102 protein-coding genes, 2 rRNA genes and 2 pseudogenes (1 of these 106 cut by a window edge) are annotated in these 111600 nt (G+C 59.8%); 64 read left to right on the plus strand and 42 right to left on the minus strand.

All coding sequences use genetic code 11. The features are described from left to right. From HU730_RS26030 to HU730_RS26065, 8 genes are all read left to right on the plus strand, one after another. Positions 1-556 (plus strand): 23S ribosomal RNA (locus HU730_RS26030); it begins 2336 nt to the left of the window's first position. Between the two features lie 151 nt (positions 557-707). Beyond that, a 5S ribosomal RNA gene (gene rrf / locus HU730_RS26035) occupies positions 708-823 on the plus strand. 160 nt (positions 824-983) lie between these two features. Continuing rightward, positions 984-4436, plus strand: coding sequence for an exodeoxyribonuclease V subunit gamma (gene recC / locus HU730_RS26040; RefSeq protein ID WP_186527638.1), 3453 nt, complete (start codon positions 984-986; stop codon positions 4434-4436). Continuing rightward, on the plus strand, positions 4433-8104 hold the full coding sequence (gene recB / locus HU730_RS26045; RefSeq protein ID WP_186527639.1) for an exodeoxyribonuclease V subunit beta: 3672 nt from the start codon (positions 4433-4435) through the stop codon (positions 8102-8104). Before recC ends, recB begins: the two co-directional genes overlap by 4 nt. Then, positions 8101-10173 carry an exodeoxyribonuclease V subunit alpha gene (gene recD / locus HU730_RS26050; RefSeq protein ID WP_186527640.1) on the plus strand — a complete coding sequence of 691 codons (2073 nt, stop codon included), beginning with the start codon at positions 8101-8103 and terminating at the stop codon, positions 10171-10173. Before recB ends, recD begins: the two co-directional genes overlap by 4 nt. 139 nt (positions 10174-10312) lie before the next feature. After that, entirely contained in the window at positions 10313-10879 is a 567-nt protein-coding gene (locus HU730_RS26055; RefSeq protein ID WP_034128794.1) for a YfiR family protein, read from the plus strand. Then, the gene (locus HU730_RS26060; protein WP_034128793.1) at positions 10876-12138 is read left to right on the plus strand and encodes a diguanylate cyclase; all 1263 of its coding nucleotides are present in this window, start codon (positions 10876-10878) and stop codon (positions 12136-12138) included. Before HU730_RS26055 ends, HU730_RS26060 begins: the two co-directional genes overlap by 4 nt. Positions 12139-12143: 5 nt before the next feature. Continuing rightward, positions 12144-12632, plus strand: coding sequence for an OmpA family protein (locus HU730_RS26065; protein ID WP_034128792.1), 489 nt, complete (start codon positions 12144-12146; stop codon positions 12630-12632). A gap of 95 nt (positions 12633-12727) precedes the next feature. On the opposite strand, the pseudogene HU730_RS26070 reads toward HU730_RS26065, so the two are convergent. Continuing rightward, positions 12728-12823 (minus strand): annotated as a pseudogene (locus HU730_RS26070) (DUF3077 domain-containing protein); the annotation flags it as partial. Positions 12824-12971: 148 nt separating this feature from the next. On the opposite strand from HU730_RS26070, the gene HU730_RS26075 reads away from it, so the two are divergent. The 3 genes from HU730_RS26075 (at position 12972) to HU730_RS26085 (ending at position 15769) form a co-directional block, all read left to right on the plus strand. Further along, positions 12972-13616 (plus strand): TauD/TfdA family dioxygenase, encoded by a 645-nt coding sequence (locus HU730_RS26075; RefSeq protein ID WP_254914214.1) that lies wholly within the window; start codon positions 12972-12974, stop codon positions 13614-13616. Between the two features lie 357 nt (positions 13617-13973). Beyond that, the gene (locus tag HU730_RS26080) at positions 13974-14822 is read left to right on the plus strand and encodes an EamA family transporter (RefSeq protein ID WP_054897000.1); all 849 of its coding nucleotides are present in this window, start codon (positions 13974-13976) and stop codon (positions 14820-14822) included. Beyond that, the gene (locus HU730_RS26085) at positions 14822-15769 is read left to right on the plus strand and encodes a LysR substrate-binding domain-containing protein (protein ID WP_186527641.1); all 948 of its coding nucleotides are present in this window, start codon (positions 14822-14824) and stop codon (positions 15767-15769) included. The genes HU730_RS26080 and HU730_RS26085 overlap by 1 nt, the downstream gene beginning before the upstream one ends. A 33-nt stretch (positions 15770-15802) precedes the next feature. Here HU730_RS26085 and HU730_RS26090 read toward each other — a convergent pair whose 3' ends face one another. After that, a complete protein-coding gene (locus tag HU730_RS26090) occupies positions 15803-16750 on the minus strand; it encodes a LysR family transcriptional regulator (protein WP_186527642.1) in 948 nt (315 codons plus the stop codon). A 133-nt stretch (positions 16751-16883) separates the two neighbouring features. Here HU730_RS26090 and HU730_RS26095 point away from each other — a divergent pair, with 133 nt between their 5' ends. After that, positions 16884-18401, plus strand: a complete 1518-nt coding sequence (locus HU730_RS26095) for a CoA-acylating methylmalonate-semialdehyde dehydrogenase (RefSeq protein WP_186527643.1) — start codon at positions 16884-16886, stop codon at positions 18399-18401. A 15-nt stretch (positions 18402-18416) separates the two neighbouring features. Continuing rightward, a complete protein-coding gene (gene mmsB / locus HU730_RS26100; RefSeq protein ID WP_034128786.1) occupies positions 18417-19301 on the plus strand; it encodes a 3-hydroxyisobutyrate dehydrogenase in 885 nt (294 codons plus the stop codon). 109 nt (positions 19302-19410) lie between these two features. Here the strand turns inward: mmsB and HU730_RS26105 are convergent, their stop codons facing one another. Continuing rightward, entirely contained in the window at positions 19411-19755 is a 345-nt protein-coding gene (locus HU730_RS26105) for a cupin domain-containing protein (RefSeq protein ID WP_122720183.1), read from the minus strand. A gap of 361 nt (positions 19756-20116) precedes the next feature. On the opposite strand from HU730_RS26105, the gene kynB reads away from it, so the two are divergent. Both kynB and kynA read left to right on the plus strand, forming a co-directional pair. Continuing rightward, positions 20117-20767, plus strand: coding sequence for an arylformamidase (gene kynB / locus HU730_RS26110; RefSeq protein WP_034128784.1), 651 nt, complete (start codon positions 20117-20119; stop codon positions 20765-20767). Beyond that, entirely contained in the window at positions 20764-21621 is an 858-nt protein-coding gene (kynA, locus tag HU730_RS26115) for a tryptophan 2,3-dioxygenase (protein WP_186527644.1), read from the plus strand. The genes kynB and kynA overlap by 4 nt, the downstream gene beginning before the upstream one ends. Before the next feature lie 145 nt (positions 21622-21766). Here the strand turns inward: kynA and HU730_RS26120 are convergent, their stop codons facing one another. The 4 genes from HU730_RS26120 to antA form a co-directional block, all read right to left on the minus strand. Further along, positions 21767-23167, minus strand: coding sequence for an amino acid permease (locus tag HU730_RS26120; RefSeq protein ID WP_044274391.1), 1401 nt, complete (start codon positions 23165-23167; stop codon positions 21767-21769). Positions 23168-23238: 71 nt separating this feature from the next. Then, positions 23239-24246: an anthranilate 1,2-dioxygenase electron transfer component AntC gene (antC, locus tag HU730_RS26125; protein ID WP_186527645.1), complete on the minus strand. Its 1008-nt coding sequence runs from the start codon at positions 24244-24246 to the stop codon at positions 23239-23241. Positions 24247-24379: 133 nt separating this feature from the next. Then, on the minus strand, positions 24380-24871 hold the full coding sequence (gene antB, locus HU730_RS26130; RefSeq protein ID WP_186527646.1) for an anthranilate 1,2-dioxygenase small subunit: 492 nt from the start codon (positions 24869-24871) through the stop codon (positions 24380-24382). Beyond that, positions 24871-26262 (minus strand): anthranilate 1,2-dioxygenase large subunit, encoded by a 1392-nt coding sequence (antA, locus tag HU730_RS26135; protein WP_186527647.1) that lies wholly within the window; start codon positions 26260-26262, stop codon positions 24871-24873. The genes antB and antA overlap by 1 nt, the downstream gene beginning before the upstream one ends. A gap of 311 nt (positions 26263-26573) precedes the next feature. Between antA and HU730_RS26140 the strand changes: the two genes are divergently transcribed. Continuing rightward, positions 26574-27566, plus strand: a complete 993-nt coding sequence (locus tag HU730_RS26140) for an AraC family transcriptional regulator (protein ID WP_060764185.1) — start codon at positions 26574-26576, stop codon at positions 27564-27566. A 143-nt stretch (positions 27567-27709) separates the two neighbouring features. On the opposite strand, the gene HU730_RS26145 is transcribed toward HU730_RS26140, so the two are convergent. After that, on the minus strand, positions 27710-28585 hold the full coding sequence (locus HU730_RS26145) for a LysR family transcriptional regulator (protein WP_034128779.1): 876 nt from the start codon (positions 28583-28585) through the stop codon (positions 27710-27712). Between the two features lie 114 nt (positions 28586-28699). On the opposite strand from HU730_RS26145, the gene HU730_RS26150 reads away from it, so the two are divergent. The 3 genes from HU730_RS26150 to catA are packed head-to-tail and all read left to right on the plus strand — an operon-like array spanning position 28700 to position 31099. Beyond that, complete coding sequence (locus tag HU730_RS26150; RefSeq protein ID WP_054921521.1) at positions 28700-29827, plus strand: muconate cycloisomerase family protein; 1128 nt, start codon at positions 28700-28702, stop codon at positions 29825-29827. Positions 29828-29839: 12 nt separating this feature from the next. After that, positions 29840-30130 (plus strand): muconolactone Delta-isomerase, encoded by a 291-nt coding sequence (gene catC, locus HU730_RS26155; protein WP_054921514.1) that lies wholly within the window; start codon positions 29840-29842, stop codon positions 30128-30130. 39 nt (positions 30131-30169) lie between these two features. Next, entirely contained in the window at positions 30170-31099 is a 930-nt protein-coding gene (catA, locus tag HU730_RS26160) for a catechol 1,2-dioxygenase (RefSeq protein ID WP_034128778.1), read from the plus strand. A gap of 72 nt (positions 31100-31171) precedes the next feature. On the opposite strand, the gene HU730_RS26165 is transcribed toward catA, so the two are convergent. Continuing rightward, a complete protein-coding gene (locus tag HU730_RS26165) occupies positions 31172-31645 on the minus strand; it encodes an Lrp/AsnC family transcriptional regulator (RefSeq protein WP_003176072.1) in 474 nt (157 codons plus the stop codon). Between the two features lie 144 nt (positions 31646-31789). On the opposite strand from HU730_RS26165, the gene kynU reads away from it, so the two are divergent. Continuing rightward, positions 31790-33040: a kynureninase gene (gene kynU, locus HU730_RS26170; RefSeq protein WP_034128767.1), complete on the plus strand. Its 1251-nt coding sequence runs from the start codon at positions 31790-31792 to the stop codon at positions 33038-33040. Positions 33041-33201: 161 nt separating this feature from the next. Further along, on the plus strand, positions 33202-34629 hold the full coding sequence (locus HU730_RS26175) for an amino acid permease (RefSeq protein ID WP_186527648.1): 1428 nt from the start codon (positions 33202-33204) through the stop codon (positions 34627-34629). A gap of 49 nt (positions 34630-34678) precedes the next feature. On the opposite strand, the gene HU730_RS26180 is transcribed toward HU730_RS26175, so the two are convergent. After that, positions 34679-35560, minus strand: a complete 882-nt coding sequence (locus tag HU730_RS26180) for a LysR substrate-binding domain-containing protein (protein ID WP_186527649.1) — start codon at positions 35558-35560, stop codon at positions 34679-34681. Positions 35561-35745: 185 nt separating this feature from the next. Between HU730_RS26180 and HU730_RS26185 the strand changes: the two genes are divergently transcribed. From HU730_RS26185 to HU730_RS26200, 4 genes are all read left to right on the plus strand, one after another. Then, complete coding sequence (locus HU730_RS26185; protein ID WP_186527650.1) at positions 35746-36510, plus strand: sulfite exporter TauE/SafE family protein; 765 nt, start codon at positions 35746-35748, stop codon at positions 36508-36510. Positions 36511-36552: 42 nt separating this feature from the next. Beyond that, a complete protein-coding gene (locus HU730_RS26190) occupies positions 36553-37449 on the plus strand; it encodes a LysR family transcriptional regulator (protein ID WP_072447259.1) in 897 nt (298 codons plus the stop codon). 103 nt (positions 37450-37552) lie between these two features. Then, entirely contained in the window at positions 37553-38446 is an 894-nt protein-coding gene (locus HU730_RS26195; protein WP_186527651.1) for an NAD-dependent epimerase/dehydratase family protein, read from the plus strand. A 198-nt stretch (positions 38447-38644) separates the two neighbouring features. Further along, positions 38645-40090: a SulP family inorganic anion transporter gene (locus HU730_RS26200; RefSeq protein WP_089042347.1), complete on the plus strand. Its 1446-nt coding sequence runs from the start codon at positions 38645-38647 to the stop codon at positions 40088-40090. A 121-nt stretch (positions 40091-40211) separates the two neighbouring features. On the opposite strand, the gene HU730_RS26205 is transcribed toward HU730_RS26200, so the two are convergent. Continuing rightward, on the minus strand, positions 40212-40586 hold the full coding sequence (locus HU730_RS26205) for a lysozyme inhibitor LprI family protein (RefSeq protein WP_060765099.1): 375 nt from the start codon (positions 40584-40586) through the stop codon (positions 40212-40214). 243 nt (positions 40587-40829) lie between these two features. Here HU730_RS26205 and HU730_RS26210 point away from each other — a divergent pair, with 243 nt between their 5' ends. The 5 genes from HU730_RS26210 (at position 40830) to HU730_RS26230 (ending at position 47546) form a co-directional block, all read left to right on the plus strand. Beyond that, on the plus strand, positions 40830-42179 hold the full coding sequence (locus HU730_RS26210) for a gluconate:H+ symporter (RefSeq protein WP_232104138.1): 1350 nt from the start codon (positions 40830-40832) through the stop codon (positions 42177-42179). 20 nt (positions 42180-42199) lie between these two features. Next, positions 42200-43060 carry a MurR/RpiR family transcriptional regulator gene (locus HU730_RS26215; RefSeq protein WP_186527653.1) on the plus strand — a complete coding sequence of 287 codons (861 nt, stop codon included), beginning with the start codon at positions 42200-42202 and terminating at the stop codon, positions 43058-43060. 1 nt (position 43061) lies between these two features. Continuing rightward, complete coding sequence (locus tag HU730_RS26220; RefSeq protein ID WP_089042350.1) at positions 43062-44540, plus strand: D-aminoacylase; 1479 nt, start codon at positions 43062-43064, stop codon at positions 44538-44540. A 113-nt stretch (positions 44541-44653) separates the two neighbouring features. Beyond that, positions 44654-47101: a DUF6543 domain-containing protein gene (locus HU730_RS26225; protein WP_186527654.1), complete on the plus strand. Its 2448-nt coding sequence runs from the start codon at positions 44654-44656 to the stop codon at positions 47099-47101. Between the two features lie 76 nt (positions 47102-47177). Further along, complete coding sequence (locus HU730_RS26230) at positions 47178-47546, plus strand: glyoxalase superfamily protein (RefSeq protein ID WP_186527655.1); 369 nt, start codon at positions 47178-47180, stop codon at positions 47544-47546. A 74-nt stretch (positions 47547-47620) separates the two neighbouring features. On the opposite strand, the gene HU730_RS26235 is transcribed toward HU730_RS26230, so the two are convergent. Next, positions 47621-49540 carry a methyl-accepting chemotaxis protein gene (locus HU730_RS26235; protein ID WP_186527656.1) on the minus strand — a complete coding sequence of 640 codons (1920 nt, stop codon included), beginning with the start codon at positions 49538-49540 and terminating at the stop codon, positions 47621-47623. Positions 49541-49795: 255 nt separating this feature from the next. Between HU730_RS26235 and HU730_RS26240 the strand changes: the two genes are divergently transcribed. Further along, positions 49796-50413: an FKBP-type peptidyl-prolyl cis-trans isomerase gene (locus tag HU730_RS26240; protein WP_034128752.1), complete on the plus strand. Its 618-nt coding sequence runs from the start codon at positions 49796-49798 to the stop codon at positions 50411-50413. A gap of 60 nt (positions 50414-50473) precedes the next feature. Here the strand turns inward: HU730_RS26240 and HU730_RS26245 are convergent, their stop codons facing one another. From HU730_RS26245 to HU730_RS26255, 3 genes are all read right to left on the minus strand, one after another. Then, on the minus strand, positions 50474-50731 hold the full coding sequence (locus tag HU730_RS26245; protein ID WP_005791321.1) for a hypothetical protein: 258 nt from the start codon (positions 50729-50731) through the stop codon (positions 50474-50476). A gap of 160 nt (positions 50732-50891) precedes the next feature. Continuing rightward, on the minus strand, positions 50892-51233 hold the full coding sequence (locus tag HU730_RS26250; protein ID WP_034128750.1) for a zinc ribbon domain-containing protein YjdM: 342 nt from the start codon (positions 51231-51233) through the stop codon (positions 50892-50894). 170 nt (positions 51234-51403) lie between these two features. After that, positions 51404-52372, minus strand: a complete 969-nt coding sequence (locus HU730_RS26255) for a polyprenyl synthetase family protein (RefSeq protein ID WP_003194086.1) — start codon at positions 52370-52372, stop codon at positions 51404-51406. A 239-nt stretch (positions 52373-52611) separates the two neighbouring features. Here HU730_RS26255 and rplU point away from each other — a divergent pair, with 239 nt between their 5' ends. From rplU to HU730_RS26290, 7 genes are all read left to right on the plus strand, one after another. Beyond that, the gene (rplU, locus tag HU730_RS26260) at positions 52612-52926 is read left to right on the plus strand and encodes a 50S ribosomal protein L21 (RefSeq protein ID WP_007950961.1); all 315 of its coding nucleotides are present in this window, start codon (positions 52612-52614) and stop codon (positions 52924-52926) included. 34 nt (positions 52927-52960) lie between these two features. Further along, positions 52961-53218: a 50S ribosomal protein L27 gene (rpmA, locus tag HU730_RS26265; protein WP_003176049.1), complete on the plus strand. Its 258-nt coding sequence runs from the start codon at positions 52961-52963 to the stop codon at positions 53216-53218. Positions 53219-53410: 192 nt separating this feature from the next. Further along, positions 53411-54634, plus strand: coding sequence for an Obg family GTPase CgtA (cgtA, locus tag HU730_RS26270; RefSeq protein ID WP_003194084.1), 1224 nt, complete (start codon positions 53411-53413; stop codon positions 54632-54634). Between the two features lie 109 nt (positions 54635-54743). After that, the gene (proB, locus tag HU730_RS26275; protein ID WP_019817476.1) at positions 54744-55862 is read left to right on the plus strand and encodes a glutamate 5-kinase; all 1119 of its coding nucleotides are present in this window, start codon (positions 54744-54746) and stop codon (positions 55860-55862) included. Between the two features lie 16 nt (positions 55863-55878). Next, positions 55879-56343, plus strand: coding sequence for a CreA family protein (locus HU730_RS26280; protein WP_089042353.1), 465 nt, complete (start codon positions 55879-55881; stop codon positions 56341-56343). Positions 56344-56445: 102 nt separating this feature from the next. Continuing rightward, positions 56446-56928 (plus strand): glutathione peroxidase, encoded by a 483-nt coding sequence (locus HU730_RS26285; RefSeq protein WP_054896977.1) that lies wholly within the window; start codon positions 56446-56448, stop codon positions 56926-56928. Between the two features lie 193 nt (positions 56929-57121). Continuing rightward, positions 57122-58225 carry an NADH:flavin oxidoreductase gene (locus HU730_RS26290; RefSeq protein WP_034128747.1) on the plus strand — a complete coding sequence of 368 codons (1104 nt, stop codon included), beginning with the start codon at positions 57122-57124 and terminating at the stop codon, positions 58223-58225. On the opposite strand, the gene HU730_RS26295 is transcribed toward HU730_RS26290, so the two are convergent. Continuing rightward, positions 58194-59396, minus strand: coding sequence for a glycosyltransferase family 1 protein (locus tag HU730_RS26295; protein ID WP_034128746.1), 1203 nt, complete (start codon positions 59394-59396; stop codon positions 58194-58196). The genes HU730_RS26290 and HU730_RS26295 overlap by 32 nt on opposite strands. Positions 59397-59450: 54 nt before the next feature. Then, positions 59451-60215: a sulfate transporter CysZ gene (gene cysZ, locus HU730_RS26300; protein ID WP_054896976.1), complete on the minus strand. Its 765-nt coding sequence runs from the start codon at positions 60213-60215 to the stop codon at positions 59451-59453. Between the two features lie 294 nt (positions 60216-60509). Here cysZ and trxB point away from each other — a divergent pair, with 294 nt between their 5' ends. Continuing rightward, the gene (gene trxB / locus HU730_RS26305) at positions 60510-61472 is read left to right on the plus strand and encodes a thioredoxin-disulfide reductase (protein WP_003194076.1); all 963 of its coding nucleotides are present in this window, start codon (positions 60510-60512) and stop codon (positions 61470-61472) included. Positions 61473-62105: 633 nt separating this feature from the next. On the opposite strand, the gene HU730_RS26310 is transcribed toward trxB, so the two are convergent. From HU730_RS26310 to HU730_RS26350, 9 genes and pseudogenes are all read right to left on the minus strand, one after another. Further along, positions 62106-62444: a HopJ type III effector protein gene (locus tag HU730_RS26310; protein WP_060765092.1), complete on the minus strand. Its 339-nt coding sequence runs from the start codon at positions 62442-62444 to the stop codon at positions 62106-62108. 92 nt (positions 62445-62536) lie between these two features. After that, complete coding sequence (locus HU730_RS26315; protein ID WP_060765093.1) at positions 62537-63313, minus strand: TorF family putative porin; 777 nt, start codon at positions 63311-63313, stop codon at positions 62537-62539. Positions 63314-63418: 105 nt separating this feature from the next. Beyond that, positions 63419-65160 (minus strand): annotated as a pseudogene (locus HU730_RS26320) (amidohydrolase). 179 nt (positions 65161-65339) lie between these two features. Next, a complete protein-coding gene (locus HU730_RS26325) occupies positions 65340-66272 on the minus strand; it encodes a helix-turn-helix domain-containing protein (protein WP_186527657.1) in 933 nt (310 codons plus the stop codon). A 57-nt stretch (positions 66273-66329) separates the two neighbouring features. Next, positions 66330-66626, minus strand: coding sequence for a DUF1244 domain-containing protein (locus HU730_RS26330; RefSeq protein ID WP_060765096.1), 297 nt, complete (start codon positions 66624-66626; stop codon positions 66330-66332). Positions 66627-66691: 65 nt separating this feature from the next. Next, complete coding sequence (gene folX, locus HU730_RS26335) at positions 66692-67096, minus strand: dihydroneopterin triphosphate 2'-epimerase (RefSeq protein ID WP_034128742.1); 405 nt, start codon at positions 67094-67096, stop codon at positions 66692-66694. Positions 67097-67098: 2 nt separating this feature from the next. Continuing rightward, positions 67099-67659: a GTP cyclohydrolase I FolE gene (gene folE / locus HU730_RS26340; RefSeq protein ID WP_003194072.1), complete on the minus strand. Its 561-nt coding sequence runs from the start codon at positions 67657-67659 to the stop codon at positions 67099-67101. A gap of 20 nt (positions 67660-67679) precedes the next feature. Continuing rightward, positions 67680-68390: a dihydromonapterin reductase gene (gene folM / locus HU730_RS26345; RefSeq protein WP_186527658.1), complete on the minus strand. Its 711-nt coding sequence runs from the start codon at positions 68388-68390 to the stop codon at positions 67680-67682. A 57-nt stretch (positions 68391-68447) separates the two neighbouring features. After that, a complete protein-coding gene (locus HU730_RS26350; RefSeq protein WP_034128740.1) occupies positions 68448-69005 on the minus strand; it encodes an antibiotic biosynthesis monooxygenase in 558 nt (185 codons plus the stop codon). A gap of 213 nt (positions 69006-69218) precedes the next feature. Here HU730_RS26350 and HU730_RS26355 point away from each other — a divergent pair, with 213 nt between their 5' ends. Continuing rightward, positions 69219-70181 carry a MerR family transcriptional regulator gene (locus HU730_RS26355; protein WP_186527659.1) on the plus strand — a complete coding sequence of 321 codons (963 nt, stop codon included), beginning with the start codon at positions 69219-69221 and terminating at the stop codon, positions 70179-70181. On the opposite strand, the gene HU730_RS26360 is transcribed toward HU730_RS26355, so the two are convergent. Both HU730_RS26360 and HU730_RS26365 read right to left on the minus strand, forming a co-directional pair. Next, a complete protein-coding gene (locus HU730_RS26360) occupies positions 70172-70777 on the minus strand; it encodes a hypothetical protein (RefSeq protein ID WP_034128738.1) in 606 nt (201 codons plus the stop codon). The genes HU730_RS26355 and HU730_RS26360 overlap by 10 nt on opposite strands. A gap of 58 nt (positions 70778-70835) precedes the next feature. Next, entirely contained in the window at positions 70836-71303 is a 468-nt protein-coding gene (locus tag HU730_RS26365; protein ID WP_034128737.1) for a PAS domain-containing protein, read from the minus strand. A 129-nt stretch (positions 71304-71432) separates the two neighbouring features. Here HU730_RS26365 and HU730_RS26370 point away from each other — a divergent pair, with 129 nt between their 5' ends. The 4 genes from HU730_RS26370 (at position 71433) to HU730_RS26385 (ending at position 74778) form a co-directional block, all read left to right on the plus strand. Continuing rightward, positions 71433-71888 (plus strand): flavodoxin, encoded by a 456-nt coding sequence (locus HU730_RS26370; RefSeq protein ID WP_014719876.1) that lies wholly within the window; start codon positions 71433-71435, stop codon positions 71886-71888. Positions 71889-72063: 175 nt separating this feature from the next. Beyond that, positions 72064-72846: a class II aldolase/adducin family protein gene (locus HU730_RS26375; protein WP_060765090.1), complete on the plus strand. Its 783-nt coding sequence runs from the start codon at positions 72064-72066 to the stop codon at positions 72844-72846. Next, positions 72846-73748 carry an alpha/beta fold hydrolase gene (locus HU730_RS26380; RefSeq protein WP_054921550.1) on the plus strand — a complete coding sequence of 301 codons (903 nt, stop codon included), beginning with the start codon at positions 72846-72848 and terminating at the stop codon, positions 73746-73748. Before HU730_RS26375 ends, HU730_RS26380 begins: the two co-directional genes overlap by 1 nt. Before the next feature lie 118 nt (positions 73749-73866). Beyond that, on the plus strand, positions 73867-74778 hold the full coding sequence (locus HU730_RS26385) for an SDR family oxidoreductase (protein ID WP_034128734.1): 912 nt from the start codon (positions 73867-73869) through the stop codon (positions 74776-74778). A 176-nt stretch (positions 74779-74954) separates the two neighbouring features. Here HU730_RS26385 and HU730_RS26390 read toward each other — a convergent pair whose 3' ends face one another. After that, positions 74955-75179: a hypothetical protein gene (locus HU730_RS26390; protein WP_143129381.1), complete on the minus strand. Its 225-nt coding sequence runs from the start codon at positions 75177-75179 to the stop codon at positions 74955-74957. 79 nt (positions 75180-75258) lie between these two features. On the opposite strand from HU730_RS26390, the gene HU730_RS26395 reads away from it, so the two are divergent. From HU730_RS26395 to HU730_RS26405, 3 genes are all read left to right on the plus strand, one after another. Further along, positions 75259-77049, plus strand: a complete 1791-nt coding sequence (locus HU730_RS26395; protein ID WP_014719872.1) for a DUF1302 domain-containing protein — start codon at positions 75259-75261, stop codon at positions 77047-77049. A 27-nt stretch (positions 77050-77076) separates the two neighbouring features. Next, positions 77077-78435: a DUF1329 domain-containing protein gene (locus tag HU730_RS26400; RefSeq protein ID WP_034128732.1), complete on the plus strand. Its 1359-nt coding sequence runs from the start codon at positions 77077-77079 to the stop codon at positions 78433-78435. A gap of 696 nt (positions 78436-79131) precedes the next feature. Then, a complete protein-coding gene (locus tag HU730_RS26405; protein ID WP_186527660.1) occupies positions 79132-81627 on the plus strand; it encodes a LuxR C-terminal-related transcriptional regulator in 2496 nt (831 codons plus the stop codon). Here HU730_RS26405 and HU730_RS26410 read toward each other — a convergent pair. Continuing rightward, the gene (locus HU730_RS26410) at positions 81624-82499 is read right to left on the minus strand and encodes an AraC family transcriptional regulator (RefSeq protein WP_186527661.1); all 876 of its coding nucleotides are present in this window, start codon (positions 82497-82499) and stop codon (positions 81624-81626) included. The two genes, HU730_RS26405 and HU730_RS26410, sit on opposite strands and share 4 nt — an antisense overlap. A gap of 136 nt (positions 82500-82635) precedes the next feature. Here HU730_RS26410 and HU730_RS26415 point away from each other — a divergent pair, with 136 nt between their 5' ends. Next, a complete protein-coding gene (locus HU730_RS26415; RefSeq protein WP_096143355.1) occupies positions 82636-83574 on the plus strand; it encodes a DMT family transporter in 939 nt (312 codons plus the stop codon). 52 nt (positions 83575-83626) lie between these two features. On the opposite strand, the gene norR is transcribed toward HU730_RS26415, so the two are convergent. After that, a complete protein-coding gene (norR, locus tag HU730_RS26420; protein ID WP_034128728.1) occupies positions 83627-85174 on the minus strand; it encodes a nitric oxide reductase transcriptional regulator NorR in 1548 nt (515 codons plus the stop codon). Between the two features lie 147 nt (positions 85175-85321). On the opposite strand from norR, the gene hmpA reads away from it, so the two are divergent. From hmpA to queC, 8 genes are all read left to right on the plus strand, one after another. Beyond that, positions 85322-86503 carry an NO-inducible flavohemoprotein gene (hmpA, locus tag HU730_RS26425; RefSeq protein WP_096143354.1) on the plus strand — a complete coding sequence of 394 codons (1182 nt, stop codon included), beginning with the start codon at positions 85322-85324 and terminating at the stop codon, positions 86501-86503. A 217-nt stretch (positions 86504-86720) separates the two neighbouring features. After that, on the plus strand, positions 86721-87227 hold the full coding sequence (locus HU730_RS26430) for a disulfide bond formation protein B (RefSeq protein ID WP_034128726.1): 507 nt from the start codon (positions 86721-86723) through the stop codon (positions 87225-87227). Between the two features lie 793 nt (positions 87228-88020). Then, positions 88021-88962 carry a ubiquinol oxidase subunit II gene (gene cyoA / locus HU730_RS26435; protein ID WP_054896962.1) on the plus strand — a complete coding sequence of 314 codons (942 nt, stop codon included), beginning with the start codon at positions 88021-88023 and terminating at the stop codon, positions 88960-88962. 3 nt (positions 88963-88965) lie between these two features. After that, entirely contained in the window at positions 88966-90984 is a 2019-nt protein-coding gene (gene cyoB / locus HU730_RS26440) for a cytochrome o ubiquinol oxidase subunit I (protein WP_003194053.1), read from the plus strand. 3 nt (positions 90985-90987) lie between these two features. Continuing rightward, on the plus strand, positions 90988-91614 hold the full coding sequence (locus HU730_RS26445) for a cytochrome o ubiquinol oxidase subunit III (protein ID WP_003194052.1): 627 nt from the start codon (positions 90988-90990) through the stop codon (positions 91612-91614). Next, positions 91614-91949 (plus strand): cytochrome o ubiquinol oxidase subunit IV, encoded by a 336-nt coding sequence (gene cyoD, locus HU730_RS26450; RefSeq protein WP_003194051.1) that lies wholly within the window; start codon positions 91614-91616, stop codon positions 91947-91949. The genes HU730_RS26445 and cyoD overlap by 1 nt, the downstream gene beginning before the upstream one ends. Positions 91950-91960: 11 nt before the next feature. Then, positions 91961-92848, plus strand: coding sequence for a heme o synthase (gene cyoE, locus HU730_RS26455; protein ID WP_003194050.1), 888 nt, complete (start codon positions 91961-91963; stop codon positions 92846-92848). Between the two features lie 152 nt (positions 92849-93000). After that, positions 93001-93699 (plus strand): 7-cyano-7-deazaguanine synthase QueC, encoded by a 699-nt coding sequence (gene queC / locus HU730_RS26460; protein ID WP_044268318.1) that lies wholly within the window; start codon positions 93001-93003, stop codon positions 93697-93699. A 107-nt stretch (positions 93700-93806) separates the two neighbouring features. Here queC and HU730_RS26465 read toward each other — a convergent pair whose 3' ends face one another. Further along, positions 93807-94670, minus strand: a complete 864-nt coding sequence (locus tag HU730_RS26465) for a queuosine precursor transporter (RefSeq protein ID WP_014719862.1) — start codon at positions 94668-94670, stop codon at positions 93807-93809. Beyond that, entirely contained in the window at positions 94657-95262 is a 606-nt protein-coding gene (locus HU730_RS26470) for a helix-turn-helix transcriptional regulator (RefSeq protein ID WP_080757657.1), read from the minus strand. Before HU730_RS26470 ends, HU730_RS26465 begins: the two co-directional genes overlap by 14 nt. 211 nt (positions 95263-95473) lie before the next feature. Between HU730_RS26470 and HU730_RS26475 the strand changes: the two genes are divergently transcribed. The 3 genes from HU730_RS26475 (at position 95474) to HU730_RS26485 (ending at position 98723) form a co-directional block, all read left to right on the plus strand. After that, positions 95474-96556 carry a pyridoxal phosphate-dependent aminotransferase gene (locus HU730_RS26475; RefSeq protein WP_186527662.1) on the plus strand — a complete coding sequence of 361 codons (1083 nt, stop codon included), beginning with the start codon at positions 95474-95476 and terminating at the stop codon, positions 96554-96556. A 120-nt stretch (positions 96557-96676) separates the two neighbouring features. Beyond that, positions 96677-97348, plus strand: coding sequence for a LuxR C-terminal-related transcriptional regulator (locus HU730_RS26480; RefSeq protein WP_152612701.1), 672 nt, complete (start codon positions 96677-96679; stop codon positions 97346-97348). Positions 97349-97523: 175 nt separating this feature from the next. Further along, positions 97524-98723, plus strand: coding sequence for an MFS transporter (locus HU730_RS26485; protein ID WP_169918863.1), 1200 nt, complete (start codon positions 97524-97526; stop codon positions 98721-98723). A gap of 48 nt (positions 98724-98771) precedes the next feature. Here the strand turns inward: HU730_RS26485 and HU730_RS26490 are convergent, their stop codons facing one another. From HU730_RS26490 to HU730_RS26520, 7 genes are all read right to left on the minus strand, one after another. After that, positions 98772-99488: a hypothetical protein gene (locus HU730_RS26490; protein ID WP_034128720.1), complete on the minus strand. Its 717-nt coding sequence runs from the start codon at positions 99486-99488 to the stop codon at positions 98772-98774. 84 nt (positions 99489-99572) lie between these two features. Continuing rightward, on the minus strand, positions 99573-100826 hold the full coding sequence (locus HU730_RS26495; RefSeq protein ID WP_186527663.1) for an aspartate aminotransferase family protein: 1254 nt from the start codon (positions 100824-100826) through the stop codon (positions 99573-99575). A gap of 109 nt (positions 100827-100935) precedes the next feature. After that, positions 100936-101949 (minus strand): sensor domain-containing diguanylate cyclase, encoded by a 1014-nt coding sequence (locus HU730_RS26500; protein ID WP_034128718.1) that lies wholly within the window; start codon positions 101947-101949, stop codon positions 100936-100938. 137 nt (positions 101950-102086) lie between these two features. Next, positions 102087-103985, minus strand: coding sequence for an alkaline phosphatase D family protein (locus HU730_RS26505; protein ID WP_096143350.1), 1899 nt, complete (start codon positions 103983-103985; stop codon positions 102087-102089). A gap of 646 nt (positions 103986-104631) precedes the next feature. Beyond that, a complete protein-coding gene (locus HU730_RS26510; RefSeq protein WP_057975057.1) occupies positions 104632-106875 on the minus strand; it encodes an ATP-binding protein in 2244 nt (747 codons plus the stop codon). Continuing rightward, positions 106872-107486, minus strand: coding sequence for a biliverdin-producing heme oxygenase (locus HU730_RS26515; RefSeq protein WP_034128043.1), 615 nt, complete (start codon positions 107484-107486; stop codon positions 106872-106874). The genes HU730_RS26510 and HU730_RS26515 overlap by 4 nt, the downstream gene beginning before the upstream one ends. A gap of 212 nt (positions 107487-107698) precedes the next feature. After that, on the minus strand, positions 107699-108061 hold the full coding sequence (locus HU730_RS26520) for a response regulator (RefSeq protein ID WP_003194033.1): 363 nt from the start codon (positions 108059-108061) through the stop codon (positions 107699-107701). 162 nt (positions 108062-108223) lie between these two features. Here HU730_RS26520 and HU730_RS26525 point away from each other — a divergent pair, with 162 nt between their 5' ends. From HU730_RS26525 to HU730_RS26540, 4 genes are all read left to right on the plus strand, one after another. Further along, complete coding sequence (locus tag HU730_RS26525; protein ID WP_072435022.1) at positions 108224-108655, plus strand: VOC family protein; 432 nt, start codon at positions 108224-108226, stop codon at positions 108653-108655. 30 nt (positions 108656-108685) lie between these two features. Then, positions 108686-109060 (plus strand): cytochrome c family protein, encoded by a 375-nt coding sequence (locus HU730_RS26530; RefSeq protein ID WP_034128041.1) that lies wholly within the window; start codon positions 108686-108688, stop codon positions 109058-109060. 201 nt (positions 109061-109261) lie between these two features. Further along, complete coding sequence (locus HU730_RS26535; RefSeq protein ID WP_186527664.1) at positions 109262-109774, plus strand: type VI secretion system amidase effector protein Tae4; 513 nt, start codon at positions 109262-109264, stop codon at positions 109772-109774. After that, positions 109771-109992 (plus strand): hypothetical protein, encoded by a 222-nt coding sequence (locus tag HU730_RS26540; RefSeq protein ID WP_186527665.1) that lies wholly within the window; start codon positions 109771-109773, stop codon positions 109990-109992. The genes HU730_RS26535 and HU730_RS26540 overlap by 4 nt, the downstream gene beginning before the upstream one ends. 165 nt (positions 109993-110157) lie before the next feature. On the opposite strand, the gene HU730_RS26545 is transcribed toward HU730_RS26540, so the two are convergent. Beyond that, positions 110158-110529, minus strand: coding sequence for a PH domain-containing protein (locus tag HU730_RS26545; protein ID WP_014719840.1), 372 nt, complete (start codon positions 110527-110529; stop codon positions 110158-110160). A 156-nt stretch (positions 110530-110685) separates the two neighbouring features. Between HU730_RS26545 and HU730_RS26550 the strand changes: the two genes are divergently transcribed. Next, positions 110686-111321 (plus strand): LysE family translocator, encoded by a 636-nt coding sequence (locus tag HU730_RS26550; RefSeq protein ID WP_186527666.1) that lies wholly within the window; start codon positions 110686-110688, stop codon positions 111319-111321. A gap of 8 nt (positions 111322-111329) precedes the next feature. Here HU730_RS26550 and HU730_RS26555 read toward each other — a convergent pair. Beyond that, the coding region (locus HU730_RS26555; protein WP_254914220.1) for an NBR1-Ig-like domain-containing protein at positions 111330-111600 on the minus strand (271 nt) is incomplete at its 5' end.

Genomic DNA, 111600 nt, shown 5'->3' on the forward strand with positions numbered 1-111600 from the left:
GCGAGACAGACACGTCGAGCAGGTACGAAAGTAGGTCTTAGTGATCCGGTGGTTCTGTATGGAAGGGCCATCGCTCAACGGATAAAAGGTACTCCGGGGATAACAGGCTGATACCGCCCAAGAGTTCATATCGACGGCGGTGTTTGGCACCTCGATGTCGGCTCATCACATCCTGGGGCTGAAGCCGGTCCCAAGGGTATGGCTGTTCGCCATTTAAAGTGGTACGCGAGCTGGGTTTAGAACGTCGTGAGACAGTTCGGTCCCTATCTGCCGTGGACGTTTGAGATTTGAGAGGGGCTGCTCCTAGTACGAGAGGACCGGAGTGGACGAACCTCTGGTGTTCCGGTTGTCACGCCAGTGGCATTGCCGGGTAGCTATGTTCGGAATAGATAACCGCTGAAAGCATCTAAGCGGGAAACTAGCCTCAAGATGAGATCTCACTGGAACCTTGAGTTCCCTGAAGGGCCGTCGAAGACTACGACGTTGATAGGTTGGGTGTGTAAGCGCTGTGAGGCGTTGAGCTAACCAATACTAATTGCCCGTGAGGCTTGACCATATAACACCCAAGCAATTTGAGTCGAAAGGCCAGATTGCGGTGTGTGAAGACGCAATGAACCGAAAGTTCGACGCTCACAAAACACCACGATCTATCACATACCCAATTTGCTGAAGCGAGGCCAGCTGGCCACGACTCAGTACCCGAATTTCTTGACGACCATAGAGCATTGGAACCACCTGATCCCATCCCGAACTCAGCAGTGAAACGATGCATCGCCGATGGTAGTGTGGGGTTTCCCCATGTGAGAGTAGGTCATCGTCAAGATTAAATTCCAAAACCCCAATTGCGAAAGCAGTTGGGGTTTTGTTTTGCGCGCTCGAAAAGTGTCCGCCTTGTCGCCGTACACTTGTTCGCCTTGTGTTCGCCCCGTGCACCACAGTGCTAAAGTCCATCCCTCGATTTTGCTTTTCCCAAGGAAACCGTTATGCCGGACGCGACGTCCCTCAGTCCTGGATTCATGGTGGTTCATGGCAACCGCCTGGACGAGCTGCGAAGCCTGGTGGTCAGTTGGATGCGCCGTTACCCACTGGCGCCTTTGGAAAACGAAATCGCCCTGGTACAAAGCAACGGCATCGCCCAATGGCTCAAGCTGGCCTTGGCCGAAGACCCGCAAGCCGATGATATGGGCGGCTGTGGCATTGCCGCAGCCATCGACGTGCAACTGCCTGGCAGCTTTATGTGGCAGCTTTATCGTATGGTTTTGGGCCGTGACGAAATCCCGCCCAAGTCCCTGCTTGATAAAGCCCCGCTGACCTGGCGCCTCATGCGCCTGTTACCCGAGCTGATCGACCAACCGCACTTCGAGCCGCTGCAACGCTTCCTGACGCAAGACACCGACCTGCGCAAACGCTACCAACTCGCCGAGCGCCTGGCTGACCTCTTCGACCAATACCAGGTCTACCGTGCCGACTGGCTGGAAGATTGGGCCGCAGGCCGGCACCAACTGCGCAATGGTCGAGGCGAGTCCAAACCGCTCAACCCAGCCAACTGCTGGCAAGCCGAGCTGTGGCGCGCGCTCCTGCTGGATGTGGGTGAAGCAGGCATGGCCGAAAGCCGGGCCGGCGTACATCAGCGCTTCATCGAGCGCATCAACAGCCTTGAACAAGCTCCGCCCGGCTTGCCTCCCCGGGTGATCGTCTTCGGCATCTCATCGCTGCCGGCCCAGGCGCTGGAAGCCTTGGCGGGTCTGGCCCGTTTCAGCCAGGTCCTGCTCTGCGTGCATAACCCCTGCCGCCATCATTGGTCGGACATCGTCGCCGACAAGGACTTGCTGCGTAACGAATACAAACGCCAGGCGCGCAAAACGGGCATGCCCGTCACTATCGACCCACAAACTTTGCACCAGCACGCCCATCCGCTGCTCGCTGCCTGGGGCAAGCAGGGCCGTGATTACATCAGTCTGCTGGACAGCTACGATGACCCCAACAGCTACCGCGCCGCATTTCGCGACGGCCGTATTGACTTGTTCAGCGACAGCGAACCCACCACGCTCCTCAACCAACTCCAGGACGATATCCTCGAACTGCGCCCGTTGAATGAAACCCGTGAGCTCTGGCCCGCTGTCGACTTGCAACGCGATACGTCGATCCGTTTCCATATCGCCCACAGCGCCCAACGCGAAGTGGAAATCCTCCACGACCAATTACTTCATCGCTTCAGCGCTGACCCCTCCCTGCGCCCTCGGGACATCATCGTCATGGTCCCCGACGTCGACAGCTATGCACCGCATATTCGCGCGGTCTTCGGCCAGCTCGAACGGCATGACCCACGCTTCATCCCCTTCACCCTTACAGACCAAGGCCAACGTGGTCGCGACCCGCTGTTGATCGCCGTCGAGCACTTGCTCAAACTTCCCGACAGCCGCTTCCCTGTCAGCGAAATCCTCGACCTGCTCGACGTCCCGGCCCTGCGCGAACGCTTCGCCATCAAAGAACGTGATCTGCCCACCTTGCATCGTTGGATCGAAGGCGCCGGCATCCGCTGGGGCTTGAATGCCGAGCAACGCGCCGGTTTGGGCCTGCCCGCGGAACTGGAGCAAAACAGTTGGCGATTCGGCCTGCGCCGTATGCTGCTGGGCTATGCCGTCGGTACCGGCACGGCCTGCGACGGTATTGAACCTTATGACGAAATCGGTGGCCTAGATGCGGCCTTGATCGGCCCACTGGTCGCCTTGCTTGACGCCTTGAACGATGCCCATCAAGCGTTATCGGAACCCGCGTCGCCACAAACCTGGGGCGAGCGTCTACAACGGTTGATGCAGCTGTTTTTCCTGCCCAGCAGCGAGCACGATGACTACCTGCTGGCCCAGCTCGAACAATTAAGAGAAACCTGGCTGGAAACCTGCGAGTCCGTTGGTCTGCAAGACGAGTTACCCCTTACGGTCGTGCGTGAGGCATGGTTGGCCGGATTGGATCAGGGGCGCCTGTCCCAGCGCTTCCTGGCGGGGGCGGTCAATTTCTGTACGCTCATGCCCATGCGTGCGATCCCGTTCAAGTTGGTTTGCCTGCTGGGCATGAACGACGGCGATTACCCGCGGGCCCAGCCACCCCTGGATTTTGACCTGATGGGCAGCGATTACCGCCCCGGCGACCGTTCTCGCCGCGAAGACGACCGCTACTTACTGCTCGAAGCGCTGCTGTCAGCCCGTGACCAGCTGTACATCAGCTGGGTAGGCCGCAGCATCCGTGACAACAGCGATCGCCCGGCCTCGGTGCTGATCGGCCAACTACGCGACCACCTCGCCAGCGGCTGGCAGCACGCCAGCAACGATCTGCCGCTGATCGACGCAATGACCCAGGAGCACCCGCTGCAACCTTTCAGCGCTCGCTATTTCCACGAAGGCGATTCGTTGTTCAGCTATGCGCGCGAATGGCAATTGCTGCATCAGGCACCGGCGGTCATCACCCAAGAGCAAGGCTTGACTCCTCACCAACAGGAAGAACCCCTGAGCCTTGGCCAGTTACAGGACTTCCTGCGCAATCCGGTCAAACACTTCTTCAGCCAGCGCCTGAAAGTATTCTTCGAAGCCGCTGAAGTGCCCCTGGCTGACGAAGAACCCTTCGTGCTGGACGCATTGCAACGCTACAGCTTGAGCGACAGCCTGCTGAACGCGGCACTCACCCAACCCGACCAACTCGATCAGGCGCTCACCGCCCAGGCCCTGCGGCTGCAAGGCAGCGGCCTGCTGCCGATGGTGGGTTTCGGTGAATGCCTGCGTAACGAACTGATCGAGCCGCTGCCGGACCTGGTGCAACGCTATCAACAGCTTCTGGCGTTGTGGCCCACCCCGCATACTGGCGCTGAACCGGTCAGCTTTGCGTACCAAGGCATCCAGCTGGAAGGTTGGATCAGCGGTCTGCACCGACGCAGTGATGGCGGACTTTTAAGCGTCACCACCATCCCCAACAGCATTGGTTCGATCAAGACACGTAAGTGGCACCGCCTCATCCGCCCCTGGGTCAATCACGTGGTGGCCTGCGCCTGTGGCCTGCCCTTGAGCACCGGCCTGGTAGCCAGTGACGACACCTTGTTGTTGGCCCCACTGGACAAGGCCGGCGCCGAGGACATTCTCGGTAACCTGCTGTTGGCCTGGCACACGGGAATGAGCGCGCCGCTTCCGGTCGCAGTGAAAACCGCGTTCGCCTGGCTCGGCCAGGCTGATCCCGCCAAGGCCCAAGCGGCTGCGAGCAAAGCCTATGAAGGCGATGGCATCACCACTGACGGCGAACGCCGCGAAACGCCTGCCCTTACGCGGCAATTTCCCGACTACGCGGCCCTGGTCGCCAGTGAAGAATTCGAAGGCTGGTGCGAAACCCTGTATCGCCCGCTGATCAACGCCCCCTGGCGATCGCTTTCCAGCACGGAGGCTGACGCATGATCGGCAAACCCTTGGCCCTGGCGTTCCCGCTCAAAGGCAGCCAGTTGATTGAAGCCAGTGCTGGCACCGGCAAGACTTTCACCATCTCCGCCCTGTACCTGCGTCTGGTGCTCGGCCACGGCGGTGATGAATCCGGTTTCGGCCGCGAACTGCTGCCACCGCAAATCCTCGTGGTGACGTTCACCGACGCCGCTACCAAGGAACTGCGTGAACGTATCCGCATCCGCCTGGCCGAAGCCGCGCGCTTCTTCCGTGACGAAATCGAACAGCCTGATGCGCTGATTGCCGACCTGCGCGAGCAATATGATCCGCAGCAATGGCCCGCCTGTGCCAATCGCCTGGACATCGCCGCGCAATGGATGGATGAAGCCGCAGTCTCCACGATCCACAGTTGGTGCCAGCGCATGCTGCGCGAACATGCGTTCGACAGCGGCAGCCTGTTCACACAAACCCTGGAAACCGACCATAGCGACCTGCTGGGCGAAGTGCTGCGCGACTACTGGCGCTTGTTCTGCTACCCAATGCACGACGATGCGCTCAACTGGGTGCGCAATAATTGGGGTGGCCCCGCGGCGCTGATGCCACGGGTGCGTGCGTTGTTCGGCAGCGAGCGGCCCACCGACGAAACCCGCGAGCCAGCCGAACTGATCAGCGCCTGCCTGCAAGAACGCCGCGCCGCGCTGGTTGCCCTCAAGGCACCCTGGCAACAATGGGCTGCCGAGCTGCGGGATATCTGCCTGCAAGCCGTCGCTGCCAAAGCGGTCGATGGGCGCAAGATGCAAGCACGTTACTTCGAGCCCTGGTTCGAAAAGATCAGCGCCTGGGCCGCTGACGAAACCCTGGAACAACTGGACATCGGCACCGGCTTCACCCGCCTGACGCCCGACGGAATGGCCGAAGCGTGGAAAGGCGAGCCGCCGCAGCACCCTGGCATCGAGGCTATGGCCAGCCTCAAAGCCAGCCTCGACGCCTTGCCAACGCCCGACGCGGCGGTGCTGCAACACGCTGCCGGCTGGGTCGGCAAACGTTTCGAGGAAGAGAAACGTCGCCGCGCCGAGATGGGGTTTGACGACATGCTGATCCGCCTCAACGCCGCCCTCCAGGCAGACGGTGGCGAGCGCCTGGCCAGTGTGATCCGCGAGCAATTCCCGGTGGCCCTGATCGATGAATTCCAGGACACCGACCCGGTGCAATACAGCATCTTCGACAGCATCTACCGCATCGAAGAAAACCACCTCGACAGCGGCCTGTTCCTGATCGGCGACCCCAAGCAGGCGATCTACGCCTTTCGCGGCGCCGACATCTACACCTACCTGCGCGCCCGGCAGGCCACCACCGGCCGCCATCACACCCTAGGCACCAACTTCCGCTCCAGCCATGCGATGGTCGAGGCGGTGAACCATGTGTTCCAGCGTGCGGAAACCGGCCGTGGTGCGTTCCTGTTTCGCCAGCCTGATGGCGATAACCCGGTGCCGTTCCATTCGGTACTGTCCCAAGGCCGCAGCGAGCAGTTGCAGGTCGACGGTCATACGCTACCGGCCATGAACCTTTGGCACCTGCCCACCGACCAGCCGATTTCCAACGCGGTTTATCGTCAACACCTGGCCGCCGCCTGCGCCACGCAAATCGTTGCGCTGCTCAATGGTGGGCAGCAAGGCACCGCGGGCTTTGTAAAAGAGGGCACCCTCAAGGGCGTGTTGCCGTCAGACATCGCCATCCTCGTGCGCGATGGCAAGGAAGCCCAAACCGTACGTGCCGAACTGGCCAGCCGTGGCGTGCGCAGTGTGTACCTGTCTGATAAAGACTCGGTGTTTGCCGCCCAGGAAGCCCATGACCTGTTGGCCTGGTTGAAGGCTTGCGCGGAACCGGATGTCGAACGCCCGCTGCGTGCAGCCCTGGCCTGCGTCACCCTGAACCTGTCCCTGTCGGAGCTGGAGCGTCTGAATCAGGACGAACTGGCGTGGGAATCGCGGGTGATGCAGTTCCGTGGCTACCGTGCCATCTGGCGTACCCAAGGCGTGTTGCCGATGCTGCGTCGTCTGCTCCACGACTTCAAGCTGCCGCAAACCCTCATCGCCCGCAGTGATGGCGAGCGTGTGCTGACCAACCTGTTGCACCTCAGTGAATTGTTGCAACAGGCCGCCTCGGAACTGGATGGCGAGCAGGCGTTGATCCGTCATTTGGCCGAGCATCTGGCGCTGTCGGGGCAGGCCGGTGAAGAACAGATCCTGCGCCTGGAAAGTGACGAGCAACTGGTCAAAGTGGTGACCATCCACAAATCCAAGGGCCTGGAATACGACTTGGTGTTCCTGCCGTTCATCTGCTCGGCCAAGCCCGTGGATGGCAGTCGCTTGCCGCTGCATTACCACGATGAACACGGCAAGTCCCACGTCAGCCTGCGACCCACGGCCGAGTTGATCGCCCAAGCCGACGATGAGCGCCTGGCCGAAGACCTGCGTTTGTTGTACGTGGCCTTGACCCGCGCCAAACACGCCTGCTGGCTGGGCATCGCCGATCTCAAACGCGGCAATAACAGCAGCTCGGTCTTGCACCTGTCTGCATTGGGCTATTTGCTCGGTGCCGGCGCGTCGTTGAGCGAATCAGCGGGTCTGGCGCGCTGGTTGCTGGACTTGCAGCAAGGCTGCGCGGCCATCGGTTATGACCTTGTGCCGGACGCCCAAGACATCTTGTTCCACCCGCCGCGCAACCAAGCGACCCTGCTCGCGCCGTTGCTGCCTGCACGCAAGGCCGCAGAAAACTGGTGGATTGCCTCCTATAGCGCCTTGCGCATTGGCGACAGCATGAGCGCCGCCAACCTCGAAGCCCCCGAAAGCCCACAGGCCCAGAAGCTGTTCGATGACGAACGCCTCGACCCCGATGCCCCTCGGGAAACGGTCGCGGCCGGCGGGGATATTCACCGTTTCCCACGCGGTCCCAACCCAGGCACCTTCCTTCACGGCTTGTTGGAATGGGCCGGTGAAGAAGGTTTCAACGTGACCCCGGAGGCGATCGAAAAAGCCGTGGGCGCGCGCTGTAACCGCCGCAACTGGGAAGGCTGGATCGTCACCCTCAGCGGCTGGCTGGAGCACCTGCTGCACACGCCACTGCCCCTGTACAACGAGCGCTTCACCCTCAGTGGCCTGCAGCAGTACCAGATCGAGATGGAATTCTGGTTTGCCAGCCACACCGTCGACGTACTCGCCCTCGACAAACTGGTGTGCCAGCACACCCATGGCGGCGTGTCCCGTGTGGCCGCCGAACCGGTGCTGCTCAACGGCATGTTCAAAGGCTTTATCGATCTGACGTTTGAGCACGATGGCCGTTACTACGTGGCCGACTACAAATCCAATTGGCTCGGCCCTGACGACTCTGCCTACACCCAGGACGCCATGGAACACTCGATCCTCGAGCATCGGTACGACCTGCAATACGTACTTTACCTGCTGGCCCTGCACCGCCAACTCAAGGCGCGCCTGCCGCATTACGATTATGACCAGCACGTCGGCGGTGCCCTGTACCTGTTCCTGCGCGGTAGCCAGTCGGTGAGCCAGGGCGCGTATTTTACCCGACCGCCTCGTGAGTTGATCGAGAGCCTGGACCTGTTGTTCCAGGGCAAGCCCATCCCACCCAAGGTTGAGCCCGCCTGGGAACAAGGAGTGCTCTTATGAGCCTGTCGCCGTTACCGCTGGAGGCGCTTTTGCCCCTCGATCGTGCTGCCGACCTGCTGCAGTTGCTTGCACGTTGGGTCGAGCGGGGTTGGCTGCGGGCCTTGGACAAAGCCTTCGTCGGCTTCCTGTACGAGCTGGACCCAAAGGCCGATCCCCTGGTGCTGCTGGCGGCGGCCTTGACCAGCCATCAACTGGGCCATGGCCACGTCTGCCTGGATGTGTTCGAAACCCTCAAGGCGCCGGATTTCGCCCTGTCATTGCCGCCCGAAGGCGACCTGCACACCGGCGCAATGCTGCTACCCTCACAGTTGCTGCACGGCCTGGATGGCGCGCATTGGTGCCATGCCCTGGCTTCAAGCCCGTTGGTTGCGCTGGCCGTCGATGGCAGCGAGGAGGCTCGTAGCCGCCCGTTGGTGTTGTCCGGCAAGCGCCTGTACCTGCGCCGCTACTGGGCCTACGAGCGGCGTATCGACCGCGCCCTGCGCCTGCGCCTTGCCAGCGTGGAAGACGCCGCCGCCGATCTGCCGCAACGGCTCAATGGTCTGTTCGACCAACCGGCGCCCGATGGGGTGATTGACTGGCAAAAGCTCGCCTGCGCCCTGGCGACCCGCGGCGCCTTCAGCATCGTCACCGGCGGCCCCGGTACCGGTAAAACCACCACCGTCGTGCGCCTGCTCGCGCTATTGCAGGCGCCCGCCGTGGAGTCCGGCAGCCCGTTGCGTATTCGCCTGGCTGCGCCCACCGGTAAAGCCGCTGCGCGCCTGACCGAATCCATCAGCCAGCAAGTGCTGTCACTGACAGTGCCCGACAACGTGCGGGAAAAAATCCCCACCCAGGTCACCACGGTCCACCGCTTGTTGGGCAGCCGTCCGGGCACCCGTCACTTCCGTCACCACCTGGGCAACCCGCTGCCTTTGGATGTGCTGGTGGTGGACGAAGCCTCGATGATCGACCTGGAAATGATGGCCAACCTGCTCGACGCCCTGCCGCCCCATGCACGCCTGGTATTGCTGGGCGACAAAGACCAACTGGCCTCGGTAGAAGCGGGGGCCGTACTCGGCGACTTGTGCCGCGATGCCGAAGCCGGCTGGTACAGCCCGCAGACTCGCCACTGGCTGCAAGCCGTCAGCGGTGAAGACCTCAGCAGCAGCGGCTTGCAAGAAGACCTCGATGGCAGCCATCCCCTGGCCCAGCAAGTGGTGATGCTGCGCTATTCGCGCCGCTTCGGCGAGGGCAGCGGTATTGGTCAACTGGCGCGTTGGGTCAACCAGCAAAACGCCGAAGAGGCCCGCCAGCTGTTAGCCGCAGGCCGTCACGACGACCTGTTCTGCGTCAGCCTCAAGGGTGAGCATGACCACGCCCTTGAGCGCCTGGTACTGGACGGGCAGGGCGATGGCGCCCAAGGTTATCGCTACTACCTGAACCTGCTGCAATCGGCGCGCCCCTCTGCGGACACACCGCGTGACGGTCCAGCCTGGACTGCTTGGGCGCAACAACTGCTGCACGCCTTCGACGCGTTTCAACTGCTTTGCGCCGTGCGGAAGGGCCCGTGGGGCGTCGAAGGGCTCAACCTGCGCATCACCGCGGCGTTGCGCAAGGTACGCCTGATCGAAGGTGACGAGCAGTGGTACGAAGGCCGACCGGTGCTGATGACCCGCAACGATTACGGGCTCGGCCTGATGAACGGCGACATCGGCATCGCCCTGAAATTGCCCGAAAGCGACGGTGGCCCCCACGTCCTGAGGGTGGCCTTTCCACGTAACGATGGCCAGGGCGGCGTGCGCTTTGTATTGCCCAGCCGCTTGAATGATGTGGAAACCGTGTACGCCATGACCGTGCACAAATCCCAGGGCTCGGAGTTCACTCACACCGCGCTGATCCTGCCGGATGCGCTCAACCCGGTGCTGACCAAAGAGCTGATCTATACCGGTATCACCCGTGCCAAACGTTGGTTCAGCCTGGTTGAGCCGCGCGGCGGCGTGTTTGAGGAGGCGGTGCGGCGCAAGGTCAAGCGTCTGAGCGGATTGATGTTGGAGTTGGACCTTCCGTCTAAAAAAAATGACTGGTAGGTCAGGCGATATTTCTTATTCAGATGTCTGATTTTTCTGAAAAAATAGCGAACCCCTCGAATGCTGTGCTTCGTGGGGATGTCCGCTGCTGTGCTATCGTTGCGGCATCATCCTGGAAAACACTTGAGAGTATCGCTGCATGAACGTGGCTGTCTCGCCCAAAGCGCGCAGTTTGAGTTGGAGACGCCTGTTACTGGTGACGGTGCTGTGCCTGCTTGCGCCGCGCCTATTTGCGCAGACGCCCAGCCTGGCCGAGCACCGTGCGCAGGCGGTCACCCAAGTGGTGCTCGGTATCCTCAGCTACGCCCGTTGGCCGGTTGAGCCTGCGCAATTGCGGCTGTGCATTGTCGGGCCGACTCAGTACACCGATGACCTGGTCAAAGGCACCACCCAGGCCACCGGTCGTCCGGTGCTGGTGCGGCGCCTGCTGGTCGATCATCCGGATATCGTCAATGCCTGTGATGCCGTCTACATCGGCAAAATCACCCCCGACGAACGCAACCGCCTGTTTACCTCATTGATCGGCCATCCCGTACTCAGCATCAGCGAAGGGGGCGACCAGTGCACGGTGGGTAGCCTGTTCTGCCTGCGCGTCAGCGATGAGCAGGTGTCGTTCGAGGTCAACCTGGATTCCGTCGCTCGTAGCGGCGTGCGCATCCATCCCAGTGTGTTGCAGTTGTCCCGTCGTCGAGCGCCTGGCTCATGAGTCGCGATAAAGTGCGGCCGACCCTGCGCTCGGTAATTGCCCGCGGGCATATGATCCTGGCGCTGGTAGCAGTGACCCTGGCCAGTGTGTCCCTGACCCTGCTGGGCGTACTTGCCCTGCGGGTTTACGCCGAGCACAACCTGCACCTGATCGCCCGCTCGATCAACTACACCGTGGAAGCAGCCGTGGTGTTCAACGACAGTGCGGCGGCCACCGAAGCCCTGAGCCTGATTGCCTCTACCGAAGAAGTGGCCCAGGCAGAAGTATTCGATATCAACGGCAAGCTGCTGGCGCGCTGGGTTCGCCCGGAAACCGGCATGTTGTCACGGGTCGAGCTGCAAATAGCGCACGCCCTGCTCGAACAGCCCATCAGCCAGCCGATCCTGCGGCAAGGGCAAACCGTCGGCAGCATCCATCTGGTCGGCCACGGTGGCAGCCTGTTGCGCTTCTTGCTCAGTGGCTTGATCGGGATTCTGATCTGCACCGCCCTCAGCGCCTGGGTGGCGTTGCATCTGTCACGGCGTCTGTTAAATGGTATCACCGTGCCATTGCAACGCCTGGCTGCCGTCGCCCACGCCGCCCGCAGCGAGCGAGACTTCGACCGCCGCGTACCCTCGGCGCAGATCGCCGAACTCGACAGTCTGGGCAGCGACTTCAACGCCCTGCTCGGTGAGATGGAAGCCTGGCAGAGCCACCTGCAAAGCGAAAACGAAACCCTGGCCCACCAGGCCAGCCACGACAGCCTCACGGGCCTGCCCAACCGCGCGTTCTTCGAAGGCCGGCTGATCCGTGCCCTGCGCAGCGCGGCCAAGGTCAACGAGCGGGTGGCAGTGCTGTTCCTCGACAGCGATCGTTTCAAAGACATCAACGACAGCTTCGGTCACGCCGCTGGCGATGCCGTGCTGGTGGCCGTTGCCGACCGCGTGCGGGCGCAACTGCGCGAGGACGACCTGGTGGCGCGCCTGGGCGGTGATGAATTCGCGGTATTGCTGGCGCCCCTGCACAAGGCCGAAGACGCCCAGCGCATCGCCGACAAAATCATTGCCAGCATGGACATGCCGATTCCACTGCCTGGAGACACCCAGGTGTTGACCTCCCTCAGTATCGGCATTGCGATTTATCCCGAGCATGGTGCCACGCCAGGGACCTTGCTCAACGCTGCCGACGCGGCGATGTACCAGGCCAAACGATTGTCTTCGGGCGGCCAGCAAACGGCGGAGTCGGAGCACCCCGTCGCCAACGTTCAACACAGGAGTTGATTCCCTTGTTCGCTAACACACGCGTTTTATTTATTTCTTTGCTCGTGGCCTTCCTGGCCCTCAGCGGCTGCCAGACGCCACCCAAAGGCCTGACCCCGGCGCAAGTCGCCGTGCTCAAGCAGCAAGGCTTCGAGCTGACCGATGAAGGCTGGGCCTTCGGCCTGTCCGGCAAAGTGCTGTTTGGCAGCGACGTCGAAACCCTCAACAAACCCAGCACCGACATCGTCGAACGCATCGGCCAGGCCCTGGTAGGCGCGGGTATCGAGCGTGTGCGTGTCGACGGCCACACCGACGCCTCGGGCAAAGAGCCGTACAACGTGGCCCTGTCCCTGCGCCGCGCCAAAAGCGTGGGCAAGGTGCTGACCCGCGTGGGCATGAAAGAAGAAAACATCCAACTGCGCGGCCTGGGCAGCAGCGAGCCGGTAGCGCCGAATACGACCACAGCAGGCCGCACCGAGAATCGCCGGGTGTCGATCGTAGTGATCGCAGACTAAGCGGGTTCACCTTTCCCAAGCTGAAATGCAATCCAATGTGGGAGGGGGCAAGCCCCTCTCACAGTTGTTCTGCGATGTGCTAGCAAGATGTTCGCTCAACGGCTCGGTGTCATCGCCTGCGTCAAGTCATCCACCACGGCCTTGCCCCTCTCATACATATAATGCGCGGCCCATGCGTATTGGTCGCCGCGAAAACCTACCAACGACCATTAGGAGTTTTCTCTGTAGGAAAGACCTGTCATGACGAATTTTAATGGCTGGGCTGATGAAGTTTCGCTTTTTCGCAAATGGTGGGCTTAGTTAAATGGACGCTATAAGTAACTACCGTAAAGGATTGCGATGACTATAAATGTCAGTCATTTTCGCCAGGAAGTATCTAAAGTCAGGCTTTCAAAAGATGCATTTGCTGAGCTATTGACGATAAGAGAGTTGTTCGAGACGGTAAGTCAAGGTGTTAGATTCGATACCAAGGTCGCTTACATTAATCCTTTACAGTCAAGCGTGCTGAGAGAGGAGCTGAATAGAATACGAAATATGATCGATCATGAAAGTCATGTCTTGATTCTCGATGGCTTTAAGGTGGATAAACTTTCAACGTTCAAATCTCTGGTGTGGCCATTCGGTTCCTTACTCGGTGTCCCAATGGTACAGAATCATCTTGGTCATAAAGTGATTGAGGTTTATGACCGAGGTGGCAAAAGCATTGAGGAAGGTGCGAGATACCATCAGACCCGTCAAGGCGCCTATGTACATAACGATGGTGTGAGCGACCCGTTGCCTATCGATTACTTGATCCTGGCCTGTGGACAGAAAGCACTTTTAGGAGGTGAGAGCATTCTCATCGATGCAAGCGCGGTATACGCCGAGCTGATGGCGTTCCCAGAAGTATTGGAAGCGCTCAAATGCGACTTCTTTTTTGAGAATCGCGGCATGTCAGAGGATGAAAAACTGTTTAAAGCCCCCCATCCTCAGCTTTTCCAGTGAAGGTATTCCACTGATCAGATACTTTCGAGTCTACATTGAGTCAGCTCACCTTAAGGCAGGAGTGCCTTTAACAGCAGCTCAAACCCAGGCACTGGACTTTCTGGATACCGTTCTCGATCAGTCATCGGTTCAGCATCGAGTACTGCTGGAGCCAGGGCAAATGCTTATTTCAGCCGATAACAAGTTTCTGCATACGCGCACGCACTTCATTGATATGAACGCTCCACGTTCCGAGATCAATGATGCTGAGCCTTTGAGTGATCTTAATCGTTATATGCTACGGCTGTGGTTACGCAAACGATGATGCATCGGTATTCATAACGTATGTCCTCCCATATCCGCCATAAGCCGAGCCCCATGGACAACTCCGATATCGCGATCACGTTGGTCTTGATTTCTGCCTTTATGCACGCCACTTGGAATGCCGTAGTTCGCGCCGGTAGCAGTCGCTTCATGACCTTGGCCATGGTCGACGGCACCGCGCTAGTGATATGCCTGCTGGCGTTGCCGTTTGTAAGTGTGCCTAGCCTGGAGGTATGGGGCTATATACTCGTCTCTGTGGTGCTCAATACGGTCTACCGGCTATTTTTGATTAAAGCGTACGAAACGGGTGACTTCGGTCAGGTTTACCCGGTGATGCGTGGGGTGCCGCCCGTATTGGTCGTGCTGTTTTCTTACTTTCTGCTGCATGAACAGTTGTCCTCCCAGGCGTTGACGGGAGTGTTGCTGATTTGTGTGGGGATTATCAGCTTGACCTTTGTGCGCAGGATGACGGCGCAGATGTTCAAGCCGATCCTGATGGCGGTGTGCGCCGGTGCGTTTATTGCGTCTTACACGGTGGTGGATGCTAAAGGTGTAAGAGCCAGTGAGACGGTGCTGCAGTACATTATTTACCTGACAGTATTCCAAAGTATCCCGATCCCGATGCTGGCGTTTTCCAAAGAACGTTCAACCTTGGCTCGTGCGATACGTGGGCACTGGCGAGTTGGGCTATTAGGCGGTGTTTTTTACCTGGCGTCTTACGGATTGGTGTTGTTTGCCTTGTCGCTGGACGCGGTGGCCAAGGTCTCAGCTCTGCGGGAAACCAGTGTTATTATCGGCGCCATTATTGCTGCGCTGTTCTTTCACGAACGGTTCGGTTGGCGACGGATGCTTTCGGCGTTCGTCATTGTTTGCGGGATCATTTTGATCAAAGTGAGCACCTGATGGCCCAGCGTCCGCCCCCCACACCTATGCTTCAGGCGTTCGTCAGCGCAGCGCAAGCCGGTAGTTTCGCCCGTGCAGCGTCTGAGCTTAACCTCACCGCCAGTGCCATTAGCCATCAAATCGCGGGCTTGGAGGAATGGTGGGGCGTGTCGTTGTTTGAGCGGCACTCACGCGGCGTCAAGCTGACTGCAGCAGGGCAGGCTCTGTTGCCAGTTACCGATGAGTTTTTCAAGGCGCTGGATGGGGTATTGCATTCACTCAATCCCGGTAAGCCCCAACCGTTATACCTATCATGCACGTCTTCCCTCTGTTCGACGTGGCTAATCCCCAGGATGCACGGCTCTCACACGCAGGCTTCATTCAACCTGGATCTGGTGTTGACCAGCGCCGACATGAGCAGCACCAGCCTGGAGGCCCATCAATACGATGTCGCCGTGGTGATGGGGTACGGTGACTATCCGGATCATTATGTCGAATTGTTGATGCGCGACGCCGTATTCCACGTGTGTTCGCCCGATTTTCTGCGGTTGAAGGGCGGCATTGTTCTGGAGGATGTCGCCCGCTATCCGCTGATTCATCGGGTGGACGATCAGGTATGTCCGGGGTGGGAAAGCTGGTTTGCGTTTCAGGGGCTGGCGCCGCCGCCTTATCACCACGGGCCGAGATTTCCGGATTCGAGCCTGGCGATCAGCCTGGCGGTGAAGGGCGGAGGGATTGCGCTGGGCAGGACTGCGTTGGTGTATGACCAACTGGAAGACGGTGCGTTAGTTGCGTTGAATAGCCCTGTGATGATGTCCCCTGCGGCCTACTACATCATTTGTCGAAACGGGCGTCAGTCGGAGCCGGAGATTGCTCGGCTGATTGAATGGCTCAAGAACAGCGCGGGTGAGTTTCTGCGCGAAGTTCGGCTTCGGCATCCGCAAATTGCTGCAGCAGGAGCGGTCTAAATGTAGGAAGCCTCCGTTGCTCCTTTTAGCACCTCACTTCGCAAACCTGATCTCCCGCGTCTGCCCCATTAACAACCCCTGATTCTGCTCCGTCACTTCCCGAATGTAATCCCACAACAACGTAATCCGCTTCAACTTCCTCAAATCCTCTCGGCAATACATCCAGAACTGCCGCGTAATCGCAATCTGCTCTCCCAGCACCGGCAGCAAGCGCGGGTCCTGCGCGGCCAGAAAGCACGGCAATATCGCCATCGACCGGCCTTGCTGGGCCGCCACGTATTGCGCGATCACGCTGGTACTGCGCAGGCTGGCGCTGGCGCCGGGCACCACATTGGCCAGGTACAGCAACTCTGAGCTAAAGGCCAAATCATCCACATAGCTGATAAACGGATGTTCGGACAGATCCGCAGGTTTGCGGATCGGCGGGTGTTGGTCGAGGTAGTCCTGGGTGGCGTACAACTGCAATTTGTAGTCGCACAGTTTGCAGCACACATACGGTCCGTGTTCCGGGCGTTCCAGGGCGATGACGATGTCGGCTTCGCGCTTGGACAGGCTGATGAAGTGGGGCAGGGGCAGGATATCCACCGAGATCGCAGGATAAGTGTCGACGAAGTGGCTCAGTTGCGGGGTGACGAAGAAGCTGCCGAAGCCTTCGGTGCAGCCCATGCGCACATGGCCGGACAGCGCCACGCCGGAGCCGGATACCTGTTCGCAGGCCATGTGCAGCGTGCTTTCGATGGATTCGGCATAACCCAGCAACCGCTGGCCTTCGCTGGTGAGCACGAAGCCGTTGGTCCGGGATTTTTCGAACAGCAGCGTGCCGAGGGACACTTCCAGAGAGCTGATGCGCCGCGACACGGTGGTGTAGTCCACCGCCAGGCGCTTGGCGGCCACGCTGGCCTTGCGGGTGCGCGCCACTTCGAGAAAAAACTTCAGGTCATCCCAGTTCAGGGCGCCCAGGGAGGTGATGTTTTTTTGCATATTGGACCGGCTTTTATGTGCGTTCTTATTAGAGATTTGCACATCTATACTCCAAAAACAGTCCGAACGCCTCATTCTTCAAGGCGATTCAACGCCTTGGTTCTCTGCATAACTACAAGATTCTGGAGACCACATGAACGCATCTGCCGATATTTCCGTGCAACAGGTCAAGTTGCTGATCAACGGCGAGTGGGTCGAGTCCAAGACCACCGAGTGGCATGACATCGTCAACCCGGCCACCCAGCAAGTGCTGGCCAAAGTCCCGTTTGCCACCGCCGATGAAGTCAACGCGGCCATCGACGCTGCCCATCAAGCGTTCCAGACCTGGAAACTCACGCCGATCGGCGCGCGCATGCGCATCATGCTTAAGCTCCAAGCCTTGATCCGCGAACATTCCAAGCGCATTGCTGTAGTCCTCAGCTCCGAGCAGGGCAAGACCATTGCCGATGCCGAGGGCGATATTTTTCGTGGCCTGGAAGTGGTGGAGCACGCTTGTTCCATTGGCACCCTGCAAATGGGTGAGTTCGCCGAGAACGTGGCCGGCGGCGTGGACACCTACACCCTGCGCCAGCCTATCGGCGTGTGCGCCGGCATCACCCCGTTCAACTTCCCGGCGATGATTCCGCTGTGGATGTTCCCGATGGCGATTGCCTGCGGTAACACCTTTGTACTCAAGCCTTCCGAGCAAGACCCGTTGTCGACCATGCTGCTGGTGGAGCTGGCGCTGGAAGCCGGTGTGCCAGCCGGCGTGCTCAACGTGGTGCATGGCGGCAAGGACGTGGTGGATGCGCTGTGCACTCACAAAGACATCAAGGCGGTGTCCTTCGTCGGTTCGACGGCTGTGGGCACCCATGTCTACGACCTGGCCGGCAAACACGGCAAGCGTGTGCAGTCGATGATGGGCGCCAAGAACCACGCGGTGGTGCTGCCGGATGCTAACCGAGAACACACCCTCAACGCCCTGGTCGGTGCCGGTTTCGGCGCGGCTGGCCAGCGTTGCATGGCTACCTCGGTGGTAGTGCTGGTGGGCGCGGCCAAGCAGTGGCTGCCAGACCTCAAAGCGCTGGCACAAAAGCTCAAGGTCAACGCCGGCAGTGAAGCGGGCACGGATGTCGGCCCGGTGATCTCCAAGCGTGCCAAGGCGCGTATCCTGGAGCTTATTGAAAGCGGTGTGAAGGAAGGCGCCAAGCTGGAGCTCGATGGCCGCGATATCAAGGTGCCGGGCTTCGAGCAAGGCAACTTTGTCGGCCCGACCCTGTTCTCGGGCGTGACCACCGACATGCGCATCTACACCGAGGAAATCTTCGGCCCGGTGCTGGTGGTACTGGAAGTCGAGACACTCGATCAAGCCATCGCCCTGGTCAACGCCAATCCGTTTGGCAACGGTACAGGCCTGTTCACCCAGAGCGGTGCGGCGGCGCGTAAATTTCAAAGCGAAATCGATGTGGGCCAGGTCGGCATCAACATCCCGATTCCGGTGCCAGTGCCGTTCTTCAGTTTCACCGGCTCCCGTGGTTCCAAGCTCGGCGATCTGGGCCCGTACGGCAAGCAAGTGGTGCAGTTCTACACCCAGACCAAAACCGTCACCAGCCGCTGGTTTGATGATGACACGGTCAACGATGGCGTCAACACCACCATCAACCTGCGCTGAACCCGGGAGACGACCATGAAAATTGCATTTATCGGCCTGGGCAACATGGGCGCGCCCATGGCCCGCAACCTGATCAAGGCTGGGCACGCGCTTAACCTGTTCGACCTGAACCAGGCGGTACTCAAGGAACTTGCCGAACTGGGCGGCACTATCAGCAGTTCACCGCGTGACGCCGCCCAAGGCGCCGAATTGGTGATTACCATGCTGCCGGCAGCCGCCCATGTGCGCAGCGTGTGGCTGAATGAAGACGGTGTACTCGCCGGCATCGGCAAAGGCATCCCCGCCGTGGATTGCAGCACCATTGACCCGCAAACCATCCGTGAAGTAGCGGCTGCGGCAGCCAAACAAGGCGTGGACGTGGCCGATGCGCCGGTCTCCGGTGGCACCGGCGGTGCCCAGGCCGGGACGCTGACCTTCATGGTCGGCGCCAACCCGGAATTGTTCGCCACCCTGCAACCGGTGCTGGCGCAGATGGGCCGCAACATCGTGCACTGTGGTGATGTCGGCACCGGGCAAATCGCCAAGATCTGCAACAACCTGCTGCTGGGTATCAGCATGGTCGGCGTCAGTGAAGCCATGGCCCTGGGCGATGCACTTGGCATTGATACACAAGTGCTGGCCGGCATCATCAACAGCTCCACGGGGCGCTGCTGGAGTTCCGATACCTACAATCCTTGGCCAGGCGTGATCGAGACCGCGCCATCATCGCGTGGCTATACCGGTGGTTTTGGTGCCGACCTGATGCTCAAGGATTTGGGCCTGGCCACCGAAGCCGCACGCCAGGTGCACCAGCCGGTGATCCTCGGCGCAGTGGCCCAGCAGCTGTATCAATCGATGAGCCAGCGTGGGGAAGGGGGCAAGGACTTCTCGGCGATCATCAACAGCTATCGCAAGCTGTAGGAGCGAGCTTGCTCGCGAAAAATGTGAGAGCAACGCGTTCATCCTGGATGAGCGCGTTTTCGTTGACGATCTTCGCGAGCAAGCTCGCTCCTACAGGGACGGGGATGGGTCAGGCAAACACAAAATACTTACGCACAGTCTCGACCACTTCCCACGTCCCCTTCATCCCTGGCTCCACTACAAAGATATCCCCAGCGCGCAGATGGATCGGCTCCATGCCTTCAGGCGTGATCACGCAGTAGCCTTCCTGGAAATGGCAGTATTCCCACTTCACGTATTCCACGTACCACTTGCCCGGCGTGCAGATCCAGGTGCCCATGATCTTGCTGCCGTCTTCGCTGGTGTAGGCGTTGAGGTTGACGGTGTGCGGGTCGCCTTCGAGCTTTTCCCATTTGCAGGCATCCAGGACCGGCAGTGGGTGGGTGTCGCGCAGTACGGTGATGGGCTTGGGCATGATGACTCCGAGGCAGAGAAGGAAAAGATGCACCCTAAGGCCTTGGGCATTGCGCAGATGGTCTGAACTCGACATTGGGATGCCCAGAAGCGCAGTCTGAACACCGCGGTCCCCTGTGGGAGCCGGGCTTGCCCGCGATGGCAGTGGCACAGCGAGCATCTCCATTGCCTGACGCTCCGCTATCGCGGGCAAGCCAGGCTCCCACGAGAGGTCGTGGCGTATCTGAGCGACAGATCTGTGCATCAAACCGATGTTTCCTCGCAGTAACTGCGAAAGATTTCCCGTGTCGCGCCAGAATTCGCAAGAAAATTCACACCCCTCCCTCGTATCATTCACCTCAGTAACGAGTGAGAGCCTTGCAATGAACCCAATAAAAACGTGGTGGGATATCAGCCCGCCCTTGAGCACGGCCACCCCGACCTGGCCGGGCGATACACCGTTCCAGGAAGAGCGCGTGTGGCAGTTCGGCCCGGAGTGTCCGGTAAATGTGGGGCGCGTGACCCTGTCGCCGCACACCGGCGCCCATGTGGATGCGCCGCTGCATTACAGCGCTGATGGCGCGCCGATTGGCGAGGTGTCGCTGGATGTGTATATGGGGCCGTGCCGGGTATTGCACTGCCTCGGCAGCGGCGCCCTGGTGCAGCCGCATCAGTTGCAAGGGCGTGTGGATAACCTGCCCGAGCGCGTGCTGCTGCGCACTTATCCACAAGCGCCACTCACCGACTGGGATTCGAATTTCACCGCCATCGCGCCCCAGACCATTGAACTGCTCGCCAGCCTGGGGGTGCGCCTGATCGGTATCGATACGCCGTCCCTGGACCCGCAGCAATCCAAGACCATGGATTCGCACAACGCCGTGGCGCGCCATGGCATGGCGATCCTCGAAGGCATCGTGCTCGATGACGTACCGGAGGGCGACTATGAACTGATCGCGCTGCCGCTGCGCTTCGCCAACCTGGACGCGAGCCCCGTGCGCGCCATTCTCCGCCCGCTCAAGGAGCCCACGCGATGAGCCAATGTCCTTTTTCAGCTGATTACCAACCGCCGGAAGAATGGCATAACGCCGAACTGAATTTTTCCGAGTCCATGAGCTATGGCGATTACCTGGACCTGGGCAAAGTCCTCAGCGCCCAGCACCCCCTGTCGCCAGACCACAACGAAATGCTCTTTATCATCCAGCACCAGACCTCTGAGCTGTGGATGAAACTGATGCTTCACGAACTCAAGGCCGCCCGCGAACATGTGCGCCTGGGTGAGCTGCCGCCGGCGTTCAAGATGCTGGCGCGGGTGTCGCGGATCTTTGATCAACTGGTGCACGCCTGGGCGGTGCTGGCGACCATGACACCCTCGGAATACAAGGCAATTCGCCCGTTCCTGGGGCAGTCGTCGGGGTTCCAGTCGTTCCAGTACCGCGAGATCGAATTCATCCTCGGCAACAAAAGCGCGGCGCTGCTGCGGCCCCATGCTCATCGCCCGGAGTTGCTGCAGCAATTGCAGGTGGCGATTGCCACGCCGTCGTTGTATGACGAGGCGGTGAACCTGATGATCAAGGCAGGGCTGGCGATTGACCCTCAGCGCGCCGAACGCGACCCGACGGCGGCCACGGTGCACGATGAATCGGTGGAAGCGGCGTGGCGCGAGGTGTATCGCGACCCGAATCGCTACTGGGACTTGTATCAATTGGCCGAGAAGTTTATCGACCTGGAAGATTCGTTCCGCCAGTGGCGCTTCCGGCATGTCACCACGGTGGAGCGCATCATCGGCTTCCAGCCGGGTACTGGTGGTACTGAAGGCGTGGGGTACCTGCGCAAGATGCTCGACACGGTACTGTTCCCTGAACTCTGGCGAGTACGTTCCACGCTCTAATAAAAAAGCCCCGGATTACCGGGGCTTTTTTCTAGGTGAAATACAGTCAATTGTGGGAGCTGGCTTGCCTGCGATTGCGGTGTATCAGTCGGCTCATCCATTAGCTGACACGCCGCAATCGCGGGCAAGCCCGCTCCCACAGGGGTTACTGCGCCACGGCAACTTTCCCGTTTCTGATCCTAAACCGGTAGGCGATATAGATAATCCCCACCCATACCGGCATCGCGTACACCGACTCACGAATTCCCGGAATCGCCAGCATCACCCCGATGATCATCACCATGAAGGCCAGACACAGGTAGTTGCTGAACGGGAACCAGAAGGTCTTGAACGACGGCGTCACGCCTTGCTCGCCCATGGCCTTGCGGAACTTGATGTGGGTCAGGCTGATCAGCGCCCAGTTGATCATCAACGAAGCAACCACCAAGGCAAACAGCAACTCCAGCGCACTGTGCGGCGCGACGTAGTTGACCACCACGCACAGCATCGTCACCAACGCCGAAATCGCCAACGCCCGCAGCGGCACGCCTTGCTTGTTGAGCTTCATCAGCGCCTTGGGCGCGTCACCTTGCTCGGCCAGGCCGAACAGCATGCGGCTGTTGCAGTACACGCCGCTGTTGTACACCGACAACGCCGCGGTCAGCACCACGAAGTTGAGGATGTGGGCGGCGGTGTCGTTGCCGATCAGCGAGAAGATCTGCACAAACGGGCTACCGCTGTAGGCATCGCCTGACGCGCCGAGGGTTTGCAGCAGTTGATCCCACGGGTACAGCGACAACAGCACGGTCAGCGCACCGACGTAGAAAATCAGAATGCGGTACACCACCTGGTTGATCGCTTTGGGGATGACCTTGCGTGGTTCGCTGGCTTCGGCAGCGGTGATACCGACCAGTTCCAGGCCGCCGAACGAGAACATGATGAAGGCCATCGACATCAACAGCCCCATGCCGCCATTGGGGAAGAAACCACCGTGGCTCCACAGGTTGCTGACCGAGGCCTGGGGGCCGCCGGTACCGCTGAACAGCAGGTAGCAGCCGAGCACGATCATGCCGACAATCGCCACCACCTTGATGATCGCAAACCAGAATTCGGCTTCACCGAAGAACTTCACGTTCAGGGTGTTGATCAGGTTCACCGCGACAAAGAACACCAGCGCGCTGACCCAGGTTGGGATCTCTGGCCACCAGAACTGGATGTACTTGCCCACCGCCGTCAACTCGGCCATGCCCACCAGCACGTAGAGCACCCAGTAGTTCCAGCCCGCCAGGAAGCCTGCGTAACCGCCCCAGTATTTATGTGCGAAGTGGCTGAAGGAACCGGCCACCGGCTCTTCGACGATCATCTCGCCGAGCTGGCGCATGATCAGGAACGCGATAAACCCGGCTACCGCATAACCCAGGATCATCGACGGCCCCGCCGACTTGAGTACCCCGGCCGAGCCGAGGAACAAGCCTGTGCCAATCGCACCTCCCAAGGCGATCAGCTGAATGTGCCGGTTCTTCAGGCCTCGCTTGAGGCCCACCGGGTTAACCATGTCATCCGCCATTAACATTCCCTTCTACTTGTTTTTCTCAAGGGTGATTGCACGCCGCATCGGCCCCTCAGAACTGCTGAGGGTCAGATATTACTCTGCGTAAACTTTTCGTAATACAGCTGAACGCCATCAAGTGCCTGATCCGCCAGCCATTGCTGGATGGATTCGACCATCGGAGGGGGGCCGCACACGTACATATCCGCCGATCTGTCCCGCAGTTCGGCCAGCTCGAAATGCTCGGTGAGGTACCCGCGTTTGCCGGTCCACTCGGCTGAGGCGTCGCTCAGCACTTCGGTGTAGCGAAAGTTCGGGATTTTTGCCGCGTAGGCGTGGATACGCGCCGCTTCACATAAATCTTCGGCGCCGCGCACGCCGTAGTACAGGTGCACAGGTTGCGTGCAGCCGTTGACGGCCAGCTCATCAAGCATACCCAGCAACGCCGACAACCCGGTGCCGCCCGCCACCAGTACCAACGGTTGGGTGACGTGCCGCAGATAAAACGCACCCAAGGGCGCCTCCATCAACATTTCATCACCTACTTGGCAGCGTTCACGCAGGTAGTTGCTCATGACTCCATCGGGCAGCAGGCGTACCAGGAACTGCAACTGATTACCCGGCCGGTTGGCGAAGGAGTAGGAGCGCCAGCTATCGGTGCCGGGCACCGACAGACGCGCGTATTGGCCCGGCAAAAAATCCAGTGGCTGGTCCAGTTGCACCTGCAAGATGGCGGTGCTGGTCGACACCTGCTGCACCGCGCTCACCGTGCCGCGTACCTGCACGGGCCCGGGGGCGTTGCACAGGCTCGAATCAAAGTCGAAATAGAAGGTGGCGTCGGACTTCACCCGGGTCTGGCAACTGAGCATCTTGCGCTGTTGCAGGTCGAGGCTGGAGAGCGCTTCCTCGTCCACGTAGTCCTGGCTGTACTCGCCGGACTCACAACGCCCCTGGCAGGTGCCGCACACACCTTCGCGGCAATCGAGCGGGATTTTGATGCCGTTGCGCAGGGCCGCATCCAACAGGATTTCATGGGCGCCCACCGGGAAGAACAGGGTCTTGCCATCGGCAAAGCTGAAGGCCACTTTGTGATTCATTGATGAAACTCCAAGCGTGCCCCTGTGGCGAGGGAGCTTGCTCCCGCTGGGCTGCGAAGCTGCCCCAAAAAACTGGGAGCGCTGCGCACTCCAGCGGGAGCAAGCTCCCTCGCCACAGGGGGGGTGCTGGTTTTTAAAGGTGATAGAAATCCAGCACCGAGTTGATGGTGTCGTTGAGCAGCAGGGCGTGCTTGCGCGTGATCAGCCAGCTGTCGCCCTCGGGCTTGAGGCGATAGGTTGCGTGCCCATAGAACTGCTCGGAAGTAGCCAGCCGATAAAACAGCGTGTGCCAGTTCAAACGCACCTCCAACGTGCCGTCGGCCTGCTCGGCAATGCGCACGTTGTTGATCAGGTGCAAGGTGCGCGGCATCGGCGTGGCAGAGGCGGCTTTGCCGGTGCGCAGGCGGAATATGCGGTCTTCCAGGCCCGAACGGTTGGCGTAGTAGATCAACGACATCTCGCGCTTGGGGTCTTGGGTGTAGACGTGTTCGGAATCCCATTGCGGCAGGTGGAATTCACTCTGCGGGTCGAACAATTGCACGTAGGCGTCCCAGTCCTGGGCATCGCACAGTTCGGACTTGCGGTAGAAGAACTGCTCGATCTGGTACTGCAATTGCGCATTCATCACTTCACCTCCCGCAGGCTCAGGGCCCGCTGGTCCAAACCCTTGAGCAGAAACCGTTGCCAATTGCGGTGCTGGTTGACGTACAAGCCTTCGTGGGTGAACTCAGTGCCGGTCATGGCTGGTTGAATGCCGATGGCCTCGCTGTTGGGCGTCGGCCCGGTCTCCCAGCGATGGCTGCCGCGAGAAATATCGCTCCAGCGTTCCAGGCGGCCCTGGAAGCCGCGCTGGGCTTCGCGAAATTCCACCAGGTCGTCGGGCGTGCCCATGCCCGAGACGTTGAAGAAGTCCTCGAACTGGCGAATCCGGTTTTCGCGATCGGCGTCGGACTCACCTTTCACGCCCAGGCACTGGCTGATGATTTCGGTCTTGTTCCAGGCCACCGGGCGGATGATGCGCAACTGCGAGCTGATCTGGTCGAGGAAAAACAGGCTGGGGTAGATGTTCAGGTTGCGCAGGCGGTGCATCATCCACTCGGCCTTCTGCTGGCCGTGTTCCTCTACCAGGCGCGGCATGATGGTGGCGTAGCCGGAGCGCACGCTGGGGTTGGGCATGTCGCTGAACAACACACTGTGGCCGTTATTGAAGGCGAACCAGCCGTCATCGGTATTCGCGTCTCCGGCGCCGAGCTTGCTGTAGTCCAGCGTGGTGCTGGAACCCGTGCCGTTTTCGGTGTTTACCTGCTGGCGGTGCTGCACGGTGGCCACGTAGTTGTAGTGCACGGTGCTGACGTGATAACCGTCCAGGCCGTTTTCGTTTTGCAGCTTCCAGTTGCCGTCGTAGGTGTAGGCGGACTTGCCCGGCAGCACTTCCAGCTCACCGGTGGCCGATTGCGCCACCATCATGTCGAAGAACACTTTGGCGTCGCCCAGGAAATCTTCCAGGCTGTTGGTGCCGTTCACGTCCAGGCTGATAAACACAAAGCCCTTGTAGCTCTCGATGCGCGCTTTTTTCAGGCCGCGGGTGGCCTTGTCGAAACCTTCCGGGTATTCCCCGGGCGCCTTGACCTTCACCAGTCGGCCATCGCTCTTGTAGCACCAGGCGTGGAACGGGCAGGTGAAGGTGGATTGGTTGCCCTTGCCCACGCGGGTGAGGGTAGTGCCGCGATGCTGGCAGGCGTTGATCAGCGCGTTGAGCCGGCCTTCGCCGTCACGGGTGATGATCATCGGCTGGCGCCCGGCGCGCATCGTCACGAAGTCGTGGTTATTGGCCAGTTCGCTTTCGTGGCAGGCGTAGATCCAGTTTTTTTCGAAGATCAGCTCCATCTCCAGGTCGAACAGTTCGGGCTCGGTGAACATGTCGCGGGCGATGCGGAACACTTCATCTGCCGGGCGAAAGTCCAGGCAGCTTTCGATAAAGGTTTTCCACTGCTCGACGGTTCTTGCACCACTCATGGGAGGCACCTTTTGATCATGGCTAAACGGTGAGCCATTAAGCGGCTGCAATGCGGTAGCGGGCTATCCGCTTAATGGGGGAACGCAGGCCGCAAAGTTGGGCAACAAATACCCATGGCGGTGCGCGCAGGTGACGGCATGCGCTACTGTGATGGTGGGCGATGGTCGTAGAACCCTGGGATTTATCCACATAGTCGACCCTTACTATCCACCCAGTGGCCACGCTGCTGGCGTGGCCTGGAACTTGCTGTCGAGGTTCAACGACGCGCCGCCAGAGCGCGTAAATGCCTAACCGCCGTGGGTGCACCCTGATGAGTAGCCAGACACGCGATATTCATATTCAACGCTTCGACCTGGAAGGCGCGCGCAGCTGGATGTCCGGCATCTGCGGGCCCCATCGCCTGGCGACGGCCACCCCCGAACGCCTGCGCTTTCACCACAGCGCCAACGTGTTCAAATCCCGCGCCACCACCCTGGGCGTGATCGAGTACGGTACCGATGTGACCATCGACATCGAAGACGCCGAGCACTTCAGCAGCTACAGCTTGAGCCTGCCGCTGGTGGGCGAGCAGGAGCTGAGCAAGAACGGTGAGCGCCTCAGTTCCAACCGCGATCAGGGCGTGATCATTTCACCCAATGAGCATCAGGTGCTGGCGATTTCCGGTGACTGCCGCAAGTTGCAGGTGGTGATCACCCGCGCGGCGATGAGCGAGTCACTGGAAGGTTTGCTGCAACGGCCCATCGATGCACCGCTGCGGTTTGAGTCGGTGATGGATGCTGTGGACGGAGCACCGGCCTCGTGGTGGCGCATGGCGCGATACTTCATCGCCGAACTGGAATGCAGCAGCGAGTTGTACGAGCAGGCGGCGTTTACCCGTGACCTGGAAAGCTCGCTGATCAAGGGGCTGATCCTGGCCCAACCCAATAACTACTCTGAAGAACTGCGCGAGGTTCTGGGGGTGAAACTGCCGCACTACTTGATCCGTGCGCGGCAATTCATCCACGACAACGCCCGTGAAGTGCTGCACCTGGAAGACCTGGAAGCGGCAGCGGGCGTGTCGCGGTTCAAACTGTTCGATGCGTTTCGCAAGTACTTCGCACTGTCGCCCATGGCGTATCTGAAGAAGCATCGGTTGGGGGCGGTGCGCCAGGAGATTCTGGAGCAGGGCTCAATGCGCACTATTTCTGAAATCGCCCTGGGCTGGGGGTTTACGCACCTGGGGCGGTTTTCGGCGGAATACCGCAAGCTGTTCGATGAGTCGCCCAGCCAGACATTGCAACGCAAGCGCCTGCGCAGCCTTTGAAACCAATGAAGATCAAATGTAGGAGCGAGCTTGCTCGCGAAAAACGTTAACGATAACGCGTGCTTGCTGGATGAACGCGGCGCCTGTGAGTTTTTCGCGAGCAAGCTCGCTCCTACAAGGGAATTGCGGTGTTTGGGAAAATCTCAGATCAACTCTTCAACCAGTTGCAGGCAATGAGTCAGCCCCGGCGACTGGTCATTCACCCGCCGGCTCAGAATGATCGGCGAAGTCGCAGTGGCCTCCACAATCGGCGTATAGCCAATATCCGCCCGATGCAGCACCTGCACCGACGCCGGCACCAACGTCACCCCCATACCTGCGCCCACCAGGCCAATAGCGGTCTGCAATTCGTTGGTCCACTGCGCCACCTTCAGGCTCAAGCCATGGGCGTCGAACAGCGCGATCACATGGTCGGCATAACTGGGGCGCGGGTTGCCGGGGTAGAGCACAAAGGGTTCGCCGGCCAACTGGGCGAGGGTGGCCGGGGCGCCCAGCAACGGGTGACCACTGGGCAGCACTGCTACCAGGCGGTCCTCCACCAGTACGCGCTGGACGATGGCCGGATCGTCGATGCGAATCCGCCCGAAGCCTACGTCAATGCGGCCAGCCTTGAGCGCTTCGACCTGCTGCAAAGTGGTCATCTCCGACAAACCCAGCTCCAGCTCCAGGGCCTCGTGAGTGCGCAGGCGCCGAATCAGCTCCGGCAGCACGCCATACAAGGTCGACGGCGCAAAGCCGATGCCCAGCCAGGTTTTCTCGCCTTGGCCGATGCGCCGGGTGGTGTCGCAGACCTTGCCCAGTTGTTCGAGCAGCACACTGGCATGCTCATAGAAAAACCGTCCGGCCTCTGTCAGCCGCAAGGGCCGGCTGCGCTCCAGCAGCACCACCCCCAGTTCGTCCTCCAGTTGCTGGATCTGCCGGCTCAAAGGCGGCTGGGCGATATGCAAGCGTTCGGCAGCTCGGGTGAAGTTGAGGGTCTCGCCCAGCACCTGGAAATAGCGCAAGTGACGCAGTTCCATATCGACTCCTTTCATACCTTGAGGGTATCGCACGAGACCAATTCTATATTGGAAGCCCAAAAAAATGCGGAACAGAATCGACGTAAATTTATAAAGAACCCAATGGGTATTGCCATGCCGATTTGCACCATCGAGTCGATTGAAACTGTCATCGTCGACCTGCCCACCCTTCGCCCGCACAAGCTGGCGATGCACACGATGCAAAACCAGACCCTTGTCATCATTCGCCTGCGTTGCACCGACGGCATCGAAGGCATCGGTGAAGCCACCACCATCGGTGGCCTGAGCTACGGCAACGAGAGCCCCGACAGCATCAAGGTCAACATCGACTGTCACTTCGCGCCGCTGCTGATCGGCCAGGACGCGAGTAACGTCAACGCGGCGATGTTGCGCCTGGAGCGCAGTATTCGCGGCAACACCTTTGCCAAGTCCGGTATCGAAAGCGCCTTGCTCGACGCCCTCGGCAAACGCCTGGGCCTGCCGGTCAGCGAGCTGCTGGGCGGGCGTGTGCGTGATGCGTTGCCGGTGGCCTGGACCCTGGCTAGCGGTAATACCGAACAGGACATCAGCGAGGCCGAAAAAATGCTCGACCTGCGCCGTCATCGCATCTTCAAATTGAAGATCGGCGCCGGTGAAGTCAACCGCGACCTGGCCCATGTGATCGCGATCAAAAAAGCCCTGGGCGAGCGCGCCAGTGTGCGCGTCGACGTCAACCAGGCCTGGGATGAAGCCGTGGCCCTGCGGGCGTGCAAGGTGCTCGGCGACAACGGTATCGACCTGATCGAACAACCGATCTCGCGCAACAACCGTGGTGGTATGACTCGGCTCAACCTGTCGAGCCCGGTGCCGATCATGGCCGATGAGTCCATCGAGTGTGTCGAGGATGCATTCAACCTGGCCCGTGAAGGCTCGGCCACAGTGTTCGCCCTCAAGATCGCCAAGAACGGCGGCCCGCGTGCCGTATTGCGCACGGCGGCGATTGCCGAAGCGGCTGGCATCGGCCTGTACGGCGGCACCATGCTCGAAGGCGGCATTGGCACCCTGGCTTCGGCCCATGCCTTTCTCACGCTGAACACCCTGGCGTGGGGCACCGAATTGTTCGGCCCGCTGTTGCTCACCGAAGACATCCTCACCGAGCCACCGGTGTACCGCGATTTCCAACTGCACGTTTCCAGCGCGCCGGGCCTGGGCCTGGCGCTCGATGAAGAGCGCCTGGCGTTCTTTCGCCGTGACAAACACTAAGAGGCCTCTGCCATGTTGTTCCACGTAAAAATGACCGTGAACCTTCCCCTCGATATGCACCCCGAGCGTGCCGCCAGCCTCAAGGCCGAGGAGAAAGCCTTGGCTCAGCGCCTGCAAGAGGAGGGCAAATGGCGCCACCTGTGGCGCATCGCCGGGCATTACGCCAACTACAGCGTGTTCGATGTCGACAGCGTGCAGGAGCTGCACGACCTGCTGATGCAACTGCCGTTGTTCCCCTACATGGCCATCGAAGTGAACGCGCTGTGCCGCCATCCGTCGTCGATCCATGCGGACGACCGCTGAGCCGGCTTCCACCTATAACTACAAGATGAGGAATGCACCATGTCCATCCGCCTGTCCCAGACTGCCCACGCCCAACAGTTTCTCGAAGAAGCCAGCGGTAATCTCAATGACGCGGGCAACCCGCGCACCAAGGCGCTGATTTACCGGATCCTGCGTGACACCGTGAACATCATCGAAGACCTGGAAGTGACCCCGGAAGAATTCTGGAAGGCGGTCAACTACCTCAATGAACTGGGCAAAAACCAGGAGGCCGGCCTGCTTGCCGCCGGCTTGGGCCTGGAGCATTACCTGGACCTGTTGATGGATGCCGCCGACGAGGAGGCCGGCAAGTCTGGCGGCACGCCGCGCACCATCGAAGGCCCGTTGTACGTGGCCGGTGCGCCGCTGTCCAAGTACGAGGCACGGCTGGATGACGGCAAGGACGACGCGGTGCCGTTGTTCATGCGCGGGCAAGTACGCGACACCGAGGGCAAGCCGTTGGCAGGAGCGATTGTCGATGTGTGGCAGGCCAACACGGGCGGGACCTATTCGTGGTTCGACCCGGCGCAATCGGAATTCAACCTGCGTCGGCGCATCGAGACCGACGCCCAGGGCAACTACCGTTTTCGCAGCATCGTACCTTCAGGCTACGGCTGCCCACCGAGCGGGCCGACGCAACAGTTGCTCGACCAATTGGGTCGCCACGGGCAACGGCCGGCGCATATCCACTTCTTCATCTCGGCGCCTGGGCACCGGCACCTGACCACGCAGATCAACCTGTCGGATGACCCGTATCTGCATGATGACTTTGCCTATGCCACCCGGGATGAACTGATTGCCGAGATTCGCTTCAGCGACGATCCGCAACTGGCGCGCGAATTTGGCGTGCAAGGGCGGTTTGCGCAGATTGATTTTGACTTTGAGTTGCAGGTGGCGGATGCGCCAATAGAGCAGCAGCGCATGCAACGAGTCCGTGCTCTGGAAGACTGATCAACTCGGTCAACTGTGGGAGCTGGCTTGCAGTGGCGAGGGAGCTCCCACATTGGTTTTTTGGTGATCTAGTTATTTGCGCACGACCAGGTCCAACACCTCATCCCGGTCTTTGATCTTCTGCAGCACAATCTCCGAGCGGATATCCATCACCCCCGCCGTGCGGTTCAGATGGTTCACGATAAAGTCCGAAAAGTGCTTGAGGTTGCGCGCCTGCACCCGCAGCACATAGTTGCTGGCGCCAGTGATCACATAGGCGCTCGCCACCTCTGGCCAGCCTTGCACCTTCTTGATAAACGTCTCATGCCAGTCCTCCACATCCTGGCGCAGCGACAGGTGCACGATGGCTTCCAGCTCGATTCCCAGCTGTTCGGCGTTCAATACCGCACGGTAACCGCTGATGATTCCCTCGCTCTCCAGCAGGCGCAAACGGCGCAGGCATGCAGACGGCGACAGCGCGACTTTTTCCGCCAATTCCTGGTTGCTGATGCGGCCATCCTGTTGCAGGAAATGCAGGAGGCGCAGGTCGGTAGCGTCGAGAATCATGCTTGGAAGATATCCGCGTGTTTGGAGGTTAAATTCGAATTTTCTACAGCTTAAATAGCCGTTCACCCACTACTTTGCACGAAAATTCTCTAAAAGTTCGTTCATTATTTGGTCCATCCTCACTTATAAAAACCAGGACGACCCATGACCACTCGAAGCCATTGCCAAGCCCTCGACGCCCAGGACCCGTTGGCCCACCTGCGTGCCCAATTCGCCTTGCCCGAAGGCGTGATCTACCTCGATGGCAACTCCCTCGGCGCTCGCCCGGTGGCGGCGCTGGAGCGGGCACAACAGGTGATCGCCGAGGAGTGGGGCAATGGCTTGATTCGTAGCTGGAACAGCGCCGGCTGGGCGGATTTATCCCTGCGCCTGGGCAATCGCCTGGCGCCATTGATTGGTGCGCGTGAGGGCGAGGTGGTGATCACCGACACCACCTCGATCAACCTGTTCAAAGTGCTCAGCGCCGCCTTGAGTGTGCAGCGCCAACGTACACCTGCGCGCAAGGTCATCGTCAGCGAAGCGAGTAACTTTCCCACCGACTTGTACATCGCCGAAGGCTTGGCCGAATTGCTTCAACAAGGCTATTCCCTGCGCCTGGTGAACAGCCCGGCCGAACTGCCCCAGGCCATTGATGCGGACGTGGCGGTGGTGATGCTCACCCACGTTAACTACAAGACCGGCTATATGTACGACATGGCGGCGCTGACCGCACTGAGCCACGAGTGCGGCGCGCTGAGCATCTGGGACCTGGCGCATTCGGCGGGCGCGGTGCCTGTCGATCTGCACCAGGCCGGCGCGGATTATGCGATTGGCTGCACCTACAAATACCTCAACGGCGGCCCGGGCTCCCAAGCGTTTGTGTGGGTCAACCCGGCGTTGGTGGATGTGGTGCGCCAGCCGTTGTCCGGGTGGTTCGGGCATACCCGGCAGTTCGCCATGGAATCGAGCTACGCCCCCAGCGCCGGTATCGCGCGCTACCTGTGCGGCACCCAACCCATCACGTCGTTGGCCATGGTGGAATGCGGCCTGGATATTTTTGCCCAGACCGACATGGCCAGCCTGCGCAGCAAATCCCTGGCATTGACCGACCTGTTTATCGCCTTGGTCGAAAGCCGCTGCGCCGCCCACGGGCTGGAGCTGATCACCCCGCGTGAACACGCCCGGCGCGGCAGCCATGTGAGCTTCGAACATCCTGAAGGCTATGCAGTGATTCAGGCCCTGATCGCCCGAGGCGTGATCGGCGATTACCGCGAACCGCGGATCATGCGCTTTGGTTTCACGCCGTTGTACACCAGCTTTACCGAAGTGTGGGACGCCGTGGAAATCCTCGGAGAAATACTCGACAAGCGCACGTGGGACCAGGCGCAATTCAAAGTGCGCAACAGCGTCACGTAACAACACAAACCCACTGTAGGAGCGAGCTTGCTCGCGAAGATCGTCAACAATAACGCGCGAATGCTGAATGCACGCGGCGTTCTCAGGTTTTTCGCGAGCAAGCTCGCTCCTACAGAAAACAAGCGCTTACTGTGCAATCACAATAATAAAGGGGCACACCAGTGACCACGCCAGACAACGGCTTTGCAGAAATTACCCACCGTGAACTGGGCCTGAGGCGCCAGCTCACTTCCGGCCAGATGAGCATGATCGCCATCGGTGGCGCCATCGGCACCGGGCTGTTCATGGGCAGCGCCTACGCCATCGGTTATGCCGGGCCGAGCGTGCTGGTGAGCTACGCCATCGGTGCGTTGATTACCTTGCTGCTGATGGGCTGCCTGGCGGAGATGACGGTGGCCCATTCCACCTCCGGCTCCTTTGGCGCTTACGCCGAGTTCTACATCAGCCCGTTGGCCGGGTTCCTGGTGCGATATGCCTACTGGGCGGCGATTGTGCTGGCGGTGGGGGCCGAGGTCACGGCGGTGGCTATGTACATGAAGTACTGGTTCGCCAACGTGCCGGAGTGGGTGTGGATCGTGTCGTTTTCCAGTGTGCTGATCCTGCTCAATGCGATCAGCGTGAAGACCTTCGGCAACTTCGAATACTGGTTCTCGACGATCAAGATCAGCGCCATTGTCGGTTTCATCATCCTGGCGGTGTATGTGGCATTCGGCTCCGGTAACCCTGACTACGGGGTGCAGAACTACACGGCCCACGACGGCTTTTTCCCCCATGGCTTGAGTGGCATGTGGATCGCGGTGATCGTGTCGATCTTCAGCTACCTCAGTGTCGAGATGATCGCCGTGGCCGCCGGTGAAGCCGCCGACCCGGAGCAGGCAGTGAAGAAAGCCTTCCGCGCTACCATCGTGCGGCTGGTGGTGTTCTATCTGCTGACCCTGGCGCTGATGCTCGCCATCGTGCCGTGGAACCAGGCCGGCCAGGCCCAGAGCCCGTTTGTCACAGTGATGCAGACCATCGGCATTCCCGGTGCCACCGGGGTGATGAATTTCGTGATCCTGATCGCGGCGCTGTCGGCCATGAACAGTCAGCTCTACATCACCACGCGCATGATGTTCAGCCTGTCGCGCGCTGGTTTTGCGCCCAAGTCCATGGGCGCGCTGAGCAAGAACGGCATCCCGCTCAACGCATTGCTGCTGTCCAGTTCGGGCATTGCCCTGGCGACGTTGCTCAACGTGGTGTACCCGGAAAGTTCGTTCACCCTGATGATGGCGATCTCGATGTTTGGCGCAATCTTCACCTGGTTCATGATCTTCCTCACTCACCTGTTTTTCCGCCGCTATCGCAAGCGTCATGGCGGGGCGAAGTTGTCGTTCCAGTTGCGCCTGTTTCCCTACAGCACGTTGCTGGGGTTGGTGCTGATGGGGGCGGTGATGATCACCACCTATTTCACCGACGCCTTCAAGATGACACTGGTGTTTGGCGTGCCGTTCCTGCTGATCTTGTCGGCGGTTTACTACACCTTCTTCCACAAACGCGCATCATCTGTAGGAGCGAGCTTGCTCGCGAAGAACCCGAGAGCGCCGCGTTAAACCTGATAGCTCGCGTTATCGTTGGCGATCTTCGCGAGCGAGCTCGCTCCTACAAGGGGGGGGCGGTGAGCGCAGCGAGTAATGTGCTGACGTAACCGGGCAGTTGCTCGAACGAGCGTGCGCATAACAACAGTTTGCGGCAGGCCCATTCTTCTTGCAGGGGGTGGGCTTTGAAGCGCCGTGCAGGTGGCCAACGGTCCAAGGCGGCCTGAGGCACGATGCCCAGGCCCGCACCGCCGGCGACCATGCGAATCACCCCATCAAAACCGTCGGCGCGAATGCGCGTCTGCAAGCGAAAGCCCGCGTGCAGTGCCTGTTCTTCCAGGTAAACCGCCAACGCGCTGTTGGCCGCCAGGCCCACGTAGTCGTATTGCAAGCTCTCGATAAAACTCGCGCTGGTCAACGGGTGGTCCAGGGGCATGATCAGCACCAGCGGGTCGTCGCGAAACGCCAGGGTCTGCAAGCCGTGGGTGTCTACCGCATCGGAAATAATCCCCAGCTCGGCGGTGCCCTGGCGCAAGGCGTGGGTGATGCGCAGGCTGGGCAATTCTTGCAGGTCGATATCGAGGTTGGGGTGCTCGCGCAAAAACTGAGCGAGCAGTTCAGGCAGGTACTCGCTGAGAGCGGTGGTATTGCACAGCAGGCGTACCTGGCCTTTGACGCCATTGGCGTATTCGGCCAGGTCTTGCTGCAGATGGTCGGCCTGCTGCAACAGCAGGCGGGCATGCCGCGCCAGGGCTTTGCCCGCGGGTGTCGGGGTCACGCCACGGCGGCCGCGCTCGAGAAACGCGATGCCCAGTGAGGACTCCATGGCTCGGATGCGTGCGCTGGCGGCAGCCAGGGACAGGTGGCTGCGGGCCGCGCCGGCGGTGATATTGCCGCTGTCCAGGATGTGCAGGTAGAGGCGCAGGTCGATGAGGTCAAAGTGCATGAAGTTTCCCTGTGACTGGAAGGGCCTCATCGCAGGCATGCCAGCTCCCACACTTGAATGTATTCACAATTCCAAATGTGGGAGCTGGCTTGCCTGCGATAGCGTCATCAGCCTCACGCAAAACAAGAGGCTGGCTCAGTATATGGCGAATTTTCAGCCACTCTCCAGCCCTGCACAATCGGTGCATGAATACCTTCCTCTCCTTCTACCAAAACCTCGGTCCCGCACTGACAGCGCTGGTCATCACTACCTTCCTGCTGGCCGGTACGGTGAAGGGCGTCATCGGCCTGGGCTTGCCCACTGTAGCCATGGGCATGCTTGGCCTGGCTATGCTGCCGGCGCAGGCTGCGGTATTGCTGATCATTCCTTCGACGGTGACCAACCTGTGGCAACTGTCCTTTGGCGGGCACTTGGGTGCCTTGCTCAAACGCCTGTGGCCGATGCTGTTGCTGATCTTCCTCGGCACCGGGCTGGGCACCTTGTGGCTGGGCATGGGTAGCGGACCTTGGGTGGTGCGTGCCCTGGGCGCGGCTTTACTGGTGTATGCGCTCAGCGGGTTATTCCTGCCAACCTTCAAGGTTGCGCCTCGAACCGAGCGCTGGCTGGGCCCCTTGTGCGGGGTGATCACCGGCATCATTACCTCGGCCACCGGTGTCTTCGTGATCCCGGCGGTGCCGTACCTGCAAGCGCTGGGCTTGAGCCGTGATCAGTTGGTGCAGGCGCTGGGGCTGTCGTTCACCGTGTCGACGTTGGCACTTGCCGCCGGGCTGGCCTGGCGCGGGGCACTGGGCGGCGGTGAAATGGGCGCGTCATTGCTGGCGTTGGTGCCGGCATTGCTGGGGATGTGGCTGGGTCAGGTGGTGCGCCGACGCATCAGTGCGCTGTGGTTCAAACGTGGATTTTTCACCGGCATGGCGTTGCTGGGAGGCCATTTGTTGCTGGCTGGTTAATAATGAGCGGGCACGTGTCAGCCGATAAATGAAGGACCGCCCGTGAAAGCCCGTTCCGATGAGCTACAGATCTTCGTCAGCGTGATTGAATGCGGCTCGATTTCCGCCGCCGCCGAAAAAGTCGGGCAAACGCCATCGGCAGTCAGCCGCACCTTGTCGCGCCTGGAAGCCAAGCTCGACACCACCTTGATCAACCGCACCACGCGGCGCATGGACCTGACCGAGGAGGGCAAGTACTTCTTCGAGCAGGCCAAGCTGATCCTGGCGCAGATGGATGAGCTGGAAGAGCGCCTGTCATCGCGCCAGAAAAAACCGGCCGGCCGCCTGCGTATCAATGCCGCTGTGCCGTTCATGCTGCATGGGGTCGTGCCGTATATCGCCGAATTTCGCAGCCTTTACCCGGATATCCAGTTGGAGCTCAACAGCGATGATTTGATCATCGACCTGCTGGAGCAAAGCACCGACATCGCCATTCGCATCGGCGCCCTTGCCGACTCGACCCTGCATGCGCGTTTCCTGGGCAGCACGCCGCTCCATGTTCTGGCCAGCCCCGGATACCTCAAGCAATACGGCACGCCGACGACCGTTGCCGAGTTGGCTGATCATACCTTGCTGGGCTTCACCCACACCGAGACCCTCAACCACTGGCCGCTGCGTCACGGCGAAGGTGACCGCTGGCTGATTCAGCCCGGCGTCAGCGCGTCCAGTGGCGAAACCCTGCGTCATTTGGCGCTGCAGGGGCAGGGCATTTGTTGCCTGTCGAATTTCATGACCGTCGATGACATCGACGCCGGCCGTCTGGTGCCCATATTGGAGGTATTCAACAGCGGTTATCGCCAGCCGATCCACGCGGTGTTCTATCGCAACTCGCAATTGGCACTGCGCATCCAGTGCTTCCTGGACTTTATTCAGGCCAAGCTGGCGCGGTATGCGCGCTGATTCGTGACCTGAGCGCAAGAGTGAATTGGGCCGCACGGGCTTATTCGGCAGTAGTGGGGGCTGGATACTGGGCGCATCACTTACCCAGTCAGGAGCAACCTCCATGAATGTATTCGTTACCGGTGCAGCAGGGTTTATCGGCGGTTCGATCGCCACCGGCCTGGTCAACGCCGGCCATCACGTCACCGGCCTCGTGCGCAGCGCCGAGCAAGCCGCCGAAATGACTGCCCTGGGCATCACGCCGGTGATCGGCACCCTCGACGACGCAGCGGTATTGACCGAGCAGGCGCAGAAGGCCGATGCGGTGATCAACGCCGCCAGCAGCGACCACCGAGGCGCCGTGCAAACTTTGCTGGCCGCCTTGAAAGGCTCGAACAAGCCGTTCCTGCATACCAGCGGTTCGAGCATCGTCGGCGATGCGTCGGGCGGTAAAGCCAGTGAAGTCATCTACTTTGAAGACAACCTGCCTGAGCCGACCGTCGACAAGGCTGCCCGCGTGGCCATCGACAACCTGATCCTCGCGGCGGCCAATGACGGCGTGAATTCGGCGGTGATCTGCAACACCCTGATCTACGGCCACAGCCTGGGCGTGAAGCGTGACAGCGTGCAATTGCCGCGCTTGCTCAAGCAGGCGCGCAAAAGCGGGGTAGTGCGCCATGTGGGCAGCGGGCAAAACATCTGGTCCAATGTGCATATTGAAGATGTGGTCGCCCTGTATCTGCTGGCGCTGACCAAAAACGTCCCGGGTACTTTCTACTTTGTGGAAAGCAGCGAAGCAGCATTCATCGACATGACCACGGCGATTGCCCAAGCGCTGAACCTGGGCAAACCACAGGATTGGCCATTGGCCGAGGCTGAGGCCGAGTGGGGCTATGAAATGGCCAACTATGGCTTGGGCTCCAATAGCCGAGTGCGCGGCAAGCACGCTCGTGAGCTGTTGGGTTGGGTGCCCAAGCGTACTTCGGTGGTGGAGTGGATTCGCGACGAGATGGTGTGATGTTCGCTTAGCACCGCGGTGCGGTCATCGCAGGCAAGCCAGCTCCCACATTTTTCAGGCGTGAACCCTGTCAAATGTGGGAGCTGGCTTGCTCGCGAAAGGGGCGACTCGGTGTATCGGACCTGACACTTCACTAGCCCCACCCGCCGCAATTCCGTACCATCCCCCGCCTAATTCCCCGCAATTCCGTGGTACTCCATGAACCTCACCCGTCTGCGCGCCGACGCCTTGGCCGGCCTCACCACGTCTTTCGCCTTGCTGCCCGAATGCATCGCCTTTGCGCTGGTGGCTCATCTCAACCCGCTGATGGGCCTCTACGGTGCTTTCATCATTTGCACCCTCACCGCGTTGTTCGGCGGCCGCCCGGGCATGGTCTCGGGCGCCGCCGGTTCGATGGCGGTGGTGATCGTCGCGCTGGTGGTGCAACACGGCGTGGAGTATTTGCTGGCGACGGTGTTGCTGGGCGGGTTGATCATGGTCGCTTTCGGCCTGCTGCGCCTGGGCAAGCTGGTGCGCATGGTGCCGCATTCGGTGATGCTCGGCTTCGTCAACGGCCTGGCGATCATCATTGCGCTGGCGCAACTGGAGCATTTCAAGAGCGGTGAAACCTGGCTCAGCGGCACGCCGTTGTACGTGATGACCGGGCTGGTGGCGGCAACCATGGCCATTGTGTATCTGTTGCCTCGTCTGACCCGTGCTGTACCGCCCGCGCTGGTGGCGATTCTCGGTGTGGGCCTGGCGGTGTACCTGCTTGGCCTGCCGACCCGCACTTTGGGCGATATGGCGCACATCGCCGGTGGCTTGCCGACTTTCGCCCTGCCGCAGATCCCCTGGACCCTGGAAACCCTCGGCATCATCGCGCCCTACGCGTTTTTGATGGCGATGGTTGGCCTGTTGGAAACCTTGCTGACCCTCAACCTCACCGACGAAATCACCGAGACCCGTGGTTATCCTGACCGCGAAAGCGTGGCCCTGGGCGCGGCGAATATGGTCTCGGGCCTGTTTGGCGGCATGGGGGGTTGCGCGATGATCGGGCAAACCGTGATCAACCTCAGCTCCGGCGGGCGTGGGCGTTTCTCCGGGGTGTTTGCCGGGGTGATGATTCTATTGTTCATTCTGTTTCTGTCGCCACTGATCGAGCGGATCCCGCTGGCGGCGTTGGTGGGCGTGATGTTCGTGGTGTCGCAACAGACCTTCGCCTGGGCGTCGTTGCGGGTGATCAACAAGGTGCCGCTCAATGATGTGCTGGTGATCATGGCGGTGACGATCATTACGGTGTTCACCGACCTGGCCACCGCCGTGCTGTGCGGTATCGTCATCGCCGCGCTGAACTTCGCCTGGCAGCAGGCGCGGGAACTGTACGCCGATGAACACCTGGAGGCCGATGGCAGCAAGCTCTATCGGCTGCATGGCACGTTGTTCTTCGCCTCGACCACGCCGTTTTTGAATCAGTTCGACCCGGCCAACGACCCGGCCCAGGTCACACTGGATTGCCGTCACCTGAGCTTTGTCGACTATTCGGCGATTGCCGCCCTGATGACCCTGCGCGAGCGCTACACCAAGGCTGGCAAGCACCTGCGGGTGCTGCATTTATCCGAGCGCTGCAAAAAACTGCTCAAGCGCGCCAAGGTTCATCACGACTGATTGAGCCCCTGTGGCGAGGGAGCTTGCTCCCGCTGGCGTGCGAAGCGCGCCCAGGATTTTGGGGCCGCTGCGCAGCCCAGCGGGAGCAAGCTCCCTCGCCACAGGGGGAGAGCTGTAGCAGTTACGGGCCGACCAGGTCTTCCAGCTCCTGGGCGCGGGTCTGGGTCATGTCCAGCACGCAGCCTGAGCCGTTTACCTGATCAATCGTGCCGCCGGTGGCGCTGCCTGCGAAGGCGCAGTTGGCGTCGCGGTATTTGATCCACAGGCGCTGCAGGTCTTGCAGTTGCTGTTTGCGCGGCCCTTCCTGGGCGGCGAGGGCGGTCTTGTAGGCGCGGTTCAGGCGGTCGTCCTGCACCTTGGTTTGCCGGGCGTTGCAATTGACCATGTCTGCGGTGGTATTGGCGCTGTCCATGCATTTTTTCAAGGCAGGGTTGTCGGCGGCATAAGCGCTGCTGCACAAGAGCAGGACGCTGGCGGCAATTGTGGTGCGAATCATGAGCGGGTTCCTGGGCAATGGATGCGCATTCTATGACTCAAGGGCAGCGACTGAGTTTCCGCCTTCTCTGATCTTCATGTAAGAACACCCCCCGAATTTTCATCCACCCATGTCGGGCATATCCCCAAGCGACAGCGCTTATCCGTGGGCGAAAATTACTTTCATGAAAATTGAAAATGCTCCTCGGGAATGATTTATGAGTTTCACAACCAATTCGACGTGACCCTTTCCGAGGAGTACCGCATGGCCGCATCACCGGGCTTCGGGCTGTTGGCATACGCTGCCATCGCCATCATTGCATTGATCGTGCTGATCGCACGCTACCGACTCAACCCCTTTATCGTGATTACCCTGGTGTCCATCGGCCTGGCGCTGATGGCCGGGATGCCGGCGGACACCATCATGGGCTCGTACGAGGCGGGTGTCGGCAAGACCCTGGGGCATATCGCCCTGGTGGTGGCGCTGGGCACCATGCTCGGCAAGATGATGGCCGAGTCGGGCGGCGCCGAACAGGTGGCGCGCACGCTGATCAACCGCTTCGGTGAGCGCAATGCCCACTGGGCGATGGTGTGTATTGCGTTTCTGGTGGGGCTGCCGCTGTTTTTCGAGGTCGGCTTTGTACTGCTGGTGCCGATTGCCTTTACCGTGGCGCGACGCGTGGGCGTGTCGATCCTGATGGTTGGGCTGCCGATGGTCGCCGGCCTGTCGGTGGTGCATGCGTTGGTGCCGCCGCACCCGGCGGCGATGATGGCGGTGCTGGCCTATAACGCCTCGGTCGGGCAGACGGTGCTGTATGCGATTTTGATTGGCATCCCCACGGCGATCATTGCCGGGCCCGTCTACGCCAAGTTCATCGTGCCGCACATTCATTTGCCAGCGGAAAACCCGCTGGAGCGCCAGTTCATCGAGCGTGAACCGCGTACGCGCCTGCCCAGCTTTGCACTGACCATAGGCACCATCCTGTTGCCGGTGGTGCTGATGATGATCGGCGGCTGGGCCAACGTGATTTCTACGCCGGGCAGCGGTTTCAACCAGTTCCTGTTGTTTATCGGCAACTCGGTGATCGCCCTGTTGGTGGCGACCCTGGTGAGTTTCTGGACCTTGGGCCTGGCCCAGGGCTTCAACCGCGAGTCGATCCTCAAGTTCACCAACGAGTGCCTGGCGCCGACCGCCAGCATTACCTTGCTGGTGGGCGCGGGCGGTGGTTTGAATCGCATCCTGGTGGACGCAGGCGTGACCAATGAAATCCTCGGCCTGGCCCATGCGTTTCACTTGTCGCCGCTGGTAATGGGCTGGCTGTTCGCGGCGTTGATGCGTATCGCCACGGGCTCGGCCACGGTTGCCATGACCACCGCGTCCGGAGTGGTCGCGCCGGTCGCCTTGGGCCTGGGTTATCCACACCCTGAATTGCTGGTGTTGGCGACCGGTGCAGGCTCGGTGATCTTTTCCCACGTGAACGACGGCGGCTTCTGGCTGATCAAGGAATACTTCAATATGACGGTCATCCAGACCTTCAAGACCTGGACCGTACTCGAGACCCTGATTTCGCTGGTCGCCTTCGGCCTGACCTACGGTCTGTCCCTTGTGTTATGAGCCTGTAACCCGGAGCCCCCATGGACATCCTCTATCAGATCCGCGCCCGCCAGGACACTTTCAGTGCCGGCGAAGGGCGTATTGCCAAGCTGATGCTTGAGGATGTGGGCTTTGCCGCGTCCGCCAGCCTGGAGGAACTGTCGCAACGGGCTGAGGTGAGTACCGCCACCTTGTCACGCTTCGCCCGCAGCGTGGGCTGCCGTGACTTGCGCGATTTGCGCCTGCAGTTGGCCCAGGCCAACGGCGTGGGCAGCCGCTTCCTGGACCCGGCGGGCAAGCCAGAACAGTCAGCGTTTCATCGGCAGATTCTGGGGGATATCGAGGCGACGTTGCGTCAGCACCTTTCGGGTTTCAATCAGCGCAGCTTTGGCGATGCGGTCAAGCTATTGGGTAAGGCCCGGATGATCCATGCGTTCGGCATGGGCGGGCCGTCGAGCCTGTGCAGCGATGAGTTGCAGGTGCGCCTGGTGCGTCTGGGCTATCCGATTGCCGCCAGCCACGACCCTGTGATGATGCGTGTCACGGCGGCGACCCTGGGGCCCGAACATGCCGTGATCGCCTGCTCACTCACGGGCCTGACCCCGGAGTTACTGGAGGTAGTGACGCTGGCGCGCAACTACGACGCGCGGATCATTGCCATCACCCTTGCCGATTCGCCGCTGGCGCAGTTGGCGGATGTCGTGCTGCCGCTGCAATCGGCGGAAACCAGTTTTATCTACAAGCCCACTGCGGCCCGCTACGGCATGCTGCTGGCTATCGACCTGCTCGCCACCGAGTTGGCGCTGGCCCTGCCGGACGACAACCAGGAACGCCTGCGCCGGATCAAACTGGCGCTGGACGATTACCGCGGCGGCCCTGGTAGCCTGCCGCTTGGAGATTGATATGAAGTACGACACGCTGATTCGCCAGGCGCTGATCATCGATGGCAGTAACACCCCAGGGTATGTCGCCGATGTGGGCGTGCAGGCAGGGCGCATCCGTACGATTGGCGACTTGTCCACAGCCCAGGCCGAGCAGATCATCGACGGCCATGGCCGGGTATTGGCACCGGGTTTTATCGACGTGCACACCCACGACGACACGGTAGTGATTCGCCAGCCGCAGATGCTGCCCAAGCTCAGCCAGGGCGTGACCACGGTGATTGTCGGCAACTGTGGTATCAGCGCTTCGCCGGTCAGTTTGCGCAGCGACCCGCCGGACCCGATGAACTTATTGGGCAACCGTGAGCAGTTCTGTTATCCGCGGTTCAGCGATTATCGCAACGCGGTGCAGGGCGCCCATCCGGCAGTGAACGTCGCGGCATTGATCGGTCACACGGCGCTGCGCAGCAACCATATGGACGACCTGCATCGCACCGCCACACCGTATGAAATCGCGGCCATGCGCGTGCAGTTGCAAGAGAGCCTGGAGGCCGGTGCCCTGGGGTTATCCACAGGCCTGGCCTACGCCAGCGCCTTCAACGCCAAGACCGATGAAGTGCTGCAGCTCGTTGAGGAGCTGACGGCCTACGGCGCGGTGTACACCACGCATTTGCGCAGTGAGTTCGAGCCAGTGCTGGAAGCAATGGATGAGGCGTTTCTGATCGGTCGACACGCCAGGGTGCCGGTGATCATTTCCCACCTTAAATGCGCCGGTGCCGGTAACTGGGGGCGCAGCCCGCAGCTGTTGGCGGCCCTGGAAGCAGCGGCAAAAGATCATCCGGTGGGTTGTGATTGCTACCCCTATGCCGCCAGCTCCTCGACCCTGGACCTCAAGCAGGTGACTGACGCGTTTCGCATCACCATCACTTGGTCCACACCGCACCCGGAAATGGGCGGGTGTGATTTGCAAGAGATTGCCGCCCAGTGGGGCGTTTCGCTGATGGATGCCGCCCGCCGTTTGCAACCTGCGGGGGCGGTGTACTACGGCATGGATGAGGCGGATGTGCGGCGCATTCTTGCGCATCCGTTGTCGATGGTGGGGTCGGATGGGTTACCTGAAGATCCGTTTCCTCATCCGCGCTTGTGGGGCGCTTTCCCACGGGTGCTAGGGCATTTCAGCCGGGATGTCGGATTGTTCCCGTTGTACACGGCGATACACAAAATGACCGGGCTGTCGGCGGCGCGTTTCGGCTTGGCCCAAAGAGGAGAAATTCGCGAGGGGCACTGGGCTGACCTGGTGCTCTTCGACCCTGCGCGGGTGCGTGACATGGCGGATTTCAAGACGCCTCAGCGTGCGGCCGAAGGGATTGAGCGTGTGTGGGTAAACGGCGTCTTGAGCTACAGCGAAGGGCAGTCGAACACACGGCGTGCGGGTCGTTTTCTGGCGCGCAGCGGTGATTTGCGCCGAGGTTTTCAGCTTGGTGCGCGGGATGCGATCTGACAGTGCTCGGCCCGATAGCGTGTCTGAATATGGCCAATCAGCGCTTACAAAAAGCTAATTGATTGCAAAGGACGGCTCTCTAGCATGTGCAGGTCTTATTACGGAGAGCCTGTATGAACACTCAGCCTGTAAGCCCCAGCCAACTCGCTAACCGGGCCGGCAACGCCGTCATTTCATCTACCGTCACGTCGCCTGACGCCGCGGTGAATGAGGGCGTCGATGCGATGTCGGCGTTCCCTTTTCCGCGTGACACGATCAAAGGCTGGATCCAGGAAAAAGTCTGGAACCTGACCAATCAATGGATCGACCCCGACAAGGTATACCTGCATCAGTTTTCTCCTGCCAACAGTACCCACACTGGCAGCGCCGTGACCGGGTGGGAACATCGCGGAGTTCCCGAGTCGTCCATGACGCTGACCGATGCCGTGGCCAGTGATTTTTTCTCGGCGGAACGCTACGGCACGGCCGGCAAGGCTCAGGCGCTGGCGCATTTCGTGTCTTCGAATACCAGCCCGTTTTCGTTGCTGGACAGCGAAAGTGTGCCGGATTTTTTCAGCCGGCTGGGCAAGTTCATTTTCGACCGGACGGGGCCGGGATACCTCTACTCGAAAATTCACGATGACGTGCCCAACGCCGTGGAGACCTGGCGTGATCTGGACGCCGCCTATGGCCTGTACCTGGATGGGCCGGGAAAAGGTACCTACGACGCCGGCAACCAACTGCGCATGAAGCCCAGCGAGCTGTTGAACCTGGTGCGTGAGGGGGACCTGCAGAAAAAGGTGATGACCAGGCTGGACAATTTTTGGATGCAGCACGGCGACGAGTGGCGGATGCTGGCCAAGCAACAGTTCGTGATGGAGGCCCGTGCCGCGCGCGCCCTCAACCAACAAGACTCCAGCCAGGGCCTGAGCCCGCAGGATTATGCCGAGGTGATGAAAGCGGCGGCGTCAGGTGTACCGCTCGAGGGGCCGATGTCCAAGGCCCAGTTACAGGCGCAGACGACGCCGGGTCCGGACACCAGGGTGTTTTGCTTCGACATCAATGGTTATAAGTCCAATGACATCCTGCGCTTCATCTCCAAGAGTGGTACCGAAACCCTCTATGTCCCCGGCGCAAAACCCGCGATCCAGACTTTCAAGGACCGAGCCGCCGTGGACCAGTGGGTGCTCGAACAAAGCAAGGACCCCGCCAAAGCCAAAGCGCTGGAGGAGCATTTCTCGCTGCGTGATCGTCAGCAGGGCGTGTTTGGCGCCCTGAGTGCCAACGGCGTGGACGTCACCCTGGCCAAGCTGGGTGCAGGCACCCAGGCAGCGAATGACAGTGTTATCGATACTTTGAATTATCCAATCGGCGGGGACGTGTTTTCCTTCATGGCCAGCCAGACACGACAACGCATCGACAATGATGCGGATACCGAAATGAAATCCAACGCCGAAGTGCGCAAGGACGACGCACTGGCTCTGTTGCAAGCCGGCAACGCAATATTCTCCATCCCCATGGCCTTGCTCGGGCCTATTGGGCTGGCGCTTGGCGCCGTCTCTTACACGGCACAGGTAGGAATGGAAATCGAACAGGCCGTGGAGGGTGACACTCAGGCCGAGCGCAAGAACGGGCTGCATTCGGCGGTGATGGACGTCGCGACGATGGCTTTTTTTCACGCCCTCGGCAAGGCCGGCCCTTCCACGGCCGACCCCGCTGTCGAGTCCGGCGCTCAACCGACGACGGCGCAAAAACCGTTTTTCAACTATCGCCGCGTGAACGGGCAGATCGGTGTGCTGATGAGTCCGACCGAACCTGCGCGGCTACCCGAAAAACCAGCAAACGGGTTGAATCCTGCGTGGGACCCATCCATGGAGATTTACCTGCAAGGGGGGGCCAAGCGTCCCTCAGTGCAGCCCCGGTATGAGATCGTCGAGGAGGGCCCGTCTACGGCGAAGGAGCCCAAACTCGAGGACTCGGAAAACGAACTGTCGGAGAATGAGGAGTCGCCGTCTTCGGTGGTTTCCGATGCCACGTCATCCGGGGATTACGAGCCGTACGACGATAGCAACGTGCTCAAGGTCAATCCGTTCAAGGCCGGTGTCCAGGTGCCTGATGGTGGGTATTTCAACAGTCGAGGCATGATTGAACGTACCGATATACCCAAGTTGTACCGCGTCGAAAAGGCGGATCGCGTAGAGCGTCGCGGTGATCCGGCAAATTATGGTTTTCGGGACTCAAACTTCTTTTCCGGGCCTGCAAAAATGATGGACGGCAATGTTGTGATGGCGTCTCGCTCAAAGGCGGCGGCGATACATTTTGGTGATGCTGCACTCGGCGGCAAGTACCACCTTTACGAAATCGACAGTCGCGGTGTTCCCGTCGTCTCTTTCAACGAAAATATCGAGGTAAACCCGCAGTTCGTCGAGGCTCGCCAGTGTGTGGCGCCTGGCACCATCGAGCGGATGCGCAAGTCGGGCCACTTGAATCAGTTTGAAGAAAGTTCCTATGAGTTCGATGAAGTGCATGTGGACAATGATCAACTGTCGAGCGCAAGGATCAGGGAAATTCACCATCATTGAGCGTGTTCACTTTGAGCGCTTGCTGAGCTAGGGTGGTCGCTCGCCAGCAACGAGCGACCGGCACTTGGAGAGTTATATGCACTTAGGAAAAGTCACCCCCATCCTGCGGATTTTCGACGAGGCCAAGGCGTTGGAGTTCTACGTCGATTTCCTGGGGTTCAAGGTCGATTGGCAGCATCGCTTCGAGGCGAATTTTCCGTTGTACGTGCAAGTGTCGCTGGGGGAGTGTGTGCTGCACTTGTCCGAGCATCATGGCGATGCTTCGCCAGGGGCGGCTGTGCGGATCCAGGCCCAAGGGGTCGATGCGTATCAGCAGCAATTGCTGGGCAAGGAATACCGGTATGCCAAGCCTGGGGTGGAAGACACGCCGTGGGGGACGCGGGAGATGAGCATCAGAGACCCGTTTGGGAATCGGTTGGTGTTTGTTGAGGAGAGCGAGGGCTGATTATCCCATGGGCTGTTCGCAGGTAAGGCCCTTGTGGCGAGGGAGCAAGCTCCCTCGCCACAATAGTTGTGGGGCTACACCCGGAAATGACTGACCATCTGCTGCAACTGGCTACCCAGGCGTGCCAGTTCAACACTCGATTTGGCTGTCTCATCACTGGCCGTAGCGGTCTGCTCAGACACGTCACGCACGTTCACGATACTGCGGCTGATCTCTTCCGCCACGGCGCTCTGTTGTTCGGCGGCCGCGGCAATTTGCTGGTTCATCGACTGGATATTGGACACCGTGCGGGTGATGCTTTCCAGGGACACACCCGCCTTGCGCGTCAGCTCGACACTGCTGTCGGTGAGACTGCGGCTGTTGTTCATCACGTTGGCCACTTGTTGGGTACCGTTCTGCAAACCGGCTACAAGGTCTTCGATTTCTTCGGTGGACTTCTGTGTACGCTGCGCCAGGCCACGCACTTCGTCGGCGACCACGGCAAAGCCTCGACCAGCTTCCCCGGCACGCGCAGCTTCAATGGCGGCGTTAAGTGCCAACAGGTTGGTCTGTTCGGCCACGGCCTTGATCACGTCCATCACGCTGCCGATCTTGTTGCTCTCTTGTTGCAGGTGCGTCATGGCGTCGGTGGAGCGCGCCACTTCGGCCGCCAGGCGTTCGATCTGGGCGATGGCTTCAGCCACCACTTTATCGCCTTCGCGGGCCTGGCCGTCAGCGTCGGAAGCGGCTTGGGAAGCCTGTTCGGCATTGCGTGCAACTTCCTGCACGGTGGCGGTCATTTCATGCATGGCGGTGGCGACCTGATCGGTCTCGATCTTCTGGCTGTTCACGCCGGCGCTGGTCTGCTCGGTCACCGCTGACAACTCTTCGGCGGCGCTGGCGATCTGAGTGACGCCGTCGCGAATGCCGCTGATCAGCTCGCGCAGGGTGGTGCCCATGCGCTGGATGCCTTGCTGCAACACGCCCAGTTCGTCACGACGGGTCACCTGGATGTTGTGGCTCAGGTCGCCCGAAGCGATGCGCTCCACCACGGCCAGGGTGTCCTGGATCGGGCGGGTGATCTGGCGGGTGATCACCCACGCGGCAATCACGCCGACCAACAGGGCCAGCAAGGTGCTGATCAGTTGCAGGCTGCGGGCCTGGGTGCTTTCGGCGTCGCGACGTTCCAGTTGGATGTCGTACAGCTTGTCGCTGATTGTCACGATGTCGGCGCCCTGGGTGGTCATTTCGGCACGGGCGGTGACGATATTGGCATTGGCCGCCTTGTAGCTCTGCACGGCGCTGCGGTAGGCGCCTAGCGCGGTTTCCAGTGCGGACAATGCGCTTTGCTGGCCAGTACCGAAGGCAACGCTGAGGCCTTTCAAACCGGCGACAGCTTTTTCCAGCTGTGTAGCCGCGCGGGCTTCGGTTTCTGCGTTGGGGCTATTGGTATAGCCGCGCACTTCGTAGCGAGCCTGCATGAATTCGTTCTTGGCCTGGGTCACGGCCAGGAACTGCGTGAAGCGTTCCGGGCTGTCGGATGACTGCTGCACACTGGTTTCCAGCGCATTGATTTGCGCGTTGGCAATGTCGGCCTTGGCGCCCATGACATCGCGCGCAGCGTTGCCATTGCGGTAGGCCTCGCGCATTTTGTTCAGGGACTGGCGGTAAGCGGTAATGACGGCTTTCTGCTCATTGAGCAGCTTGAGGTTTTCCGGGCTCTTGAAGCTGTCGAGCAGCTTCTGTTGCTGGGCGGCGAAGGCATCGAGGCTGGTCTGCACGTTCTGCGCCACAGCTTCGTCGCCATTGGCCAGCATGTATTGCAAGCGGACGATACGCAGCTTGGTCAGCGAGGCATTGAGCTGGGTGATGTCGCTCATCCAATTGCTACGGTCGATCAAGCCGCCCAGGCTGGTCCAGCCAGTGAGTGCCAGGATCGAGGTGAGGACCAGCACCAGGCCGAAGCCCAGGCCGAGTTTGAGATTGACGCTGATGTTACCGAACCAGCTGTTCATCGAAAGCTCCTTGAAGAGTGATGTCTGTCTGCTGGACGGTGTGTTTTTGTTTGAGCCAGCCAAGATGTGTAGGGCTGTATCGGCGGGAAAGGATGATTCTGAAATACTTTTATTGTTCGTCGACGAAGGGTCGCCGGCGCGCAACGGCGATGCCGGGGTGGGGCTGATCACGGCCCGCTCATGTGTGCTAGTCTGCGGGCCCTTTTAGTTCTGGGCGGCGCGGGAAACCGTGGCGTCCTACAGCGGAGCCTCTTCATGTCCGAAGTTAATCTGTCCACCGACGAAACCCGCGTCAGCTACGGTATCGGCCGTCAGTTGGGCGACCAACTGCGCGACAACCCGCCACCGGGCGTCAGCCTGGACGCGATCCTGGCCGGCCTGACCGACGCTTTCGCAGGCTCGCCAAGCCGTGTTGACCAAGAACAAATGGCGGCCAGCTTCAAGGTGATCCGCGAAATCATGCAAGCCGAAGCCGCTGCCAAGGCCGAAGCTGCAGCGGGCGCTGGCCTGGCTTTCCTGGCAGAAAACGCCAAGCGTGATGGCATCACCACCCTGGCTTCCGGCCTGCAATTTGAAGTGCTGACGGCCGGTACCGGCGCCAAGCCGACCCGTGAAGACCAAGTGCGTACTCACTACCACGGCACCCTGATCGACGGCACTGTGTTCGACAGCTCCTACGAGCGCGGCCAGCCTGCAGAATTCCCGGTGGGTGGCGTGATCGCCGGCTGGACCGAAGCCCTGCAACTGATGAATGCCGGCAGCAAATGGCGCCTGTACGTGCCGAGCGAACTGGCTTACGGCGCTCAAGGCGTTGGCAGCATCCCGCCGCACAGCGTTCTGGTATTCGACGTCGAGCTGCTCGACGTTCTGTAAGGCCTGCTGGTTACCTGTTGGGACGAACGCGTTCGCCCCAACAGGTATTTGCCAGTTTCTTCATGGATGGAACTTGCCATTCAAGTCGGTCGCCGGGCGCAACGCTCGTGCATAGCAGAACAGAAACAGATTCCTCACCACTTCCTTCAGCACCCCAGGCTCACTGGAACTCAGGCCGTTCACGTCCAGATCGCCCTGGTCCTGCAGCTCGTTCAGCGCTTCTTCCTCAAGCACCGCACAGACTTCACCGGTTTCCCGATGCAGGATTCGCAGGTAAGGGTGGGGGCGATCCAGCCAGGCATCTATCAAATAAGTCATGGTCGTTCTCCTTGATGGGTTTCAATGAGAATAATTCTTATTCGTAGAATAGCAAGCGTCTATTGGCAATTTCTGGGTTTTTCTGTGTGGGTATTGCGTTCGATCAACGCAGAGGGCGAAACGCCATCCCGCGGCGGGCGCGGGATGGAATGCAGCAGGTTCAGACTTTGCGCACGAACTCGGACTTGAGTTTCATCGGGCCGATCCCGTCGATCTTGCAGTCGATATCGTGGTCGCCGTCGCACAGGCGGATGTTCTTGACCTTGGTGCCGACCTTGACCACCAGGGAAGTGCCCTTGACCTTGAGGTCCTTGATCACGGTGATGGTGTCGCCATCCTGCAGGACGTTGCCCACAGAGTCTTTCTTCACGGTCTCATCGCCGACCACTTCGGCCTCGCCGTTGGCGGACCACTCATGGGCGCATTCCGGGCAGACCAGTTGGGCGCCGTCTTCGTAGGTGTATTCGGAATTGCATTTTGGGCAGGGTGGCAACGTGCTCACTAAAGCTCCTAGAAAGTCAGGGATGGCTAAAAGTCGCACATTATATAGGGTTTTAAACGCGGGTGGGGTTGGACTCGTCCTAATGTGGGAGCTGGCTTGCCTGCGATAGCGGCAGTGAATTCACTCCCGTCATCGCAGGCAAGCCAGCTCCCACATTAAACAGCGCGGAATCAGTGAGTACGGGCGACCGCAAACTCACTCAGCTCAACCAGAGCATCCCGGTATTCACTGGCCGGCAGCGCTTCCAGGCATGTGATCGCCCGCGCCACGTAGTCACGCGCCAGTTGCGCGGTGTACTCCAGGGAGCCCGAGGCTTCTACGGCGGCACGGATGGCTTCCAGGTCTTCGATCCCGCCTTTCTGGATCGCCTTGCGCACCAGGGCAGCCTGTTCCGGCGTGCCTTCGCGCATGGTGTAGATCAGCGGCAAGGTCGGCTTGCCCTCGGCCAGGTCGTCACCGACGTTCTTGCCCAGGGTTTCAGCGTCGCCCTTGTAGTCGAGCAGGTCATCCACCAGTTGGAACGCCACGCCCAGGTGATCACCGAACGTGCGCAGGGCCTCGGCCTGTTCGGCGGTGGCGCCACACAGCGCGGCTGCACTGTGGGTAGAGGCTTCGAAGAGCATCGCGGTTTTGCCGCGAATCACTTCCATATAGGTTTCTTCAGTGGTGCTGGCATCGCGGACTTTGGACAGTTGCAACACTTCGCCTTCGGCGATGATGCGTGTGGCCTGTGAAAGAATCTTCATCACGGGCATCGAGCCCAGCTCGACCATCATTTCGAACGAGCGCGAATACAGGAAGTCGCCCACCAACACGCTGGGCGCATTGCCCCACATCGCGTTTGCGGTCTCGCGACCACGGCGCATGCCGGACATGTCGACCACGTCGTCATGCAGCAGGGTGGCGGTGTGCAGGAATTCGATCGTGGCGGCCAGCAGGCGCAGGTCATCGCCTTGACGGCCCAGGGCCTTGCCGCACAGCAACACTAATAAAGGACGCAGGCGTTTGCCGCCCGCCGACGTAATGTAGTCGCCAATTTTGGAGACCAGCGGCACTTTAGACGTCAGCTGCTGCTTGATGATGCCGTCGACGGCGCTAAAATCGTCCGCGACCGCGCGGTAGAAAGCTTGGGGTTGCATCAGCGACAGTCGCTCCAGAAGGGTTGCGCGGCATGCTAGGACCCTGACCCCCGGGTGTCAAGGCGCGATAGACGGCCCCTTGCAAGCCTCCCATAGCTTGCGTACAATCGCGCACCCTGAACTTCCTGGGCAGCACCTGCCTTACGCAATTGCATTCGGGACGTCCATCCCATGCAGCCATGCCAGCCAATACCTCTTCTTATAAAGCGCTGGGTGAGCAGGATTATCGGAGAAATACCATGTCGTACGCAGTAATTGTTACTGGTGGCAAGCAATACAAAGTCGCCCCAGGTGAATACCTGAAGATCGAGAAACTGGAAGTCGCTACTGGCGAATCCGTTACTTTTGATCGCGTTCTGTTGGTCGCCAATGGCGATGACGTGAACATCGGCGCTCCAGTTGTTGCTGGCGCTACCGTTGTGGCTGAAGTGATCTCCCAAGGTCGTCACGATAAAGTCCGCATCATCAAGTTCCGTCGTCGTAAGCACCACATGAAGCGTATGGGCCACCGCCAGTGGTACACCGAGATCAAAATCACCGGTATTCAGGCTTAATTTCAGCCTAATTCCTCACTAGGAGAATTGACTCATGGCACACAAAAAAGCTGGTGGTAGTACCCGTAACGGTCGCGACTCAGAAGCCAAACGCCTTGGCGTGAAGATGTATGGCGGCCAGAAAATCATTCCGGGCAACATCATCGTGCGTCAGCGCGGCACCCAATTCCACGCCGGTTACGGTGTTGGCATGGGTAAAGATCACACCCTCTTCGCTAAAATCGAAGGCGTGATCAAGTTCGAAGTAAAGGGCGCGTTCAACCGCCGTTACGTGAGCGTTGTCGCAGCTTAATTGCGAGATCGCTGGAAAAGCCCTGTCTTGCGACGGGGCTTTTTCGTTTGTGGAGTGAGTCTCTTGCAAAGCTGTTTGTGATGAGCTCAGGCGCAGGTTTGCGGTCGCTGATTGAGGTCGCTGCGCTCATTTTTGCAAGAGTCTTATGTCTTGGTTTCTTAAGCTCGTCCATGCGGCGAGAGGCGTTTTGTTATGAAGTTCGTTGATGAAGTTTCCATCCGAGTAAAAGCAGGCGACGGCGGTAACGGTTGCATGAGTTTCCGTCGCGAAAAATTCATCGAAAACGGTGGTCCAAACGGCGGTGACGGCGGTGACGGCGGTTCCATCTACATGATGGCCGACGAAAACCTCAACACCCTGGTCGACTACCGTTACACCCGGCACTTCGATGCCGAGCGTGGCTCCAACGGCGGCAGCACCGACTGCACCGGTAAAAAAGGTGAAGATCTGGTACTGCGCGTACCGGTCGGCACCACGATCATCGACTCTGCGACCCAGGAAGTGATTGGCGACCTGACCAAGGCCGGCCAGAAGCTGATGGTTGTGCAGGGCGGTTGGCACGGTCTGGGTAACACCCGATTCAAGTCCAGTACCAACCGTGCACCGCGCCAGACCACGCCGGGCAAGCCGGGCGAGCAGCGCGACCTGAAGCTGGAAATGAAAGTACTGGCGGACGTGGGCCTGCTGGGTCTGCCGAACGCGGGTAAAAGTACGTTCATTCGCTCGGTGTCGGCTGCCAAGCCGAAAGTCGCCGACTACCCGTTCACCACCCTGGTGCCAAACCTGGGCGTGGTCAGCGTCGACCGCTGGAAAAGCTTCGTAGTCGCCGACATTCCTGGCTTGATCGAAGGCGCTTCCGACGGCGCGGGCCTGGGTATTCGCTTCCTCAAGCATTTGTCCCGCACCCGTTTGCTGCTGCACCTCGTCGACATGGCGCCGCTGGATGACACCAGCGCCGCAGACGCCGCCGAAGTCATCGTCAGCGAGCTGACCAAGTTCAGCCCGGCCCTGGCCGAGCGCGATCGCTGGTTGGTACTGAACAAGTGCGACCAGATTCTTGAAGAAGAGCACGAAGAGCGCGTCAAGGAGATCGTTGATCGCCTGGAGTGGGAAGGTCCGGTCTACGTCATCTCGGCCATCGCCAAAGAAGGCACCGAGCGCCTGACCCGCGACATCATGCGTTACCTGGAAGACCGTGCCGACCGCCTGGCGGCCGACCCGGTGTACAAGGCCGAACTCGCCGAACTCGACCAGCAGATCGAAGACGAAGCCCGCGCCCAGTTGCAGGCCCTGGACGACCAGCGTGCTCTGCGCCGCAGCGGCGTGAAGTCGGTCCACGACATCGGCGACGATGATTGGGACGAAGAAGACGTGGATGATGAAGACGGTCCGGAAATCATTTACGTGCGTGACTGATCCGTTGCGATAAACTTGAACGCCGCTCTCTGGAGCGGCGTTTTGGTATCCGGGTATAACGTTATGGGCAGCGCTGGGTCGCGCGGCCCTCACTCTAAGGTTGAAGATGATGCGGAGCAAAGTGACAGGTGCGCAGCGCTGGGTCGTGAAAATCGGCAGTGCGCTGTTGACGGCGGATGGCAAAGGTCTGGATCGCGCAGCCATGAGCGTCTGGGTCGAGCAGATGGTGGCCTTGCATGAAGCAGGCGTTGAGTTGGTGCTGGTGTCGTCCGGAGCGGTTGCCGCCGGGATGAGCCGCCTCGGCTGGACCGCGCGACCCAGCGCGATGCATGAACTGCAAGCCGCTGCCGCCATCGGCCAGATGGGCCTGGTGCAAGCCTGGGAGTCCAGCTTTGCCGAGCACGGCCGCCACACGGCGCAGGTGTTGCTGACCCACGACGACCTGTCCGACCGCAAGCGTTACCTCAACGCCCGCAGCACCTTGCGCGCGCTGGTGGAGCTCAAGGTCATCCCGGTCATCAACGAGAACGACACTGTGGTCACCGACGAAATCCGCTTCGGTGACAATGACACCCTGGCCGCCCTGGTGGCCAACCTGGTAGAGGCTGACCTGTTGGTGATCCTCACCGACCGCGATGGCATGTTCGACGCCGACCCGCGCAACAACCCCGATGCCCAGCTTATCTATGAAGCCCGCGCCGACGACCCGGCGCTGGATGCGGTCGCCGGCAGTGTCGGTGGTGCCCTGGGCCGTGGCGGCATGCAGACCAAACTGCGCGCCGCTCGCCTGGCCGCGCGTTCCGGTGCCCACACCATCATCGTCGGCGGGCGCCTGGAGCGCGTGCTTGATCGCCTCAAGGCCGGTGAGCGCATCGGTACGCTGCTGTCGCCGGAACGCGGCATGCTGGCGGCGCGCAAGCAATGGTTGGCCGGGCACCTGCAAACCCGTGGCACGCTGGTGCTGGATGCGGGGGCCGTATCGGCCTTGTCCCAAGGCAACAAGAGCTTGCTGCCGGTGGGTGTGAAGTTGGTGCAGGGCAGCTTCCGCCGTGGCGAGATGGTGGTGTGCGTTGCGCCAGACGGTCGCGAGATTGCGCGCGGCCTGGCCAATTACAGCGCCCTGGAAGCACAGAAGATTATTGGACAATCTTCCGACGCCATTGTCGGACTCTTGGGCTATATGGCGGAACCGGAACTGGTTCACCGCGACAACCTGATCCTGGTTTAACCATAGGAAATACACGATGCGCGTGATGAAGGGATTGCTCGGCCTGCTGTTGGCCATACCGCTGCTGGCTTCGGCCGAAGAAGTCGGCCAGGTGTCGACGGTGTTCAAGTTCGTCGGCCCCAACGACCGGATTGTGGTTGAAGCGTTTGACGACCCCAAGGTCGATGGCGTGACCTGCTACTTGTCGCGTGCCAAGACCGGCGGGGTAAAGGGCGGCCTGGGCCTGGCTGAAGACCGTGCCGAAGCCTCGATCGCTTGCCGCCAGGTGGGCCCGATCCACTTCAAGGGTGAGCTCAAGGACGGCGACGAAGTGTTCAAGGAGCGCACCTCGCTGGTATTCAAGACCATGCAGGTGGTGCGTTTCCTTGACAAGAAGCGCAACACCCTGGTGTATCTGGTCTATAGCGACCGTTTGATCGAAGGCAGCCCGCAGAATGCGGTGACGGCAATTCCGATTCTGCCCTGGCCGACCGCTCAGTAACCTGCAGGCGAGTTTTGTCACCGGCGTCTATGATTGCAGCTTTGCCGGTTGTAAGCTCCGAAGGGCTGCAATGCAAAGAACATGGGATATCTGGAGTTCGTCATGAGTGCTTTCCACGATCTGAAACTCAAAGCCCTGGACGGACAAGCGCTACCGCTGGCGCCTTTCAAGGGCCAAGTTGTGCTGGTGGTCAATGTTGCGTCCAAATGTGGTTTGACCCCGCAATACGCGGCGTTGGAAAACCTCTATCAGCAGTACAAGGACCAAGGGTTCACAGTGCTCGGCTTGCCATGCAACCAGTTTGCAGGCCAGGAGCCGGGCACCGAGGAGCAGATTCAGCAGTTCTGCAGCCTGAACTACGGCGTGACCTTTCCACTGGGCAGCAAGATCGAGGTCAACGGGCCTGATCGGCACCAGTTGTACCGTTTGCTGGCGGGCGAGGGCGCTGAATTCCCCGGGGATATCACCTGGAACTTCGAGAAATTCCTGTTGGGTAAGGATGGCCGTGTACTTGCGCGCTTCTCACCACGCACGCCCCCGGAAGACCCCTCCATCATCCAGGCCATCGAAAAAGCCTTGAGCTGACGTCAGTGAAGGCCTGATCGTTCCTACGCTCTGCGTTGATCGTTGATCGTTCCCACGCTCTGCGTGGGAATGCCACCCTGGGCGCTCCGCGTCCCGCTTTTACTCCTTAATCATTTAGATCAATAGTGCTACTCAGCGCTGCAGGCTCTCCATATTATCCGCATCATAAATTCACTCTCCCGTGGAGCGTTCCATGCCCGTCCAAGCCTTGTTCAAACCCTTCCAGCTCGGTGCATTGCAACTGTCGACCCGCGTGGTCATGGCGCCCATGACCCGCTCGTTCTCCCCTGGCGGCGTACCCAATTCCAAAGTCATTGAGTACTACCGCCGCCGTGCCGCTGCCGGTGTGGGCTTGATCATCACTGAAGGCACCGTGGTCGGGCACCCAGCCTCCAATGGCTACCCCAACGTGCCGCATTTCTACGGTGAAGCCGCCTTGGCTGGCTGGAAGAAAGTGGTCGATGCAGTCCACGCCGAAGGCGGCAAGATTGTTCCGCAGCTGTGGCATGTGGGCAGTGTGCGCCGTATGGGCACTGAGCCTGATGCCAGCGTGCCGGCTTATGGCCCGATGGAAAAGCTCAAGGACGGCAATGTCGTTGTGCACGGCATGACCAAACAGGACATCAAGGACGTGATCAACGCCTTCGCCCAGGCCGCCAAGGATGCCCAGGCCATCGGCATGGACGGCGTGGAAATCCACGGTGCCCACGGCTACCTCGTGGACCAGTTCTTCTGGGAAGGCAGCAACCAGCGCACCGACGAATACGGTGGCAGCCTGGCCAACCGTTCGCGCTTCGCCATTGAGCTGATCCAGGCCACCCGCGCCGCTGTCGGCCCGGACTTTCCGATCATCTTGCGTTTCTCCCAGTGGAAGCAGCAGGACTACACCGCGCGCCTGGTGCAAACCCCTGAGGCGTTGGGTGAGTTTCTCAAGCCACTGTCTGACGCTGGCGTGGATATTTTCCACTGCTCCACACGTCGTTTCTGGGAGCCGGAATTTGAAGGCTCCGACCTTAACCTCGCCGGTTGGACGCGTCAGCTAACCGGTAAGCCAACCATCACGGTAGGCAGCGTGGGCCTGGATGGCGAGTTCCTGCAGTTCATGGTCAACACCGACAAAGTTGCCCAGCCTGCCAGCCTGGAGAAACTGCTGGAGCGCCTGAACAACGATGAGTTCGACCTCGTGGCAGTGGGCCGTGCCTTGCTGGTGGACCCGGATTGGGCGGTGAAGGTGCGCGAAGGGCGCGAGAGTGACATCTTGCCCTTCAGTCGTGAGGCGTTGATGACTCTGGTGTGAGCGGTAAGAGGGCGGGCACCGGTTGGCCGTCCTCGCATACCCCGCGCAACTGGCGCTCGAACTGCTCGATAATCGCCGGCCAGCCCTGACGGCTGGCATGTTGTCGGGCGTTCAAGCGCACTCTGCGCAACGTTTCGCGCTCCTCCAGCAGCCAGATGGCCGCGTCGCAAAATGCGTCTTCATCCCCAGGCATCGACAGTGCGCCGCTATAGCCATGGCGCAGATGCTGGCTCGCGGCGGCCTGGTCGTAAGCCACCACGCCCAGGCCAGACGCCATCGCTTCAAGCACCACATTGCCGAAGGTTTCGGTCAGGCTGGGGAACAGGAACAAATCCCCTGAGGCGTAATGCCTTGCCAGCTCTTCGCCGCGCTGCGTTCCGCAGAACACTGCATCGGGCAAATCGTGTTCCATCGACGAGCGCTGGGGGCCATCACCGACCACAATCAGCTTCATCCGCCGCATTGGATAGGCAGCCTGCAAGGCATCAAAGCAGCGCTTGAGCAGCCTCAGGTTCTTCTCTTGGGCCAGGCGTCCCACATGCAGCACAGCAATATCGTGGTTCTCCAACCCCCAATTTTCACGCATGGCGTTATCGCGTTTGGCCGGGTGGAACAATTGGCTGTCGACACCCCGGGATAACATATCCAGACGCTCAAAATGCCGGCGCTCCAGCTCCAGGCGCTGGCTGGCGCTCGGTACCAGGGTCAGGCTCGAGCGGTTATGAAACCAGCGCAGGTAATGGGTGACCACGCGGCTCAACAGGCTCAAGCCATACTGGTTCGAATACTGCTGAAAGTTGGTATGAAAGCCGCTGACTACGCCGATCCCCAGGCGCCGCGCAGCGCGCAGCGCCGAGAGCCCCAGCGGCCCTTCCGTGGCGATATACAGCACATCCGGGCGTTGCCGCGTCCAGCGGCGCAGCAACTTGCGCATTGACGATTGGCCCCATTGCAAGCCTGGATAGCCCGGCAGTGGCCAGCCGCGGCACAGCAACAGTTCATCGTCGCTGGAGCGGTTTTGGTCGGCACTCTGGCGTGGGCGTACCAGCTCGACCTGATGGCCGCGTGAACGCAAACCCTCGCACAGGCGGCCAAGGGTATTGGCCACCCCGTTGATTTCCGGCGGGAAGGTTTCGGTAATGAGGGTGATGTGAAGCGAGGCTGTCGTCATGACCCACAGTGTCTGCGTGGGCCATGTCGTCATTGTGTCAGGGCGATGATGGATTTATGACTTGGCCACCGCCGGCTGCGCCATCGCCTCGGCGCCTTGCTCCCGCACCCAGAACAACGTCGCCCCGGCCACCGCCGCTGGCATCATCAACAGGTTGACCACCGGCACCAGCAGTACCAGGTAGACAATGCCGCCAAAACTCATGCTCTGCCAGCGTTTCTGGCGCAGCCACGCGAGCATTTCGTTCCAGCCCAGCTTGTGGTTGTCGGCCGGGTAGTCGATGTACTGGATCGCCATCATCCACACGCCAAACAGCAGCCACAACGGCGCCGCGATCAGGTTGACCACCGGGATGAACGACAGGATGAACAGGCCGATGGCACGTGGCAGGAAGTAACCCAGCTTGCGCATCTCCCGCGCCAGGGTGCGCGGGACCATGGCAGCCAGCTCACCCCAACTGAACGGCGGGAAGTCGTCGGTGCCACGTACCACGACCTCGACCTTCTCGGCGAGAAACCCGTTGAACGGCGCGGCGATAATATTGGCGAGCATGGTGAAGGTGAAAAACACCATCAGCACCACCAGCACGACAAACAGCGGCCACAACAGGTAATTCAAAAAGCCTAGCCAGTGGGGCAGCGTCGGCATCAAGCTGTCGACCCACAGGCTGAACTGATGGCCGGCGAAATAGATCAATCCGACGAACAGCACCAGGTTGATCGCCAACGGCAACAGCACAAACAGGCGCAGGCCTGGGCTCAACACCAGTTTGAGGCCTTCACGCAGGTATTGCGGGCCGGAAAGAGCAGGGGCGGGCATGGGGTACTCCGAGCAAAATGGCGAACGCGCCGACCTTACCGGCTTTGCACCTGATGTGAAAGCGCGGGCAGGTAGGCGACATCCAGGGTTACAAAGGTGTCGATTAGCTTGATTGCACGCATAGAGAACACCTATGAGCTGGATTGTTATTGCGTATTTCCTTAATCTTGCCCCCCTCGATACGCTGCACCCATTATTTTTCAGGACCTGGCGAGTCAAAGCCTTCCCCAAGTGCTTCGCGGTCCTTTTTTATTCCCGCCGCCCTGTGGTCCGGGCGGTCGGTAGGAGTGAGTCATGTCTGATACCCGTCATTCCCGAGTGATTATTCTCGGTTCCGGCCCTGCCGGTTACAGCGCTGCCGTCTACGCTGCCCGAGCCAATCTCAAGCCGCTGCTGATCACCGGTATGCAGGCGGGTGGCCAATTGACCACCACCACTGAAGTCGACAACTGGCCGGGCGATGTCCACGGCTTGACCGGCCCGGTGCTGATGGAACGTATGAAAGAGCACGCCGAGCGCTTTGAAACCGAGATCGTCTTCGACCATATCAACAAGGTCGACTTCTCGAAAAAGCCTTACAGCCTGACCGGTGACAGCGGTGTGTACACCTGCGACGCACTGATCATTGCCACTGGTGCCAGTGCGCGTTACCTGGGCCTGCCGTCGGAAGAAGCGTTCATGGGCAAGGGTGTTTCCGCCTGCGCCACTTGCGATGGTTTCTTCTACCGCAACAAGCCGGTTGCCGTGGTCGGCGGTGGCAACACTGCCGTGGAAGAGGCGCTGTACCTGGCCAACATCGCCAGCACCGTGACCCTGGTTCACCGCCGCGAGACCTTCCGCGCCGAGAAGATCCTGATCGACAAGCTGCACGCCCGTGTCGCTGAAGGCAAGATCATCCTCAAGCTCAACGCCACCCTGGATGAAGTCCTGGGCGACAACATGGGTGTGACCGGTGCCCGTCTGAAAAACAACGACGGCAGTTTCGACGAGCTGAAAGTCGACGGCGTGTTCATCGCTATCGGCCACACTCCGAACACCTCACTGTTCGAAGGCGTGCTGGAAGCCAAAGACGGGTACCTAGTGGTGCAGGGCGGCCGCGAAGGCAATGCAACTGCGACCAACATCGAAGGTATCTTCGCTGCCGGCGACGTGGCAGACCACGTTTACCGCCAGGCCATCACCTCGGCCGGCGCCGGTTGCATGGCGGCCCTGGATGCCGAGCGTTACCTCGACGGTTTGAAGGACGCTTCGTTCTAAACCCGTTGACTCAAAAAAACCGGCGAAAGCCGGTTTTTTTATGCCTGCGATCTAACCTACACCGCTAAACAAATGTGGGAGCTGGCTTGTCTGCGAAGGCGGCCTGGCAGTCAACACAGTTGGATTGTGTACATATCCATTGCTGCGGTAACGGCCGCTTAGGGTTCCGCTCTGACAGCGGGTCACTTTTGGAAAAGAGCCCGGAATGCCGGTCCAGCCAAAAGTAACCAAAAGGGCTCTTGCCCCACCACTCGGCACCTCGCTTAGGCTCGGTGTGCCCGTAATCTGCCAGTGATTTGGGGGGCCGCCGCCACGCGCCATCCATGGCGCGGGGCGGCTAAACCGGCATCCCTGCCGGTTTACCCCCCAAATCCCTGTCGAATTCCGGCCAGCGTGGTTTAACGGGGCGCCTAAGATCAAAAGCAGATCAAGAGCGGCTCGCTTCGCATCGTGGTTACCGGTCAGTTAAGCGGTCATCGCTTTCTGTAGGAGCGAGCTTGCTCGCGAAAAACGTCAACGATAACGCGTGCTTGCTGAATGAACGCGGCGCCTGTAAGTTTTTCGCTAGCAAGCTCGCTCCTACAGGCATTACGGCAAGCCCGGCTCCCACATTGAGCGGGGTCGGCTATGCAATCAGCGGCGGGTCAGAGGCTGTTCAGCAAATTTCACTGCGGCCAACCCATGGGCAATCAGTGCCCGAATATTGCCATGGTCACTGCCGTCCGGAGTGGCCACCACCGACCGGTAATGCTCACCAAACGCCAGCAGTGCTTCCTGATCACTTAACCCTTCCAGCAGTGCCAGACCCAAGGTCTTGCACGAGCCTTCATTTTGCCCGGCGGCATTTTCCACACCGCCGTTGGTGAAGGCTTGCGGCTGGTAGTCGTAACCGGCGGCGATAAAGGCCAGGGTGTCGGCAAAGACATGTTCGCCGCTGTTGAGGTTGGCGCGCAGGGTATTCAAATCTGTCATCGGTTCTGGCTCTTTCTTAACGGGTGTAGGTGAGATTACCTATAGTAACTTTTTCAGGGTTATTTCGAACCACATGCAAGCTGACGGGCGGGTTAGAACGTCTTGCTCGCGCCGACCACTATTGTTGCGCTGCACAGGTTATCGAAGCCGGTAAAGCTGGTGCATTCGGCTTTCGAAAGGTCGGTGTCGATATAGCTCAGCGACCAGTTAACGCCGACCAACTCGCGGCTGAGCTTGATTTCCCAGTTGTGATAATCGGCACGGCCGTTACCGTTGTTACTGAAAAATACATCGTCTTTGTAGTCGACGTATTCATAGCGAGCTTCCAGGCCGACCTCTGCGGGCAGCACGGTGTGGTAACCGATGAACCACGATGACAAGTCCTCGTCTTGTTTACCCTTGTGGAACTCGCCATGTTCATCCTCGTAGTCAGGGCCTTTCATGTTGCGCACGTATTTGCCACCGAGCAGAACGCCGTAAACATCAAGGACAGTCTTGATTTCGCCTTGGTTGTAATCGCTTTCGCGCGGGTATTCATACTGCGTGTAGAAGCTGTCCAGGCTGATGCGGTCATGGATTTGCCAAAAGTAGCCGGCGAAATATTCGATTTCCTGGCGCGTTTTGGAGCCATTGCCAAAGTCGACATTCGAGGTCCAGACGCCGGCGTACAAACCACTGGCGTGGTTGAGGGTAATCCCCAGTTGTGCGGCAGGGTCACCCAGGGTTTGCGAGATACCACTGGTGCGATAGTCGCTGACCAGCGCGGGGTTGATGATGAGCTCGAAGCTGTCGTTGAGCTCGACGGCTTGAGCGTTGATCAGGGGCGTCAAGGCGAGCGCTGCTAGCATGAAGACGGAAAGTGCGTTCATAGGAGTCTCTTATTGTTATGAGTGTGTGAGTTATTCCAGGCGCGACCGTGCCCAGCGCCGCTCTGGGAGCGGCGTCAGGTGTTTGCGTAATATTGAGCGAGTGAGTCAGGCGCCGGGGGCGTAAACCTGTTTGCCGGAGAAGAAGGTGTTCAGGACCTTGGTTTCGAAGAGCTCGTCGTCACTGACCTTGAACACATCGCGATCAAGGACGATCAGGTCAGCCTGCTTACCGGGTTCCAGCGAGCCGATCTGTTGATCCAGACGAAGGGTTTTGGCGGCATTGAGGGTGTAGGCGTAGAACATGGTCTGGCGATCAAGGCTTTCCTTGGCGTTAAGCACCCCCAATGGGCCCTTACGCGTACTGGCCTGAGCAATGGCATTCCACGGGTTGGGGCCAGAGACGGGCCAGTCACTGCCGCCCGCGATGGTTGCACCCGCGTCATGCAGGGATTTGGCGGGGTACAGGTGATCGTAGGCAGACGTAGTGATGTAAGGCTTGACCAGTTCTTCGGTGTAACTCTCGCTGGTGGCCCACAGCAATTGCATGGAGGCAATGACCCCCAGTTGCTTGAAGCGAGGGAAGTCTTCTGGATCGACCACTTGCAAGTGGGCGAGGCTATGGGCCACAGGCGTCGGGTTGAGGCGGCGCGCATAAGCAACGCCATTGAGGGCTTCACGTACGGCACGGTCACCGTCCGCGTGCACATGCATGATCCAGCCGCGCTTTTCTGCAGCCACCACCAACTCACCGAAATGCTTCGGATCGATCAGCAACTGACCGCGTTTATTAGTGTTTTTGTAGGGGACGATGACCGCTGCGGTCTGCCCTGGAAACTCCATGATGCCGTCAGCAAAGATCTTGATGCCGGGGAATGTCAGGTTGGGCACACCCTCGAATTTTTTCATCACCTTGGCCACGACTTCCAGGTCGGCCGGCTTGCTTTTGGAGTTGGTGAGCATCAAGGCGGCGACGTGGGCACTGAGTTCGCCCATCTCGGCCAGTTCGCGGTAGAACGGCAGCACGCCGTAGCTCTGCTCCGTGGCGGTGAAGTCGAACAGCGAGTCGCCATTGCCGGCATTTGATGCCGCATCCATCCACGCGGTGACGCCATAACATTGTTGACCTTCACCGCTTCGCGGGCGGCCTTGAGCATGGTCTCTCTGCTCGGTGCAGGAACCTTATTGCGGACCTGATCCCAGCGAGATTCGGCAAAATAACCGGTGGGGGTGAAGTCGTTTTCGTGACCGATGTAGTCACGCTCGTTCGCAGGCAGGCCTTTTACCAGTGCTGCATCGACTTTCACACGCTTGAGCATCGCGTTGTTGGCCCAGCCGGTGTGGCCGTCGATGCCACTGAGCACCAGCGGTTGATCGGCCCAGCGGCCCTGGTTGAAGATCTTGCCCAGTTCGCGGCTTTTATCCCAATAGGCCGAGCTGGTGCCGGCAATTAAGATGACGTCCCCGGATCTCGCCCGGCCTGCCTTATCTTGCTCGATGATCCATTGCTCAAGCTCGGGCAATGGCTTTTCTTCATCCAGCAAGTTGGCGCCCAGGCTCGCGAGACCTGCAGACACCGGATGGCTGTGAGTATCAATCATGCCGGGCATCAATACCTTGCCCGCAAGGTCGAACCGTTGAGTGTTGGCATCGGCGAGGGCATTGATCTGCGCGTCGCTACCGACGCCGAGGATTTTTCCATTTTCCACCGCCAAGGCTTGAGCCAGCGCTTGGCCGGGGACACCGGTGAAAACCTTGCCATTGGTGAATACCAGATCGGCTGCTGCCATGGCCTGCAGTGAGGGCACCGTTAACATCGCGGCCAGAACACAGGAGGTAAATCGCTTCATTCAAAGGTCCTTTTATTGGTTTTGCTCTATTGAGGTTTTAGCGACGCAGCACATCAATGGCCGGCGAACGCTCGGTTCCTTGTTTGAAGTCGATAATGCGGGGGCAAGGAGGCTGGCCTCTATCCGATTTACGCTTGCGTGCGAGCCTCATTTTGGTGCGCAAGCGCTTGGGGGCCGATTCAGCGGGGACGTAAGAGTGTGCGGCTGGGGAGTTCACCAAAAAGCTGGTAATAGGCCTGGGAGAAACGGCCCAGGTGCCAGAATGACCAGCGCATGGCGACTTCCGCCACGGTCGTCTCTGCTGGCACCCTGCGCAGTAAGTCGCGGCGGGCAAAGTTCAATCGGCGTAACCGCTGCCATTGGCTGGGTGATACACCGATAGAAGACGTGAAGCGTTGTTGCAACTGACGAACAGACACCCCGGCGCCGTTGGCCAGTTGCAATACATTGAAGTGTTCTTGCGGGCTGGCCATGACCAGGTCGAAAACCCGTTGGATAAGACGGCGGTCATGGGCTCGGTGTTTCAGGCTTGCCAGGTCTGGCGTCTGGCTCGGGCAATCGAGGATATACAGGCAATCGTCGACCAGCTGTTGTGCCAGCCCTTCTTCAGGCACCGGGGATTGCCCCACTGCCAACCGTTGAAGCGTACTGCTCAACCAGTGGCCAAAAACCTGGCTCTGCCGGGAAACCAGCGGGGTGAGGAGCATGCCATCCAGGCTGCTCAAGTTCAGGCAATCAAGTTGCTTGAGGAGCATGCCATCCAGGCTGCTCAAGTTCAGGCAATCAAGTTGCTTGAGGTATTGAGGGCCGATCACCACCGCGACTTCTTTATAGTTTTGCGGGGTCACCCAGGTGTTCTGGCTATCCTCGTTGAGCAGGTACAGCGATCCGTCACCGGTATCAAAACTGAAGACCAATGAACCGGCGGGCGCATGGAAATGCTGCTCTACCCGCGTGTTCATCTGCTCTTCATACACCTCGATGCCGTCCAACTGCATGTACACAACTTTGCCCCGAAAATACCCTGGGGACATTTGCTGGTAGTGCTCCTGCCAGCCGGAAATCGCCAGTTGCTGATCCACATCCGCAGTATCAAAGGTTTGAATCTGCATGCTTTTGCTTTCCTGGTTTTTCCCGTGGGCTGGCCCCACGTCGCGAGGGCTTAGCGCCTAAGCCTGGGGGTTGCCTTTGGCGAACGCGGCCTGTTGGTCTGCGTTGGCTTCTTGCTGGTATTGGGCTTTCCACTCGGCGTACGGCATGCCGTACACCACTTCACGGGCGTCATCGAGGCTGACCTCGATCTGGCGTTCGTCGGCTTCGGCCTTGTACCACTTGGACAGGCAGTTGCGGCAGAAGCCGGCGAGGTTCATCAGGTCGATATTCTGCACATCCTTGCGGCTGTCCAGGTGGGCCACCAATCGGCGAAAGGCGGCGGCTTCGAGTTCGAGGCGTTGTTGGTCGGTCATGGCGGTCTCTTCGAGACAGCTTCAAGCGGGTAAGCTTAAAGCTGCAAGTTGGAATGAGGCTGGCTTTAACTTGTGGCTTTAAGCTTATCGCTTGAGGCTGAGCGGCTCGCCGCGAGCGTTATCGAAACCGACTCGGCAAAGCGCAGCGCGTGGGGCTTGTCCACTTCGACTTCGGCGTACAGCACCGATTCGTTGCTCATCACCAGGTCCAGCAATTCCTGGGTCAGGCGCTCCAGCAGGGCAAAGCGATTGCCTTCGACGTGAGCGATGATGGCCTTGGTGATGGTGCGGTAGTTCAGGGCGTGGTCGATGTCGTTGTCACGCACGGCTTCCTGGGCGGCATACAGGATGGTCAGGTTGATCAGCACATCCTGCTTGTTGAGGATTTCGTCCTCGTTGATGCCGATAAAGGTGCGCAGGCACAGGTCCTTGACCCGGATACGCGCCATGCCTGGTTGAAGTTGTGGCATTGCTACTTGCTCCGTCCAATCAGTTGCAGGAACTCCATGCGGGTGGTGTTCGACTCGCGAAAGGCGCCGAGCATCACCGAGGTGTTCATGGTTGAATTCTGTTTCTCCACGCCGCGCATCATCATGCACATGTGCTTGGCTTCGATCACCACCGCCACGCCGGCGGCCTGGGTCACGTCCTGGATGGCGTCGGCGATTTGCCGCGTGAGGTTCTCCTGGATCTGCAGGCGCCGGGCGAACATGTCGACAATGCGCGCCAGTTTTGACAGGCCCAGCACCTTGCCGGTCGGAATATAGGCCACATGGGCCTTGCCGATGAAGGGCAGTAAGTGATGCTCGCACAGCGAGTACAACTCGATGTCTTTGAGGATCACCATCTCGTCATTGTCGGACGCGAACAGCGCGCCGTTGACGATTTCCTCCAGATTCTGCTCATAGCCATGACACAGGTACTGCATGGCCTTGGCGGCACGCTTGGGCGTATCGAGCAGGCCCTCGCGCTGCGGGTCTTCGCCCAGGCCCTTGAGGATCTCGCGGTAGTGGTGGGGCAGGGATAAGGTCATACAACATCCTCGTAAACGGCTTACTTGATATGCCGCCCACCGTTGACGGTCAGGGTGGTACCGGTGACATAGGGATTGTCCAGCAGGTAACGCACGCTCTGGTAGATCACCTCGGGCCCGGGTTCGATGCCCAGGGCCGACTTGGCCAGGACCTTGGCGCGATAGGCCGCGTCATCGCCTTCGTTGAACATCACCATCGCCGGTGCGATACCGTTGACCTTGATCAGCGGCGCGAACTGTGCGGCAAACGATAACGTGAGGCTGTCGAGCCCGGCCTTGGTGGCGCAATAGGCGATGTGCTGCTGGCTGCCCTTGCGCACCACGTCATCGCTGATATGCACGATATCGGCGGGTGTCGAGCGTTGCAGCAAAGGTGAACAATGCAGGTTGATCAGATACGGCGCAAGCATGTGCACGCTGAACATGTCGATAAAGGCACGGCTTTCGTCGCCCGGGGTTTCGGCGACCCAGGCTGAAGCGTTGTGGATGATCGCTCGCAGGCTTTGAGTATGGGTTTTCACTACGGCGATGAAAGCCAGTACGCCGGCTTCGCTGGAGAAGTCGGCAAACACGCCGATGGCGCCCCGCTCACGCAGTGCCTGCACGCCGGGACGTTCACTGCGGTAGCTGAAAATCACCGATTGGCCTTCATCCAACAGGCGCTGGGCACAATGCAGGCCGACACGCTGGCCGGCACCGGTGATCAGGATCGGAGCGTTGGTTGCATTCATGGGAGGCTCAAGTCGCTGGCAGGCTCAAACTATACCAGCGCCCCGGCCTCCCTGTACTCAAGCGGCGGCTTCAGTGACTTTGCGAGGGGGCGAAGGGTGCAGCCAGTTCGCCAGCAGATGGGTCGACAGCGGTATAAAAAGGTAAACCATCAGCGGAGTCAGGGCTGCGGTGCTGACCAGTACGCGGCTGAACAGGTCCAACTCGCTGAGCAGCGGCCCCAGGCCGAAGTTGAACAGCAACGATACCGGGAAAAAAGCCAACCAGATGGCCACCGCCTGTTTCCAGCGTGGCGGGCGGGCACCCGCTGCGCCGAACCAGCCATCGATACCGCTGACACGGTGTTCCGACGGGTTGGCAAATAGCTCGCTGCCACGGCTCAGCCACGCGCTGCGCGAAGCGGAGAACTCCCATGCGTGCAGGGTTTTTTCATCGGCGAAGCGGAAGATGATCTGGAATTCATCATCATGGGGTGGTGGCGCCAGCACGCCGGAGCCCAGGTAACCGGGGAAGTCAGTCGCCAATTGCTCGCCTTCGCGCAGCCAGGCCATCAGTTCTTCGTAGCGACCTTTGGCCACGCGGCGCGCAACCATCAAGGTGACGGGTGAGGTAGACATCGTATATCTCCAAATCAGCAAGTGCGCCGAGCCGGGTAGGCGGCGCACGAACGAAGCTGCGGGGTGGTGCAGCGACGCAAAAGAACAGGCAAGGATTATTCCGGTTTTGCCCAAATACGCCAGAAACTTCGGATGGATCGCCGTAGATCTTGAATCATGCAGTTCAATCGGCGTTAAATAGGATTCAAATTCATACAAGTTTTTTGACTGCTGATGCCTGAAATCACTGCGCCTCTTCGCGAAACGACACCCGACAGCCACACTGACTGCGAGGGGCTGTTTCCGATTCGTGAAGTGGCAAGACTCACAGGTGTAAACCCGGTGACGTTGCGTGCGTGGGAGCGTCGCTACGGTTTGATCCAGCCTGTGCGCACCGAAAGTGGGCACAGGCTTTACTCACGCACCGATATCGAAACCGTGCACCGCATCCTCGACTGGATCGAGCGTGGCGTGGCGGTGAGCAAAGTCGGCAAGCTTTTGGCGCGCGACCCACAGCCCAACGAGCCGGCTACAGCGTCACGCAGCGATACCGAGCTGGAGTGGCGCCAATGGCAGGCGCAACTGCGGCAGGCCATCAGTGCCTTTGATGATCGTGAGCTCGACCGGTTGTACGGCCAGATCTTCAGCGTCTATTCGACGACCGTGGTGTTCCAGGACATTTTGGTACCGCTGTGGCAGCAATTGTTACGTCACCAAGGCCGCTTTGGCCAAGCCAGCGAGTGGCTGTTCTTCGACAATTTCCTGCGCTCGCGCGTCGCACGGTGCCTGCAAATGGCCTGTGCCTCGCCAGTGCCCAGGGTGTTGCTCTCAGCCATTGCCGGAGAGTGCCGTGAGCTGGAGTTGCTGGTGGCGGGCTTGTTGATGTCGAGCGAGAAACTGGCGGTCAAGGTCCTGGGCGTTGGCCAGCCATTGGATGAGTTGACGCTGATCTGCGAGCGCACTCGGCCGCAAGCCCTGGTGCTGTTTTCCAACCATGCCCCTGGCGCAGAGCTGGCGTCACGGCTCAATCGCCTGGCCTTCACCCTCGATTGCCCGTTGTTGCTGGCTGGTGAGGCGTCGGACCTGGCGGAACACAGCCTCGCAGGTTCGTCGATTGGTTGCCTGGGCAATGACGGACGCTGGATGCCGCGCCGCTTGCAGCAAATGCTCAGCGGCCATCTGGAGTCTCAGGCATGAACGTGAGGATGCACCAGGCGATGTTGGTGCAGGATGAACTGGCGTAACCGTTCGATCTCATCAGCATCGCTTTGGCTCAGGCGGTAGGCGAACAGGCCGCGGGCGGTTACCCGCTCCAGCGTACCGCGCAGGGCGATGCGTTCGTAGCCGGAAGGGCTGAACCACAGGGAAAACGTCTTTGGCGGTTTGACCCGGCCACGCACCTCTACCAGCACCCCTTTGAATGACACTTCGTGCACCCACAGCGCGCTGGAGTAGCCCTTGATGTTTTCCAGCGCCACCGGCGTTTCAAGCGCCAGGCGCCACGGGCGGATCATCGGCCCATCTTCAAAAATGCTCGGTACGCCCAGGCGCAAATGCACGGCATGAAACTCATCTTCCACCAGGTGCAACGGGAAGGTGAGTTGCTGGTTGTCGAACTGCGCCTGGATGGTGACCTGGTCGTGAGCCGCTAGCCGCGTGAGCAGATCGCGAATCTGTGCCCCGCCATTAACCGTCAGGCTCGACCATGCATCCCGCAGGTTGAGCTGCGGGTTGTGCGTCATGTCCTGGATAAAATCCAGCTCGTCCTGCGTCAATAGCGTGTCGCGTTGCATTGATCTGGCTCAAGGCTGAGGCATTAAAAAGCCATTATCGCTCTAAAGACCGCATTTTTTACAGTTTGTTAAATCCACTCGTCGCCTTGAGTGCGGCGAGCTCGCTCTTGAGCTCGGCCAACTGGGCTTCCAGTTGGGCGACACGCTGTTGTGCCTTGACTTGAGTGGTGACGTCTTTCTGCACACCGACGAAGTAGGTTTGCTTGTCGACCTCGTTGTACACGGTCGAAAGCGATAGCTCGTTCCAGAAAGGCGTGCCGTCCTTGCGGTAGTTACGCAGGATCTCTCGGCAGGTGCCGCCGCTGTCGAGCGCATCACGAATGGCGATCAAGGCCGGTTGGTCGCGGTCGCCCGCCTGCAGGAAGCGGCAGTCCTGATAGAGGATTTCGTCCATCGTGTAGCCAGTCATCCTTTCGAAGGCCGGGTTGACGTAGATCAGTGGTTTTTCCCGGCCTTCGCGCTCGGCAACAACGATTCCGTCGTTGGACGCATTGACGACCATTTGCAGCAGTTTGGCGTTAATCATAGAGCGGTCCATGGCCTGGTTTTGACCTTGCCAGTTTATGGCAAGTCTGGAATGTTGCACGGTGCGCACTGAAATATTGGCACGGGCTGCTAATATCCCATGCTTTCACTCAACTACAGGATCAGATTGATGAAAGTCGCCATCCTCTCCGGCTCGGTCTACGGTACGGCTGAAGAAGTCGCTCGCCACGCGGAAGAAATCCTCAAGGACGCAGGTTTCAACGCCTGGCATAACGCACGTGCCACGCTGGCAGACGTGCAGGCCTTTGCTCCCGATGCATTCCTGGCAGTGACCTCGACCACCGGCATGGGCGAGCTGCCCGACAATCTGCAGCCTCTGTACTCAACCATCCGCGACCAACTGCCCGCCGCCTGGCGCGGCCTGCCGGGAGCGGTCATCGGCCTGGGCGACGCCAGCTATGGCGATACTTTCTGTGGCGGCGGTGAACAAATGCGCGAATTGTTCGCCGAACTGGGCATCCGCGAAGTGCAGCCGATGCTGCGCCTGGACGCCAGCGAAAGCGTCACTCCGGAAGCTGACGCCGAGCCTTGGCTGGCCGATTTGATCACCGCGCTGCGCGGTTGAACCCCAGGGAGCGCCGTTATTGACGGCGCTTGTTTGACACGTATTTGTACTATTCTCTTGACTGACTCGCTCAGTCATCAAGCTGGCTGCCAAGGAAACTCCTCGCACCTCGGCGTCTGACTAGACTGGCTCTCACTTTAGACACCATAAGAAGTGCGCCAAGGAGGTCATTGCCATGAGCCTAGCCCCTGCACCATCGCCACAAAACGTCAAAGCCCAGGTCAGCGCCGCCGAATGGCAAACCCGCGTGGACCTCGCGGCCTGCTATCGCCTGGTGGCCATGCACGGCTGGGATGACCTGATCTTCACGCATATTTCGGCCAAGGTGCCAGGCACTGAAGATTTCCTGATCAACCCCTATGGGCTGATGTTCCATGAGATCACCGCGTCGAGCCTGGTCAAGGTTGACCAGGCCGGCAATAAGCAAATGGACAGCCCCTACGAGATCAACCCTGCGGGCTACACCATCCACAGCGCCATCCACGAAGTGCGCCACGACGTGACCTGCGTGCTGCACACCCACACCGCTGCCGGCGTGGCGGTGTGTGCGCAAAAGCAGGGTGTATTGCCCATCAGCCAGCAATCGCTGTTTGTGCTGTCCAGCCTGGGCTATCACGCCTATGAGGGCGTGGCGCTGAATCACGAGGAAAAGGCCCGCCTGCAAGCGGATCTGGGCCAGAACAATTTCCTGATGCTGCACAACCACGGCCTGCTGACCTGCGCCGGCACGATCGCCGACACCTTCCTGATGATGTTCACCTTCCAGCGCGCCTGCGAGATTCAGGTACTGGCCCAAAGCGGCGGCACCGAGTTGATCGCCATCGAGCCGCAGATTCTCGCCGGTGCCAAGGCGATGGTGGCAGCTGTCACAAAAAGCGCCCAAGGTATGGGGGGTGCGCTGGCCTGGCCGGCACTGCTGCGCAAATTGGATAATCAGGACCCCGGGTATAAAAGCTGATGCCACTCGCCGAGATACCGCTCAGAGCCTGGCGCAAACGCGGCCAGGACTTCGTCTTTCGTGGCCACACCGTGCGGTATTGGGTGGCCGGGCAGGGCGAGCCGTTGCTGCTGATTCATGGTTTCCCCACGGCCAGTTGGGACTGGCACTACCTGTGGCAACCCCTGGCCCAGCGCAACCTGGTGATTGCCTGCGACATGCTCGGCTTTGGCGACTCGGCCAAACCCTTGGACCACGACTATTGCCTGTTGGAACAGGCCGATCTGCAACAGGCGCTGCTTGAGCACCTGCGCGTAGAGCAGCCGGTGCATGTGTTGGCTCATGACTACGGCGACAGTGTCGCCCAGGAATTATTGGCTCGGCATTACGAGGGCCGGTTCCAGATGGCGAGCTGTGTATTTCTCAACGGCGGGCTGTTTCCGGAAACCCATCGGCCGGCGCTGGTGCAAAAGCTGCTGCTCAGCCCGTTGGGCTGGATGATCGGTCGGGCCTTTGGGCGCAATGCCTTGGCCAGCAGTTTCAACCAGATCTTCGGCCCCCAGACGCGGCCCAGTGAAAGCGTGCTGGATGATTTCTGGAGTTTGATCAGTTGCAACGACGGCCCGCGTATCCTGCACAAACTGATCGCCTACATCCCCCAGCGCCGTCGTCTGCGCGAGCGCTGGCTCACGGCCATGCAGCGAGGCGAAGTGCCGCTGCGGGTGATCGACGGCGAAGTAGACCCGATTTCCGGGGCTCATATGGTCGAGCGCTATCGCCAACTGGTGCCCCAGCCCGACACGATAAGACTGGCCAATATCGGCCATTACCCCCAGATCGAGGCGCCGGTCCAAGTGCTCAAGCATTACCAGGCGTTTCGTGAGCGCATCAGCCAGCCTTCACCGCGCGCGGCCTATTCCTGAGCCTGCGCATCATCCCGCTGCCTTATCAAGCACCATTCAGCCCTGGCCGTCTTTATTGTGACCAAAGGCTGCTTGCGTGACACTCTGCCTATTCCCATTGTCGCCAGCGGAGTTCGGTATGAGTGAGTCAGTGCAGTTCCAGGATAAGGTGGTGATCGTCACCGGCGCCGGTGGTGGCTTGGGCCAGGCCCATGCGCTGCTGTTCGCCAGGCACGGGGCCAAAGTGCTGGTCAACGACCTGGGGGGGTCAACCCAAGGCGAGGGCGCCAACGCCTCGGCGGCCGACCGGGTGGTGGCGCAGATCCGCGCGGCGGGCGGCATTGCCGAAGCCAACCATGACTCCGTCACCGACGGCGACAAGATCGTACAGAACGCCCTGGATGTCTTCGGCCGGGTCGACGTGGTGGTCAACAACGCCGGCATCCTGCGCGACAAGACCTTCCATAAAATGGATGACAGCGACTGGGACCTGGTTTACCGGGTGCACGTCGAAGGCGCCTACAAAGTCACCCGCGCCGCCTGGCCGCATTTGCGCGAGCAGGGTTATGGCCGGGTGATCTTCACGGCGTCGACGTCCGGTATCTACGGCAACTTCGGCCAGTCCAACTACGGCATGGCCAAGTTGGGCCTGTATGGCTTGACGCGTACCCTGGCGCTGGAAGGGCGCAAGAACAACATCCTGGTCAACGCGATTGCCCCCACCGGTGGCACACGCATGACCGAAGGGCTGATCCCGCCGCAGGTGTTCGAGCGCCTCAAGCCGGAACTGGTCAGCCCACTGGTGGTGTACCTGGGCAGTGACGCCTGTGAGGAAACCGCAGGCTTGTTTGAAGTGGGTGGCGGCTGGATCGGCAAGACCCGTTGGGAGCGCAGCCTGGGTGTGGGTTTTGATCCCGAGGCCGGTTTTTCGCCGGAGGATGTGGCCGCGCACTGGCAGCAGATCTGCGATTTCGAAGGGGCTGCGCACCCCAAGGACAATATTGAGGCGCTGAAGGAAATGATGGCCAACTTGCAGAAGTTCAGCCTCTGATCATTGCCGGTAAATCAATGAATCCCACGGGGCGTCGATGACGCCCCGTTTTATTGCAGGCATAAAAAAGGCCGCTGCATAGGCAGCGGCCGAAGTAAGACGTTGGATCAAGGAGCGACAAATCAACGTCAGTGAACACCGGGAACAGACTGATTACAGGATCAATCCGTTATAAATCAGCTTTTCTCCCCAATGCGGGAGCGGGCCGTTTGCCCTGAAAGCCAGGCAAGAATAATCGGTTGTAACAGAATGAGTAATAGCAGTTCGGGACAAGGACTGTTACCAAATCGACAATAATTGCCCGGCACCATCGATGCCTCTGATAAGCCTTCATCCATCGCATGCATGGCCCGGTCCAGCGCCCGGCCAGAGAACCCCGTCATCCTTTCGAGCGACAACACGAATACCTCCTTGGTGCGCTTATCGCCCCTCAAGGGCGGCAGTAGGGTGGAGCCTTCTGTCACTCACCGGGGAAGACGCATGACAAAAACAATAATGCGCGCCATCTTCACGCCACAGGCGCTGGCCACTGCGGTTGCGCTGGGCTGCTGTGCCCAGGCGCAGGCTGTTTCGTTCAACATCGGCGAGATCGAAGGGCAATTCGACTCCTCGCTGTCGGTCGGCGCCAGTTGGGGCATGCGCGATGCCGACAAAAGCCTGGTCGGCACGGTCAATGGCGGGACGGGCCAGGCGTCCACCGGGGATGACGGGCGCCTCAACTTCAAGAAGGGCGAGACCTTCTCCAAGATCTTCAAGGGCCTGCACGACCTTGAGTTGAAGTACGGCGACACCGGGGTATTCGTGCGTGGCAAGTATTGGTACGACTTCGAGCTCAAGGACGAAGACCGCGAGTTCAAGCCCATCAGCGACCACAACCGCAAGGAAGGCGCCAAGTCCAGCGGTGCGCAGATCCTCGATGCCTTCGTCTACCACAACTACTCCCTGGGCGACCTGCCCGGCACCGTGCGCGCCGGCAAGCAGGTGGTCAGTTGGGGCGAAAGTACCTTCATCGGTAACTCCATCAACAGCATCAACCCGATCGACGTGTCGGCGTTCCGCAGGCCCGGTGCCGAGATCAAGGAAGGCTTGATCCCGGTGAACATGCTGTTTGCCTCCCAGAGCCTGACCAATCAACTGACCGTGGAAGGTTTCTACCAACTGGAATGGGACCAGACGGTGCTCGACAACTGCGGCACCTTCTTCGGCGGGGACGTGGCGGCGGACGGTTGCACCAATAATTACACCGTGGGCAGCCCGGCGATCCGACCGCTGCAACCGGTGGCGGCTGCCTTTGGCCAAGGGTTTGGCGTGACCAATGAAGGTGTGATTGTGCGGCGTGCCGGTGACCGCGATGCGCGCGACTCCGGCCAGTTCGGCGCAGCCCTGCGCTGGCTGGGCGATGACACTGAATACGGCCTGTACTTCATGAACTACCACAGTCGCACACCGACCGTCGGCACCCTGACCGCCAATACTAACCTGGCCACCATCGGGCGCATCATCAACACCGCCAACGCCCTGGCGCCCGGTTCCGGGGGCGGTTTGGCGCAAAGCACCATGCTCGGCCGCGGCCAGTACTACCTGGATTACCCGGAAGACATCCGCCTGTTCGGCGCCAGTTTCTCCACCACCTTGCCCACGGGCACGGCGTGGACCGGCGAAATCAGCTATCGGCCCAATGCGCCGGTGCAGCTCAACACCACCGACCTGACCCTGGCCCTGGTCAACCCCATTGCGGGCCAACTCGCCTCACCCATCCGCAGCAATTTCGGCGATGACAACAAAGGCTATCGCCGCAAGGAAATCACCCAGATCCAGAGCACCATGACCCAGTTCTTCGACCAGGTACTGGGCGCCGAGCGCCTGACCCTGGTGGGCGAAGCGGCGGTGGTGCACGTCGCGGGCCTGGAAGACAAAACCAAACTGCGCTATGGCCGAGACTCGGTGTACGGCGCCTACGGTTTTCAAGGTGACACCGACGGTTTCGTCACCTCCACCTCCTGGGGCTACCGGGCGCGGGCGATCCTTGACTACAACAACGCGATTGCCGGCGTGAACCTCAAGCCCAACCTGTCCTGGTCCCATGACGTCGCGGGCTACGGCCCCAACGGCCTGTTCAACAAAGGCGCCAAGGCCATCAGCGTCGGCGTGGATGCGGACTATCGCAGCACCTACACCGCAAGCCTGAGCTACACCGACTTTTTTGGCGGTGACTACAACACCCTGACCGACCGCGACTTCCTCGCCCTCAGCTTCGGCGTGAACTTCTGATCTGGCTTAAAAGAAGGACAAGACCCTATGCGTAAGATGATTGCAGTGTTGGCCCTGAGCGTATTGGCCGCCAACGTAATGGCGGCGGTATCGCCCGAAGAAGCAGCCAAGCTCGGCACTTCCCTGACCCCGGTCGGCGCCGAAAAAGCCGGCAATGCCGATGGCTCGATCCCGGCCTGGACCGGTGGCATCCCCAAGAATGCAGGCACGGTGGACAGCAAGGGCTTCCTCTCCGACCCCTTCGCTAACGAAAAACCGCTGTTCGTGATCACCGCCGCCACGGTGGACAAGTACAAGGACAAACTCTCCGACGGCCAGGTGGCGATGTTCAAGCGCTACCCCGAGACCTACAAGATCCCGGTGTACCCCAGCCACCGCACAGTCAACTTGCCGGCGGACATTTACGAGTCGATCAAGCGCAGCGCCGTGAATGTGAAGGCGATCAACGATGGCAACGGCCTGGAGAACTTCACCGGCAACCGTTACTACGCGTTTCCTATCCCCAAGAATGGCGTGGAGGTGCTGTGGAATCACATCACCCGTTACCACGGCGGCAACCTACGGCGCATCATCACCCAGGCCACGCCCCAGACCAATGGCAGCTACACGCCGATCCGTTTCGAAGAAGAAGTAGCGGTGCCGCAAGCCATCCCGGATATCGACCCGGCCAAGGCCGCCAACGTGCTCAGCTATTTCAAGCAGTCGGTCACCGCGCCGGCGCGGCTGGCGGGCAACGTGCTGCTGGTGCATGAAACCCTCGACCAGGTGAAGGAACCGCGCCTGGCCTGGATCTACAACGCCGGCCAGCGCCGTGTGCGGCGTGCACCGCAGGTGTCTTACGACGGCCCGGGTACCGCCTCCGACGGCCTGCGCACTACCGACAACTTCGACATGTTCTCCGGCGCACCCGACCGTTATGACTGGAAACTGGTGGGCAAGAAGGAGATGTACATCCCTTACAACAGCTACAAGCTCGATTCGCCGAGCCTCAAGTACGACGACATCATCAAGGCCGGCCATATCAACCAGGACCTGACCCGTTATGAGTTGCACCGCGTGTGGGAAGTGGTCGGCACCGTCAAGCCCAGCGAGCGGCACATCTATGCCAAACGCCATATGTTCATCGACGAAGACAGCTGGCAAGTCGCCCTGGTGGACCACTACGACGGCCGCGGCCAACTGTGGCGCGTTGCCGAAGGCCATGCGCAGTTCTATTACGACCACCAGGTGCCGGCCTACACCGTGGAAACCCTGTACGACCTGATTGCAGGGCGCTACATCGCGCTGGGCATGAAGAACGAGGAGAAGAGCAGCTTCGTGTTCGGCTTCGCGGCCAAGGCGGCGGACTACACCCCGGCTGCACTGAGATCGGAGGGCGTTCGCTGATTCCACACCTAAGTGAGGTTGAAAATGTGTGGCTTGCCTGCGATGGCCATAGGTATCTACACAACTTTGGGGCGACGCTGGACCTGTGGCGAGGGAGCTTGCTCCCGTGACGGCCTGACAGCAGACGCATCTCTACCTGACACCCCAGGATCCAAATGTGGAAGCTGGCTTGCCTGCGATGACGGCCTTCCAGCCGACACAGCTATACCGAGTACATATCCATTCCTGCGGTAACGGCCACTTAGGGTTCCGCTTTTACAGCGGCTCACTTTTGAAAAGCGCAAAAGTAAGCAAAACGCTCTTGCCCCACCACTCGGCACCTCGCTTAGGCTCGGTGTGCCCGTAATCCGCCAGTGATTTGGGGGGCCGCCGCCACGCGCCATCCATGGCGCGGGGCGGCTAAACCGGCATCCCTGCCGGTTTACCCCCCAAATCACTGTCGAATTCCGGCCAGCGTGGTTTAACGGGGCGCCTAAGATCAAAAGCAGATCAAGAGCGGCTCGCTTCGCATCGTGGTTACCGTTGAGCTTACAGAGTTATGTAGATACCTATGGCCATCGCAGGCAAGCCAGCTCCCACACTGAAGGGCGTATACCTTGGTTTTTATGGTCTTCAATCAACCCGCTGAATACTTCTTCAACAACCGCCAACCACAGGTCTAGGGTGACGCAACAATAAAAACAGCAGGATGCAGCAATGACCGCCATGACCCGCTGCCTGGACCGTCCTGGATTTATGCCACGGCTGTCCGCCCACCATGCATTGCGTGCGCGGCTGACTGTGCCTCTGCTGACGGCGCAGGCGCGGGTAAGGTTGCTGTGCGCACCGGGAGGTAGTGGCAAGAGCGCGTTGCTCGCCGAGTGTGCGCTGCAGGCGCCGAAGGGCTGTCAGGTGGTGTGGATGCCACTCAACGGTGCCGCGCTCAGCCCCTTGGAATTCTGCGCACGGCTGGCGCAGCAGCTTGGCTTGCCGTTTGTGGATGAAGCCACGTTATTGCTCGACTTGGGCCGTTGGCCACACACCACGTGGTTGTTTCTGGATGATTTCTGTCGCTCGCCTGCGCCTGAGCTGGATGCGCTGCTGGACCGTTTGCTCGCCGCTGGCAGCCCGCAGTTGACCTGGTGGCTGGGCGCGCGACGGCGCCCGTTGTGCAATTGGCCACGCCTGTTGCTCGACGATGAGTTGCTGGAGTGCAGCGAGTTGTTTTTCAGCGCTGAGGAAGTCGAGCAACTGCTCGCCCCGGGGCATAGCGTCGACAGCGTGATGCAGTTCAGCGCCGGTTGGTGCGCCGGTGTGCGTATCGCCTTGCTGGGCGACGGCCACCCCGACAAGACCCTGCTCGATTACCTGCAGCATGAGCTGTTCAACACCTTGTCGGCGCCATTGGCTGAGGCTTGGCGCGTGCTGGCCCATCTGCCGCGTTTCAACCTGAACCTGTGTGAGTACTTGTTCGGTGGTGGTGACGGCGCTGAGCATTTGCGCGAATTGCAGGCACTGGGTGCGTTTATCCAGCCCTGGGAAGACACCAGCGACTGGCTCCACATTTTCCCACCGTTGGCGCGACTGCTGCGCGACGAACCCTGGCCGGCCAAACGCTCCTGGCACCGACGCGCGTGCCAATGGTTCAGCGCCGAGGGTGACTGGCAGGCCGCGTTCGAGCAGGCGTTGCTGGCGCAGGAATATGAAGTGGCGGTGAGCCTGTTGCAGCACTTCAGTTTCGAGGATTTGTTTCGCCAGCAGAACGCCGTGCTGCTGTTGCGCCTGCATGAACAGCAGGGCGATGAATTGATGTTGGGGTCGGCGCAACTGGTGGGCCTGCTCACGGCCGCGTTGTTGTTTGCCGGGCGCTTCGAACAGGCGGCCTTGTGCATCGACCAACTGGCCCGGTTCGCCCCGCAACCGACGCCCGCCGCGCAGCGCTATCTGCTGGCGCGCTGGCAGGCGCAGTGGGGTTGGTTGCTGCATTTGAGCGGCGACGCCGAACGCTCCCGCGAGCACTTTATCGAAGCCCTGCAAGCGTTGCCCGACAGCGCCTGGACATCGCGCCTGATGTGCCTCTCGGGCCTGACCCAGCAAGCCTTGCTGCGCGGTGAGTTGGAGGCCGCCCAACGCTTGAACCGTGAAGCGCTTTGCCTGGCCCGGGTCCACGGTTCGCTGGTATTGGAGGCCCTGCTGGAGTTGGACCACGCCCAATTGCTGGAGCAGCGTGGCGCGCCGTACCGGGCGCAAAGCCTGTTGGAAACGGTGCAAGCGATGTTGGCCGGGCAACGGCTCAACGCCGGGCCGTTGGTGGGGCGTATTGTTCTGCGCCGCGGGCATCTGGCCTTGCGTCAGGGCCAGGACGGCCTGGCCGCCGAATGTTTCGAGGCCGGCTTGAGCATGTGCCTGCAGAGCCAGGACAAGCGCGTTCTGTACGGCTTTCTGGGCCTGGCGCTATTGGCGGCCAATCGTGGCGACTACGCGCAGGCCTTCATTCAATTACGCGACGCCGAACGCCTGATGCAGCAGCGCCATGTGCCCGACACGGTGTACCGTGCGGTACTGCTGTTGGTCAGTGGGCACTTCTGGTTGCAGCAAGGCCGCGCCGAATTGACGGTGCAAGCCGTGCGCCGGGTGTTGCGCCACTTTCGCGGGCCTTGCGCCAAGCAGGCACCGCCGGCCACCTTGGAGCTGATCCCGCGCCTGGAATATTTGCTGGTACTGGCCGAGGTCAAGCTGGGCTGTGCCGAGCAACCTATCGCACGGCTCAATGCCTTGCTCGACACCTCACGGCAACGCGGCATGCTTTGCCTGGAAACCGAATTGCACCTGGTGCTGGGTGAAGTGACCTGGCAGCTTGGCGACCCGGCGTTGGCGCGTCGGTCGCTGCAAGCTGGCTTGGCGCTGGCAGAGCGTTGCCAGGTGCAGCAGGCGGTCCGCGAGTTGCGTTTACGCGCCCCGGGACTTTTGAGTGAGCTGGGCCTGGAGCCCCAGGCCGCGCCTGCCGGGGCGGCGCAGAACCCGCTGAGCCAGCGTGAGTTGGAGGTGCTGCAACTGATCGCCCTGGGCAACTCCAACCTGGAAATCGCTGATCGCCTGTATATCTCCCTGCATACCGTCAAGACGCATGCGCGGCGTATCCACAGCAAACTCGGGGTAGAGCGACGCACCCAGGCGGTGGCCAAGGCGAAGACGTTGGGCTTGATGGTCTAGGCGCAGAATGCGTGGCGGTATTGGCCCGGCGTGGCGCCCATGGCGTGGCGAAAGCGCTGGTTGAAATGACTGGCGCTGGAAAAACCGCACAGCAAGGCCAGCTCACTGATCGGCAAAACGCTGCTGCGCAGCAGGTTTTTCGCTCGCGCCAGACGCCGTGCCAGCAGGTATTGATGGGGCGGCACGCCGAAGCTTTGGCGGAACATTCGGGCGAAATGGTATTCGGACAGCGCGCACATGGCGGCCAACTGGCCGAGGCTGATGGCGTCTTCCATATGTTGATCGATGTACTCCACCAACCGCCGCCGTTGGTGCGCGGCCAACCCGCCTTTCAAGCGCAAGCCTTCGCGGGCGCCGACCTGGTTGAGCAAGGTATGGCTGAGCAGTTCGTGGGCCAGGCTGCTGGTCAGCAGGCGCTCGCCGGGCTCGTGCCAGTTGAGGCTGACCAACTGGCGAAAACGCTGGGCCTGGAATGGGTCTTCAAGGAAGGTGCCCTCGCGCAAGTGCAACTCCCGTGGCTCCCGGTCCAGCAGGGTGACGCAGCCGAGGGCAAATTGTTCCGGGCTGAAATACAGGTGGGCCAGGCGAATATCGCCATTGATCACCCAGGCCGACTGATGCTCGGCCGGCAGGATGCACAGTTTGTCGGGGCCGCCTTTGAGGCCCGGCTGATCACGCCGAAAGGTGCCCGTGCCACCCCCGATGTAGCAGGACAAGGTGTGATGGCTGGGGGCCTGGTAATCCTGGGCGTCATGGTGGTTGCTCCACACGGCCGCAGCCAACCCGTCACCGAGCTCGGCGCAGGCTTGCAGGCGTGCGTGGGGCGAGCGGTTGAGGGCTTGGAAGACGTGCAGCGATTGCAGCTCTGGCATGGTGTGTTCTCCGACACCCCGCATCCTACGCTCCACGGCTGGCGCTGTGAGCCCATCGCCCGACAAAAGCGCAAGAATGTGCAAGAGCCTGCACGGGGTTGAAGGCCACACTGTGGCTCAATCGACGGAGCCGGCTATGAATCTTTTCCTGTATCTACTCACGGTACTCATCTGGGGCACCACTTGGATCGCCCTCAAATGGCAGTTGGGCGTGGTCGCGATTCCTGTGTCGATTGTCTATCGCTTCGGCCTGGCCGCTCTGGTGCTGTTCGTGCTGTTGCTGCTCAGCCGCAAGTTGCAGGTGATGAACCGGCGCGGGCACATGATCTGCCTGGCGCAGGGGCTGTGCCTGTTCTGCGTCAACTTCATGTGCTTTCTCACCGCCAGCCAATGGATTCCCAGCGGCCTGGTGGCGGTGGTGTTCTCCACGGCGACCTTGTGGAACGCGCTCAATGCCCGGGTGTTTTTCGGCCAGCGGGTGGCGCGTAATGTGCTGATGGGCGGGGCGCTTGGGTTGCTGGGGCTGGGCTTTTTATTCTGGCCGGAGCTGGTTGGGCATACCGCCAGCCCGCAAACCTTGTTGGGCCTGGGCTTGGCCCTGCTGGGCACCCTGTGCTTCTCGGCGGGCAACCTGTTATCGAGCCTGCAACAGAAGGCCGGGCTCAAGCCGCTGACCACCAACGCCTGGGGCATGGCCTATGGGGCGGCGATGCTGGCGACCTATTGCGCAGTACGTGGTATTCCCTTCGAGATGGACTGGAGTGCGCGGTATATCGGCGCGCTGTGGTACCTGGTAATCCCAGGCTCGGTGATTGGTTTTACCGCGTACCTCACCCTGGTGGGCCGCATGGGGCCGGAGAAAGCGGCGTATTGCACGGTGCTGTTTCCGGTGGTGGCGCTGAATGTGTCGGCCGTGGCCGAGGGTTACCAGTGGACGGCGCCGGCGTTGATGGGGCTGGTGCTGGTGATGCTGGGGAATGTGCTGGTGTTTCGTAAGGCCCGTGCGCTCGATTGTTCCCACGCTCTGCGTGGGAATACCGCTCGGGACGCTCCGCGTCCGCTCTCGAGGCCATGATGCGGAGCGTCGGGTGAGGCATTCCCACGCGGAGCGTGGGAACGATCACCGATCACTTGAGGCCTAGCCGCTTGGCCATGCGCCCCAGGTTGGCGCGGTCCAGGCCCAGTTCGCGGGCGGCGCTGGCCCAATTGTGCTGATGGCGTTCCAGGCAGGCGCTGATGAGTTGGCGCTGGTAATGCTCGGTGGCCTGGCGCAGGTCGCCGCTGACCACCGGGAGGGCAGGGGCCGGTGCTTCTTCGGCCGCAGCCGCAGTCACGCCGGGCAAGTCCAGGTCCAGGGCGCTCAGGCTGAGAATCTTCGGGCGCTCACGGCAGTTGCCCAGGGCTTTCAACGCGCTGCGTCCGATCAAGTGCTCCAGCTCGCGCACATTGCCGGGCCAGTTGTAGGCCGTTAGGGCCGCCTGGGCATCTCCGGTCAGGCGCAGGCTGCCCAGGCCCATGCGTGAGCGGTTCTGTTCGAGGAAGAAGCCCGCCAATAGCAGCACATCACGCCCGCGCTCGCGCAGCGCTGGCACTTGCAGTGGGTAGACGCTCAAACGGTGGTAGAAGTCGGCACGGTAGCGGCCATTGCGCACCTCTTCGGCAAGGTCGCGGTTGGTGGCGGCAATCAGGCGCACATCCACCTGGTGCTCCTTGTCCGACCCCAGGCGCTGCAACTGGCCGCTTTGCAGCACGCGCAGCAACTTGGCCTGCACGGTCAACGACAACTCACCCACTTCATCCAGGAACAAGGTACCGCCATTGGCCAGTTCGAACTTGCCCCGGCGCTCGTTCAACGCGCCGGTAAAGGCGCCGCGCACATGCCCGAACAGTTCGCTCTCTACCAAGGTCTCGGGCAGGGCGGCGCAGTTGAGGCTGATCAGCGGTTTGTCGGCGCGGGAGGAGGCGGCGTGGATCGCCTGGGCCACCAATTCCTTGCCGACCCCGGTTTCGCCGGTAATCAGCACGGTCAAGTCACTGCCGCCGACCAGGTTGATTTCCTCGACCAGGCGCTTGTGCGCTTTGCTCTGGCCGATCATTTCCTTGGGCTGCTGGCCACTGGCCTGGCGATAGATCTCGGCGCGCTGGTGCTCGTCTTCGGCCCGCAGCGCCAGGCGCTCGATGCGTTCAGCCACGTTGACGGTGGCCGCGGCGAGGCTGGCGAAGGCTTGCAGGGCGTCCAGCTCGACCCGTTCAAAGCGCTCGGTATCGAGGGCGTCCAGGGTCAGCAGCCCCCAGGGCTGGTCATCGATAAACAGCGGGCAGCCCATGCAGTCGTGGACTTCCAACTGGCCGTGCAAACCGGCGACCAAGCCGTCATAGGGGTCGGGCAATTGGCTGTCACTGTCGAAGCGGGTAGGGCCCGGGCTGCTCAGCAGGATCTCGAAGCGCGGATGTTCGCTGACCTTGAAGCGTCGCCCCAAGGTATCGGCGCTCAAGCCGTCCACGGCCAGCGGCACCAACCACTCGCCGTCCAGGCGTAACAACGCGGCGGCGTCGCAGGGCAGCAGTGCACGCATGGCTTGCAGCAGGCGCCGGTAGCGCTCGCCTTCGGGCAAGTCCCGGGACAGGTCAGCGACCAGCGGCAGCAAGGTGGTGAGCAGGGGTTGTGCAGTCATAATGACTCCTTGTAGTCCTTATGACTATAAATTGTAGGAGGTCATACTGACTACAAAATATTTAACTTGTTGAAAATAAAGGATTTATAAGTTGGCATGATTACTGACTGTTATAAGGCAATCAGTAAGAAGACCCAGGAGTCTCCCATGCTTAGTGCCCAAGACCGTGCAATCATCAAATCCACTGTGCCCCTGCTGGAAAGCGGCGGCGAAGCGCTGATCACCCATTTCTATCGCATGATGCTGTCCGAGTACCCGGAAGTCCGCCCGCTGTTCAACCAGGCCCACCAGGCCAGCGGTGACCAGCCCCGCGCCCTGGCCAATGGCGTGCTGATGTACGCGCGGCATATCGACCAGTTGGACCAACTGGGCGACCTGGTGGCCAAGATCATCAACAAACACGTGGCCTTGCAGATCTTGCCGGAGCATTACCCCATCGTGGGGACGTGCCTGCTGCGGGCTATTTCTGAAGTACTGGGCAGCGAGATTGCCACCCCCGAGGTCATGAGCGCCTGGGGTGCGGCCTATGGCCAGTTGGCGGACATTCTGATCGGCGCCGAAGCGGCCATCTACGACGAAAAAGCCCAGGCGCCCGGCGGCTGGCGGGGGGCGCGGCCGTTCCTGTTGGTCAAACGCGTGGAGGAGAGCGACGAGATCATCTCCTTCTACTTCGCGCCGGTGGACAACGGCCCGATCCTGGCCGCAGCGCCCGGCCAGTACATCGGCCTGAAACTGGTGCTCGATGGCGAGGAAGTGCGTCGCAACTATTCCCTGTCGGCCCTCACCGACACCGGGCTGTACCGCATCAGCGTCAAGCGCGAAGCGGGCGGGCGGGTCTCCAATTACCTGCACGACCAGATGCATGTCGGCGCGACCATTGACCTGTTCCCGCCGTCGGGCGAGTTCGCCCTGGCCGCCAGTGATAAACCGCTGGTGCTGATCAGCGGCGGGGTAGGCATTACGCCCACGCTGCCGATGCTCGAAGCCGCCCTGGCAACCGAGCGCCCGGTGCATTTCATCCATTGTGCCCGTAACGGCGGGGTGCATGCGTTCCGTGACTGGGTGGACACCCTGGCGGCCAAGCATCCGCAGCTCAAGCGTTTCTACTGCTACGCCGAGGATGACGGCATCAGCCCGGCGGCAGACAAGGTCGGGATGCTCAACCAGGAGCAACTGGCGGCCTGGTTGCCTGAGGAGCGTGATATTGATGCCTACTTCTTGGGCCCCAAGGGCTTCATGGCGGCGATCAAGCGGCATCTCAAGGCGCTGGGTGTGCCGGAGAAGCAGGCGCGCTATGAGTTCTTTGGCCCGGCGGCGGCGCTGGAATAGAATTTGGCCAATTGACCCTATCGGCATTATCGCGGGCAAGCCCGGCTCCCACAGAGGATCGCATTGTGGGAGCCGGGCTTGCCCGCGATGGCGTCCGCACAATCACTACATTTGCCACGATTAATCCGCTGTTAACCCCCCTCTGTTTTAACCACTGCCTGTGTGTAAACTTGTTGCCATCAGGCACAACCATAATCAGAGAAAGGGAAAGACGGGGATGATTGACGACATGCGTTTAGGCAGGGAGCGGCGCTTTCTGGTGTTGCTGGGCATCATCTGCCTGGCGCTGATTGGCGGGGCGCTGTACATGCAAGTGGTACTGGGCGAAGCACCGTGCCCGCTGTGCATTCTGCAACGCTACGCCTTGCTGCTGATTGCGCTCTTCGCGTTCATCGGCGCGGCCATGCGCACCAAGGGCGCGCTGACCTTCTTCGAAGGGTTGGTGGTGCTCAGCGCCGTGGGTGGCGTGGCTGCGGCCGGCCACCATGTGTACACCCAGTTCTTTCCCCAGGTCAGTTGCGGCATCGATGTGTTGCAGCCGATCGTTGACGACCTGCCCCTGGCCAAGGTGTTTCCCCTGGGCTTCCAGGTCGACGGCTTTTGCAGCACCCCCTACCCACCGGTCCTCGGCCTGTCCCTGGCCCAATGGGCGCTGGTTGCATTCGTGCTGACGGCGATCCTGGTGCCCCTGTGCATCTATCGCAACCGTCATCCCAAAGCCTGAACCGCCGCGCCTGTCGAACGCTCCGTTGCTTCTGAATGAAGGCGGAGCGTTTTTGTTTGTAGGGATTTGTGAAAGCACCGTGACGAGGGGCAACGGAAGGTGCGCGCAGCGTGCGACATGTTGTCACATGAACGTTGTCGCAGGACGTTTCTGACCCGCCAAATCGGCCCTTGGATTTGCACCCCACGTACAAATTGTGCTGTCAGTTCGTGGTTCCCACGGCGGCCCGATTCGTATGCGGCCCCAATCCCTGAAGCATCTATGAATGCCTTGTTTTATGGGCACTTGGATACCCTCGGCATGCCCTTACAGGCCGTAAGGGAAGTGGCACTGTGCCCAATAACACGGCAATTTTTGTGGTTTTTGTTGAGAATCGAACGCGATAAGATCGCGAATCTTTGCAACTTTGGTGAAGGATTGTTGCTGGAATCGATAAAAATTATTTCTCTATAAGACATGGTTTATACATCGCTAGCTAACTACAATCGCCCGCACTGAATGTCCGGTGCTGTTCAATATTTGAGCATTGGAGCGGTCGAGGAGCAGATGGAAGGCTCAATGCGACCCCAGGTTCCGGCAGCCTTTCAACTATCCGCACCAAATGGAATTGGTCTGTAACAAGGCCTTTAGCCACGAAATCGAATAAGAACTCACTGCAGGTCCGTGAAACGTACAGTCATGACGTGTCGGGCAGGCTCTTATTCAATCGAAGAGAAATGCCAACCCTTGGCAGGGTGAAGTGTTGGCGATCAAAACCCAACTGCATTGCGCAAGCTGCTTTAGAGGTCGTGAGATGAGTAAAAACAGGTACCCCCGATTACTAGGCTTTTTGCCGCTGCTTGGCATGATGTTAATGCTGGGAGGCTGCAAGTGGACCTTGCTCGACCCAAAAGGACAGGTCGGTCTGGATGAACGAAACCTGATCATCACCGCTACCCTGCTGATGCTGCTGGTTGTGGTGCCTGTGATCGTGATGACCTTCGCCTTCGCCTGGAAATACCGCGCGTCCAACACCAGCGCCACCTATGCGCCGAAGTGGTCGCACTCCACCAAGATCGAGATCGCGGTGTGGTTGGTTCCGATCCTCATCATCATCGCCCTGGGTTACGTCACCTATAAGTCGACCCACGCGCTGGACCCGTATCGTCCGCTGGAGTCCGACGTCAAGCCTGTGAACATCCAGGTGGTCGCGCTGGATTGGAAGTGGCTGTTCATCTACCCGGACCTGGGTATCGCCACTGTCAACGAGATCCGCTTCCCGGAGCACACCCCGCTTAATTTCCGGATCACTTCCGACGCCGTGATGAACTCGTTCTTCATCCCTGCACTGGGTGGCCAGATCTACGCGATGGCAGGCATGCAGACCCGCCTGCACCTGATCGCCAACCAGAAAGCTGAAATGGAAGGCATCTCCGCCAACTACAGCGGCGCTGGCTTCACCGGCATGAAATTCAAAGCGATCTCGACAAGCCAGGAAGATTTCGACGCCTGGGTAGCTGCAGTCAAGGCCGCACCTAAACAGCTTGATCAAGCTGAATACGACGCTCTGACCAAACCGAGCCAGAACAACCCTGTCGCCTTGTACTCCGCGTATGAGCCGGACCTGTTTCAGAAAATCGTCGACAAGTACGAAGGTATGAAGCCAGGCAAGCCGGTCAAGCACGAGAAGAAAGAAGTGGCCGTGGTTGAAGGTTCTGATACGGGCGCGCATTCAACTGCTGGGGCAGAGGAGTAAACGATGTTTGGTAAATTAAGTTGGGACGCGGTCCCATTCCACGAGCCGATCGTAATGGTGACTATCGCCATGATCGCGCTGGGTGGTTTGGCGCTGGTTGCGGGTATCACCTATTTCAAGAAGTGGTCCTACCTGTGGACCGAGTGGTTGACCTCGGTCGACCACAAGAAAATCGGCGTCATGTACGTCATCGTTGCCATGGTCATGCTGCTGCGTGGTTTTGCCGACGCCATCATGATGCGTACCCAGTTGGCCATGGCCACCGAGGGTTCGCCTGGCTACCTGCCACCTGAACACTATGACCAGATCTTCACCGCCCACGGTGTGATCATGATCATCTTCATGGCGATGCCTTTCTTCACCGGCTTGATGAACCTTGCCTTGCCGCTGCAGATTGGTGCGCGTGACGTTGCCTACCCGTTCCTGAACTCCCTGAGCTTCTGGCTGCTGGTGTCCGGCGTGGTGCTGATCAACGTTTCCCTGGGCGTCGGCGAATTCGCCAAGACCGGTTGGGTTGCGTATCCGCCATTGTCGGGGCTGCAATACAGTCCGGGCGTGGGTGTGGACTACTACATCTGGGCGCTACAGTTATCAGGGCTCGGGACGACATTGACGGGGGTCAACTTCCTGGCCACCGTCCTGAAAATGCGCGCCCCTGGCATGAAACTGATGGACATGCCGATCTTCACCTGGACCTGCACCTGGGCAAACGTGCTGATCGTGGCTTCGTTCCCGATCCTGGCCGCTACCATGGCGCTGCTGTCGCTTGACCGTTACCTGGATTTCCACATTTTCACCAATGAACTTGGTGGCAATCCAATGATGTACGTGAACCTGTTCTGGGCATGGGGTCACCCTGAGGTGTACATCCTGATCCTGCCAGCGTTCGGTATTTTCTCCGAAGTGATCTCGACCTTTACCGGCAAGCGCCTGTTCGGTCACCACTCGATGGTCTACGCCTCTGGCGCGATCTCCGTACTGGGCTTCATGGTTTGGCTGCACCACTTCTTCACCATGGGTTCGGGGGCCAGCGTCAACGCCTTCTTCGGCCTGGCGACGATGCTGATTTCCATCCCGACGGGGGTGAAGCTATTCAACTGGCTGTTCACCATCTACCACGGTCGTCTGCGCATGACCAGCCAGGTCCTGTGGACCCTGGGCTTCATGGTGACCTTCGCCATCGGCGGCATGACCGGCGTACTGCTGGCCATCCCGGGTGCTGACTTCGTGCTGCACAACAGCCTGTTCGTGATCGCCCACTTCCACAACGTGATCATCGGTGGTGCTGTATTCGGCTACATCGCTGGTTTCAGCTTCTACTTCCCGAAAGCGTTCGGCTTCAAGCTGCACGAAGGCTGGGGCAAGGCTGCGTTCTGGTTCTGGATCTCGGGCTTCTTCGTCGCGTTCATGCCGCTCTATGCACTGGGCTTCATGGGCATGACCCGTCGTCTGAACGCCACCACCAACCCTGAGTGGGTACCGTACCTGTACGTTGCCATGTTCGGTGCGGTGATGATCGCTGTGGGTATCGCCTGCCAGCTGATCCAGCTGTACGTCAGCGTGCGTGATCGCAAGCAGAACATGTGCGAATCCGGCGACCCATGGAACGGCCACACCCTGGAATGGTCGACCTCGTCGCCACCACCGTTCTACAACTTCGCCGTGATCCCTACTGCGAACACCATTGATGCGTTCACCGAAGCCAAGGAAGACGGTACTGCGTACCAGAAGCCCAAGCACTACGAGCCGATCCACATGCCAAACAACACCGCCACTGGCGTGGTGATGGGTGCGCTGTTGACCGTGTTCGGTTTCGCGATGATCTGGCACATCTGGTGGCTGGCAATCGCGAGCCTGGTGGGCACTATCGGTTACTTCATCATTCACGCTGCCCGTGATGATCAAGGCTACATGGTGCCGGTCGAAACGATCGAACGCATCGAAGCCGAGCAACACGCTCGCCTGGTAGCCGAGAAGAAGATCCCGGCCAACCGTGTAGAAACCTCGTTGGAACAGGCTTAAACCATGTCGAACTTAGTGACCAATGCTGGACACGCCCATGTCGATGACCATGGGCACGATGACCACCACCACGACTCGGGGCCGATAACCGTCTACGGTTTCTGGCTCTACCTGATGACCGACTGCATCTTGTTTGCGTCGATCTTCGCGGTGTACGCGGTGCTGGTAAACAACGTAGCGGGTGGCCCGTCGGGCCACGACATCTTCGAACTGCCTTACGTGCTCGGCGAAACCGCCTTGCTGTTGTTCAGTTCGATCACCTACGGCTTCGCCATGTTGGCCTTCTACAAGGGCAACAAGAAGGGCGTACTGAGCTGGCTGGGCCTGACCTTCCTGTTCGGCCTGGGCTTCATCGGCATGGAGATCAACGAGTTCCACCTGCTGATCTCCGAAGGCTACGGCCCGCACCGTTCCGGTTTCCTGTCGGCGTTCTTCACGCTGGTCGGCACCCACGGTCTGCACGTATCCGCTGGCCTGCTGTGGATGGCAGTGATGATGTATCAGGTCAATAAGCACGGCCTGACCAACACCAACAAGACCCGCCTGAGCTGCCTGAGCCTGTTCTGGCACTTCCTGGACGTGGTCTGGATCTGCGTATTCACCGTCGTTTACTTGATGGGGACTCTGTAATGGCTAATGCACACTCCCATGACAGCCACGATTCGAGCCACGGCAGCGTAAAGTCTTACGCCATCGGCTTCATCCTGTCGGTCATCCTGACCCTGATCCCGTTCGGCCTGGTGATGTACCCAACCTTGCCGAAGTCGATCACCTTGATGATCGTCCTGGCGTTCGCGGTGATTCAGGTTCTGGTTCACCTGGTGTACTTCCTGCACCTGGACCGCTCCAAAGAGCAGCGCGAGAACGTGATCGCGTTTGTGTTCGCAGGCCTGGTGATCGTTCTGCTGGTTGGTCTGTCGCTGTGGATCATGTTCAGCATCCACACCTACATGATGGCGAAGTGAGGTAAGACCCGATGTCGCTTAAGCACTTTATCCAAATCACCAAACCGGGGATCATTTTCGGTAACGTGCTTTCTGTGGCGGGCGGTTTCTTCCTGGCCTCCAAGGGACATGTCGATCTGGCCATCTTCCTGGCTGCAATGATCGGTACGTCCCTGGTGGTTGCTTCCGGTTGCGTATTCAACAACTGCATCGACCGTGACATCGACATCAAGATGGAGCGCACCAAGAATCGCGTGCTGGTCCAGGGCCTCATCTCCCTGAAGCTGGCACTGATCTATGCGACCGTCCTGGGTGTTGCCGGTGTGGCCCTGTTGTACAAGGTGGCCAACCCGTTGGCGGCGCTGTTTGCCGTGATCGGTTTTGTCATCTACGTCGGCCTCTACAGCCTGTACCTCAAGCGCAAGTCGGTTCACGGCACGCTGGTGGGCAGTCTGTCGGGGGCAATGCCGCCGGTGATTGGTTATGTAGCTGTGACCAATAGCTTCGACATGGCCGCGCTGACGCTGCTGGTGATGTTCAGCCTGTGGCAGATGCCGCATTCCTACGCCATCGCGATTTTCCGCTTCAATGACTACCTGGCTGCGTCGATTCCGGTATTGCCGGTCAAGCGTGGCATCCAGGTGGCCAAGAAACACATCCTGCTCTACATCCTGGCCTTCCTCGTGGCGACCTTGATGTTGACCTTCAGTGGCTACGCCGGCATGAGCTACCTCGCCGTCGCCGCCGCGATGGGTATGTACTGGTTGTACATGGCCTGGACCGGCTACAAGGCGGTGGATGACACCGTCTGGGCGCGCAAGCTGTTCGTGTTCTCGATTTTCACCATCACCGCGCTCAGCGTGATGATGTCCCTGGATTTCCAAGTGCCGAAAGAGCTGTTGCTGACCTACGCCCACTGAGTGGTCTTGCAGTAAAAAAGCCCCGCCTTCGAAAGTCGCGCGGGGTTTTTTATTGAGCGCTGCGCTAAACCGGATACGCTGCGTTATCGTTGACGTTTTTCGCGAGCGAGCTCGCTCCTACCCCCCATTCTACAAATGCAGGAAGCAATGCAATGAGTAAAAAAGCCGTGATGGTCTTCAGTGGCGGGCAGGATTCGACCACCTGTCTGATCCAGGCCCTGCCGCTGTATGACGAAGTGCACTGCATTACCTTTGATTACGGCCAGCGCCATGTGGCAGAAATCGAAGTGGCCCAGAAGCTGGCCAAGCAGTTGGGTGCCACTGTGCACAAAGTGATGGATGTGTCCCTGCTCAATGAGCTGGCGATCAGTAGCCTGACGCGCGACAACATCCCGGTGCCGACCGTGAACAGCTCGGGTGAAAGCCTGCCGAGCACCTTTGTGCCGGGGCGCAACATCCTGTTTCTGACCCTGGCTGCGATCTACGCCTATCAAGTGAAGGCCGAGACCGTCATCACCGGTGTGTGCGAAACCGACTTCTCAGGCTACCCCGATTGCCGGGATGAGTTTGTCAAAGCACTCAACCAGGCCCTCAAGCTGGGCATGGAATACGACGTGCGCCTGGACACGCCGTTGATGTGGCTGAACAAGGCCGAGACCTGGGCCCTGGCCGATTACCACGGGCAACTGGAGCTGGTGCGCGAGCAGACGCTGACTTGCTACAACGGCATCATCGGTACCGGCTGTGGCGAGTGTGACGCGTGCAACCTGCGCGCTCGGGGCTTGAATGACTACCTGCAGAACAAGACACCTGTCATGCAGAGCCTCAAGCACAAGTTGCAACTCAAATAACCCTTGCAGGAGCGAGCTTGCTCGCGAAAAACCTGAGAGCGCCGCGTTCCACCAGATGCGCTGCGTGATCGTTGACGTTCTTCGCGAGCAAGCTCGCTCCTACAGGATTATTGATAGCGTTTGAACAATGAGCGTGCGCCATAGGCGGGCAGGATATTGAAGAACGCGAAGCCGACTTTGATCGCGATCTGTACATAGATCATGCTGAGGATGTCGCTGGTCTGCATCGCCCCGTAGAAGGCGATAAAGCAGAACAGGAAGCTGTCGATAATCACCGCAAAGAACGTACTGAGGAATATCCGCAGGTATAGATACCTGGAGTTGGTCAGCTCCTTGATCTTGCACAGCAAGTAGGAATTTATATTCTCCGACACCAGGAACGAGACCGAAGAGGCCACCAGCACCGACGACACTTGCAGGATCACGTCGGTATAAGGCCCATCCAGCTTCCAGCCCGGTAGCCCTGGCAGGAACGTGGAGCCATACAGCAGGATGATGATCATCGCGTTGCTGGCAAACGCAAACAGAATGGCTCGCCTGGCCAGGCGCAAGCCAAAATTCTCGTTGAGCAAGTCCACGATCAAGAAGGTCAGCGGGTACAGGAACGTGCCCGGCGTGACGATGATGCCCAACGACTCCAGGTAAATCGGTTTGGTCGCGGCAATGCTGGTGAAGATATAGAAGGTGAACAGCAGCAAGTTCAGGATGATGTAGATCATCCAGGAGTTTTCATTGCGGTCGTTTATATCGTAGGCGGTCAGCGTTCCGCCTTGAGAGTAGAACTTCTTGTACAGGTTCTTGATTTCCATCTTGTTGAAGTTGTCCATCATTTCACTGCTGAGCACTTCACTCAGCTTGATCTTGAGGACCTTGCCCGTGGCGATCACCATGATCACCGCCAGGCGCTTGTCGTTTTCAAAGCCCAGCAACTTGTATTTGCTGTTTTCCACGGCGCCCTCAGACGTTGTCATTGAAGCGCTCCTCAAGGATGTCGCCGATGACACACAAACGCTCTGAGTTCCCGCAGGGTTCGAGGGTGATGAACAGCTTCTTGGTGGCGCGGTCGTACACCAGTTTTTCTTTATCGTCGCTCGACGAGCCTTTCTGCACGATCAGCAAGTCCCCCGGTTCATTGAGGCCGGGAATCCCGTGCTCCAGGCGCACGCCGATCAGGTTGCAGGCGCTGCCAAAGTAGTAGGTCAGCGGATGAAGCGTGGCCAGCTCACCGATGCGCTTGCCCAGGCTTTGCATGAGCAGGCTTTCCTTGAGCACAGGCACTGCCGCCGGGTTCTTGTTACCCAGTGGGGAAACATTGCTCTCGATGACTTCCTTGGCTTCAAAACTGATCGTCTCGATTTCTTCGTAGGAGACGCCAAAGAAGTCAGAGATCTTGCGTATCGTCGACTGCTGTACGTTAACGACCTTGCCTTCCAGGATGTTATAGATGGTGGTCCTGGTCAGGCCGGCGGCACTGCTTAACGAAAGCTGGGTTTCGCCACGACTCTTGATCAAGTACTTGATGTTGCTCTTCAAGTGCTCGGTTTTTTCCCGTCTGTGTATCAAGTGCTCACCACTTCCATTTAGTCATCAGTCCATGCCGGCAGAACCCGTTCTTGACGGTTCGCGGCAGTGAAAGTGTTGCATGCGCCCGCTACAACAATAAAGTACTGAGTGCAGGGATACGCCTCGGTGGTAAATCAGGCAACGGCTTTCTCGTCATACTCTTCTGAACGGCCAGCGCGAATCCCTCGCGCCTCTACAAGGAGTAGTCACCATGGTGCGTGTCAGTCGTCGATCCCTTCTCGCCCTGGGCGCGGCCCTGCCTGTGTTGGGGCAGCTCAGTTGGGCGCTTGCCAGCCCGGCGCCGACGAAATCTGACAAGGTACTACTCAATTACAACGAAAGCCCCTACGGCCCTTCAGACGCGGCTCGCCAGGCGATGCAGCGCGCGATTGCAGCCTCCGGGCGTTACCCTTACCCGGACATGTATGCATTGGCCGCGTTGTTTGCCGAGCAACAGGGCATCGCCGAAGAAAACATCGGGGTATTTGCCGGCTCGATGGCTGCCCTGCGTTACGCGGTGCTGGCGTTCGCCAGCCAGACCCGCGGCCTGGTGATGGCCACGCCGTCCTACGAAGTACCGCGCCAGGCGGCCGAATCGATCAAGGCGCCGGTGCATGAAGTTAACCTCGACGCCCGGCATGCCCACGATGTGCACGCCATGCTCGCCGCGGACCCACAGGCCGGCATGCTGTACCTGTGCAACCCCAACAACCCTACCGGTACGCTCACCTCGACCGAGGCTATCCGCCACGCTCTGGTGAATAAACCCAAGGGCAGCGTGCTGGTGGTGGACGAGGCTTATATCGACTTCTGCGACGCCCCCAGTTGCGTAAGTTGGGTCAAGGAACACCACGACCTGCTGGTACTGCGTACCTTCTCGAAGATCTATGGCATGGCCGGTGCGCGCCTGGGCCTGGCGATCGGCCACCCGGCGCTACTGGAGCGGTTGGCCGTGTTCGGCGGCGACAACGTCCCGGCCGGCGCCAGCTTGCTGGCCGCCCGTGCGAGCCTGGAAGACGCGCAACTGGTGGGCCAACGCAGAGCGCTCAATGCCAGGTTGCGCGATGAGACGATCGCCTGGCTCGAGGGCCGGGGCTTTACCTGCACCGTTTCCCACAGCAACTGCTTCATGATCGACGTGAAGCGCCCGGCAGAGCAGGTGATTGAGCAGTTGGCGGCACGGAATGTACTGGTCGGGCGGGTGTGGAAGGACTGGCCGCAGTGGGTGCGGGTGACGGTGGGTAATGAGCAGGAGATGGAGCGCTTTCGCGAGGCGTTCGCGGCGCAGGTCTAGCCCCTGGGTTTGCATCCGTTGCCTGGACAGGTAAGCCAGGCATGCTGCATGCTCGACCGGGTTGAATGATCAAGGAAGACACCCGTGCGACCTAATGGCCAACCCGATAAGAAATCGCCCATGCTGCCCGAGGATATGCACCGCTTGCTCGATACCGAGCTGAGCCGCCGTGGCCTGGGACACTTCGAGGTCTACCAGTGTGGGCCGACGCTGGACCAGGCGCAGATTGTGTCCAATTACCCCGAGGCCATGGAGCCTTCCGACACGGCCGACGATTTCTACCGGCGTGGCGAGCTGGTTTCATTGACCCGTACGCGGATCAAACCATTTTTCTGGAGTGATGAACACCTGCTGGCCGTGGCCGATGAGGCGGTGCCGGTGCCGGGCCCCTACAAACCCGTTGGCGAGGGCGCCAGTTTTATCGTGCATGGCAATCGCGGCTTCTACTCGGTGCTCAATCTGTGCAGCTTCGGCGAACATCGGCAATTTCGCGAGACCGTGCTGGCCCATCAAAGTGAACTGCAGATGCTGTTGGTCTCGATGTACGACGAGGCCCTGGAAGATCACGCGGCGCCTGTCGAACAACAGACGGTGCTGACCCCAAGGGAAACCGAAGTATTGTCCTGGGTCAGCCTGGGCAAGACCTACAACGAAGTGGCACTCCTGACGTCGATGACCTCCCATACGGTCAAGTTTCATATGAAGAATATCTTCGGCAAATTGCAGGTCAGCAACGGCAAATCAGCAATCGGCAAGGCCCTGCAATTGGGCTATATCCGCCACCCGGCCTGAGGCCGCAATCACCGCCTACCTGTCCAAATGGGTAGCTTGTTCGCCGCACAGTGCTGCATTAGTTTGCCCAGCTATGGAGTTTGGCGCCGGACACACCGGCGCCGCCATTGCGAAAGGACATCCGGATGAGCCGCTCTGCAGCTTTGCTCCACACCTGTGCCAGCGTGCTGCGCTGATGGGTACTTTTCACGCCTTGCGCGGCCTTAATGCTCGGTTGCAAGCATTGTTCATGATCACGCTGGTGTTCCGCACGGGCACCCTGGCGTTTCCTTTTTACGCGGCGTACCTGATTCATCAACACGCGATATCGGCAGGCACGGCAGGCCTGTTGGTCGGCGTGTATGGCGCGGGCGCCCTGTGTACCGACCTGATCATCGGCGCCGTGATCAAGCGGTTTTCGGCCAACCGGGTCATTCTCGGTTCGTTGTTGTTCAACGCGGTGTTGCTGCTGGTCATTCCCTCGGTGGATAACCTGCTCGCGCTGTTCCTGTTGTCGTTTCTCTGGGGGGCCTGTTACGAAGCCTTCACACCGGCCGCGTTCTCCGAGACAGTGGCTCACAGTAATCTTGAGTCACGCAAAGTGGCGTTTTCCTGCAACCGATTGGCGATCAACATCGGCATGGCCATCGGGCCGCTACTGGGCAGCTTGATCTTCCTCAGCAATGCCGACGCGGTCTTCTACATCAATGCCGTGCTGTCCCTGCTGGCCTTCGCCGCCTGCCTGCGGTTTGGTCGGTCTCGGCAGGCCACCCAAGGCGTACCTGTCGCCGTCAAAGGCGAGGGCTTGCCCGAGGTGGCGGCTCATGAGCGTTCGCGACTGCTGGTGATCCTGTTGGCAGCGCTGCCGGTGCACGTGGCTTACGCATTACCGCCGACTTTTCTGTCGGCGTACATCATCAACTACACCCAATTGCCGGCCTATTACGTGGGCATCATCTTCTTTATCAATGCGTTGCTAGTGATTGTGTTTGAAGTGCCGATCAACCTGCGCATGGCGCACTTGTCGAGCAGTCGCTCGCTGATCATTGGCCTGTTGCTGGCAGGCTGCGGTTTCTTCTTGATGGGCTTTGGTCAGGTCGGCGCGCTGTTGGTGCTTGCTACGGTGTTGTGGAGCCTGGGCGAGATGATTGTGTTCCCCGCGATCACCCACTACGTCAGCAGCATTTCCAGCCGCGACAGCGTGGGCCGCAACCTTGGCTACTACTCGGCGGGCGTCAACATCGGCGTGATGATCGCGCCCTCGTTGGCGTTCATGTTGCTGGCCCGGCCAACCTTGCCGTCACCGTGGCTGCTGGCAGGCTGTGTGTTGCTGCTGTTCGCAATCGCCGTGGGGATGATGAAAAGCTCGGCGGTGTTGTGGAATAAAGAGGCGTAGACGGCAACCGGCGCTGCGCCTTGCACGCGCGCCTGGTTGCGTCAGTACTTACTGGGCGGCGATGGCGTAGCCGTCAAAGGCGCTTTGCTGTTGCAGCGCGGTCACGATGCTCTTGCGCGTGACCGGTTGCTCGGCGCCGCTGTTGTCGATGAAGGTTTCGCTCGCAAGTTCCGCCTCGCTGCCTTCGCCCACAAAGGTGAAACCCAGGAACTCCAGCGCTTCGCGGTCCACATTGAGCTTGGAGCGCGGCGTGCGCAGCGGCAAGGTGACGCTGATGCCATCCTTGCTGATCACAAACACTTCGGTGTCTTTCTTGGCGCGTGCAGCCTTGCCCTTGCCGGCGCTCGGGTTGCTGATGGCCTGGTGCGACTGGTTAAGCACTTTGAGGGCCAGGCCATAGACCAATTCCTGGAACTCGGGATCGTCCTTGAAGCTGGACAGGATGCGGCTGATCGAGAACTGGCTGCTCAGGTGTTCCAGGGCGGCGTTGTCTGCGGCTTCGGCGTCTTTCAATTGCTTGAGCTGGCCCATCAGGTCATAGGCTTTGTCATCGTCGAAGGCATCGTGGGCCTGGCGGATGGCAACGCGTAGCTCGCGGATCTGGTCGCTTTCCTTGGAGGTGTGAAACGCGTCCAGCACCATCTCGCTGATGATCTTGGCGGCTGGCACATGCTGTGAAAGATTGATGGCGTTTTCGTATTCGGCTTTGGCGTACAGGGCGACTACGGATTCTTCGGCGGATTTTTCGGTGTAGGAATCAGACATTAAAATTTCACTGCGTAGTATGCGGAGAGACAAAAAAACGTCGGGCATTTTCAGCGGGTGAGGGGATCAGGTCAAGGCAGCCCGCTATTCGTCCAGCTGTGTGAGGCACGCCTGGAAGATATCCAGGCCTTCCTCCAACACCGCAGGTTCAATGGTCAGCGGGGCCAGCAAGCGCACGATGTGCCGCGACTTGCCGCTGGGCATCAGCAGCAAGCCAGCCTCTCGCGCCAGCTCCAGCAGTTGCGCCAGTTGCTTGGGAGCGGGTGTGCCGTCGGCGTGGGCCAGTTCAATGCCCCGCATGGCGCCGACACCGGTGAGGCGGCCCAGGTAGGGCGACAGTTGCTGCGCGCGCCAGGCTTCATAGCGACCCACAATCGCGGCCTCCTGCGCGACGCCCCAGGCGTGCAGGTTTTTGTCGCTCATCACCTCAAGAGTCGCCAGCGCCGCCGCGCAGGCGACGGGGTTACCGGAGTAGGTGCCGCCCAGGCCGCCTTTGGGCAGGTTGTCCATCAGCGCCTTGCGCCCGACCACTGCCCCCAGCGGCATGCCGCCGGCGATGCTTTTGCCGAGCAGCAGCAGGTCCGGCTCGATGCCCAGGCGCGAGAAGGCGAAACGCTGGCCGGTGCGACCAAAACCCGACTGGATTTCATCAATGATCAGCAGGATGTCGTGCTGGTCGCAGAAGCGTCGCAAGGCTTGGGCAAACTCAGTGTCCAAGGCTAGAAAACCGCCTTCGCCCTGCACCGGCTCGATGATGAAGCAGGCCACATCGTTTATGTCGATTTCCACGCTGAACAGACGCTCCATCGCCTTCAGCGCGTCGGCGCAGGTCATGCCGTTATCGGTACTGGGGTAGGGCAGGTGATACACAGGGCCGGGCAGTACGCCGACCTTCTGCTTGTAGGGCGCGACCTTGCCATTGAGGTTGAGGGTCGCCAGGGTGCGCCCATGGAAGGCACCGTCGAAGGCGATCACCGCCGTGCGACCAGTGGCACCACGGGCGATCTTCAAAGCGTTCTCTGCCGCTTCTGCACCGCTGTTGGTGAGCATGCCGCTGACGGGGTAACCCACCGGGATAAAGGCGCTGAGGCGTTGCATCAACTCGATGTAGGGCGTATGCGGTGCGGCGTTGAACGCGTAATGGGTGAGCCGGGCCGCTTGCTCGCAAATGGCCGCCACCACGGCCGGGTGGCAATGGCCCAAGTTGAGCACGCCGATACCCCCGACAAAGTCGATGTAACGCTTGCCTGCAGTGTCCCAGACCTCGGCGTTTTTACCGTGACTGAGGCTTATGGGGTGAACGATGGAAATCGACTGGCTGATGCTAGCGTGACTCATGGCTCTGGGACTCGGCAGTGGTGGGCGCAGCGCTATCTAAGCCGCGCGCCCGGCCTTGCCGCAAACGAAATAAAGTCGCCGTGTCATTCCACCTTGGAAGGAGCTGCGACTATTCCGACACCCCATCCTTGCCCGCCGCCTTGGATCGGTACAAGGCTTGATCGGCCCGCGCCATCAGCGCAGCCGGGGACTCGCCCATGCGCCGCTCCACCACGCCCAGGCTCAGGGTAACGTTCAAGGCGCCCACGGGGGCCGCCTCCTTGATTTTATGGCGAATCCTTTCGGCCAACTCTTTGGCCTCGTCCAGGCTGCTTTTGGGCAGCACCACCATAAACTCATCGCCGCCCCAGCGCGCCAGCAAGTCGCTTTTGCGTACGCAGGCTTCCAGATGTTCCACTACCCGTATCAGGGTCTGGTCGCCGACGCCATGGCCGTATTGGTCATTGATCGGCTTGAAGTCATCGACATCCATGGCCACCAGTGCCAGGGGCAGGCGGAAGCGTTCGGCGCGGTCGCATTCCTCCAGCAGCACTTTTTCCAGGCGGTACCGGTTGGCGATGCGCGTCAGGGCGTCCCGCTCGGCCAAAGAGCGGTTTTCGTCCAGTTGCAATTGCAGTTGCTGGTTGACGCGCGACAACTCAAGCGTGCGCTCCGCGACCAGCGCTTCCAGAGACTGGTTGCGCTTTTGCAACTGTTCGATGGAGCATTTGCGCGTATGGATATCGCGGTGTGCGCCGACCATGCGCGCCACGGAACCGTCGGGGTTGCGGGCAATGACGTAGCCGCGGTCCTCGATCCAGAGGTACGTACCGTCTTTTTTGCGACAACGGTATTCGGCCCGGTAATGAGCGGCGCGTAGGCTGATGTAGTCATCGAACACCGTCATCACGCGAGGGTAATCCTCGGGGTGGATCACGTTCTCCCAGGTGAAGACGCTGTTTTCCAGGGAGTGGTGGGAGTAGCCAAGCATTTCGTACCAGCCGGGATTGCGGTAGACGAAGCCGGTATTGGCATTCCAGTCCCAGATGCCATCACTGACCAACTCCATGATGGCGTGCAACAGGTCGACGTTAAGGTCGGAAACCTCATGGCGTAGCGGTTCTTTGCCGGATGTATCGTCCATCTGCACGCTTCCTGCGGGGGCTGGCGCCCAAGGCCAGTCATGGTTGACGCCGATACTCCGTGGCTGGCGCTACTGTACATCGGCGCTTGCGCGCTTTGAATAGGGCAGGTGTGCTGCTTTTGACGAGTGGCGAAACGCTATTTTTCTGGCGCCATCATCTTTGTTCGAGGCTTCCCATCCGCGTTGTGCTGGTAAATGGCTTGCGGTTGGCCCTGCTCATTGAAAAACAACTGGCCAATGCCCGCCGAGTTCCACAGCCGCTCACCCGCTTCGGCGTGCTCTGGAATATAGGGCACCACCTGCATGGTGCGGCGGCGGGTAAACCAGTTAAGCGGCGAACGCGGGGAGTAGAGCCAGCGGTTGAGGCGGTCGAACCATTCCAGCAGGCGCGGCGGGAACTCGTTCTTGATGCCGCTGCTGGTGATTTGCCAGATATTGGGGCCGCCGTTGCGGTGGCGGATCAGCACTTGGTAGACAAACGAGTAATGCACATCACCGGAAAGGATCACGTAGTTACCCGGCGTGCGCGAGTGGCGGAAGATATTCAAAATCACTTGGGCAGCGCCGCGGTGGGCCATCCAGTTCTCGGCGTCCACCAGCAGTGGGAAGCCACACCAGCTGAAAACCTTCTGCACCGTCTCGATCAGCTTGACGCCAAAGACCGGCGCGGGCGAGACAATGATGGCTGACGGGTGGTCCAGTAGCGCTTGTTGCAGTTCGCTCAAGGCTTCCCAGTCCAGCAGGCCGGAAGGTTGCTTGAGGGTGAACTCGCTGCGCCAGCGTCGGGTGCGGGTGTCGAGTACCACCAGCGCCGGGGTGGTGGGCAATACGTAGTGCCACTGCTGGAATTTCAGCAGCGTGGTGACTAGCTCATCCTGCTGTGTGGCGTCCAGGTGGTTGTCTTGCGCCTGGTTGGCAAGTGCCTGGGTTTGGCTCACCAGTTCGCCAAACACCTCGGGCTGGTTGCCCCAGCCCTGGCATAAAAGATAGGCCATCAACGCATTACCGATGATGCGTTTGGAGAAGGGATGGCCGTAGGCAGTTTCTTCCCATTGGGCGCTGAGGTTCCAGTCATCGGTGATGTCGTGATCATCAAAGATCATCAGGGTCGAGAGGTGGGCGAATACCCGGGCGACCCCTGGAAGGCCACTGCGAAATTGATCGATCTGTATCTGTTCGCGGGCATAGCGCTGCTGTTCTTGCGCGCTCAGCTGCGGCGGTTGGGGGGAGATCAGTGTCCACGGTGTGGGCGACCAGGCCAGCAGGTACATGGCGATCACTTCGGCAAAGGTCACCAGGTGATTATCGGCGGTGCTGCTGGTGAAAATCGGTTTCTTCACGCCGCCGAAAAAGCGCTCACGCAAGGTCTCGTTACTGTCCAGCGCGGGGAGCAGGTCGGCGCGATGGTAATAGCTGGCGCGATGCCCGTAGAGGGCGGCACTGTCGTCAACCACGGCCCCTTCCAGGTATTCGTCGAACAGGCCCAGGCGCGCGATTAATTCATGAATTGCCCGCAGCATGGGCCCCGCGACGTCGTCGGCGTAGACCTGGTCGCCGCTCATCATCAGCAAGGCGGGGCGTTGTGCCACGGTGGGAGCTTGCGCCAGCAGACGATCAATGCACAGCAACCCGTCATCAGCGCGATGGTGAGGCTTGCGGCAGGAGCCGTGGACCAGTTGGTGGATGCGCCCATGCACGACGAAATCGGGCAGCGTGGCACCTGCGTACAGCAGATGGGGTGCCCACTGGGCTATTCCGCAGCCGTCAATAAACAGGTCATAGTGGATGTTTACATCCAGAGGCAGGGCGTCAGTCAGGGGCACATCGATCAAGTGGATAAACGAATGGCGCCCGACGGGGACGATCTGACAATGTGCATGAAGGTGAATATCCAGCGTTGATCCCTGAGCGTGCTGCAGCCTCATAACCAGCTTCAGTTCCCGGCTCGCCACCAGCCATAGCACCACACGCTTTGGTTCCAGGCGGCGCAGCAACGGGCCGGCAAGTACGGGGGGAAGTGACTGCAGTTCAGGCATGACGCGATCGGCTCACTAACAAGACAAGCACTCAGTATAACGCTGAAAATGTCGGCATTTCGTCAACGAACGTCAGACAGTAATATGTTGTGGCTATTAATGAATAAGCAGCGCCCTGGGCGCTACTTATTTAGTAGTTGCGCTTAAGTAAGTTTACTCAAAGAACATGGCCTTTGCCGAGACTGTCCAAGCCACCACCATTACGTCTGCCGCCTCTGTCTGCGGTGACCCCATTGTCATTAATCGAATTATCGGGAGCGATTTGATCGAGGCTTCGTTTCGAGCGTGAGTTGACCTTCTCGCTGGCTTGGGTGTCTTGGTCGGGGGCGGATTGGGAAATGTAAGTATTGACGGGATTAAAACCGATAGAATTGAACACGGTAACGCCTCACTATTAATGGCATGGTTTACATGGCATGTTCTTCCCTGTAACAGTGCTCGGCGTAAGTTAGTGGGGTTCGGTGTTTTTTGCGAGGTGTTCTATGTTTCTGTTTGTGATGGGGGAGTTGGTTTTATTGTTGAATTTTGGTTGTTTTATTTTGAAACTTTGTTAAAGAAATACAATGTTGTATGAGTATATGTTTGGTTTTCCGTTCTCGGTTATGGGGCAGCAGGGGCAATATGGTTGCCCCTGCCGGCAAATGGCTCAGTTGTTTGCCTCAATCGTCACCTTCGGTACGGTAAATCGAAACTCGCTGCCCTGGCCCTGCTTGCTCTCGGCTTCGATCCTGCCGCCATGCGCCTTAACGATGCCTTGAGTGATATACAACCCCAGCCCGCTGCCGGTGGGGTTGTTTTCAGTCTGGGTCCAATAGCGATCGAACACATGGGGCAAATCGTCCGGCGCAATGCCCTCACCGGAGTCGCGCACCGAAAATACAATCTCCTCGCCGGCGCTCATGGCGCTGATGCCGATGTTGCCCTGGCGCGGAGTGAACTTGATCGCATTGCCGATCAGGTTCGACAGCACCTGGAACAAGCGCTCCGGGTCGGCCTTGATTTGCAGGCCAGGCTCGACATTGAACGACAGGTCGATGCCCTTTTCCGAGGCCAGGGGCGCCAGCAGCGAATACGCCTCTTCAAAAATCTGGCTGACGTCCAGCGCCACCGGCTTGACCACATAGCGCCCGGCTTCGATTTTCGAGGTGTCGAGCAAGTCTTCCAGCAACACGTTCATGCGCCCGGCAGCCTGTTGCATGGTGTCAATGGCGGAAGAAATGCGCCGTGAAGTGTGGGGGCCATCGGAGCTGAAGGCTTTTTGCATCATGCCGCAGAGCATGGAGATGACGGTCATGGGGTTGCGCAGGTCGTGGGAAACCACCGCGACCAGCTCGTCCCGCGCGCGCACCGCTTGTTGCTCGCGCAGCACTTGGCGGGACAGGTCGTTCTCCAGGGCCGAGCGGCGCAAATCGTTGGCGGCAAACAGGTCGCCATGGCTCCACTTGGTGGAGATACCAGCCATTTCCACTTTCCAGATTTCAAACGAGGTGCGTGGGCGAAGGCGCATGCCCGCGTCGCAGGTCTCCAGATTCAGCGGCTTCTGCGGGTCGCCACTCCAGTGGATGTTCTCTTTGACTTCCGGGCGAAACCACAGCACCCCGTTATCCACAGGCTTGGGCAAGCTCATGGCGAGCACGCCGCTGGCCACGCTCTGGTATTCGGCGGCCGGCGGATAAACCGAGGCCAGGTTATGGCTGGAAAATACCGGTGCGCCGTCGCCCTGCAACCACTTGTGCAGCGCGCGTATCTGCGCCGGTTCCGGGCAGTTGCCGTAGCGGTGTAATTGCTTGTCTTCGATGATCGCCACGCCGCCGGAGAGGGTCAGGTCCATCAGCAGTCGGCCTTGCTGGGCCAAGCCGTCGAATACGTTATTGGCAGAGGCTTTCATCGCCCGATCCAGCAGCGCCAGCGCTTCGACTTTCTCGTCGCGCTGGCGGCTCAGCTCCAGGGCCTCCATGGCACTGATCTGCAATGACAGCACCTGGCCGATGGTCTGGCAGGCCATGCGCAGGTCGTTGGGCACCAGCAGCGGCTCACGGTTGCCGCAACTGATCAGGCCCCAGAGTTTGTCGCCCTTCATCAGTGAAATACTCATGGACGACAACACGCCCATGTTCTGCATGTACTGGCAGTGAATCGGCGACACGCTGCGCAGGGTGGCGAAGCTCAGGTCCAGAGGCTGCCCGGTGTCCGGGCGCAATTTGGGCACCAGCGGTACCGGTTCGTAGGATGCATTCGGGATGATCCGTAGCCAGTTGGTGCGATACAGTTCGCGAGCCTGCTCGGGGATGTCGGACGCGGGGAAGAACAGCCCGTTGAACAATTCCATGGACGGCGCCGAGGCCTCGGCGATCACCTGACCATGGCCTTCCTCTTCGAAGCGATAGATGAGCACCCGGTCATAACCGGTCATGGCCTGGATTTCGTTGACGGTGATGGCGTAGAGCGCCTCCAAGGTCTTTGCCGATTGCAGGCGGTGCAGCATCTTGCCCAGGTCGCTGGTGCGGCCACTGTGCGCTCGGGGTTTGAAATCCTTGAGCCGTGGTTCGAATTCCAGCACTAACACGCCCTGATGGCGATGCAACAGGCCTTCGAACTGCTCACCCTTGAAGGTTATCAGCAGGGGCGGCGAGTCCAGGAATGCGCTGTCCTCGGCCATGGTTTGCACGGCCTGGGCGTACTCCTCGCCAATCAATCTGTGCAACGGTTGATCCAACAGCGCCTCGGGGGCGTGGCCGAACAACGTACCGACGTTGGCACTTACCTGAATGATGTTCAGGCCAGGTTCCGACAAGGTCAGCAGCACGCCGTGGGGCTGGATGGCCCCCGGAAAACGAATGGGTTCGTCGGCGCAGTTGGCAAGCAGCTCTTCAAAATCTTCGGGTTTCATAGCAATACCTCCTGGCTGTCGAGCCATTGCTCAAAGCCGCTGAATGTCGAGCGGGCCGCCATCACCGCGCGCACGGCGGCATCTGTATCCAGTGGCTGGCGGCCCAGATAATCGAGGAAATCTTTCCAGCGCCGTCCGGTCTCGGCGCCGTATACATTGAGAAAGGCACCGCCGTTGTCGGCGTTCACATCCAGGCGCAGGGCTATTTCCCGGCGCAGCACTTGGCCGCCCAGGGTTGCGCCTTCCAGCACGTACAGGGCGCCGAGGCACGCAGCCGGTGTGTCTAATACGGGGAGCTGGGTACAGCGAGGCAGGTCATGGATGGCGTGCTCAGTCAGGCCGAGCGCGTGCAGGTCATGGACCAGGGTTGGCGTTTTCACACGCAACGCAGACTCATATCCGTCGGGAATCAAACCGCAGTCATACAGCGCCGCTTCCATTGGCTGATAAAAGCCGTAGTACGCCTGCAGCAAGCGCCGATACCACTGGGCATCCAGGCGCTCGGAAAAAAACGGCAGGCGCTGTTCCAACGCCACATGCAGCAGGCCCGTGCCCGTGCGCAACGTTTCCAACAAGGAGGGCGCACTAACGTCATGGGCCTGTGAATGCATTCAATGAGCTCGAACTGTGGGCCTGTCGGCCATGAATGACGCGTGAAAATGGGCGACGATTCTACACGACTCATTGTCGTCAGCTGAACGCAGAAGCGAAAAGGCTGACCAGCGGATCAGAAAAGTCGCTCCCTGCACCTTACATGACCGCAGAACTAGCCCTCAAGTTCGGTTGAAATGATATCGCGCTGCTATCAATCCCGGGACTGGCGCTAGTGCGTCAATGCTGTCTGCACGCACTCAAGCAAGTGGTCGGTACTCCAGGGCTTGGGCAGAAACCGCACGGAACTGCCCAGCTCGGCGGCGATTTTCGTATTACCTGAGGTCAGCACTACCTGTACTTCAGGCCACCGGTGGGCGACGACACGGCTCAAGTCATAACCATTGAGCAAGCCGGGCATTTGAATATCACTGACAATCAAATCCACCGGGTCATCGCCGCGCTCCAGGTAAATCATCCCTTCGTCTGCCGATGCAAACGATGTCACTACCGCACCAAAGTCTTCCAGCACATCCACCATCAACGCCCGAATGATCTCGTCGTCTTCCAATACCAAAATCGATGGCTGAGCCATGATCCTTACTCCACCATCAGGGGTTCAGTAAGGTGGAGTAGGGGTTGGGTATATAGGTTCGATTGGATGTTTTTTAAACGATGGGTGGTCATTTGGCTGCTTGTGAGCCATGGGCACGACAATCCGTTAAGGTGAACGCCACCCTGCCCTCCAAGGAATGCCATGTTCAACCGTAACCCACTCGTGCCTGAACTGATCGTCACCCGCCTTGGCGCGAGCCTGGCGTTCTGGATCGAACAGTTAGGTTTCGCTATTGCCTATCAGCGCGCAGAAGAAGGCTTTGCCTACCTCGACCTTAACGGCGCGCAAATCATGCTCGAACAATACGACCCCGAGGCCGGCCAGTGGCTTACCGCACCGTTGCAGCCCCCATTCGGGCGCGGCATCAACCTGCAAATCGATGTTCCCGCCGTAGCACCCATCCTGCAACGCTTGGCGCAGATCGGCTGGCCCTTGTTCCGCGATGTAGAGGACGCCTGGTACCGAGCCGGTGACGTGGAGGCCGGGCAGCGCCAGTTCATCGTGCAAGACCCGGACGGGTATCTGGTGCGTCTGGTGCAGCGGCTGGGAGAAAGGCCAGTCGAACAGGCATAATCCAAGGCAATAGCCGATAGGGAGACGTGAATGAAGTATGTGTTATTGACCCTCGCCCTGACCGTTATCGCCGCACCCGCGTTCGCTGCGGGCGACGCCGAGGCGGGCGGCAAATTGTTCACCAAGACCTGCGGCGGCTGCCACAGCATTGGTGAGGGGGCGCGGGGTGGTTTTGGCCCGGAACTGAACGGCATCATTGGCCGGCCTGCCGGTACCACTCAGGACTATCAGTATTCGGATGCGATGAAGAACTCGGGCGTGGTGTGGACGCGGGAAAAACTGGCGGCCTACATTGAAGATCCGAAGTCGGTGGTCAGTGGCACGCGGATGATCTTCTGGGGGATCAGTGACCAGGAGAAGATTGAAAATATCCTGGCGTATCTGGAGACATTCCAGCCCAAGTGAGATGCCCAGGCTGGCACGCATCACCGTCCTCTGTCCTCTGTAGGAGCGAGCAGCTCGCTCCTACAAAAAAGCACAGTGTGAGCGTTAGCCTGCATCAAAAGCCTACACACAAGTAGGACCGTTCTGATTTGCGCCTGACCTCACCATTATCGGCAAAGCGTTTGCTACGTTCGTGTGAAAAATACGCGATGGAAGCGCTTAATGCTGACGTTCAACTCCCTATGGAAAAACCACCCGGAAATTTTCGGAGACGCCGCCCCTTGTAGAACCAACGGCGCCAAAAATTTCAGTGACCAATGCGCCATTAACCTGGGCGTAGCACTGCGCAGGTCAGGCGCCGACCTGAGCAGATTGAGAGGCGTGCGCTATTGTTGGCAGCATGCCAAGAGTGAGGGCCATGTGCTGGCGGCTGAGGAAATGGCCAAAGCTCTAAATGGCGCGAATATCCCCGGCTTGCAGCGGCCGAAAAAGATAAAACCTGAGGATTTCGAAGAAGTGTTGGCGGGGCAGCAAGGCATTATCTTTTTCAAAGGTTCTTGGCGCCGAGGGAATGAGACGTTTGGCAATCGCAGCGGTGACCACATTGACCTTTGGAATGGACGGCGGTTGACGGATTGGCTGAGTTATCCGCGTATCCAGCTGGGATTTACGATTGAGGGGACGTTCTCGGACTATCACGAGTCCAGGGAGATCTGGTTTTGGAAGATCATATGAAATTGGTTAAGGGCGTGGTGTTTGTCGTCGGGGTGGTTGTAGTGGCGCTCGGAGTGTTTAACGGTTTGGTGGTGGTCGTGTCTGCGTATTTTGGGCCGTTTTATCAAGGGGATGCGGATCAGAGCAGGAATTTTGGGCTTTGGTTGGTTGGGAATGGGGTTGTGGTTTTTGGGAGCAGCGTTCAGTGGGGCGGTTTGGTATTGCAGGCGTTTGAGTAGGTGGCGGGAATGAAAATGTGTCCGAGTATTAAGTGAATCAGCGGCTGTGATTTTTCCTTAAAGGGCATCGCAGGCAAGCCAGCTCCCACATTTTGAGCGATGTGTATCAGTTGAACCACAATAAAAAAGACCTTGAAACGCCAATGTCTTTTTTATGCCTGTGGATCAACTCAGCAGGTGCTTGGAAATCAGCCGGGAGATTTCCACGATCGAGGTCTTGCCAGTGAATTCGAACTTCACCTTCCCCAACGACGAAAAGTAAATCTCCAACTCCGAATCAAGATCAAACGTCCCGGACGTTTCCACCGAGTACGCCACGATGTTCTTGTACGGCAATGAGGTGAAGTCCTTCTTGCTGCCGGTAATTCCCTGCACGTTAACCGCGATGATGCGTTTGGTGGTGAACACGACGCCGTCGCGCATGGCCTTGTACGCGTCGACCACTTCTTCGCCGTCCAGCAGCAGGGCCGCTACGCGTTCGGCGTATTCGTTGTTTTGCTTGAGCTTGAAGAAGCCTTTGTTGTTGAAGTCGATCATGTGCCTGTCCTGAGTAAGTGGTGCCGTCGGTGTATGACGTTTTGCTTGCGGATCTGTATCTAACGCCTGGGCCTGCAAGCCCCTAGCATGACGCTCAACACGACCGCGTCGGCGAAGGATTTCACGCTGGCAGCTTAAAAAACCAGGAGCCAATCCATGCCTGATATGTCCAGCTTGCTCGCTTACGGCCTGATTTCACTCGGCATGGTACTGACACCGGGGCCGAACATGATCTACCTCATTTCCCGCTCCATCTGCCAGGGGCGCACGGCCGGGTTGATTTCCCTGGGCGGGGTGGCGCTGGGGTTTGTGGTGTATATGGTGTGCGCGGCGCTGGGTATCACGGCGTTGGTGATGGCGGTGCCGTTTGCCTACGACGCGCTGCGGCTCGGCGGGGCGCTGTATCTGGTGTACCTGGCCTGGCAGGCGGTCAAGCCGGGTGGGCGCTCGCCATTCCAGGTGCGCGACTTGCCCAAGGACAGCCCGCGCAAGTTGGTTACCATGGGGCTGGTCACCAACCTGCTCAATCCCAAAGTGGCGGTGATGTATTTGTCGTTGCTGCCCCAGTTCATCGACCCGAACGGTCATGGCAGTGTGCTGGTGCAATCCCTGGCGCTGGGCTCCCTGCAGATTCTTATCAGCGTGAGCGTCAACGCGGTGATTGCCTGCATGGCAGGTTCCATCGCGGTGTTCTTCGTCACCCGGCCTGGTTGGCAGGTGCTGCAGCGCTGGCTGATGGGGTCGGTATTGATGGGCTTGGCGGTGCGGATGGCGGCAGAGGGGCGCAAGTAGGGCTGCTTTCAGCGCGCCATGACGTTGACAATCACATGCAGGATGAATGCTGGCCCGTAGCAAGGCTGCCCATGTTCATCTTCGATACGCCAGATTGAGGTGACGGTACTGGTCTCCCTCGGGGCTCCGAACTCCACGGTGATATGCACTGGCTGGCCGGGCAAAGTATCTGCTATCGGAATATCATTATTCAGGCTTCGCAGATGGCTATCCATCACCACTTCCAATGGCTCCCCCGAAGCGGTTCGACGGGCGATCACGTACTCACCGTCCACTCTC

The organism is Pseudomonas sp. SWRI22 (genome assembly GCF_014268395.2).
Taxonomy (GTDB): domain Bacteria; phylum Pseudomonadota; class Gammaproteobacteria; order Pseudomonadales; family Pseudomonadaceae; genus Aquipseudomonas; species Aquipseudomonas paracarnis.

What these genes read in the sequence shown, in the direction of transcription:
- recC (WP_186527638.1), top strand. Translation starts at nt 984, where the DNA reads ATGCCGGACGCGACGTCCCTCAGTCCTGGATTCATGGTGGTTCATGGC.
- recB (WP_186527639.1), top strand. Translation starts at nt 4,433, where the DNA reads ATGATCGGCAAACCCTTGGCCCTGGCGTTCCCGCTCAAAGGCAGCCAG.
- recD (WP_186527640.1), top strand. Translation starts at nt 8,101, where the DNA reads ATGAGCCTGTCGCCGTTACCGCTGGAGGCGCTTTTGCCCCTCGATCGT.
- HU730_RS26055 (WP_034128794.1), top strand. Translation starts at nt 10,313, where the DNA reads ATGAACGTGGCTGTCTCGCCCAAAGCGCGCAGTTTGAGTTGGAGACGC.
- HU730_RS26060 (WP_034128793.1), top strand. Translation starts at nt 10,876, where the DNA reads ATGAGTCGCGATAAAGTGCGGCCGACCCTGCGCTCGGTAATTGCCCGC.
- HU730_RS26075 (WP_254914214.1), top strand. Translation starts at nt 12,972, where the DNA reads ATGACTATAAATGTCAGTCATTTTCGCCAGGAAGTATCTAAAGTCAGG.
- HU730_RS26080 (WP_054897000.1), top strand. Translation starts at nt 13,974, where the DNA reads ATGGACAACTCCGATATCGCGATCACGTTGGTCTTGATTTCTGCCTTT.
- HU730_RS26085 (WP_186527641.1), top strand. Translation starts at nt 14,822, where the DNA reads ATGGCCCAGCGTCCGCCCCCCACACCTATGCTTCAGGCGTTCGTCAGC.
- HU730_RS26090 (WP_186527642.1), bottom strand. Translation starts at nt 16,750, where the DNA reads ATGCAAAAAAACATCACCTCCCTGGGCGCCCTGAACTGGGATGACCTG.
- HU730_RS26095 (WP_186527643.1), top strand. Translation starts at nt 16,884, where the DNA reads ATGAACGCATCTGCCGATATTTCCGTGCAACAGGTCAAGTTGCTGATC.
- mmsB (WP_034128786.1), top strand. Translation starts at nt 18,417, where the DNA reads ATGAAAATTGCATTTATCGGCCTGGGCAACATGGGCGCGCCCATGGCC.
- HU730_RS26105 (WP_122720183.1), bottom strand. Translation starts at nt 19,755, where the DNA reads ATGCCCAAGCCCATCACCGTACTGCGCGACACCCACCCACTGCCGGTC.
- kynB (WP_034128784.1), top strand. Translation starts at nt 20,117, where the DNA reads ATGAACCCAATAAAAACGTGGTGGGATATCAGCCCGCCCTTGAGCACG.
- kynA (WP_186527644.1), top strand. Translation starts at nt 20,764, where the DNA reads ATGAGCCAATGTCCTTTTTCAGCTGATTACCAACCGCCGGAAGAATGG.
- HU730_RS26120 (WP_044274391.1), bottom strand. Translation starts at nt 23,167, where the DNA reads ATGGCGGATGACATGGTTAACCCGGTGGGCCTCAAGCGAGGCCTGAAG.
- antC (WP_186527645.1), bottom strand. Translation starts at nt 24,246, where the DNA reads ATGAATCACAAAGTGGCCTTCAGCTTTGCCGATGGCAAGACCCTGTTC.
- antB (WP_186527646.1), bottom strand. Translation starts at nt 24,871, where the DNA reads ATGAATGCGCAATTGCAGTACCAGATCGAGCAGTTCTTCTACCGCAAG.
- antA (WP_186527647.1), bottom strand. Translation starts at nt 26,262, where the DNA reads ATGAGTGGTGCAAGAACCGTCGAGCAGTGGAAAACCTTTATCGAAAGC.
- HU730_RS26140 (WP_060764185.1), top strand. Translation starts at nt 26,574, where the DNA reads ATGAGTAGCCAGACACGCGATATTCATATTCAACGCTTCGACCTGGAA.
- HU730_RS26145 (WP_034128779.1), bottom strand. Translation starts at nt 28,585, where the DNA reads ATGGAACTGCGTCACTTGCGCTATTTCCAGGTGCTGGGCGAGACCCTC.
- HU730_RS26150 (WP_054921521.1), top strand. Translation starts at nt 28,700, where the DNA reads ATGCCGATTTGCACCATCGAGTCGATTGAAACTGTCATCGTCGACCTG.
- catC (WP_054921514.1), top strand. Translation starts at nt 29,840, where the DNA reads ATGTTGTTCCACGTAAAAATGACCGTGAACCTTCCCCTCGATATGCAC.
- catA (WP_034128778.1), top strand. Translation starts at nt 30,170, where the DNA reads ATGTCCATCCGCCTGTCCCAGACTGCCCACGCCCAACAGTTTCTCGAA.
- HU730_RS26165 (WP_003176072.1), bottom strand. Translation starts at nt 31,645, where the DNA reads ATGATTCTCGACGCTACCGACCTGCGCCTCCTGCATTTCCTGCAACAG.
- kynU (WP_034128767.1), top strand. Translation starts at nt 31,790, where the DNA reads ATGACCACTCGAAGCCATTGCCAAGCCCTCGACGCCCAGGACCCGTTG.
- HU730_RS26180 (WP_186527649.1), bottom strand. Translation starts at nt 35,560, where the DNA reads ATGCACTTTGACCTCATCGACCTGCGCCTCTACCTGCACATCCTGGAC.
- HU730_RS26185 (WP_186527650.1), top strand. Translation starts at nt 35,746, where the DNA reads ATGAATACCTTCCTCTCCTTCTACCAAAACCTCGGTCCCGCACTGACA.
- HU730_RS26195 (WP_186527651.1), top strand. Translation starts at nt 37,553, where the DNA reads ATGAATGTATTCGTTACCGGTGCAGCAGGGTTTATCGGCGGTTCGATC.
- HU730_RS26200 (WP_089042347.1), top strand. Translation starts at nt 38,645, where the DNA reads ATGAACCTCACCCGTCTGCGCGCCGACGCCTTGGCCGGCCTCACCACG.
- HU730_RS26205 (WP_060765099.1), bottom strand. Translation starts at nt 40,586, where the DNA reads ATGATTCGCACCACAATTGCCGCCAGCGTCCTGCTCTTGTGCAGCAGC.
- HU730_RS26210 (WP_232104138.1), top strand. Translation starts at nt 40,830, where the DNA reads ATGGCCGCATCACCGGGCTTCGGGCTGTTGGCATACGCTGCCATCGCC.
- HU730_RS26215 (WP_186527653.1), top strand. Translation starts at nt 42,200, where the DNA reads ATGGACATCCTCTATCAGATCCGCGCCCGCCAGGACACTTTCAGTGCC.
- HU730_RS26220 (WP_089042350.1), top strand. Translation starts at nt 43,062, where the DNA reads ATGAAGTACGACACGCTGATTCGCCAGGCGCTGATCATCGATGGCAGT.
- HU730_RS26225 (WP_186527654.1), top strand. Translation starts at nt 44,654, where the DNA reads ATGAACACTCAGCCTGTAAGCCCCAGCCAACTCGCTAACCGGGCCGGC.
- HU730_RS26230 (WP_186527655.1), top strand. Translation starts at nt 47,178, where the DNA reads ATGCACTTAGGAAAAGTCACCCCCATCCTGCGGATTTTCGACGAGGCC.
- HU730_RS26235 (WP_186527656.1), bottom strand. Translation starts at nt 49,540, where the DNA reads ATGAACAGCTGGTTCGGTAACATCAGCGTCAATCTCAAACTCGGCCTG.
- HU730_RS26240 (WP_034128752.1), top strand. Translation starts at nt 49,796, where the DNA reads ATGTCCGAAGTTAATCTGTCCACCGACGAAACCCGCGTCAGCTACGGT.
- HU730_RS26245 (WP_005791321.1), bottom strand. Translation starts at nt 50,731, where the DNA reads ATGACTTATTTGATAGATGCCTGGCTGGATCGCCCCCACCCTTACCTG.
- HU730_RS26255 (WP_003194086.1), bottom strand. Translation starts at nt 52,372, where the DNA reads ATGCAACCCCAAGCTTTCTACCGCGCGGTCGCGGACGATTTTAGCGCC.
- rplU (WP_007950961.1), top strand. Translation starts at nt 52,612, where the DNA reads ATGTCGTACGCAGTAATTGTTACTGGTGGCAAGCAATACAAAGTCGCC.
- rpmA (WP_003176049.1), top strand. Translation starts at nt 52,961, where the DNA reads ATGGCACACAAAAAAGCTGGTGGTAGTACCCGTAACGGTCGCGACTCA.
- cgtA (WP_003194084.1), top strand. Translation starts at nt 53,411, where the DNA reads ATGAAGTTCGTTGATGAAGTTTCCATCCGAGTAAAAGCAGGCGACGGC.
- proB (WP_019817476.1), top strand. Translation starts at nt 54,744, where the DNA reads ATGCGGAGCAAAGTGACAGGTGCGCAGCGCTGGGTCGTGAAAATCGGC.
- HU730_RS26280 (WP_089042353.1), top strand. Translation starts at nt 55,879, where the DNA reads ATGCGCGTGATGAAGGGATTGCTCGGCCTGCTGTTGGCCATACCGCTG.
- HU730_RS26285 (WP_054896977.1), top strand. Translation starts at nt 56,446, where the DNA reads ATGAGTGCTTTCCACGATCTGAAACTCAAAGCCCTGGACGGACAAGCG.
- HU730_RS26290 (WP_034128747.1), top strand. Translation starts at nt 57,122, where the DNA reads ATGCCCGTCCAAGCCTTGTTCAAACCCTTCCAGCTCGGTGCATTGCAA.
- HU730_RS26295 (WP_034128746.1), bottom strand. Translation starts at nt 59,396, where the DNA reads ATGACGACAGCCTCGCTTCACATCACCCTCATTACCGAAACCTTCCCG.
- cysZ (WP_054896976.1), bottom strand. Translation starts at nt 60,215, where the DNA reads ATGCCCGCCCCTGCTCTTTCCGGCCCGCAATACCTGCGTGAAGGCCTC.
- trxB (WP_003194076.1), top strand. Translation starts at nt 60,510, where the DNA reads ATGTCTGATACCCGTCATTCCCGAGTGATTATTCTCGGTTCCGGCCCT.
- HU730_RS26310 (WP_060765092.1), bottom strand. Translation starts at nt 62,444, where the DNA reads ATGACAGATTTGAATACCCTGCGCGCCAACCTCAACAGCGGCGAACAT.
- HU730_RS26315 (WP_060765093.1), bottom strand. Translation starts at nt 63,313, where the DNA reads ATGAACGCACTTTCCGTCTTCATGCTAGCAGCGCTCGCCTTGACGCCC.
- HU730_RS26325 (WP_186527657.1), bottom strand. Translation starts at nt 66,272, where the DNA reads ATGCAGATTCAAACCTTTGATACTGCGGATGTGGATCAGCAACTGGCG.
- HU730_RS26330 (WP_060765096.1), bottom strand. Translation starts at nt 66,626, where the DNA reads ATGACCGACCAACAACGCCTCGAACTCGAAGCCGCCGCCTTTCGCCGA.
- folX (WP_034128742.1), bottom strand. Translation starts at nt 67,096, where the DNA reads ATGCCACAACTTCAACCAGGCATGGCGCGTATCCGGGTCAAGGACCTG.
- folE (WP_003194072.1), bottom strand. Translation starts at nt 67,659, where the DNA reads ATGACCTTATCCCTGCCCCACCACTACCGCGAGATCCTCAAGGGCCTG.
- folM (WP_186527658.1), bottom strand. Translation starts at nt 68,390, where the DNA reads ATGAATGCAACCAACGCTCCGATCCTGATCACCGGTGCCGGCCAGCGT.
- HU730_RS26350 (WP_034128740.1), bottom strand. Translation starts at nt 69,005, where the DNA reads ATGTCTACCTCACCCGTCACCTTGATGGTTGCGCGCCGCGTGGCCAAA.
- HU730_RS26355 (WP_186527659.1), top strand. Translation starts at nt 69,219, where the DNA reads ATGCCTGAAATCACTGCGCCTCTTCGCGAAACGACACCCGACAGCCAC.
- HU730_RS26360 (WP_034128738.1), bottom strand. Translation starts at nt 70,777, where the DNA reads ATGCAACGCGACACGCTATTGACGCAGGACGAGCTGGATTTTATCCAG.
- HU730_RS26365 (WP_034128737.1), bottom strand. Translation starts at nt 71,303, where the DNA reads ATGATTAACGCCAAACTGCTGCAAATGGTCGTCAATGCGTCCAACGAC.
- HU730_RS26370 (WP_014719876.1), top strand. Translation starts at nt 71,433, where the DNA reads ATGAAAGTCGCCATCCTCTCCGGCTCGGTCTACGGTACGGCTGAAGAA.
- HU730_RS26375 (WP_060765090.1), top strand. Translation starts at nt 72,064, where the DNA reads ATGAGCCTAGCCCCTGCACCATCGCCACAAAACGTCAAAGCCCAGGTC.
- HU730_RS26380 (WP_054921550.1), top strand. Translation starts at nt 72,846, where the DNA reads ATGCCACTCGCCGAGATACCGCTCAGAGCCTGGCGCAAACGCGGCCAG.
- HU730_RS26385 (WP_034128734.1), top strand. Translation starts at nt 73,867, where the DNA reads ATGAGTGAGTCAGTGCAGTTCCAGGATAAGGTGGTGATCGTCACCGGC.
- HU730_RS26395 (WP_014719872.1), top strand. Translation starts at nt 75,259, where the DNA reads ATGACAAAAACAATAATGCGCGCCATCTTCACGCCACAGGCGCTGGCC.
- HU730_RS26400 (WP_034128732.1), top strand. Translation starts at nt 77,077, where the DNA reads ATGCGTAAGATGATTGCAGTGTTGGCCCTGAGCGTATTGGCCGCCAAC.
- HU730_RS26405 (WP_186527660.1), top strand. Translation starts at nt 79,132, where the DNA reads ATGACCGCCATGACCCGCTGCCTGGACCGTCCTGGATTTATGCCACGG.
- HU730_RS26410 (WP_186527661.1), bottom strand. Translation starts at nt 82,499, where the DNA reads ATGCCAGAGCTGCAATCGCTGCACGTCTTCCAAGCCCTCAACCGCTCG.
- HU730_RS26415 (WP_096143355.1), top strand. Translation starts at nt 82,636, where the DNA reads ATGAATCTTTTCCTGTATCTACTCACGGTACTCATCTGGGGCACCACT.
- norR (WP_034128728.1), bottom strand. Translation starts at nt 85,174, where the DNA reads ATGACTGCACAACCCCTGCTCACCACCTTGCTGCCGCTGGTCGCTGAC.
- hmpA (WP_096143354.1), top strand. Translation starts at nt 85,322, where the DNA reads ATGCTTAGTGCCCAAGACCGTGCAATCATCAAATCCACTGTGCCCCTG.
- HU730_RS26430 (WP_034128726.1), top strand. Translation starts at nt 86,721, where the DNA reads ATGATTGACGACATGCGTTTAGGCAGGGAGCGGCGCTTTCTGGTGTTG.
- cyoA (WP_054896962.1), top strand. Translation starts at nt 88,021, where the DNA reads ATGAGTAAAAACAGGTACCCCCGATTACTAGGCTTTTTGCCGCTGCTT.
- cyoB (WP_003194053.1), top strand. Translation starts at nt 88,966, where the DNA reads ATGTTTGGTAAATTAAGTTGGGACGCGGTCCCATTCCACGAGCCGATC.
- HU730_RS26445 (WP_003194052.1), top strand. Translation starts at nt 90,988, where the DNA reads ATGTCGAACTTAGTGACCAATGCTGGACACGCCCATGTCGATGACCAT.
- cyoD (WP_003194051.1), top strand. Translation starts at nt 91,614, where the DNA reads ATGGCTAATGCACACTCCCATGACAGCCACGATTCGAGCCACGGCAGC.
- cyoE (WP_003194050.1), top strand. Translation starts at nt 91,961, where the DNA reads ATGTCGCTTAAGCACTTTATCCAAATCACCAAACCGGGGATCATTTTC.
- queC (WP_044268318.1), top strand. Translation starts at nt 93,001, where the DNA reads ATGAGTAAAAAAGCCGTGATGGTCTTCAGTGGCGGGCAGGATTCGACC.
- HU730_RS26465 (WP_014719862.1), bottom strand. Translation starts at nt 94,670, where the DNA reads ATGACAACGTCTGAGGGCGCCGTGGAAAACAGCAAATACAAGTTGCTG.
- HU730_RS26475 (WP_186527662.1), top strand. Translation starts at nt 95,474, where the DNA reads ATGGTGCGTGTCAGTCGTCGATCCCTTCTCGCCCTGGGCGCGGCCCTG.
- HU730_RS26480 (WP_152612701.1), top strand. Translation starts at nt 96,677, where the DNA reads ATGCTGCCCGAGGATATGCACCGCTTGCTCGATACCGAGCTGAGCCGC.
- HU730_RS26485 (WP_169918863.1), top strand. Translation starts at nt 97,524, where the DNA reads ATGGGTACTTTTCACGCCTTGCGCGGCCTTAATGCTCGGTTGCAAGCA.
- HU730_RS26490 (WP_034128720.1), bottom strand. Translation starts at nt 99,488, where the DNA reads ATGTCTGATTCCTACACCGAAAAATCCGCCGAAGAATCCGTAGTCGCC.
- HU730_RS26495 (WP_186527663.1), bottom strand. Translation starts at nt 100,826, where the DNA reads ATGAGTCACGCTAGCATCAGCCAGTCGATTTCCATCGTTCACCCCATA.
- HU730_RS26500 (WP_034128718.1), bottom strand. Translation starts at nt 101,949, where the DNA reads ATGGACGATACATCCGGCAAAGAACCGCTACGCCATGAGGTTTCCGAC.
- HU730_RS26505 (WP_096143350.1), bottom strand. Translation starts at nt 103,985, where the DNA reads ATGCCTGAACTGCAGTCACTTCCCCCCGTACTTGCCGGCCCGTTGCTG.
- HU730_RS26510 (WP_057975057.1), bottom strand. Translation starts at nt 106,875, where the DNA reads ATGAAACCCGAAGATTTTGAAGAGCTGCTTGCCAACTGCGCCGACGAA.
- HU730_RS26515 (WP_034128043.1), bottom strand. Translation starts at nt 107,486, where the DNA reads ATGCATTCACAGGCCCATGACGTTAGTGCGCCCTCCTTGTTGGAAACG.
- HU730_RS26520 (WP_003194033.1), bottom strand. Translation starts at nt 108,061, where the DNA reads ATGGCTCAGCCATCGATTTTGGTATTGGAAGACGACGAGATCATTCGG.
- HU730_RS26525 (WP_072435022.1), top strand. Translation starts at nt 108,224, where the DNA reads ATGTTCAACCGTAACCCACTCGTGCCTGAACTGATCGTCACCCGCCTT.
- HU730_RS26530 (WP_034128041.1), top strand. Translation starts at nt 108,686, where the DNA reads ATGAAGTATGTGTTATTGACCCTCGCCCTGACCGTTATCGCCGCACCC.
- HU730_RS26535 (WP_186527664.1), top strand. Translation starts at nt 109,262, where the DNA reads ATGCTGACGTTCAACTCCCTATGGAAAAACCACCCGGAAATTTTCGGA.
- HU730_RS26540 (WP_186527665.1), top strand. Translation starts at nt 109,771, where the DNA reads ATGAAATTGGTTAAGGGCGTGGTGTTTGTCGTCGGGGTGGTTGTAGTG.
- HU730_RS26545 (WP_014719840.1), bottom strand. Translation starts at nt 110,529, where the DNA reads ATGATCGACTTCAACAACAAAGGCTTCTTCAAGCTCAAGCAAAACAAC.
- HU730_RS26550 (WP_186527666.1), top strand. Translation starts at nt 110,686, where the DNA reads ATGCCTGATATGTCCAGCTTGCTCGCTTACGGCCTGATTTCACTCGGC.